The 115,032-nt window shown below is 71.3% G+C and carries 92 protein-coding genes, 1 tRNA gene and 3 pseudogenes (2 of these 96 running past the window's edge); 42 read left to right on the top strand and 54 right to left on the bottom strand.

All coding sequences use genetic code 11. The annotated features are described in order from the left end of the window. The 3 genes from afsK to J8403_RS18335 all read left to right on the top strand — a co-directional run. Positions 1-1,754, top strand: partial view of a protein serine/threonine kinase AfsK gene (gene afsK / locus J8403_RS18345; RefSeq protein ID WP_211124152.1) — the 3' portion only. 886 nt of this gene lie to the left of the window's left edge; the window shows 1,754 of its 2,640 coding nt (coding positions 887-2,640); its start codon lies beyond the left edge, outside the window; its stop codon occupies positions 1,752-1,754. Between the two features lie 149 nt (positions 1,755-1,903). Further along, positions 1,904-2,452, top strand: a complete 549-nt coding sequence (locus tag J8403_RS18340; RefSeq protein WP_211124151.1) for a hypothetical protein — start codon at positions 1,904-1,906, stop codon at positions 2,450-2,452. 120 nt (positions 2,453-2,572) lie between these two features. Beyond that, on the top strand, positions 2,573-3,136 hold the full coding sequence (locus J8403_RS18335) for a hypothetical protein (RefSeq protein WP_093463967.1): 564 nt from the start codon (positions 2,573-2,575) through the stop codon (positions 3,134-3,136). A 29-nt stretch (positions 3,137-3,165) separates the two neighbouring features. Here J8403_RS18335 and J8403_RS18330 read toward each other — a convergent pair whose 3' ends face one another. Genes J8403_RS18330 through J8403_RS18320 form a run of 3 tightly spaced genes read right to left on the bottom strand, consistent with a single transcriptional unit; the run spans position 3,166 to position 5,689 of the window. Next, complete coding sequence (locus J8403_RS18330) at positions 3,166-3,933, bottom strand: enoyl-CoA hydratase/isomerase family protein (protein WP_211124150.1); 768 nt, start codon at positions 3,931-3,933, stop codon at positions 3,166-3,168. Beyond that, positions 3,930-4,463, bottom strand: a complete 534-nt coding sequence (locus J8403_RS18325; protein ID WP_246585891.1) for a Zn-ribbon domain-containing OB-fold protein — start codon at positions 4,461-4,463, stop codon at positions 3,930-3,932. The genes J8403_RS18330 and J8403_RS18325 overlap by 4 nt, the downstream gene beginning before the upstream one ends. A gap of 8 nt (positions 4,464-4,471) precedes the next feature. Further along, complete coding sequence (locus tag J8403_RS18320) at positions 4,472-5,689, bottom strand: lipid-transfer protein (RefSeq protein ID WP_246585890.1); 1,218 nt, start codon at positions 5,687-5,689, stop codon at positions 4,472-4,474. Between the two features lie 116 nt (positions 5,690-5,805). Between J8403_RS18320 and J8403_RS18315 the strand changes: the two genes are divergently transcribed. After that, on the top strand, positions 5,806-7,416 hold the full coding sequence (locus J8403_RS18315; protein WP_211124148.1) for a FadD3 family acyl-CoA ligase: 1,611 nt from the start codon (positions 5,806-5,808) through the stop codon (positions 7,414-7,416). Between the two features lie 585 nt (positions 7,417-8,001). Here J8403_RS18315 and J8403_RS18310 read toward each other — a convergent pair. From J8403_RS18310 to J8403_RS18300, 3 genes and pseudogenes are all read right to left on the bottom strand, one after another. After that, complete coding sequence (locus J8403_RS18310) at positions 8,002-8,364, bottom strand: hypothetical protein (RefSeq protein ID WP_211124147.1); 363 nt, start codon at positions 8,362-8,364, stop codon at positions 8,002-8,004. A 214-nt stretch (positions 8,365-8,578) separates the two neighbouring features. Then, positions 8,579-11,548: pseudogene (gene afsR / locus J8403_RS18305) on the bottom strand (SARP-family global regulator AfsR); the annotation flags it as partial. A gap of 83 nt (positions 11,549-11,631) precedes the next feature. Continuing rightward, positions 11,632-14,097, bottom strand: coding sequence for an ATP-binding protein (locus J8403_RS18300; RefSeq protein WP_211124145.1), 2,466 nt, complete (start codon positions 14,095-14,097; stop codon positions 11,632-11,634). Between the two features lie 158 nt (positions 14,098-14,255). On the opposite strand from J8403_RS18300, the gene J8403_RS18295 reads away from it, so the two are divergent. Continuing rightward, positions 14,256-15,485, top strand: a complete 1,230-nt coding sequence (locus J8403_RS18295) for an amidohydrolase family protein (RefSeq protein ID WP_211124144.1) — start codon at positions 14,256-14,258, stop codon at positions 15,483-15,485. Between the two features lie 198 nt (positions 15,486-15,683). Here J8403_RS18295 and J8403_RS18290 read toward each other — a convergent pair whose 3' ends face one another. Further along, positions 15,684-16,730 carry an AraC family transcriptional regulator gene (locus tag J8403_RS18290; protein ID WP_211124143.1) on the bottom strand — a complete coding sequence of 349 codons (1,047 nt, stop codon included), beginning with the start codon at positions 16,728-16,730 and terminating at the stop codon, positions 15,684-15,686. A gap of 212 nt (positions 16,731-16,942) precedes the next feature. Here J8403_RS18290 and J8403_RS18285 point away from each other — a divergent pair, with 212 nt between their 5' ends. The 5 genes from J8403_RS18285 to J8403_RS18265 all read left to right on the top strand — a co-directional run bounded on the left by J8403_RS18285 (position 16,943) and on the right by J8403_RS18265 (position 22,581). Beyond that, the gene (locus J8403_RS18285) at positions 16,943-17,902 is read left to right on the top strand and encodes an LLM class F420-dependent oxidoreductase (RefSeq protein ID WP_211124142.1); all 960 of its coding nucleotides are present in this window, start codon (positions 16,943-16,945) and stop codon (positions 17,900-17,902) included. 22 nt (positions 17,903-17,924) lie between these two features. Further along, positions 17,925-18,707, top strand: a complete 783-nt coding sequence (locus tag J8403_RS18280) for an SDR family NAD(P)-dependent oxidoreductase (RefSeq protein ID WP_211124141.1) — start codon at positions 17,925-17,927, stop codon at positions 18,705-18,707. 113 nt (positions 18,708-18,820) lie between these two features. Then, positions 18,821-19,948, top strand: coding sequence for an LLM class flavin-dependent oxidoreductase (locus J8403_RS18275; RefSeq protein WP_211124140.1), 1,128 nt, complete (start codon positions 18,821-18,823; stop codon positions 19,946-19,948). Between the two features lie 142 nt (positions 19,949-20,090). Then, positions 20,091-21,833, top strand: a complete 1,743-nt coding sequence (locus tag J8403_RS18270; RefSeq protein WP_211124139.1) for an N-acyl-D-amino-acid deacylase family protein — start codon at positions 20,091-20,093, stop codon at positions 21,831-21,833. Positions 21,834-21,837: 4 nt separating this feature from the next. Next, positions 21,838-22,581, top strand: coding sequence for an SDR family oxidoreductase (locus J8403_RS18265; protein WP_211124138.1), 744 nt, complete (start codon positions 21,838-21,840; stop codon positions 22,579-22,581). 6 nt (positions 22,582-22,587) lie between these two features. Here the strand turns inward: J8403_RS18265 and J8403_RS18260 are convergent, their stop codons facing one another. Next, on the bottom strand, positions 22,588-23,238 hold the full coding sequence (locus J8403_RS18260; RefSeq protein ID WP_211124137.1) for a TetR/AcrR family transcriptional regulator: 651 nt from the start codon (positions 23,236-23,238) through the stop codon (positions 22,588-22,590). A gap of 89 nt (positions 23,239-23,327) precedes the next feature. Between J8403_RS18260 and J8403_RS18255 the strand changes: the two genes are divergently transcribed. After that, entirely contained in the window at positions 23,328-23,987 is a 660-nt protein-coding gene (locus J8403_RS18255; RefSeq protein WP_211124136.1) for an O-methyltransferase, read from the top strand. Positions 23,988-24,206: 219 nt separating this feature from the next. Beyond that, complete coding sequence (locus J8403_RS18250) at positions 24,207-25,103, top strand: SDR family oxidoreductase (protein ID WP_211124135.1); 897 nt, start codon at positions 24,207-24,209, stop codon at positions 25,101-25,103. A 119-nt stretch (positions 25,104-25,222) separates the two neighbouring features. On the opposite strand, the gene J8403_RS18245 is transcribed toward J8403_RS18250, so the two are convergent. Next, positions 25,223-26,743, bottom strand: coding sequence for a CehA/McbA family metallohydrolase (locus J8403_RS18245; RefSeq protein WP_211124134.1), 1,521 nt, complete (start codon positions 26,741-26,743; stop codon positions 25,223-25,225). Positions 26,744-27,068: 325 nt separating this feature from the next. Between J8403_RS18245 and J8403_RS18240 the strand changes: the two genes are divergently transcribed. The 3 genes from J8403_RS18240 to J8403_RS18230 all read left to right on the top strand — a co-directional run bounded on the left by J8403_RS18240 (position 27,069) and on the right by J8403_RS18230 (position 34,099). After that, positions 27,069-29,681: a bifunctional FO biosynthesis protein CofGH gene (locus J8403_RS18240; RefSeq protein WP_211124133.1), complete on the top strand. Its 2,613-nt coding sequence runs from the start codon at positions 27,069-27,071 to the stop codon at positions 29,679-29,681. A gap of 90 nt (positions 29,682-29,771) precedes the next feature. Then, complete coding sequence (locus J8403_RS18235) at positions 29,772-32,792, top strand: tetratricopeptide repeat protein (protein ID WP_211124132.1); 3,021 nt, start codon at positions 29,772-29,774, stop codon at positions 32,790-32,792. A gap of 182 nt (positions 32,793-32,974) precedes the next feature. Then, positions 32,975-34,099 carry an ADP-ribosylglycohydrolase family protein gene (locus J8403_RS18230; RefSeq protein ID WP_211124131.1) on the top strand — a complete coding sequence of 375 codons (1,125 nt, stop codon included), beginning with the start codon at positions 32,975-32,977 and terminating at the stop codon, positions 34,097-34,099. Here the strand turns inward: J8403_RS18230 and J8403_RS18225 are convergent. From J8403_RS18225 to J8403_RS18215, 3 genes are all read right to left on the bottom strand, one after another. Further along, positions 34,084-35,505, bottom strand: coding sequence for a glycosyltransferase 87 family protein (locus tag J8403_RS18225; RefSeq protein ID WP_211124130.1), 1,422 nt, complete (start codon positions 35,503-35,505; stop codon positions 34,084-34,086). The genes J8403_RS18230 and J8403_RS18225 overlap by 16 nt on opposite strands. A 313-nt stretch (positions 35,506-35,818) precedes the next feature. After that, a complete protein-coding gene (locus J8403_RS18220; RefSeq protein ID WP_211124129.1) occupies positions 35,819-37,390 on the bottom strand; it encodes a sodium:solute symporter family protein in 1,572 nt (523 codons plus the stop codon). A 313-nt stretch (positions 37,391-37,703) separates the two neighbouring features. Continuing rightward, the gene (locus tag J8403_RS18215; RefSeq protein WP_211124128.1) at positions 37,704-38,486 is read right to left on the bottom strand and encodes an SDR family oxidoreductase; all 783 of its coding nucleotides are present in this window, start codon (positions 38,484-38,486) and stop codon (positions 37,704-37,706) included. 185 nt (positions 38,487-38,671) lie between these two features. Between J8403_RS18215 and J8403_RS18210 the strand changes: the two genes are divergently transcribed. After that, the gene (locus tag J8403_RS18210) at positions 38,672-39,499 is read left to right on the top strand and encodes a hypothetical protein (protein ID WP_211124127.1); all 828 of its coding nucleotides are present in this window, start codon (positions 38,672-38,674) and stop codon (positions 39,497-39,499) included. A 133-nt stretch (positions 39,500-39,632) separates the two neighbouring features. Here J8403_RS18210 and J8403_RS18205 read toward each other — a convergent pair whose 3' ends face one another. The 3 genes from J8403_RS18205 to J8403_RS18195 form a co-directional block, all read right to left on the bottom strand. Then, positions 39,633-39,842 carry a DUF397 domain-containing protein gene (locus J8403_RS18205; protein ID WP_059148857.1) on the bottom strand — a complete coding sequence of 70 codons (210 nt, stop codon included), beginning with the start codon at positions 39,840-39,842 and terminating at the stop codon, positions 39,633-39,635. 193 nt (positions 39,843-40,035) lie between these two features. Further along, a complete protein-coding gene (locus tag J8403_RS18200) occupies positions 40,036-40,929 on the bottom strand; it encodes a helix-turn-helix domain-containing protein (RefSeq protein ID WP_014054303.1) in 894 nt (297 codons plus the stop codon). A gap of 380 nt (positions 40,930-41,309) precedes the next feature. After that, positions 41,310-42,059, bottom strand: coding sequence for a GOLPH3/VPS74 family protein (locus J8403_RS18195; RefSeq protein ID WP_211124126.1), 750 nt, complete (start codon positions 42,057-42,059; stop codon positions 41,310-41,312). 255 nt (positions 42,060-42,314) lie between these two features. Between J8403_RS18195 and J8403_RS18190 the strand changes: the two genes are divergently transcribed. Together J8403_RS18190 and J8403_RS18185 are read left to right on the top strand one after the other, a co-directional pair. After that, on the top strand, positions 42,315-44,966 hold the full coding sequence (locus J8403_RS18190; protein WP_211124125.1) for a D-alanyl-D-alanine carboxypeptidase family protein: 2,652 nt from the start codon (positions 42,315-42,317) through the stop codon (positions 44,964-44,966). Between the two features lie 202 nt (positions 44,967-45,168). After that, positions 45,169-47,067, top strand: coding sequence for an MFS transporter (locus J8403_RS18185; protein ID WP_211124124.1), 1,899 nt, complete (start codon positions 45,169-45,171; stop codon positions 47,065-47,067). Between the two features lie 6 nt (positions 47,068-47,073). On the opposite strand, the gene J8403_RS18180 is transcribed toward J8403_RS18185, so the two are convergent. From J8403_RS18180 to J8403_RS18160, 5 genes are read right to left on the bottom strand one after another with little or no spacing between them, the layout of a single operon-like run. Next, positions 47,074-48,360 carry an ABC transporter substrate-binding protein gene (locus tag J8403_RS18180; RefSeq protein ID WP_211124123.1) on the bottom strand — a complete coding sequence of 429 codons (1,287 nt, stop codon included), beginning with the start codon at positions 48,358-48,360 and terminating at the stop codon, positions 47,074-47,076. Beyond that, positions 48,357-49,289, bottom strand: coding sequence for a hypothetical protein (locus tag J8403_RS18175; protein WP_211124122.1), 933 nt, complete (start codon positions 49,287-49,289; stop codon positions 48,357-48,359). Before J8403_RS18175 ends, J8403_RS18180 begins: the two co-directional genes overlap by 4 nt. Next, positions 49,286-50,770: a VWA domain-containing protein gene (locus tag J8403_RS18170; RefSeq protein WP_211124121.1), complete on the bottom strand. Its 1,485-nt coding sequence runs from the start codon at positions 50,768-50,770 to the stop codon at positions 49,286-49,288. Before J8403_RS18170 ends, J8403_RS18175 begins: the two co-directional genes overlap by 4 nt. A 19-nt stretch (positions 50,771-50,789) precedes the next feature. After that, a complete protein-coding gene (locus J8403_RS18165) occupies positions 50,790-53,336 on the bottom strand; it encodes a serine/threonine-protein kinase (protein WP_211124120.1) in 2,547 nt (848 codons plus the stop codon). Further along, positions 53,333-55,036, bottom strand: coding sequence for a S1 family peptidase (locus J8403_RS18160; RefSeq protein ID WP_211124119.1), 1,704 nt, complete (start codon positions 55,034-55,036; stop codon positions 53,333-53,335). The genes J8403_RS18165 and J8403_RS18160 overlap by 4 nt, the downstream gene beginning before the upstream one ends. Before the next feature lie 463 nt (positions 55,037-55,499). Between J8403_RS18160 and J8403_RS18155 the strand changes: the two genes are divergently transcribed. Together J8403_RS18155 and J8403_RS18150 are read left to right on the top strand one after the other, a co-directional pair. Next, positions 55,500-56,252: an IPT/TIG domain-containing protein gene (locus tag J8403_RS18155; RefSeq protein ID WP_211124118.1), complete on the top strand. Its 753-nt coding sequence runs from the start codon at positions 55,500-55,502 to the stop codon at positions 56,250-56,252. 99 nt (positions 56,253-56,351) lie between these two features. After that, positions 56,352-57,848, top strand: coding sequence for an IPT/TIG domain-containing protein (locus tag J8403_RS18150; RefSeq protein ID WP_211124117.1), 1,497 nt, complete (start codon positions 56,352-56,354; stop codon positions 57,846-57,848). 6 nt (positions 57,849-57,854) lie between these two features. Here the strand turns inward: J8403_RS18150 and otr(A) are convergent, their stop codons facing one another. Further along, on the bottom strand, positions 57,855-59,843 hold the full coding sequence (otr(A), locus tag J8403_RS18145) for a tetracycline resistance ribosomal protection protein Otr(A) (RefSeq protein WP_211124116.1): 1,989 nt from the start codon (positions 59,841-59,843) through the stop codon (positions 57,855-57,857). A gap of 291 nt (positions 59,844-60,134) precedes the next feature. On the opposite strand from otr(A), the gene J8403_RS18140 reads away from it, so the two are divergent. Beyond that, on the top strand, positions 60,135-61,601 hold the full coding sequence (locus tag J8403_RS18140) for a glycoside hydrolase (RefSeq protein WP_211124115.1): 1,467 nt from the start codon (positions 60,135-60,137) through the stop codon (positions 61,599-61,601). Positions 61,602-61,610: 9 nt separating this feature from the next. On the opposite strand, the gene J8403_RS18135 is transcribed toward J8403_RS18140, so the two are convergent. After that, positions 61,611-62,222, bottom strand: coding sequence for a TetR/AcrR family transcriptional regulator (locus J8403_RS18135; protein WP_246585889.1), 612 nt, complete (start codon positions 62,220-62,222; stop codon positions 61,611-61,613). A gap of 136 nt (positions 62,223-62,358) precedes the next feature. Between J8403_RS18135 and J8403_RS18130 the strand changes: the two genes are divergently transcribed. Beyond that, the gene (locus J8403_RS18130) at positions 62,359-63,186 is read left to right on the top strand and encodes an NAD(P)H-binding protein (protein WP_211124114.1); all 828 of its coding nucleotides are present in this window, start codon (positions 62,359-62,361) and stop codon (positions 63,184-63,186) included. Positions 63,187-63,396: 210 nt separating this feature from the next. Here J8403_RS18130 and ku read toward each other — a convergent pair whose 3' ends face one another. Further along, positions 63,397-64,440 carry a non-homologous end joining protein Ku gene (gene ku / locus J8403_RS18125; RefSeq protein WP_211124113.1) on the bottom strand — a complete coding sequence of 348 codons (1,044 nt, stop codon included), beginning with the start codon at positions 64,438-64,440 and terminating at the stop codon, positions 63,397-63,399. Positions 64,441-64,470: 30 nt separating this feature from the next. On the opposite strand from ku, the gene ligD reads away from it, so the two are divergent. Next, positions 64,471-65,427: a non-homologous end-joining DNA ligase gene (gene ligD / locus J8403_RS18120; protein WP_211124112.1), complete on the top strand. Its 957-nt coding sequence runs from the start codon at positions 64,471-64,473 to the stop codon at positions 65,425-65,427. Next, complete coding sequence (locus J8403_RS18115) at positions 65,424-66,374, top strand: ATP-dependent DNA ligase (protein ID WP_211124111.1); 951 nt, start codon at positions 65,424-65,426, stop codon at positions 66,372-66,374. The genes ligD and J8403_RS18115 overlap by 4 nt, the downstream gene beginning before the upstream one ends. Positions 66,375-66,646: 272 nt before the next feature. On the opposite strand, the gene J8403_RS18110 is transcribed toward J8403_RS18115, so the two are convergent. Further along, positions 66,647-67,606, bottom strand: coding sequence for a 1-aminocyclopropane-1-carboxylate deaminase/D-cysteine desulfhydrase (locus J8403_RS18110; protein ID WP_211128312.1), 960 nt, complete (start codon positions 67,604-67,606; stop codon positions 66,647-66,649). A 97-nt stretch (positions 67,607-67,703) separates the two neighbouring features. On the opposite strand from J8403_RS18110, the gene J8403_RS18105 reads away from it, so the two are divergent. Together J8403_RS18105 and J8403_RS18100 are read left to right on the top strand one after the other, a co-directional pair. Further along, entirely contained in the window at positions 67,704-68,015 is a 312-nt protein-coding gene (locus J8403_RS18105; protein WP_211124110.1) for an ArsR/SmtB family transcription factor, read from the top strand. Next, positions 68,012-68,437, top strand: a complete 426-nt coding sequence (locus J8403_RS18100; RefSeq protein ID WP_211124109.1) for an SRPBCC family protein — start codon at positions 68,012-68,014, stop codon at positions 68,435-68,437. Before J8403_RS18105 ends, J8403_RS18100 begins: the two co-directional genes overlap by 4 nt. A gap of 29 nt (positions 68,438-68,466) precedes the next feature. Here the strand turns inward: J8403_RS18100 and J8403_RS18095 are convergent, their stop codons facing one another. From J8403_RS18095 to J8403_RS18075, 5 genes are all read right to left on the bottom strand, one after another. After that, on the bottom strand, positions 68,467-69,402 hold the full coding sequence (locus J8403_RS18095; RefSeq protein WP_246585888.1) for a class I SAM-dependent methyltransferase: 936 nt from the start codon (positions 69,400-69,402) through the stop codon (positions 68,467-68,469). A 149-nt stretch (positions 69,403-69,551) separates the two neighbouring features. Next, positions 69,552-70,025 (bottom strand): thioesterase family protein, encoded by a 474-nt coding sequence (locus J8403_RS18090; protein WP_211124108.1) that lies wholly within the window; start codon positions 70,023-70,025, stop codon positions 69,552-69,554. After that, positions 70,022-71,035 (bottom strand): 3-hydroxyacyl-CoA dehydrogenase NAD-binding domain-containing protein, encoded by a 1,014-nt coding sequence (locus J8403_RS18085; protein WP_211124107.1) that lies wholly within the window; start codon positions 71,033-71,035, stop codon positions 70,022-70,024. Before J8403_RS18085 ends, J8403_RS18090 begins: the two co-directional genes overlap by 4 nt. 77 nt (positions 71,036-71,112) lie before the next feature. Continuing rightward, complete coding sequence (locus tag J8403_RS18080) at positions 71,113-72,006, bottom strand: beta-keto acid cleavage family enzyme (protein WP_211124106.1); 894 nt, start codon at positions 72,004-72,006, stop codon at positions 71,113-71,115. A 64-nt stretch (positions 72,007-72,070) separates the two neighbouring features. Beyond that, the gene (locus tag J8403_RS18075; protein ID WP_211124105.1) at positions 72,071-73,012 is read right to left on the bottom strand and encodes a TetR/AcrR family transcriptional regulator; all 942 of its coding nucleotides are present in this window, start codon (positions 73,010-73,012) and stop codon (positions 72,071-72,073) included. Positions 73,013-73,200: 188 nt separating this feature from the next. Between J8403_RS18075 and J8403_RS18070 the strand changes: the two genes are divergently transcribed. Both J8403_RS18070 and J8403_RS18065 read left to right on the top strand, forming a co-directional pair. Further along, positions 73,201-74,844 carry a serine/threonine-protein kinase gene (locus J8403_RS18070; RefSeq protein ID WP_211124104.1) on the top strand — a complete coding sequence of 548 codons (1,644 nt, stop codon included), beginning with the start codon at positions 73,201-73,203 and terminating at the stop codon, positions 74,842-74,844. Between the two features lie 140 nt (positions 74,845-74,984). Next, positions 74,985-76,256 (top strand): hypothetical protein, encoded by a 1,272-nt coding sequence (locus J8403_RS18065; RefSeq protein WP_246585887.1) that lies wholly within the window; start codon positions 74,985-74,987, stop codon positions 76,254-76,256. A gap of 7 nt (positions 76,257-76,263) precedes the next feature. On the opposite strand, the gene J8403_RS18060 is transcribed toward J8403_RS18065, so the two are convergent. Then, positions 76,264-77,250 carry an alpha/beta fold hydrolase gene (locus tag J8403_RS18060; RefSeq protein ID WP_211124103.1) on the bottom strand — a complete coding sequence of 329 codons (987 nt, stop codon included), beginning with the start codon at positions 77,248-77,250 and terminating at the stop codon, positions 76,264-76,266. A gap of 233 nt (positions 77,251-77,483) precedes the next feature. On the opposite strand from J8403_RS18060, the gene J8403_RS18055 reads away from it, so the two are divergent. Continuing rightward, positions 77,484-77,780 carry a GYD domain-containing protein gene (locus J8403_RS18055; protein ID WP_211124102.1) on the top strand — a complete coding sequence of 99 codons (297 nt, stop codon included), beginning with the start codon at positions 77,484-77,486 and terminating at the stop codon, positions 77,778-77,780. Positions 77,781-78,049: 269 nt separating this feature from the next. Here J8403_RS18055 and J8403_RS18050 read toward each other — a convergent pair whose 3' ends face one another. Next, positions 78,050-79,513: an FG-GAP and VCBS repeat-containing protein gene (locus J8403_RS18050; protein ID WP_211124101.1), complete on the bottom strand. Its 1,464-nt coding sequence runs from the start codon at positions 79,511-79,513 to the stop codon at positions 78,050-78,052. Between the two features lie 239 nt (positions 79,514-79,752). Then, positions 79,753-80,307 carry a TetR/AcrR family transcriptional regulator gene (locus tag J8403_RS18045; protein ID WP_211124100.1) on the bottom strand — a complete coding sequence of 185 codons (555 nt, stop codon included), beginning with the start codon at positions 80,305-80,307 and terminating at the stop codon, positions 79,753-79,755. Positions 80,308-80,474: 167 nt separating this feature from the next. Here J8403_RS18045 and J8403_RS18040 point away from each other — a divergent pair, with 167 nt between their 5' ends. After that, the gene (locus J8403_RS18040; RefSeq protein WP_211124099.1) at positions 80,475-81,656 is read left to right on the top strand and encodes a 4-hydroxybenzoate 3-monooxygenase; all 1,182 of its coding nucleotides are present in this window, start codon (positions 80,475-80,477) and stop codon (positions 81,654-81,656) included. On the opposite strand, the gene J8403_RS18035 is transcribed toward J8403_RS18040, so the two are convergent. After that, positions 81,640-82,137: a hypothetical protein gene (locus tag J8403_RS18035; protein WP_211124098.1), complete on the bottom strand. Its 498-nt coding sequence runs from the start codon at positions 82,135-82,137 to the stop codon at positions 81,640-81,642. The genes J8403_RS18040 and J8403_RS18035 overlap by 17 nt on opposite strands. A 65-nt stretch (positions 82,138-82,202) precedes the next feature. On the opposite strand from J8403_RS18035, the gene J8403_RS18030 reads away from it, so the two are divergent. After that, a complete protein-coding gene (locus tag J8403_RS18030; RefSeq protein WP_211124097.1) occupies positions 82,203-83,174 on the top strand; it encodes a helix-turn-helix transcriptional regulator in 972 nt (323 codons plus the stop codon). 237 nt (positions 83,175-83,411) lie between these two features. Here the strand turns inward: J8403_RS18030 and J8403_RS18025 are convergent, their stop codons facing one another. After that, on the bottom strand, positions 83,412-83,804 hold the full coding sequence (locus tag J8403_RS18025; protein ID WP_211124096.1) for a peptidoglycan-binding domain-containing protein: 393 nt from the start codon (positions 83,802-83,804) through the stop codon (positions 83,412-83,414). Positions 83,805-84,199: 395 nt separating this feature from the next. On the opposite strand from J8403_RS18025, the pseudogene J8403_RS44745 reads away from it, so the two are divergent. The 3 genes and pseudogenes from J8403_RS44745 to J8403_RS18015 form a co-directional block, all read left to right on the top strand. Then, a pseudogene (locus J8403_RS44745) lies at positions 84,200-84,466 on the top strand (helix-turn-helix domain-containing protein); the annotation flags it as partial. Between the two features lie 78 nt (positions 84,467-84,544). Further along, the gene (locus J8403_RS43690) at positions 84,545-84,997 is read left to right on the top strand and encodes a peptidoglycan-binding domain-containing protein (protein ID WP_246585886.1); all 453 of its coding nucleotides are present in this window, start codon (positions 84,545-84,547) and stop codon (positions 84,995-84,997) included. Further along, positions 84,936-85,994, top strand: a complete 1,059-nt coding sequence (locus J8403_RS18015) for a helix-turn-helix domain-containing protein (protein ID WP_343245304.1) — start codon at positions 84,936-84,938, stop codon at positions 85,992-85,994. Before J8403_RS43690 ends, J8403_RS18015 begins: the two co-directional genes overlap by 62 nt. Here J8403_RS18015 and J8403_RS18010 read toward each other — a convergent pair. Continuing rightward, positions 85,949-86,908, bottom strand: coding sequence for a helix-turn-helix domain-containing protein (locus J8403_RS18010; protein WP_211124093.1), 960 nt, complete (start codon positions 86,906-86,908; stop codon positions 85,949-85,951). The genes J8403_RS18015 and J8403_RS18010 overlap by 46 nt on opposite strands. 222 nt (positions 86,909-87,130) lie before the next feature. Between J8403_RS18010 and J8403_RS18005 the strand changes: the two genes are divergently transcribed. Further along, positions 87,131-87,922, top strand: coding sequence for a helix-turn-helix domain-containing protein (locus J8403_RS18005; protein ID WP_211124092.1), 792 nt, complete (start codon positions 87,131-87,133; stop codon positions 87,920-87,922). A 12-nt stretch (positions 87,923-87,934) separates the two neighbouring features. Here the strand turns inward: J8403_RS18005 and J8403_RS18000 are convergent, their stop codons facing one another. The 5 genes from J8403_RS18000 to J8403_RS17980 all read right to left on the bottom strand — a co-directional run bounded on the left by J8403_RS18000 (position 87,935) and on the right by J8403_RS17980 (position 96,226). Then, positions 87,935-89,620 (bottom strand): serine/threonine-protein kinase, encoded by a 1,686-nt coding sequence (locus J8403_RS18000; protein ID WP_211124091.1) that lies wholly within the window; start codon positions 89,618-89,620, stop codon positions 87,935-87,937. Between the two features lie 46 nt (positions 89,621-89,666). Further along, positions 89,667-89,954 carry a hypothetical protein gene (locus J8403_RS17995; RefSeq protein WP_211124090.1) on the bottom strand — a complete coding sequence of 96 codons (288 nt, stop codon included), beginning with the start codon at positions 89,952-89,954 and terminating at the stop codon, positions 89,667-89,669. A 62-nt stretch (positions 89,955-90,016) separates the two neighbouring features. Continuing rightward, on the bottom strand, positions 90,017-91,564 hold the full coding sequence (locus tag J8403_RS17990) for a hypothetical protein (RefSeq protein ID WP_211124089.1): 1,548 nt from the start codon (positions 91,562-91,564) through the stop codon (positions 90,017-90,019). A gap of 13 nt (positions 91,565-91,577) precedes the next feature. Further along, on the bottom strand, positions 91,578-91,874 hold the full coding sequence (locus tag J8403_RS17985) for a hypothetical protein (RefSeq protein ID WP_211124088.1): 297 nt from the start codon (positions 91,872-91,874) through the stop codon (positions 91,578-91,580). 125 nt (positions 91,875-91,999) lie between these two features. Beyond that, positions 92,000-96,226, bottom strand: coding sequence for a type VII secretion EssC family protein (locus J8403_RS17980; protein WP_211124087.1), 4,227 nt, complete (start codon positions 96,224-96,226; stop codon positions 92,000-92,002). A 325-nt stretch (positions 96,227-96,551) separates the two neighbouring features. On the opposite strand from J8403_RS17980, the gene J8403_RS17975 reads away from it, so the two are divergent. Then, positions 96,552-96,950, top strand: coding sequence for a peptidase inhibitor family I36 protein (locus J8403_RS17975; protein WP_211124086.1), 399 nt, complete (start codon positions 96,552-96,554; stop codon positions 96,948-96,950). A 76-nt stretch (positions 96,951-97,026) separates the two neighbouring features. Here the strand turns inward: J8403_RS17975 and J8403_RS17970 are convergent, their stop codons facing one another. Continuing rightward, the gene (locus J8403_RS17970) at positions 97,027-97,317 is read right to left on the bottom strand and encodes a hypothetical protein (protein WP_211124085.1); all 291 of its coding nucleotides are present in this window, start codon (positions 97,315-97,317) and stop codon (positions 97,027-97,029) included. A 90-nt stretch (positions 97,318-97,407) separates the two neighbouring features. On the opposite strand from J8403_RS17970, the gene J8403_RS17965 reads away from it, so the two are divergent. The 3 genes and pseudogenes from J8403_RS17965 to J8403_RS44595 all read left to right on the top strand — a co-directional run. After that, the gene (locus J8403_RS17965; protein ID WP_246585885.1) at positions 97,408-97,881 is read left to right on the top strand and encodes a MarR family winged helix-turn-helix transcriptional regulator; all 474 of its coding nucleotides are present in this window, start codon (positions 97,408-97,410) and stop codon (positions 97,879-97,881) included. Next, entirely contained in the window at positions 97,881-98,189 is a 309-nt protein-coding gene (locus J8403_RS17960; protein ID WP_211124084.1) for a hypothetical protein, read from the top strand. Before J8403_RS17965 ends, J8403_RS17960 begins: the two co-directional genes overlap by 1 nt. 12 nt (positions 98,190-98,201) lie before the next feature. Then, positions 98,202-98,339 (top strand): annotated as a pseudogene (locus J8403_RS44595) (DUF6537 domain-containing protein); the annotation flags it as partial. A gap of 149 nt (positions 98,340-98,488) precedes the next feature. Here J8403_RS44595 and J8403_RS17955 read toward each other — a convergent pair. Further along, positions 98,489-99,700: an alpha/beta fold hydrolase gene (locus J8403_RS17955; protein ID WP_246585884.1), complete on the bottom strand. Its 1,212-nt coding sequence runs from the start codon at positions 99,698-99,700 to the stop codon at positions 98,489-98,491. 258 nt (positions 99,701-99,958) lie between these two features. On the opposite strand from J8403_RS17955, the gene J8403_RS17950 reads away from it, so the two are divergent. The 3 genes from J8403_RS17950 to J8403_RS17940 are packed head-to-tail and all read left to right on the top strand — an operon-like array spanning position 99,959 to position 103,845. Beyond that, positions 99,959-100,702, top strand: coding sequence for an NUDIX hydrolase (locus J8403_RS17950; RefSeq protein WP_211124083.1), 744 nt, complete (start codon positions 99,959-99,961; stop codon positions 100,700-100,702). Beyond that, positions 100,703-101,866 (top strand): 5'-methylthioadenosine/S-adenosylhomocysteine nucleosidase family protein, encoded by a 1,164-nt coding sequence (locus J8403_RS17945; RefSeq protein WP_211124082.1) that lies wholly within the window; start codon positions 100,703-100,705, stop codon positions 101,864-101,866. Beyond that, positions 101,863-103,845 (top strand): hypothetical protein, encoded by a 1,983-nt coding sequence (locus tag J8403_RS17940; RefSeq protein ID WP_211124081.1) that lies wholly within the window; start codon positions 101,863-101,865, stop codon positions 103,843-103,845. The genes J8403_RS17945 and J8403_RS17940 overlap by 4 nt, the downstream gene beginning before the upstream one ends. Positions 103,846-104,226: 381 nt before the next feature. Here J8403_RS17940 and J8403_RS17935 read toward each other — a convergent pair. The 12 genes from J8403_RS17935 to J8403_RS17880 form a co-directional block, all read right to left on the bottom strand. Next, positions 104,227-104,302, bottom strand: a tRNA-Arg gene (locus J8403_RS17935). 277 nt (positions 104,303-104,579) lie between these two features. After that, positions 104,580-106,370, bottom strand: a complete 1,791-nt coding sequence (locus J8403_RS17930) for an IucA/IucC family protein (protein WP_211124080.1) — start codon at positions 106,368-106,370, stop codon at positions 104,580-104,582. Continuing rightward, positions 106,367-106,966, bottom strand: coding sequence for a GNAT family N-acetyltransferase (locus J8403_RS17925; protein ID WP_211124079.1), 600 nt, complete (start codon positions 106,964-106,966; stop codon positions 106,367-106,369). Before J8403_RS17925 ends, J8403_RS17930 begins: the two co-directional genes overlap by 4 nt. Further along, the gene (locus J8403_RS17920) at positions 106,963-108,270 is read right to left on the bottom strand and encodes a lysine N(6)-hydroxylase/L-ornithine N(5)-oxygenase family protein (protein WP_211124078.1); all 1,308 of its coding nucleotides are present in this window, start codon (positions 108,268-108,270) and stop codon (positions 106,963-106,965) included. The genes J8403_RS17925 and J8403_RS17920 overlap by 4 nt, the downstream gene beginning before the upstream one ends. A 26-nt stretch (positions 108,271-108,296) precedes the next feature. After that, positions 108,297-109,883, bottom strand: a complete 1,587-nt coding sequence (locus J8403_RS17915; protein ID WP_246585883.1) for a pyridoxal phosphate-dependent decarboxylase family protein — start codon at positions 109,881-109,883, stop codon at positions 108,297-108,299. 246 nt (positions 109,884-110,129) lie between these two features. Further along, positions 110,130-111,020 (bottom strand): siderophore-interacting protein, encoded by an 891-nt coding sequence (locus J8403_RS17910; RefSeq protein ID WP_211124077.1) that lies wholly within the window; start codon positions 111,018-111,020, stop codon positions 110,130-110,132. A gap of 61 nt (positions 111,021-111,081) precedes the next feature. Then, positions 111,082-112,107, bottom strand: a complete 1,026-nt coding sequence (locus tag J8403_RS17905; protein WP_211124076.1) for an ABC transporter substrate-binding protein — start codon at positions 112,105-112,107, stop codon at positions 111,082-111,084. Between the two features lie 152 nt (positions 112,108-112,259). Continuing rightward, positions 112,260-113,231, bottom strand: coding sequence for a PDR/VanB family oxidoreductase (locus J8403_RS17900; RefSeq protein ID WP_211124075.1), 972 nt, complete (start codon positions 113,229-113,231; stop codon positions 112,260-112,262). Beyond that, on the bottom strand, positions 113,228-113,485 hold the full coding sequence (locus J8403_RS17895; RefSeq protein WP_246586452.1) for a hypothetical protein: 258 nt from the start codon (positions 113,483-113,485) through the stop codon (positions 113,228-113,230). Before J8403_RS17895 ends, J8403_RS17900 begins: the two co-directional genes overlap by 4 nt. Continuing rightward, positions 113,482-114,543, bottom strand: a complete 1,062-nt coding sequence (locus J8403_RS17890) for an aromatic ring-hydroxylating oxygenase subunit alpha (RefSeq protein ID WP_211124074.1) — start codon at positions 114,541-114,543, stop codon at positions 113,482-113,484. The genes J8403_RS17895 and J8403_RS17890 overlap by 4 nt, the downstream gene beginning before the upstream one ends. Positions 114,544-114,638: 95 nt before the next feature. Further along, positions 114,639-114,917, bottom strand: coding sequence for a DUF4190 domain-containing protein (locus J8403_RS17885; protein WP_059148808.1), 279 nt, complete (start codon positions 114,915-114,917; stop codon positions 114,639-114,641). A gap of 5 nt (positions 114,918-114,922) precedes the next feature. Beyond that, a protein-coding gene (locus J8403_RS17880; RefSeq protein ID WP_086709795.1) for a hypothetical protein crosses the window boundary here: on the bottom strand, positions 114,923-115,032 show its 3' portion. The gene runs 46 nt beyond the window's last position; the window shows 110 of its 156 coding nt (coding positions 47-156); the start codon falls outside the window, past its right edge; it ends in the stop codon at positions 114,923-114,925.

Raw genomic sequence — 115,032 nt, 5'->3', positions numbered from 1 at the left:
GCAGCGGCCGCAACCAGGTGCGCGGCTCCACCCGGCCCGCCTCCGGAGGCGGCCGTCCCGGGGTCGCCGGGCACGCCGCGAACGACGGCGGCAGGCCGTCCGCGCCGCTTCCGCCGGAGCGTCCGCCCACGCCGCCGCCCTCGTACGCCCCCGCCGCGGGAGGTCCCGCGGAGGGCCATGGCGGGCGGCACGGCGCGGCCGCGGGCGGGCCCGCGGGTGCGGGCGGCTGGGAGCCCGTGGGCGTGGGCGATCCGCGCGGGGGTCTGCGCGCGCCGGAGGCCGCGAGCCCGCCGAGCGCGCTGGGCTCCATCGGGCCCGGGCGGCACGCCGCCCCGTCCGCCGCCGCCGCGCCCGCTCCGGCGCCCGCCGGGGCCGACGGATCGGTGCGGCTGCCCGGTTCGCCGGTGCCGATCGGCCCGGGGCTCCGGGCCGACCAGGCGCGGGATCCGCAGCCCCAGCACGGCACCGGGCCCGCGACCGGCTGGGTGCGCCCGCCGGCCGGGGTGACCACCGGAGGGCTGAACGGAGGCGACGGCACGGCCGCCGTCCCGCCGCCGACCCACTCCCCGCCGGCCGAGCCGCCCGAGCCGCACGCGGCGGGAGCCGGGCACGGCCGTTGGCGCCCGTGGCGGTTCCGGATGTCCAACGACGTCTGGGGTACCCCTGCGGTGGCCGGCGATCTGCTCTATGTGACCTCGTTCGAGGTACACGCGCTGGACGTGGCCACCGGCCGGCGCCAGTTCAAGACCCGCGACGTGGCGTGGGCGATGGCCGTGGAGAACGGCCGGATCCATGCCTCCGACGGCCCCACGCTGTACGCGCTGGACGCGGAGGACGGCGCCGAGCGCTGGCGGCTGTCGACCGACGGCTGGGTCTACTCCCTCAAGGTCGACCGCGGCACGGTCGTCACCGGAACGCGCGGCGGTGGCGTCCAGGCGTGGGAGGCGGCCAACGGCGAGCTGCTGTGGGAGATGCAGGGCCTCCAGACCGACTTCGAGACGCCCGAGTCCGGCCCGGCCGTCCACGACGGCACGGTGTATGTGTGGGCGGACGCGCGGCTGCGCGCACTGGAGGCGCGCACCGGCGCGGAGCGCTGGTCGTATCCGGTGGGCGACGCGGCGTCCTGCGGGGGTGTGCCGCTGCGTCTGCTGGCGGCGCCCGACGGGGTGGTCTACGTCTCGGCGGGGACGCGGGTGCTCGCGCTCGACGCCGCCCGCGGGGATGTGCGGTGGCGTTTCGAGGCGCCCGCCGTCTTCCTGTGCGCCCCCGCGTACGCGCCGGGGCCCGCGGTGACCGGCGGCGGCATCTACATCGCCGACTATCTGGGCACGGTGTACGCGCTGGACGCGGCGAACGGCCGCGACCGCTGGCGCATCGCCACCGAGGCCCGGCAGTCGATCGAGCCGGTGCTGGTGGCCGACGGTTCGGTCCATCTGGGCAGCGGCAGCGCGCTCTACACGCTCGACGCGGTCACCGGCACGCCCAAGTGGCGGTTCGCGGCGGGCGGCGAGGTCATCGGCTCACCGGTGGTCGCCGACGGCCGGGTCCACTTCGGCTCGGCCGACCACTGCCTCTACACGGTGGACGCGGCGGGCGGACAGCTGCGCTGGAAGCTGGCGACCGGCGGCGAGATCACCGGGTCCCCGGTGGCCGCCGGGGGTGTGGTGTACGCCTGCAGCAAGGACCGCTGTGTCTACGCGCTGGACGCGGTCAAGGGCACGGGCCAGTCGCGGCCGTCGGGCGGCCGGGCCTGACCCACCTCCAGGGACGACGCGCCGGGGCGGCTGGTCGCGGGCTGTGTCCCTGACAATTCCTGCTACGGTTGCGGGCGTTCATCGACCTCCTGGGAGCCGGGAGGTCGATGGGTAACTCTCTGCGCGGTCTTCGGGGGACGGGGTCTGTGATGCGGCGTGGTCTACGGCTGGCGGCCGTGCTCACCGTGGTGCTGGTGGCGCTGACCGGGTTCAAGGGGCGTGGCCATGGCCACGGGGGTGGCGGAGGCGGCTGTTCCAGCTCCTCCTCGCACCACTCGGGGTCGGGCTCGGGTTCCAGTTCCGGCTCGGGTGGCTACTCGGACTCCGACGACGAGAGCTCCACCACCGGTTCGGGCTCCGGCGGTTCCCGCTACCGCGACTACGACGATGACGACTACGGCTCCAGCCCGTCCAGTGGCAGCTCGTCGCCCAACGCGCCCCGGACGACCGTCGTCCTCTGCGCGGGCAAGGACAAGAGCGGCCATCCTGCGGCGACCGTGAAGGTGCGCAACCGCTCGGGCGGGGCCGACACCTTCCTCGTCGACATGAGCTTCCAGGACCGGGACGGCTCGACCCTGACCACCGGGCGCGCCGATGTGCGGGTCCCCGCGGGGAAGTCGAGGACCGTACGGGTGCCGCTCGATGATCCCTCGGTGTCGGGAACCGTGGTGCGGTGCGAGGTCGTCTCCGTCCTCTGAGAGCCGGGCCAGGCGCGCTCGTAGGTGACTTTGGGGTAGCAAAGCCCGTTGCTAGGGTGGCGTGCACTTGTCAACCAGCCCTGGCTGGCTTGAATGTGTCTTTTCAACGGGGGTAATGCCATGCAACGCCGCTCCATGCGGATATTCGCCGTCGCCCTGGTCGGGCTCATCGCGCTGACCGGCTGCGGAAAGAAGGGCCGAAGCCACGACAGCGGCCTCGGCGGGTTCGTCTCGGGCGGGAGCGGCGGCGACAACCCGGCGTCCGGTCCCACCGACCTTCCCACCGGCCTGCCGACCGACTTGCCCAGCGGAGTCCCCTCCGACCTCGACGTGCCGTCGTACGGGGCCCCCTCGCCCTCCTACACCTACTCCGCGCCGCCCACCTACAACTCGGACGGCACGAACGACATCACCGCCACCGGCTGCGACTACGACGAGTCGACCCACTCGTTCCAGTACACCCTCAACCTCAGGAACCCCGAGACGCAGTCCATGCACTACTCGATCACCATCGAGTGGGAGAACCAGAGCGGCGGCAGCCTGCTGGGATCCGACTACAAGTCCGTCACCGTGGCATCCGGCAGCAGCCAGACCCTCAGCGCCACCTCCTACCGCTACCTCACCGAGCAGACCTCCTTCACCTGCAAGGTCACCTCGGCGCTCAAGTACCCGAGCTCCACCTGAGGCCCCGAGCCGATCCGGGGCCGGTGGGCTCACCGCGTACGGAAGCCGGGCGTACGGGCCGCGAAGAGCGCGGCCTGGCACCCCGGCGGCAGATTGCCCAGCGCGATCAACTGCGGGGCCTGCGCGAGCGCCTGGGCCAGCGCCGCCTCCTTCGCCGCCCATAGCGCCCTTACGGTGCCCTGCACCGCCTCCGTCGGGTACGACGCGATGACCGACGCGGCGCGCATGGCCGCCGTAAGGGCCTCACCGGCCGGGACCACCTCGCTGACCAGGCCCGTCTCATACGCCCGCCGGGCCGAGAGCCGCTCCGCGGTCCCCATCAGCGCCATCCGCGCGACCTCGCCCATCGGCATCCGCTGTGCCATATAGACGGCCTCGTAGGCGCTGACCATCCCATAGCTGGTGTGCGGATCGAAGAAGGCCGCCGTCTCGTCGGCGACGATGAACTCGGCCTCGCCCAGCAGATAGAACGCCCCGCCGCACGCCATTCCGGCCACCGCCGCGACCACCGGCTTCCACAGGTCGTTCGCCTTGGGCCCGACGGTGCGCAGCGGATCGTCCATCGCGTAGGGCGACGGCGGCTGCGCGACCTCCACCGAGCGGTCGATGCCGGTGCTGAAGGCCCGGCCGCCCGCGCCGGTGAGGACGACGGCCCGGACCGCGCCGTCGTGGCGGAAGCGCCGCCATACGGCCGTCAGTTCGCCGACCGTCTCCAGGTCGATGGCGTTGTGCCGCTCGGGCCGGTCGAGGGTGACGACCGCGACCCCGGCCTCCTCCACCCGGGTGCGGACCGTCATGGCCGCTCCAGGAGCCAGCGCACCACCGTGAGCCCGCCGTCCGCCGCGTGGAAGGCGGCCTTCACGGGCGCGCCGATGCGGATCCGCTCCGGCGGGACCGAGTTCAGCGCGGCGTCCGCGCTGGCGACCAGATTGCCCACCAGCCGGATGCGCGGGGCGTCCGCGAGCTCCACGAGGACGACGTTGTAGGGCGCCTGGGCCGCGTAGGCGGGCAACAGCGGGGGATGGGGCAGCACGTACGACCAGATCCGGCCACGGCCGCTCAACTTTTTCCACAGGCAGTCGAAGGACTGGCAGTGGGGGCAGCAGGGCCGGGGCGGGAAGCGCGGTTCGTCGCAGTCGGCGCAGCACTGGACGCGCAGTTCGCCGCGCGCCGCGTAGGCGAAGAAGGGCGCCCCGTCCTCGTCGGGCACGGGCGCAAGCAGCCCGTCGGACCCCTCGCCTCCGCCGTTCGCGGCCGTCGTCGCGGCCGTCGTCGCGGCCGTCGTCGTGTCCGTTGTCGCGCCCGTCGTCGTGTCGAGCTGTGTCATGGCGTCGGTCAACTCCTCATCAGCAGGGCCGATGTGGGAACCCCTTCACCCGCCGTGACCAGGCAGGTCGTGGCGCCGGGGACCTGGGCGGTGCCGGTGCCGCGCAGCTGTCTGACCCCTTCGGTGATGAGGTTGAAGCCATGGACGTACGCCTCGCTGAGGCCGCCCCCGCCGGTGTTGAGCGGCAGCCGTCCGCCGATCTCCAGCGCGCCCCCCTCGGTGAAGGCGGCGCCCTCGCCGCGGCCGCAGAAGCCGTAGCCCTCCAGCGAGAGCGGGATCAGCGGGGTGAACGCGTCGTAGATCTGCGCCACATCCACATCCTGCGGCCCGAAGTCGGCGGTTTTCCACAGCCGGCGGGCGGCGGTCCAGGAGGGGCCGGTGAGCGGGTCGTCGTTCCAGTAGTTGACCATCCCGTGGTGTTGGGCGGGCAGCCCCTGGGCGGCGGAGTGGACGTACACGGGTCGTTGCCGGCAGTCGCGCGCCCGCTCGGCCGACACCACCACACAGGCCAGTGCGCCATCGGTCTCCAGGCAGTTGTCGAAGAGGCAGAGGGGCTCGCTGATCCAGCGCGCGGTCATATACATCTCGCGGGTCAGCGGGCGGTCGTACATGATCGCGGCGGGGTTCTGATTGGCCCGGTTGCGGCAGGCCAGCGCCACATTGAAGAAGTGATCGCGGGTCGCGCCGTACTCATGCATATAGCGCCGGGCCAGCAGCCCGATCTCATCGGCCGGGCGCAGCAGCCCGTACGGCCGGGTCCACTGGGCCGGGGTGGGCAGCTGTGCCCGGGTGTTGGTCCAGGGGCGCGGTCCGCTGCCGCGTTTGCGCGACCGCCAGGCCACCCCGACGCTCGCCTGTCCGGTGGCGATCGCGGCGGCCAGATGCGCGACGGTCGCACAGGAACCGCCGCCCCCGTAGCCGACCTTGCTGAAGAAGGTCACATCCCCGGCGCCGATGGCCTTGGCGACCTCGACCTCGTCGGTCTCCTCCATGGTGTACGAGGCGAAGGCGTCCACCTCGGACGGGGCGATACCGGCGTCGTCGAGGGCGGCCAGGATCGCCCGGCAGGCCAGGGTCTTCTCGGACTCGGGGAGGCGTTTGGCGAACGGGGTCTGCCCGATGCCCGCTATCGCCGTCGCGTCCTTCAAGGTCGCCCCCGCCGCCGTCCCTGTCGCCGTAGCCGTAGCCGCTGCAGTCGCCCCCGCCGCCGTCCTCGTCGCCCCCATGGCCGCCTCCGTGGTCGCGTTCACCGGTGCTGACAGCGGGGAAGGCTACCGCTAATCTGACGGGTAGTCAGCTAGTGGGGTCGTCCGTCCCGGGTTCCGGGGAGGGGAGCGGTCCGATGCAACGGATGGCACAGGGGAACACCGTCCCGGCCCTGATCCGGGCGGCGGTCGAGCGATACGGCCCGGCCGAGGCCGTGGTCGAGGGCCGCGCCCGGATCTCGTACGCCGAACTCGGCGCCCGGATCGAACGGGCCGCGGCCGCGTGCGTCGCCTCGGGCCTCGAACCCGGCGACCGCGCCGCGATCTGGGCGCCCAACACCACCGACTGGATCGTGGCGGCGCTCGGCGCGGTCACCGCGGGCGGTGTGCTGGTCCCGGTCAACACCCGCTTCAAGGGCGCGGAGGCGGCGTATGTGCTGCGCCGCACCCGGGCCTCGCACCTGTTCATCACCGGCACCTTCCTGGGCACCTCGTATGTGGCGTCGCTGCGCCGGGCGGCGGGGGACGGGACGGGCCACGGCCCCCTGCCGCGCCTGCCCTACCTGCGGGAGGTGGTGGTCCTCGCCGACAACGGCCCCGAGGACTTCCGCACCTGGAAGGAGTTCCTGGCGCTGGGCGACGCCGTAGCGCCGGAGCAGGTCCGGTCCCGGGCGGAGGCGGTGCGCCCCACGGACCCGTCCGACATCACCTTCACCTCCGGCACCACCGGCCGGCCCAAGGGCGTGGTGACCACGCACTTCCAGACCGTGCGGGTCTTCGACACCTGGAGCGAGATCACGGGGCTGGCGGCGGGCGATCGCTATCTGATCGTGAACCCGTTCTTCCACACCTTCGGCTACAAGGCGGGCATCATCGCCTGTCTGAGCCGCGGCGCCACGATGGTGCCGCAGCCGGTCTTCAGTGTGGAGACCGCCCTGGCCAACATCGCCGCCGAGCGCATCACCGTCCTCCCCGGCCCGCCCACCCTCCACCAGTCGCTCCTCGACCACCCGTCCCGGGCCGGCCATGACCTGTCCACGCTGCGCCTGGTCGTCACCGGCGCCGCCGTGGTCCCGCTGGAGCTGGTGGAACGGCTGCGCTCGGAGCTCGGGGTCGCCACCGTCCTGACGGCGTACGGCCTGACGGAGGCGTCCGGCACCGTCACGATGTGCCGCCGTGGCGATCCGCCCGAGGTCATCGCGGGCACGGCCGGCCGTGCGATTCCGGACACCGAGGTCAAGATCGCCCTTCCCGCCGGACGCGAACTCCCGCCGGGGCGGCCGGGCGAGGTCTGGGTCCGCGGCTACCACATCACCCCCGGCTACTTCGAGGATCCGATCGCCACGTCCCGCACCATCACCCCCGACGGCTGGCTGCGGACCGGCGATGTCGGGGTGATGGACGAGCAGGGCAATCTGCGCATCACCGACCGCATCAAGGACATGTTCATCGTCGGCGGCTTCAACGCCTATCCCGCCGAGATCGAGCAACTCATCGCCCGCCACCCCGATGTGGCCGATGTCGCCGTCGTCGGCATCCCGGACGCGCGCCTGGGCGAGGTGGCCAAGGCGTACGCGGTCCGCCGCCCGGACTCGACGCTGACGGCGGACGATCTGATCGCCTGGTCGCGCCGGGAGATGGCCAACTACAAGGTGCCGCGGCAGGTGGTGTTCCTGGCCGAGCTGCCGCGCAACGCCAGCGGCAAGGTCCTCAAGGCCGAGCTGCGCGCGGGCCGGTCACTCTCGTAAGACCCCAGCCGCCGCCGAGGGCGTGCGCGGGCGTGGCATCACCAAGGGGCCGTGGCATCACACGTGGGCCGGGGCATCACCAAGGGGCCGGGCATGTTCGCCCGGCCCCTTCGGCCTGCGTAAGTCGTCTCGCCGCGCCTACTGCGGGCTGGTGGGAGCATGGCCCTCGCCCTGCGGGGCGGGGGCGGCAGCAGTGGCGTATTCGCTACTGTCCGCGCCGACGATGGGGGTGTGACTATCGCTTGCAGCTGCGAATGCGGCTGTCTGGCTTGTGGCTCCGACCGCGGCACCTATCGCGATAATCAAGGTCGCAATGCCCTTTGTGGCACGAGTCATTCCGGTTCCTCCGATACGGGGGGTGATTATCTATTTTGTACTGCAAATTAACAAAGAGGGGTACGTGTGTTCGGCCATCTGGCCGGAACTGGTCGAAGCTTGGCGGAAAGGGGGCCCGCCTGGTGGTGCGCGGAGCCGTTCGTCCGGAGGTGCCCGCACAGAGGGGCCGACGCCGATGACGTCCCCTCCGCGTCATCGACATCGGCCCCGCGGTTACCTGGTGGATACGAACGGCGTTCCGTGGTGGCCCTACTGGGGTGCCGAGGGAGTGTGACCCTCACCCTCGGCGCTCAGCTGCGGCGGTGCCGGGGTGTGACCCTCGCCCTTGGTGCTGAGCTGCGGCGGCGCGGGCGTGTGGCCCTCCCCCTGGGTGCTCAGCTGCGGCGGCGCCGGGGTGTGGCCCTCGTCCATCGTGCTGAGCTGCGGAGGTGCGGGCGTGTGCCCTTCCCCCTGAGTGATCAGCTGCGGCGGGGCGGGCGTGTGGCCTTCGCCCTGGGTGGCCACCTGGGGCGGCGCCGGCGTGTGGCCCTCGTCCTGAGGAGTGAGGGTCGCCGGGTCGGCCTCCAGTGGCCGGTAGGTGTCGGACTGGGGCTTCTTGTCCGTGTCTGTCACGATCAACTCCATCGGATGCTCTGGTCGGTAGAGGCCCGTTGACACCCGCCCGGCGACTCCCCCGTGGGTCGCCGGACAGGTGTCTCAAAAGGGCCGCCCACCTTACGGTGTGACCTCGCAACCGACCCGTCTGCCCCCCGCGGGGACGGGTCGACCGGTACTAAGACTCCCGGACGGCGATAAACGATTGATGAACGGTCGGCGGGACGCGCGATTATGCCGCGGTCGCGGGGGTCAGCAGCCCCCGGACGTCCTCCGCCTCCGGTGCTCCCAGCCGCTCGTGGATCGACAGCGCCTCACGCCAGCAGGCGTCCGCGCGCTCGTTCTGGCCGAGCTCCAGCAGCGCCTTGCCGAGCAGCGTCAGCACGATGGCCCGGCGCCACTCGCCCCCGATGCCCCGTAGGGCGAGGGCCTGTTCGGCGTGGGTGGCGGCCTCCGCCGGGCGCCCGATGGACAGCTGCGCCTCGGCCATCCGCTGGTGGGTCATGCCCTCCCACAGCGGCTGGCGGTGCTCACGGAAGAGGCCGAGGGCCTCGGTGAGCTGCTCCAGGGCGAGCGTCAGGCTTCCGGCCCCGGTCAGGGCGATACCCAGCGCGTACTTGCCGTTGGCCAGGCGCAGGGTGCGCCCCAGGCTTCCGTAGATCCGCACGCCCTGCCGGGCCAGGTCCACGGCGCTGTCGATCCGGCCCATCTCCACATACGCGCGGGACAGGTTGCACAGCGCGCTGGCCTCGCCGGGCTGGTCGTCCACGGCCCGGTAGGCGTCGATGGCGCGGAGGAAGTGCCGCTCCGCGTCGTCCCAGCGGGTGCGGCTGAGGTGCGCGATGATGCCGCGCTCGGTGAGGGCGCGCCCCATGGTCACGTGGTCCTCGACCGTGGAGCCCAGGGCCAGGGCGCGCTCCGCCTCGGCGTCGGCCTCCTCCAGCCGGCCGGTGAGGTTGCGCACCTTGGCCAGGCAGGTGCGGGCCCGGCCCTCGGCCCGGGTGTCGCCGACCGTGTGTGCCGTCTCGCTGACGACGCGGGCGACGGCCTCGTAGCGCGGGGCGTTGGCACCGGATTCGGCCAGGTCCATGGCGGCGAGCAGCAGATCCGCCGCCCGGCCCAGGGTGGTGCCCGAGGCGGCCTGCTGGGCGCAGGCCAGCAGGCAGTCGGCCTCGGTGAACAGCCAGTCCAGGGCGGCGCCCTGATGCGGGAAGACCAGCCCGGGGTGGTCGGCGGGCGCCAGGTGGTCGCCCAGCCGGTCGCCCGGCCGCTCCATGGCGTACACCCGCGCCGCCGTGGCGAGGTAGAAGTTCAGCAGCCGGGAGAGCGCCGCCTCGCGTTCCGCGGCCGACTGGTGCCGCTCCGCGCGGTCACGCGCGTAGAGCCGTACGAGGTCGTGGAAGCGGTAGCGGCCGGGCGCCGCGGACTCCAGCAGGGAGGCGTCGACCAGGGACTCCAGGAGCTCCTCGGCGTCGAAGGTGTCCAGCTGCAGGACGACGGCCGCCGCGGCGAGCGAGATGTCGGGGCCGTCCGCCAGCCCCAGCAGCCGGAACGCCCGGGCCTGCGGCGGCTCCAACTGGCCGTAGCCCAGCTCGAAGGTGGCCCGTACGGCCAGGTCGCCCGCGCGCAGCTCGTCCAGCCGCCGGCGCTGGTTGGCGAGCTTGCGCGCCAGCGTGGAGACGGTCCAGGTGCGGCGCGAGGCCAGCCGGGAGGCCGCGATCCGGATGGCCAGCGGCAGGAAACCGCAGGCCGCCACCACGTCCATGGCCGCGTCGCGCTCGGAGCTGACCCGCTCCGCGCCGACGATGCGGGTGAAGAGGACCAGCGCCTCCTCGGGGCTCATCACATCCAGGTCGACCAGGTGGGCGCCCTCCAGGTCGACCATCCGGGTCCGGCTGGTGATCAGCGCGGCGCACCCGGGCGTACCGGGCAGCAGCGGCCTGACCTGCGCGGCGTCGCGTGCGTTGTCGAGCAGTGTGAGCACCCGGCGGCCGTCCAGCATCGAGCGGTAGAGCGCGGCCCGCTCGTGGACGCCCTCGGGGATCGCGCTGTCCGGGGTGCCGAGGGCGCGCAGGAAGGCGCCCAGGATCGCGTTGGGCTCCGCGGGCACCGGACCGGCGCCCTGGAGGTCGACGTAGAGCTGGCCGTCGGGGAAGTGGGCGCGGGCCGCGTGGGCGACGTGCACGGCGAGCGTCGTCTTGCCGACCCCGCCGATTCCGGCCACTGCTGACACGGCCATGACACGCCCCTCGGCGGTGGCGAGCTCATCGCTCAGCTCCTCGACGAAGGCGACCCGGCCGGTGAAGTCCGCGACCGTGGCGGGCAGCTGGGCCGGCCGCACGAAGGTGGGCCCGGCGTGCGTGCGGTCGTCCACCGGACTCGCCAGCTCGGCGTCCGCCTGCAGAATCCGCTGATGCAGCTCGGAGAGCTCCGGGCAGGGGTCCACGCCGAGATCCTCGGCGAGCAGCCGCCGGGTGTCGTTGTACACCGCCAGGGCCTCGGCCTGCCGTCCGCTGCGGTAGAGCGCCAGCATCAGCAGCTCGCGCAGCCGCTCCCGGAGCGGATGGGCGGCGGTCAGCGCGGTGAGCTCGGAGACCACCTCGGTGTGGTGGCCCAGCTCCAGGTCGAGATCGAGTCTGGTCTCGGTGAGCACGAGCTGCCACTCCGACAGCCGGGCGCGCTGCGTCGTGGCGTAGGGCCCCGACAGCCCGGCCAGGGCCTCGCCGTCCCAGAGGTCCAGCGCCCGGCCGATGAGCTCATGGGCGCGCAGCCGGTCGCCCGAGTGCCGGGCCTTCTCCGCCTCCGTCGCCAGGCTCTCGGCCACATCGATGTCCAGGGCGCCGAGGCCCACTTGGACCGCGTAGCCGCCCGATTCGCTGACCAGGATGTCCGAATGCGGGGCGAACGCCTTGCGCAGCCTGGAGGCGTAGGTGCGCAGGGCCGCGATCGCGGCGTCCGGCGGATCGTCGCCCCACAGGGCGTCGACGAGTTCGGGGGCGGTGGCGGTGCGCCCGCCGCGCAGCAACAGAGCGGCGAGCAGGGCTCTTTGCTGCGGTGACCCGGTGCTCAGCTGTTCCTCGCCCCGAAAGGCCCGTACCGGTCCGAGCACGGTGAAGCGCAAGGACTGCTCCCGCGCCCGCTCCTTCTCGCCGGCCATGGTCTCCCCCTGCCTCCGCTCCCAGTTGCACGGGCCAGTTTGCCTTGCCGATACCCCTCACGTCAGTAGGGGCCGGACCTCTCCACAAGGCCCGCCCGACTTCGAGACCTCCGTTTGCCGACGGATCGTCAGTTCCAGGGCCCGCTTTCGGACACCGGGGGGCCGACTCCAAAGGCGTCCCGATGGCCGGGATGGGGATCCGTGGCCGCCGGGAGGTCCGGTGCCGAGGCCGCCAGCAGCTGGCGCACCTCCTCGGGCTCCGGCGATCCCAGCCGTTCGCGAAGGGCTTGCGCCTGGTTCCAGTACTCCTGGGCCCGGCTTCGCTGTCCGGCCGCCATCAGGGCCTTCGACAACACGGTGAGAAAGGAGAAGCGCCGCCACTCGCCGCCGAGACCGCCCAGGGCGAGGGACTGTTCGGCATGCGCGACCGCCTTGGTGGGGCGATGGGCTGCCAGATGCATTTCGGCCAGCCGGAAATGTGCCATGCCTTCCCACAGCGGCTGCCGGGCTTCGCGGAACAGGTCGAGCGCCTCGGTGAGGTGAACGGCCGCCTCTTCCAGGCGGTGGGCACGCGTCAGCGCGATGCCGAGGGTGTACATCCCGTTGGCGAGCCGCAAGGGGGCGCCGAGCCTGCGGTAGATGGCGAGCCCCTGCTCGGCCAGTTCCACCCCGCTCCGGGTGCGGCCCCGGCTCACATGGAGCCGGGAGAGGTTGGCCAGGGCGCTCGCCTCACCGGCCTCGTTGGCATCGGCGCGGAACGCCTCGAGGGCCTGTCCGAGGAACCGCTCCGCGTCGTCGTACCGCCCCAGGCCGTTGGTGACGATGCCGAGCTGGTTGGAGGCGCGGCTGGCGATCACCGGATCCTCCCCGTCCAGCTCCAGGGCGAGCCGAAGCTCGCGCTCGGCCTGGGCGTACCGGCCCGTGAAGCTGTACAGATGCCCCAGCGCCGAGCGGGCGCGGGCCTCGGTACGGGAGTCCCCGGCGGCGTGGGCCGCGTCGCCGGCCGCCCGCGCCACCGTTTCGTACTGCCGCGGCCGGGCCCCGGACTCGGCCAGGTCCAGCGCGCCCAGCAGCAGATCCCCGGCGCGGCGGCGGGTGGTCTCCTCCCCGGTGCACCGGGGCACGCAGTCGAGCAGGCAGTCGCCCTCCGCGAAGAGCCAGTCCAGGGCGGCCTTCGAGGTCTCGAAGCACAGCCCGGGATGGCCGGTGGGCTCCAGGTGCTCGACCATACGGTCCCCGGGCCGCTCCATGGCGTACACCCGCGCCGCCGTGGCGAGGTAGAAGTCCAGCAGCCGCGACAGCGCCTCCTCGCGCTCCGCCGCCGCCTGCGACTCCCGCTCGGCGCAGGCCCGTGCGTAGAGCCGTACGAGGTCATGGAACCGGTAGCGCCCCGGTACGGCGGACTCCAGCAGCGAGATGTCCACGAGGGAGGTGAGGAGCCGGGCGGTCTCCTCGACGTCGAGGCCGAGCACCGCGCCCGCGGCCGGCAGCGAGATGTCCGGGCCGCCGACCAGGCCGAGGAGGCGGAAGGCGCGGGCCTGGGCCGGGTCGAGCTGTCCGTAGCCGAGCCCGAAGGTCGCCTTGACCGCCAGATCCCCGGCCCGCAGCTCGTCCAGCCGCCGGCGCTCGTCGGCGAGTTTGCGGGCGAGAACGGAGACGGTCCAGGTGCGCCGGGAGGCGAGCCGGCAGGCCGCGATGCGGATGGCGAGCGGGAGGTGGGAGCAGGACGCCACCACCTCCATGACCGCCGCGCGCTCGACCGTCGCCCGCTCCTCGCCCACGATCAGCGCGAAGAGGGCGAACGCCTCCGTCGGGCTCATCGCGTCCAGGTCGACCAGGTGGGCACCGTCCAAGTCGGCCATATGGGCGCGGCTGGTGATCAGCGCCAGGCACTCCGGTGCGCCCTCGCCCGGGAGCAGCGGCCTCACCTGGGCGGCGTCGCGGGCGTTGTCCAGCAGGACGAGGACCCGGCGGCCTTCGAGAGTGGCGCGGTAGAGCGCGGTGCGCTCCTCGGTGCCGTCCGGGATGGCGGCGTCGGGGGTGCCGAGCGAGCGCAGGAAGGCGCCGAGCACGGTTTCGGGGTCGGCGGGGGAGGAGCCCGCACCGCCGAGGTCGATGTAGAGCTGGCCGTCGGGGAAGTGGTGGCGGGCGGTGTGCGCGAAGTGGACGGCCAGGGCGGTCTTGCCGATGCCTCCGATACCGGCGATGGCGATGGCGGCCGGCCGGTCGGAGGCGGGCGCCAGCCGGTCGTTCAGCTCCCGTACGAGGTCCTCGCGGCCGGTGAAGTCGGCCACCGCGGCCGGCAGTTGCGCGGGGCGGACGGCGGTGGTGACGGCGGCCAGGGGGCGTTGCGGGCGGCCCACGGCGGTGGGCCGGGAGAACGCGGCGGCGGGTTGTGGGGCGGCGTGCGGCCGGAGGCCGGGGACGGCATCGGCGCGGTAGCGGCTCTCCCACTCCAGCTCGATCCGCGTCCGGTCGAGGGCGGGGTCCGGGTCCTCGCCGAGGGCGAGGTTCGCCTCGTCACCGCGCCACGACCGGTCCGGTACGGATCCGGTGGAACCTATCCGCCGCCCCAGGCGCTCGTCGCCGACCATGGTGCCCCCCGCACACGCTTCCTCGCTGTACGGCCAGTCTGCCGTGCCCGTGGGCCGTACGTCAGTAAAGAGTGCGACGTGTCCGTGGCATTCGCCCGATCCTCGCGGGAGGCGTCCAGTGAGCTGACGATCCGTCAGATCGGCGCTACCGTGCAGTCATGGAGAGCTTCCCGAAGATAATCTCGGTGGACGACCACACGGTTGAGCCCCCTCACGTCTGGCGGGACCGCCTCCCGTCGAAGTACCGCGACACCGGGCCGCGCATCGTCCGGGCGCCGCTGAAGGAGATGACCTTCATCGGCGGCCGGTTCGCCCCGAAGATGGGCGCGCCCGGGGACGACGGGCCGCTCGCGGACTGGTGGGTGTACGAGGAGCTGCACCGGCCGCTGACCCGGCTGGACACCGCCGTCGGATACGACCGGGACGAGGTCAGGCTCGAGGCCATCACCTATGAGCAGATGCGGCCCGGCTCCTTCTCGGTGCCGGACCGGCTCGCGGACATGGACGTCAACCACGTCCAGTCGGCGCTCTGCTTCCCGACCTTCCCCCGTTTCTGCGGGCAGACCTTCACCGAGGCCGCCGACCGCGAGCTGGGGCTGCTCGGGGTCCGGGCGTACAACGACTGGATGGTGGAGGAGTGGTGCGGCCCCGAGGCCCGGGGCAGGCTGATCCCGCTGATCATCGTCCCGCTGTGGGACGCCGAGCTGGCCGCCGCCGAGGTGCGGCGGAACGCGGCGCGCGGGGTGCGGGCCGTCTGCTTCTCGGAGATCCCGCCGAACCTGGGGCTGCCGTCGATCCACACCGACGACTGGGACCCCTTCCTCGCCGCGTGCGACGAGACCGGCACGGTCATCGCGATGCACATCGGCTCCTCCTCCCGGATGCCCTCGACCTCCGCGGACGCGCCCCCCGCGGTCGGCTCCACGATCACCTTCGCCAACTGCTGCTTCTCGATGGTCGACTGGCTGATGAGCGGGAAGTTCGAGCGCTTCCCGAATCTCAAGGTGATGTACGCGGAGGGCCAGATCGGCTGGATCCCCTACATCCTCGAGCGCGCCGATGTGGTGTGGGAGGAGAACCGGGGCTGGGGCGGAGTGGCCGACAAGGTGCTGCGCCCGCCGTCCGAGCTGTTCGCGGAGCATGTGTACGGCTGCTTCTTCGACGACGCCTTCGGGCTGCGCAACCTCGACGCGATCGGGGTCGGCAACGTGCTGTACGAGACGGACTATCCGCACTCCGACTCCACCTGGCCCACGTCGCGCGAGGTCGGTGAGGCGCAGATGGGACATCTGGCGCCGGACGTCGTGGAGCGGATCGTGCGCGGCAACGCGATCGAGCTGCTGGGGCTCACGGCGGACGGGCTCTGGGCGGGGGCGCCGGGGGTGTAGCCCCGGGCCGTCCCGGGCGGGAGACTGGCGCCGGGCGGCCCGGGTGGCGGGGGAGTGGCGCCGGGCCGCCAGGCTTCCGTGGCGCCTTGGTCACGGAGGAGCAAGGAAGCGGTCACTGCCGGTCAATGACACCCTCCGGGAGCTCCGGCAGGCTGTGGGGCACACCGGCCCTCCCCCTCCCAACGCCGTCACCCACCCCTACGAAGTGACAGGGGCCGTGGGTGGTGTGGAGGGCCGGGAGTCCGTGCGCACCGGGCGCCGCGGGGTTGCGCCCGGCGCGCGGGACACCAGCGCCAGGTGCCGGTAGTCGCTGGGCGGCATGCCGTACCCGGCGCGGAAGGCGCGGCTGAAGACGGCGGGGTGGGCGAAGCCCCAGCGGGCGGCGAGTTCGTGGATGGGGACGGTAAGGAGGCCCGGGTCGGTGAGGTCGCGCCGGACGCGGTCCAGCCGCTGCTGCCGGATCCATGCGGAGACCGTGGTGTCGCGGGCGCGGAAGAGGCGGTGCAGATATCCGACGGAGATGTGGTGCGCGGCGGCGATGGTGGCCGGTGACAGCCCCGGGTCGGACAGGTTCCGCTGGATGAAGCTCTGCACCCGTAAGGCCAGCGTGTGCCGGTGGGTCTCGGGCGGCAGGGCGTCGTCGGCCTCGACGGCCTGGGCCAGCAGCGCCGCCGCCAGGTCGATCAGTACGGTCCCCAGCCGCGGGCCGTCGGAGGGGCCGTAGGAGCCGCGGTCCGCGGCCAGCCGGGCGAGGAACCCGGTCAGCAGGGCGCCGACGCCCTCGCGCGCCGGGATGGGCCGGGCGAGCAGGCGGTCGATCCGGTCGTGCGGGACCGGGATCAGGGCCTTGGGGATCTCCAGGCCCACGCCTCCGGGCGGGCCGCCGAAGGCCAGGCAGTCGAAGGGGCGTGAGGTGTCGACGACGTAGAGCCCCTGCGCGGTGTGCGCGGCCTCCTGGCGGGACTGGGAGACCTGGAGGTTTCCCTCCTGGACGAACGAGAAGTGGTACAGCTCGGGGTCGGACTGCCGGATGAGCTTGGGGGTGCGCCGGAAGTTCATTTCACGGAACTTGGTGGGCCATACGGAGGCGGCGCCGAAGTCGAGGATGCGCACCTCTCCCCGGAAGTCACGGGTGTAGTCGCTGCTCATCTCCATCGGCGCCATGAGTTGTGCCATCTGCTCACGCCAGAAGTCGAACCGATCCGCTCTGGGCAGATCCTCGCAGCGGAAGACCGTCTCGATCATCACGTGCCCCTCTGTGTGCCCCTTACCGTGCCCTCCGTGGTGGCCCCTGAGCGGGGCGGCGGGCGATGGGCCCGAGGTCCGAACGTCCGTACGCTAGCAGGGCCTCGCAATGCGGGACGAGACCGCCATACCCCTTGTCTGATGCACCGTCAGATATCACTATGGCCGACGTCCGATACGACGATGGCGGTCCACCGACGAGGAGGCCCGGCATGCGCGTCCTGCCCCGGGGCCGGTTGAGCTACGGCATGCAGCTGCCCGTCCAGTCGCAGTCCACCCTTTACGCCGAGCCGTGGGAGGCGGCGGCCGGTCCGGCCGAGCTGCTCGCGGTCGCCCGCGCCGCCGACCGGCTCGGCTTCGCCTACCTCGCGGTCTGCGACCATGTCGCGATCCCGCGGCGGCTGGCCGCCGCGATGGGCACCGTCTGGTACGACCCGGTGGCCACCCTCGGCTGGCTCGCCGCGGCCACCGAGCGGGTGCGGCTGCTCAGCCATGTGGCGGTCGCCGCGCTGCGGCATCCGCTGCTGACCGCCAAGCAGTACGCGACGCTCGACCAGCTCTCCGGCGGCCGGCTGATCCTCGGGGTCGGGGCCGGGCATGTGCGGGAGGAGTTCGAGGCGCTCGGGGTGGACTTCGCCCGGCGCGGGGCGCTGCTGGACGAGACGGTCGACGCGCTGAAGGCGTCGCTGGGGCCGGAGGAGTTCCCCGACTTCCGCGGGGAGCGGTTCGCGTTCAGCGGTCTGGGGCAGGCCCCGCGCCCCGTCCAGACGCCACGGCCCCCGCTGTGGATCGGCGGCTCCTCGCCCGCGGCGGTGCGCCGGGCGGCGATCCGGGGCGACGGCTGGCTGCCCCAGGGAGATCCACGGGACCGGCTGCCCGGCCAGATCGCCCGGCTGCGCGCGCTGCGGGACGAGGCGGGGATCGACGAGCCCGCCGAGATCGGCGCGATCACCGAGCCGCTGTACGTGGGCGAGCCCGGCTGGAACGTGGGGCGCCGGACCCTGACCGGCGCGCCGGAGCGGCTGGCCGAGAGCCTGCGCGCCTACGCCGCGATGGGGGTGGACCAGATCCAGGTGCGGTTCCGCTGCCGGGACCACACCGAACTGACCGACCAGATGGCGGCCTTCGCCGCCGATGTCGCTCCGCACCTCGATGACCAGCTCGATGACTAGCTCGATGACTAGGGAGAACGGAATGGGCAAGCTGGACGGGCGGGTCGTCGTCATCACCGGGGCGGCGCGCGGACAAGGCGAGCAGGAGGCGCGGCTGTTCGTGGCGGAGGGCGCGCGGGTGGTCCTGTGCGACGTGCTGGACGAGCCGGGCGAGGCGCTGGCCGAGGAGCTGGGTGAGAGCGCCCGCTTCGTCCATCTGGACGTGGGCCGGGAGGACGACTGGAACGCCGCCGTCGAGGCCGCCAAGGACGCCTTCGGCTCGGTGGACGGCCTGGTCAACAACGCCGGGATCCTCCGCTTCAACGAGCTGGTCAGCACCCCGCTCACCGAGTACCTGGAGGTGGTCCAGGTCAATCAGGTCGGGGCGTTCCTGGGGATGCGGACCCTCGCGCCGGAGCTGGCGGCGGCGGGCGGCGGGACGATCGTGAACACCGCCTCGTACGTCGCCCTGTCCGGTATGCCCTTCCTCACCTCGTACGCCGCGACGAAGGCGGCGGTGGTGGGGATGACCCGGGTGGCCGCGATGGAGCTCGCGGACAAGGGCATCCGGGTCAACGCGATCTGCCCGGGCGCGATCGACACCCCCATGACCAACCCGGCCCAGCTCGACCCGGCCGCCGACGCCGCGGAGGCATCCGCGGCGGTCGACGAGCTCTACCGCAAGCTGGTGCCGCTGGGCCGGATCGGCCGCCCGGAGGAGGTGGCGCGGCTCGCGCTCTTCCTGTCGTCCGAGGACTCGTCGTATGTGACGGGCCAGCCGTTCGTCGTCGACGGCGGCTGGCTGACCGGCGTCTCGGTCTTCTAGGACCCCTCCGGGTACGGCGCGGCCGCGGCCCTTGACGGTCCCTGTCCGCGGTGCCAGAGTCAATCAAAATCTGACGATCCGTCAGATCGAGTCGTCTGAGGCGGTGAACCTCCATGGAATTCGGACTCTTTGTGCAGGGATATGTCCCCGAAAGCCGACGCCGAACCGACCCCGAGGCCGAGCACCACGCGCTCGTCGAGGAGACCGAGTACGTCATCCAGGCCGACCGGTCCGGCTTCAAGTACGCATGGGCCTCCGAGCACCACTTCCTGGAGGAGTACTCCCACCTCTCCGCGAACGACGTCTACCTCGGCTATCTCGCCCACGCCACCGAGCGCATCCATCTGGGCTCCGGCATCTTCAACCCGCTGCCGCAGGTCAACCACCCGGTCAAGGTGGCCGAGAAGGTCGCGATGCTCGACCACCTCTCCGGCGGCCGGTTCGAGTTCGGGTCGGGCCGGGGCGCGGGCAGCCACGAGATCCTCGGCTTCCTCCCGGGGATCACCGACATGAACGCCACCAAGGAGATCTGGGAAGAGACGATCGCCGAGTTCCCCAAGATGTGGCTGCAGGACGAGTACCAGGGCTTCACGGGCAAGCACTGGTCGCTGCCGCCGCGCAAGGTGCTGCCCAAGCCGTACGGGGGCTCCCACCCGGCGATGTGGTACGCGGCCGGATCGCCGCCCTCGTACGCGATGGCCGGCAAGAAGGGCCTCGGCGTGCTCGGCTTCTCCATCCAGAAGGTCTCCGACATGGAGTGGGTCCTCGACTCCTACAAGAACGCGATCAAGGAGGCCGACCCGGTCGGCGGCTTCGTCAACGACAACGTGATGGTCACCTCCACCGCGATCTGCGCCGAGACCCATGCCAAGGCCGTGGAGATCGCGGTCGGCGGCGGGCTCAACTATCTGCAGTCGCTGCTCTTCCGCTACCACGACACCTTCCCCCGCCCCGACGGCATCCCGGAGTGGCCCGAGCTGCTGCCGGAGTACACCGAGGAGATCATCGAACTCCTCATCGCCGAGGAGCTGATGATCTGCGGCGACCCGGACGAGGTCTTCCGCCAGTGCAAGCGGTGGGAGCAGGCCGGGGCCGACCAGCTGTCGTTCGGGCTGCCGATCGGGATCGGCTACGAGGACACGATGAACACGGTCAAGCTCATCGGCGAGCACGTCATCCCGAAGATCGACACCGATCCGGTGCACCGCACCACCCGCTTCCGCCACGCGGAGACCCGGTAGTCGCGGACGCGGGAGCGGAGACTCCGTAGCCGCGGACGTGCGAGCCGAGGCCCAGCAGTCGCGGACGCGAGAGCGGAGCCCCGGGAGCCGCGGACGTGCGAGCCCAGACCCAGCAGCCGCAGACGCGAGAAGGGATCCACCCGTGCTCGACCACCTGATCAAGGGCGCCACCGTGGCGGACGGCACCGGCGCGCCCTCCTACGTCGCCGACGTCGGCATCCGGGACGGCCGGATCGTGGCCATCGGCGAGCCCGGGACCGTCACCGAACCGGCGCGGTCCGCCGAGGACGCCACCGGTCTCGTCCTCGCGCCCGGGTTCGTCGACCCGCACACCCACTACGACGCCCAGCTGTTCTGGGATCCGTACGCCACCCCCTCCATGAACCACGGCGTGACCACCGTCGCGGGCGGCAACTGCGGTTTCACCCTCGCCCCGCTCAACCCCGACCGGCCCGGCGACGCCGACTACACCCGGCGGATGATGAGCCGGGTCGAGGGCATGTCGCTGGTGGCGCTGGAGCAGGGCGCGCCCTGGAACTGGCACGGCTTCGGCGAGTACCTGGACGCGCTGGAGGGCCGGATCGCCGTCAACGCGGGCTTCATGGTGGGGCACTGCGCGCTGCGCCGCCATGTGATGGGCGAGGACGCGATCGGCGGACAGCCCACGCCCGCGCAACTGGAGGAGATGCTGGGGCTCTTCCACGAGGCGATGGACGCGGGGGCGTGGGGGCTGTCCACCACCCAGTCCTCGACCCACTCGGACGGGGACGGACAGCCGGTCGCCTCCCGTCACGCGGGGCCCGAGGAACTCCTGGCGCTCTCCCGGGCCGTCGGCGAACACGAGGGCACACAGATCGAGGCGATCGTGGCGGGCTGTCTCGACCAGTTCGCCGACGAGGAGATCGATTTGCTGGTGGAGATGAGCGCGGCCGCCGGCCGCCCGCTCAACTGGAACGTGCTGACCATCGACGCGGCCGTCCCCGAGCGGGTGCCGCGCCAGCTCCAGGCCAGTGAACGGGCCCGCAAGGCGGGCGGCAGGATCGTCGCGCTCACCATGCCGATCCTCACCCCCATGAACATGTCGCTCGGCACCTTCTGCGCGCTGAACCTCATCCCGGGCTGGGGTGACATCCTGGGCCTGCCGATCCCGGAGCGGATCGCCAAGCTCCGCGACCCGGACGTACGGGCGGAGATGCTGCGCCGCGCGGGCAGCCCCGAGGCCGGGGTCTTCCGCCGCCTCACCCACTTCGGGCGGTACGTCATCGGCGACACCTACAGCGCGGCCAACGCCGGGCTGACCGGCCGCGTCGTCCGCGACATCGCCGCCGAGCGCGGCCAGGAGGACTTCGCCGCCCTGGTGGAGATCTGCGCCGCCGACGAGATGCGCACGGTGCTGTGGCCCATGCCGACCGACAACGACCCGGCCAGCTGGGAGCTGCGCCGGCGGACCTGGGAGCACGAGGACGTCATGCTCGGCGGCTCGGACGCGGGGGCCCATCTGGACCGGATGTGCGGCGCCCCGTACACCACCCGGTTCATCGGCGACTGTCTGCGCGGCCGGAAGCTGGTCGGCCTGGAGCGGGCGGTGCGGATGCTGACGGACGATCCGGCACGGCTGCTCGGGCTGCGCGAGCGCGGCCGGATCGCCGAGGGCTACCACGCCGACCTGGTCCTCTTCGACCCCGAGCGGATCGACGCGGGCCAGGCGCGGCTGGTGCATGACCTGCCGGGCGACAGCCCCCGGCTGGACTCGCGGGCGATGGGGATCGTGAGCGTCCGGGTGGGCGGCACCGAGACCATCCGGGACGACGAGATCACCGGCGCGGTGCCGGGACGGGTGCTGCGGTCCGGCCGGGACACGGAGACGGTGAGCACGAGGGGCTGAGCCGGTGGCACGCGCGGCCCTGATCACGGGCGCCTCACGCGGGATCGGCCTGGCGGTGGCGAAGGCGCTGATGGCGGACGGTGCGGCGGTGTGCCTCACGGCGCGGGACCCTGCGGAACTGGCCGAGGCCGTACGCCGCCTCGGCCCGCGCGCCGTCGCCTGCCCCGGGGACGTGGCGGACCCGGCCCACCCGGAGGCGGCGGTGGCCCGCACCCTCGAGGAGTTCGGCCGCCTCGACATCCTGGTCAACAACGCCGCGACCAACGCCCCGCTGGGCCCGCTGATGACGGTGGACCCGCTCGCCTGGCGCAGGGCCTTCACGGTCAATGTGGAGGCCCCGCTGCGGCTGACCCAGGCGGCCTGGCGGTCCTGGATGCGCGACCACGGCGGCGCGGTCGTCAACATCTGCACCGAGGGCACCCACTGCGTCGGCCCGGGCGTCGGCGCCTACGGCACCGCCAAGACCGCCCTCCTCCGCCTCACCCGCCAGCTCGCCGCCGAACTGGCCCCGTCGGTCCGCGTCAACGCCGTATCCCCGGGCCTGATCCGCACCGAGATGGCCCGCTTCGTGTGGGAGCCCGGCGAGCGGGAGCTCGCCGCGGCGCTCCCGCTGGCCCGGATCGGCGAACCGGAGGACGTGGCGCGCGCGGTCCGCTGGCTGGTCTCGGACGAGGCCTCCTGGATCACCGGCGCGGACCTGGTGGTCGACGGCGGCCGCCGGGTCCGCGCGGCACGGCCGCTGGGCTGACGTGGCTCAGTCGTTCGCCGTTGGTGTCACGCCGTGGCGATGGAGGAAGGCGTCCACGAGACGGTCGGTGAAGTCCTGGCCCACGGGTTCGTCGGTCACCAGTACGCGGTAGTAGAGGGGGCCGGTGAGCTGGTCGGTTTCGGCGGTCAGGTCCAGGCCGGGTGGCAACTCCCCGCGCTCCATGGCCCGTTCCAGCGGGAGGCGGTCGCGGCGGCGCTGGTCGTCGAGGTACCGGGACCGGAAGTCCCGGGCGAACGCCGGATCGTGCTGCGCCTGGGCCACCAGGGCCTTGAAGACCGCGCCGGCGTCGGACGCGCTGAGGAACCCGGCCAGATCGGACAGATAGCTGCGCAGGTCAAGGGCCAGATCACCACGGTCGCGCACGGGCAGGTCCTCGGCCACATCCCGGAGGAAGGCGTCCATCAGGACGTCGGTCTTGGTGCTCCACCAGCGGTAGATCGTCTGCTTGGCGACCCCGGCCCGGCCGGCGATGCCCTCCATGGTGACGCCCGCGAACCCCTTCTCGGCCAGCAGATCGTCCGCCGCGTTCAGCACCGCCAGCCGGGCCTGCTCGCTGCGTCCGTGCCGGTTGCCGTGGTGGCGCGGTGCCGGTCGGTCGGTGCCGCTCGTCCCGGCGGTCTGTGTCGCGCGTGCCATCTCTCGCCTCCCCGAGATCTCAGGATAACCACCCTCCCCGGATCTGATCCTTCTAGACAAGACGCAACGTCGCGTCTACTCTGCAACTCATGACAGTCACTCACACGCTTGCCGACCCCCGGGTCGAGACCGCCCTCAGCCGGATGTTCGCGCTGGCCGAGCAGGACGAGACCGCCCAGGGGCAACTGCCGCCGGACGCACAGGAATCGATGGCCCCGCAGGAGCTCGCCGACGCCGCGGCCGGGATCTACATGCCGATCTCCGCCGAGGGCGGGAAGCTGCTCTACAACCTGGTCCGCGCCATCCGCCCGGCCACGGTGGTCGAGTTCGGCATGTCCTTCGGGATCTCCACGCTCCATCTGGCCGCCGCCGTGCGGGACAACGGCACCGGGCGCGTCATCACCACGGAGATGAGCAAGGAGAAGATCGCCGCGGCCCGCCGCACCTTCGCCGAGACCGGGCTGGACGACGTGATCACCGTGCTGGAAGGGGACGCCCGGGAGACGCTCGCCGACCTCGAGGGCCCCCTGGAACTGGTCCTGCTCGACGGCTGGAAGGACCTGTGCCTGCCCGTGCTGCGGATGCTCGAACCGCGTCTGCGGCCCGGCGCACTCGTCGTGGCCGACGACGTCGACCAGGGCGAGGGCCTCCTGCGGTCGTATCTCGACTACGTACGCGATCCGGCGAACGGCTACCAGAACGTCACCTTCCCGATCGAGGACGGCATGGAGATCAGCTGCCGCCTCTGAGCCGGGGGACCGGGCGGTCGGCCGGTGGGAGATCACCGGCCGACCCCGAAGACCGGTGGACTCCGACGACCGGCCGCCCCCCGACGACCGGCCGCCCCCCGACGACCGGCCGCCCCCCGAAGACCGGCCGCCCCCGAAGACCGCCGGTGGCCCGCTCGGGCCGCCGGCACGATCCGTCCGCGGCACGTCGTCGCGGACCTCTTCCGAAAGAGCAGTGACATGCAGGTATTCATCACCGGAGCGACCGGGTGGATCGGCTCCGCCGTGGTCGACCACATGCTCGACGCCGGGCATGAGGTCACCGGCCTCGCCCGCTCGGACGCCTCCGCCGCAGCGCTCGAGGCCAAGGGCGCCCGGGTGCTCCGTGGCGACCTCGACGATCTCGACGGCATCCGCTCCGGCGCCGACGCCGCCGATGCCGTCGTCCACCTCGCCAACAAGCACGACTTCGCCAACCCGGCGGTGAGCAACCGGGCCGAGCGGGGCGCCGTCCAGACCATCGGCGAGGCCCTCGCGGGCTCTCACCGGCCGTTCATCGTCGCCGCCGGCCTGGCCTCCCTCGTCTCCGGCCGCGTGGCCACGGAGCAGGACCGGTCCCCGTTCCACGGCATCGATTCCTTGCGCGGCGGCGGCGAGAACCTCGCGCTGGAGTTCGTGGAGCGGGGCGTCAACACGGTCGTCGTGCGCTTCGCCCCCACCGTGCACGGGGATGGTGACTGGGGATTCGTGACCTGGCTGGTGGCGACGGCACGCGCCAAGGGCGTCTCCGCCCATATCGAGGACGGGAACAACCGCTGGGCGGCGATCCACCGCGGTGACGCCGGACGCATCGTGCAACTCGCCCTCGACAAGCGGGCCCCGGCCGGCACCATCCTCCACGCCACGGCCGAGACCGGCATCCCGGCCCGCGACATCGCCGGGGCCATCGGGCGCGGGCTCGGCCTGCCCGTCGTCTCCATCCCGGCCGACGAGGCCGGTGAGCACTTCGGCTGGCTGAGCACGTTCTACGGAGCGGACATGGCCGCCGGCAGTGACGCCACCCGCGCGCTGCTCGGCTGGGCACCCGGCGGCCCCACCCTCGCCGAGGACCTCGACAGCGGCTGCTACTACCGCTGACCGTGCGACGGCGGACGGTGTGGCGGGGTGCCCGGACGGCTACGGCGGCCGGAAAGCCCTAGGCGGTCGGCACAGCTGCCACTGCCCGCCGAAGCCGTCGCTGCCCGCCCGAAGCGGTGTCAGTGCTCGCCGAGCCAGATCGGGTTCGTCATCGCCGCCATCGGGCCCGGAATCCCCGACGCCCCGCCGTCCGCGGGGGCGTGGCGCACCTCGGCGCGGACATACGCCGCGTAGGACGCCGTCGTACGCCATTCGGCCGTGAGCGTCCCGGAGTCTGGGACCGCCGTCCCGTACAGCTGGCCCTGGTCGGTGATGAACCGCACCGAGCAGCCCGGGCCCACGCCGGAAACCTTCAGCCGGACCGTCACCACCTCCGCGCCGCCGACCTTCAGGCGCTCGCCGATACCGGCGTGCTTACCGCGCCCGCCGACCGCCTCGAAGGTGAGGTCGATCTTCGAGGACTCGGCGATCCAGCTCCGGCCGGCCCGGATGCCGTCCTGGATGGCGGTGCGGGAGAGGTCGTCGGCGAGCACCACCGTCTGCGGCAGGCCCACGACCTGGGGCTCGCGGTGGGCGTCGCTGTGGCCGACGGCGGGCAGCCAGCGGCCCTCGCCCCGGGAGGCGGCGACCAGGGTGTTGTCCCACTCGGAGATCGTGACCTCGTCGTCCGGGGTGAAGTCCGCGTTCCACACCTCGACCGCGTCGGCCTCGTTGAAGCCGAACTTCCAGTTGCAGCCGACACAGGTGCCGTGCGGATGGGCCGGGATCACCAGGCCGCCGGCCTGCCGGACCTTGCGGGCGAACTGGCCGAAGCGGTTGTCCCGGGCGCGGTAGCGCCAGTCGATGAAGGTGCCGGGGTCGGTGCCGAGGGCGACCACATGGCCGTTGCGCGTGGTGATCTCCTCACCGGTGAGGATCAGCAGGTCATCGCCCCACAGCCCCTCGAAGGCGGCATGCGCCGAGGTGGTGTTGTGCTCGGTGGTGGTGATGAAGTCCAGCCCCGCGGCGCGGGCGGCGGCGACCAGCTCGGCCGGGGTGCGTTTGCCGTCGGAGTGCACGGTGTGCAGATGCGAGTCGCCCCGGTACCAGGCGCGGCCCCGGCCCTTCGCCCGCTGCGGCGGATACACCGGCTTGCGGGCGGTGCCGGGCGCGCCGTACCGCAGCGTGACGGTGACCGAGTAGTCCAGGCCCTGGGGAGCGACCGTGTACGGCCCCAGCACGACATGCCAGGTGCCCGCCTTCACCGGCCCCGCCAGATAGCCGGGCGTCGCCTCCTCGGCGCTGATGGCGAACTCCGTACGGGCCCCGCCGGACCAGCCGCGGAAGCCGCGCCCGCCCAGCTCGGTGCCGCGCTCGTCGAAGATGCCGATGTCGCAGGCGTTTCCCTGCGTGCCGGCCGGGACGGCCGGCTTGTCGTAGGTGTACGACACGGCGATCTCGCGGACCCCGCGCGGCACCTCGACGGGCACATAGACGAAGTCCGGCGCGCCGGTGGGCAGATGGCCGCTGAGGGTCTTCGTCTGCTCATGGCCGTCGGCCGGGCCCGCCGCGTCGGCCTGGGTGAAGGTCATGGGATCGAGTGTCAGCACACCCGCCGCGCCCGCAAGCGCGGAGAGCCTGAGTACATCGCGTCGCTGCATGAGAGACCCCCCAGAGTCGAGAGTGCCGTCCGACACCCGCGTGACACCGTTGTACGCGTGGGTGACACGCGCGGAAAGCCCTGTGGATAACTCCATGGCGACGAGGGAACGTACATCCCCCGCGCCCATCCCGTCCCCCGCGCCCGGCGGACCCGGCCGGCGTCAAGTCCCGTCCGGGCAGCGGACGTCGGCACCCGCCGCGTGTAGCCCGCACGTTTCACGGTGTCCTATTCCCGCCCACGGCCCGCGGCAGCCGTGATCAGACCCACAAAACCGCAGGCCCGGCCCGTCTGGCGGTGTCACACACCGCTCGTATGCTCGGAGGATGACCACGAGCGCGCAGGGAAACGAACCGGCTGCCCCGACTGGCTCCGCCGCCCCCACAGCCAACGCGATGCGCCGTGCGCTCAAGCGCGCCCGCGACGGCGTGGCGCTGGACACCGCCGAGGCGGCGGTGCTGCTCCAGGCGCGCGGTGACGACCTGAAGGATCTGATGGCCTCCGCCGCCAAGGTCCGCGACGCGGGCCTGGAGGCGGCCGGCCGCCCCGGGGTCATCACCTACTCGCGCAGCGTCTTCATCCCGCTCACCCGGCTGTGCCGGGACAAGTGTCACTACTGCACCTTCGCGACCGTGCCCGGCAAGCTGCGCCGCGCGGGCCATGGGATGTTCATGTCGCCCGACGAGGTCCTGGCCATCGCCCGCCGGGGCGCCGAAATGGGCTGCAAGGAAGCGCTGATCACCCTCGGCGACCGCCCCGAGGACCGCTGGCCCGAGGCGCGCGAATGGCTGGAGGCCGAGGGGTACGACGACACCATCGCGTATGTACGCGCCATGGCGATCCGCATCCTGGAGGAGACCGGGCTCCTGCCCCACCTCAACCCCGGCGCGATGACCTGGACCGACTTCCAGCGGCTCAAGCCGGTCGCCCCCTCCATGGGCATGATGCTGGAGACCACCGCCGAGCGGCTGTGGAGCGAGCCCGGCGGCCCCCACTACGGCTCGCCCGACAAGGAGCCGGCGGTGCGGCTGCGCGTTCTGGAGGACGCCGGGCGCAGCTCGGTCCCGTTCACCAGCGGGCTGCTGATCGGGATCGGCGAGACGCACGAGGAGCGGGCGGATTCGCTGTTCGCGCTGCGCCGCGTCTCCCGCTCGTACCACGGCATCCAGGAAGTCATCATCCAGAACTTCCGCGCCAAACCGGACACCGCGATGCGGGGGATGCCGGACGCGGAGCTGGACGACCTGGTGGCCACCGTCGCCGTCGCGCGCCACATCCTGGGCCCGTCCGCCTGCATCCAGGCCCCGCCCAACCTGGTCGACGCGGAGTACGAGCAGCTCATCGGCGCCGGTATCGACGACTGGGGCGGCGTCTCGCCGCTCACCCCGGACCACGTCAACCCCGAGCGCCCCTGGCCCCAGGTGGACGAGCTGGCCGAGCGCTCCGCCGCGGCCGGCTTCAGCCTGCGCGAACGGCTCGCGGTCTACCCCGAGTACATCCAGCGCGGTGAGCCCTGGCTGGACCCCCGGCTGCTGCCGCATGTGACCGCGCTCGCCGACCCCGGGACCGGCCTGGCCCGCGAGGACGCGACCCCCACCGGCCTGCCCTGGCAGGAGCCGGACGAGGCGTTCAGCGCCTCCGGCCGCACCGATCTGCACCACACCATCGACACCGAGGGCCGCACCGGTGACCGCCGTGACGACTTCGACGAGGTCTATGGCGACTGGGAGGCGCTGCGCGAGGCCGCGGCCCCCGGGATGGTCCCCTCCCGCATCGACGGCGACGTCAAGGCCGCGCTGGCCCAGGCCGCCGACGACCCGACCAAGCTGACCGACCCCGAGGCGCTGGCCCTGTTCCACGCCGACGGCCCGGCGCTCGACGCCCTGTGCCGCATCGCCGACGATCTGCGCCGGGCGGCGGTCGGCGACGACGTCACCTACATCGTCACCCGGAACATCAACTTCACCAATGTCTGCTACACCGGCTGCCGCTTCTGCGCCTTCGCCCAGCGCCGTACGGACGCCGACGCCTACACCCTCTCCCTGGACCAGGTCGCCGACCGCGCCCAGCAGGCGTGGGACGTGGGCGCGGTGGAGGTCTGCATGCAGGGCGGCATCCACCCCGATCTGCCCGGCACCGCGTACTTCGACATCGCCCGCGCCGTCAAGGAGCGCGTGCCCGGGATGCATGTCCACGCCTTCTCCCCGATGGAGGTCGTCAACGGGGCGACCCGCACCGGGATGTCCATCCGTGAATGGCTGACGGCGGCGCGCGAGGCGGGCCTGGACACCATCCCCGGCACGGCGGCCGAGATCCTGGACGACGAGGTGCGCTGGGTCCTCACCAAGGGCAAGCTGCCGACGGCCACCTGGGTCGAGGTCGTCAAGACGGCCCATGAGCTGGGGGTGCGCTCCTCGTCCACGATGATGTATGGCCATGTGGACCAGCCCCGCCACTGGCTGGCCCATCTGCGGCTGCTCGCCGAGATCCAGCAGGAGACGGGCGGCTTCACCGAGTTCGTCACCCTCCCCTTCATCCACACCAACGCCCCCGTCTACCTCGCCGGTATCGCCCGCCCCGGCCCCACCAGCCGCGACAACCGCGCCGTCACGGCCATGGCACGGATCCTGCTCCACCCCCATATCCCCAACATCCAGACCAGCTGGGTGAAGCTGGGCGCGGAGGGCGCCGCCGAGATGCTCCGCTCCGGCGCCAACGACCTGGGCGGCACCCTCATGGAGGAGACCATCTCCCGTATGGCGGGCTCCTCCTACGGCTCCTACCGCTCCATCCAGGACCTGGTGGCCATCGCCGAGCTGACCGGCCGCCCGGCCCGCCCCCGCACCACCACCTACGGCCCCGTCCCCGAGGAGCGCCAGGCCGCGGCCCTCGCCTCGGACGGCCATCTGCCCGAGCTGCTCCCGGTGCTGGGGGACTGAGCCCGGCTCAGGGCCGGACCGAGCCCGGCTCAGGGTTCGCGGGCGCGCCGCGCGGATACGCTGCCATGGGAAGCGGGGGAAGGGGCACCCATGGCAGAGCGGCGTCCGACGATTCGGGAGCTGATCCGGCAGCGGCGCCGGTTCGTGGGGCGGCGGCAGGAGCTGGCCGCGTTCCGGGAGAACTTCGCCGTGCCGCCCGAGGACGCCGCGCACCACTTCCTGTTCCATGTGCGCGGCGACGCCGGGGTGGGCAAGACGACGCTGCTGCGGCAGCTGGAGAACACCGCACGGGAACACCGGGCGCTCACCGCCTCCGTGGACGAGTCCGTGAACAGCGTCCCCGAGGTGATGGCGGCCATCAGCGCCCAGTTCGCCCACCAGGGCCACCCGCTGAAGTCCTTCGACAAGCTGCTGGCCACCTACCGGCAGCGGCGCCACGAGGCCGATTCGGCGGCCCATCAGCCCGCGCCGCGGCCATCGGAGGAGGAGGCGGCGGCAGGCGGGCCCCGGCCGTCGGCGTCCAGCGCCTTCGTCGCCCGGGCGGGGCTGATCGGGCTCGGCATGGTGCCGGGCGTCGGGGCGCTGGCCGGGGCGGCGGAACCGGACCGGGTCGCCCAGGCCGCCGACCGCGCGCGGGCCAAGCTCAGCGCCCGCCTCCGCAGCCATGACGACGTGGACCTGGTGATGTCGCCGCTGGACGCCCTCACCCCGGCGTTCCTCAAGGACGTGGGCGAGGTGGCCGCGTCCGTGCCCTGGATGGTGTGGTTCTTCGACACCTATGAGCGCACCGGTCCGCTGCTCGACCTGTGGCTGCGCGATGTGATGTTCGAGGGCCGCTACGGCTCGCTCCCGGCCAACGCGGTGGTGACGCTGGCCGGACAGGGCTCGCTCGCCCCGCGCTGCTGGGCCGACTACGCCGACCTCGTCGCCGACCTCCCCCTGGTCCCCTTTACCGAGACGGAGGCCCGGCAGCTCCTGACCGCCAAGGGCGTGGTCGACGAGCAGGTGGTCGAGGTCGTCCTGAGGCTCACCGGAGGGCTGCCGGTGCTGGTGTCCATGCTGGCCGAGGCCCGGCCCACCACCCCCGAAGCGGTGGGCGACCCCTCCGGCACCGCCGTCGAGCGCTTCCTGAAGTGGGTGAGCGACGAGACCCACCGCTCGGCCGCCCTGGCCGCGGCCCTGCCCCGGAGCCTGGACGAGGACGTCTTCGCGGCCGCGGTGGAGGACGAGGCGGCCGACCTCTACGGCTGGCTGCGCTCGCTCCCGTTCGTGGCCGACGGCGCCGGCCGCTGCGGCTACCACCAGGTCGTCCGTACGGCGATGCTGCGGCTCCAGCGCAACCAGTCGCCGCAGGCCTGGCGCGCCCGTCACCTCCGGCTGGCCGAGGCGTTCGCGCGCTGGCAGCGGCAGCTCGAGGAGACGCTGGAGGGCGACCGGAACTGGGAGCACGAGCGCTGGCTGGACTATCGGCTCGAGGAGGCCTACCACCGGCTGTGCGCGACTCCCGAGGAGGCCCTGCGCGAGGAGCTGCGCGCGTATGTGTGCGCCTATATCGACCACGCGTCGGCGTCGTGGGAGCACCGCTGGAGGCAGATGCTCGTGGAGGCGGGCCGGGATTCCGGCAGCGCTTCCGTGGCCGCCTGGGGTGACCGGCTGCTCGCGGAGTCCACGAGGCGCGACCTGGCCGAGAACGCGACCCGGCTGCTGGACGAGGTGGGGTCGGACGAACGGGCCATGTCCATGACGCTCGGGCTCCGCGGCATGGTCCGCGCGGACATGAACGAGCTGGAGGGAGCGCTGGCGGACGCGGAGCGAGCGCTGGAGCTGGACGCCGACTGTGTGCGTGCTCTTGCCGCCCGGGGGAGTGTGCACCTCGACCGGGACCTTTACGAGCAGGCGCTGGAGAGCTTCGACCGCGCCGTGGCACTGGATCCCGACTTTCCCTGGCCGCTCGCCCGGCGCGGCGAGACCTATCGCCTTCTCGGGCGGTACGAGGAAAGCCTGGCGGATCTCGACCGCTCCTTCGACCTGCACGAGAGCGCGTGGACGGTGGGGACCCGCGCTCAGGTCCACCACGCCATGGAGGACTACGAGAAAGCGCTGGCGGATTTCGGGCGGGCGGTGGAGATCTCCCCCGAATGGTCCTGGATCTACGCGGAGCGGGCCAGGACCTACCGCGCTCTGCGGCGGGACGAGGAGGCGCTCGCGGACTGTGAACGGGCCCTCGAACTCGGCGCCGACTACGCCGCGTTCGGGCGCGTCCAGGCCCTTCGCCTGCTGGAACGCTACGACGAGGCGGTCGACGCGGCCGACCACCGCCTGGCCTCCGACCCCGAGGACCAGGGCATGCTCGCCGAGCGCGGTGAGGTATACCGGATGGTGGACCGCTTCCAGGAGGCGCTGGCGGACTTCGGGCGGGCCATCGAGATCGAGCCTTCGTATGCGCCGGCGCTGGTCCGCCGAGGGCTGACGCATGAGCACATCGGTTCGCTCGGGCAGGCCCTGGCCGATTTCGACGCCGCCGCCTCGGCCTCTCCCGACGACGCGTGGGTGCTGGCCAACCGGGGTGGCCTGTGGCTGCGTCTGGGCGACGACGAGGCCGCCCTCGCCGATCTGGACCGGGCGCTCGGGCTCCGCCCCGACGGCCTGCTCGCGCTGGAGTACAGGGCCAGATGCCACCGCCTGGCGGGCCGGTACGCCGAGGCCGCCGCGGACATCGAACGGGCGGCGGCGCTGGACGGCCAGGACCTCGACATCGCCTTCGAGCACGCGATGCTGGTGAGCGGCACGGCCGGTCTCATCGAGGCGCGCGAGCGGTGGGCCGCTTTCGAAGCGCTGCTGGAGGAGCACGGCGGCCAATGGGACGCGCAGGCCCGGGTGGCCGCGCCGATCATCAGCAGGGCCGCCCTCGGGGACGGGGCCGGGGCGGAGCGTCTCGTGGCGGAGCTGACCGCCGCCCGGCCGTACTGGCAGATCGTCGACGACGCCGTGCGCGCCCTGGACGAGCTCGCCCCGATACCCGGGGTGGATCCCACCCTGCTCGCCACCCTCCGCGCGCCGCTCGCCGAGCTCCGCGCGGCCCTGGAGCCCGGGCCGGCGGCGCTCGGATAAGGGCCCGGAGCGCATACGACATTCGGTGAGGGAATTCGCATTTTCGGAATGCGTCCATCCGTCGTCCTCTCGGTGATGACGCCTTCACAATCCTCGGCGGCCAAGAGGCGATCATTCGGTGTCCATTACAGTTCAAAGACAGTTCAGGGCCATTCACGCAGCGAAGAAAAGAGGCATAGGTCGTGACCGCAACCGCCAGCGCAGCGACCGGCGTATGGGGCCGCGCCGAACAGCAGGACTTCCGCAGCCGGGTGCGCGGCTGTCTGCTCGGCGGGGCCATCGGGGACGCGCTGGGGGCGGCCGTCGAGTTCGCCTCGCTGGACGAGATCAGGGCGGCGCACGGAGCCGAGGGTGTGACGGACTTCCTGCCCGCCTATGGCGGTCGCGGACGGGTCACCGACGACACCCAGATGACCCTGTTCACGGTGGACGGGCTGATACGGGCGCAGGTGCGCCGCGACACGGGGGCCTGGCATCCGCCCACCGACATCCACTCCGCACACCGCCGCTGGTACTCCACCCAGCGCGACTGGGGCCCCGATGAGCGCCGTAAGGACGCCGGCTGGCTGGCCCGCGAGGAGTGGCTGTACGCCCAGCGCTCCCCGGGCCGGGCCTGTATCACCGCGCTCGCCGACGACACCATGGGCACCCTGGAGGCGCCCAAGAACCCCGACTCCAAGGGATGCGGCGCCGTGATGCGCTCCGCCCCCTTCGGACTGCTGGTGGGCTGGGAGCCGCAGCTGGTCTTCCAGCTGGCCATCGAATGCGCGGCGCAGACCCACGGCCACCCCACCGGCTATCTCGCGGCCGGTGCCTTCGCCCTCATCGTGCACGGCCTGGCGCGCGGCGAGGCGCTGGACGGAGCCGTCCAGCGCGCCCTCGCCCATCTGGCCACCCGCCCCGGCCACGAGGAGACCACCAACGCGCTGCGGTACGCGCTGGGCGCCGTACGGCAGGGCCTGCCGACCCCCGAGCGCGTCGCGTCCCTGGGCCAGGGCTGGACCGGTGAGGAGGCCCTGGCGATGGGCCTGTACTGCGCGCTGGTCGCCGAGGACGTCCGCCATGGGCTGCTGCTCGCGGTCAACCACGGCGGGGACAGCGACTCCACGGCGGCCATCTGCGGCAATCTGCTGGGCGCGCTGCACGGCGAGACGGCGCTGCCGCCCGCCTGGCTGGCGGAGGTCGAGGGGCGCGGCACGATCCTGGAGCTGGCCGACGACTTCGCGATGGAGATGACCCAGGGCCCCGCGCTCCACGGCCCGGGCAGCTCCTCCCCGGCCTGGCTCACCCGCTACCCGCGCGCGTAGGTCCGCTCCGGCCGCCGCCGCGCCGCATCCGGGGCGGTGGCCAACTGCCGCCCCACGGTCCCGATCCCCTTCCATGGACGCCTTACGGTGCGCAGGGTCAGATACGCGGCCACGCCCAGGAAGGCGATGCCGATCAGCGGATAGACGGCGGTGAGGAGCATCTGGGCGGGGTTCTGGTGGAGCTCCACCCGGGTCGGCCTGCTGTGGGGCGCGTACCAGACCATGAAGGAGCAGAACAGCAGCCCGGTCACCACCGTCCAGGCCGTCCAGCCCGCCGTGCGCCGCCGCACCGCCTCCACCGCGAGCAGCAGGACCATCGGGACGGCCCACACCCAGTGGTGCGACCAGGAGACCGGGCTGACCATGAGGGCGGTCACCGCGCAGGTCAGGGCGGCCCAGGCGCGGGCGTTCGGCAGCCGGCTCTCGTCGGTCAGCTGGGCCGCGACCGCCGTGGCCAGGCCCACACAGCCGACCAGCGCGGCCGCCATGAGCCACCACATGCCCGGGTCGGGGGTGTGCAGGACGCGGGCGAGCGCGCCCTTGAGGTTCTGGTTGCCCGCGCCCTCGACATCGCCGGGGCGGTCGGTCGCGAAGAGGACCTCGGTCCAGAAGCGCCGGGAGTCATGCGGCAGCGCCAGGGCCGAGAACGCGACCGTAAGGGCGAAGGCGGCGGTCGCGACGGCCGCGCGCCGCAGATGGTCGTTCCAGAAGCGCCGCCCCGGCGGTCCGCCGCCGGGCTCGCCTCGCCTCCGGACCGCCCCGGCCGCCCACAGCCGACGGAGGCCGAGGAACAGTCCGGCGAGCCCCAGGAAGACCACGAAGAGCCCCGGGGTCAGCTTGATCCCGGTGGCGATGCCCGTCCCGACCCCGGCCCAGCGGTGGCCCGCCCGGCGGGTCAGATCCCCCAGCACCAGCGCCGTGACCAGCAGATTGATCTGCCCGTAGCGCAGGGTCGTCCACACCGGCTCACACCACACCGCGACGGCGGCCAGGGCCAGGACGGCGGCCGGTCGCGGCACCCGGGCGGGTGGATCGACCAGCCGCAGCGACAGATGGGCCACGGCGACCATCAGGCCGAGGTTGACGGCCGTCCCGAAGGCCCGCAGGACGCCCGTGGCCGGCACGGTCAGCGGGGTGAAGACCAGCGCCGCGAACGGCGGATAGGTATTGGGGAGATTGTGCTGGGTCGCCCGCATGTCGTACAGATCCTGGGCCTTGCGTACGGTCCATCCCTCGGCGCGATAGACCAGCAGATCGACCATCGACACCTGGGCGGCCCGCTGTGCGATCCAGAATCCGGTGAAGGAGAGCAGACAGAAGACCGCCGCACACAGCACCGGCCGGCGCAGTACGAAGGCGCGGGCCCGGTGGATCCGGGAGTCGGTGATCGTCTGTGTGGCGGTCACGGGGGCTCCAGAGGTCCCTGGGGACCGCGACTCGGCCGGGGCGGGTCGACGAATCGGGGTCCGGGGGTCGTGCGGTCGGGGGCGGTCGGCTCGGACGGCCGCCCATCGTACGTTCCGGATGTGGACGGCAGGTGGAGGAGAGATTGCCTGGACAGCGTGGATCTCCCGATCGTCACTCCCGCACCACGTTCCACTTCCGCCCCGCCGCCGGAGGCGGTCCGGCCGTAAGGCGGAATAGACGGAACCGGGCCGCCGGTCACCCCGCGATGGGAGATGACCGGCGGCCCGGATCGTGGCCGCCGTGCGGAGGGCGTCAGTCCGTGGCGCCCGCGACCGACTTCTGGCCGGTCGCGCCCTGCTCGGGCTCCGACAGTGCGGCACTCGCTGAACCCGGCCCGTCGTCATCCGAGTTGAGCGAGGCGAGGATGGCATCGCGCTCCGGGGTGTCCTCCGGCTTGATGTAGCCGATGACGATGTAGAGCACGAGCGAGACCGCGAGCGGGATGGAGATCTGGTACTCCAGGTTCACGCCACCGTCGATCGCGTCGTTGATCGGGTAGTTGACCAGGTAGAAGGCGATCAGACCGAGCGCCCAGCTGGCCAGGGCCGCCGTCGGGCCGGACTTGCGGAAGGCGCGCAGCATGCCCAGCATCAGCGGGATCGCGATCGGCCCCATCAGCCCGGCGACCCACTTGATCACCACGGTGATGATGTCCCCGAAGAAGTCCGAGTTGACCTGGGTGGCGATGGCCATGGACAGGGCGAGGAAGAGCAGCGTGGTGTAGCGGGCGGCGAGCAGCCCGGTACGGGTGGACCATTCCCGGACCGACTTGAAGATCGCGGGCATGATGTCCCGCGTCACCACGGCCGCGATCGCGTTGGCGTCCGAGGAGCACATTGCCATGGTGTGCGAGAAGAAGCCGACGATCACCAGCCCCAGCAGACCGTGCGGCAGCAGGTGCTCGGCCATCTCGGCGTAGGAGTCGGCGGGCTTGTCCGTCTTGATGATCAGGGGCGCGACCCACATGGGGAAGAACAGGACCAGCGGCCACACGAACCACAGGACGGCCGACAGACGGGCCGAACGCCTGGCGGAGTGGGCGCTGTCGGTCGCCATGTAGCGCTGCGCCTGGTTCCACATGCCGCCGTTGTACTCGAAGGTCTTGATGAAGAGGTAGGCGAGCAGGAAGGTCAGGGTGTACGGGCCGACGGTCGGCTCGTGGTGGCTGCTGGGGAGGTCGTCCCAGACGGTCCAGAAGGTGGAGAAGCCGTCCAGCTCGTTGAGGACCGCGATCAGCATCGCGATGCCCGCGATGAGCTGGATGATGAACTGGCCGAGTTCGGTGAGCGCGTCGGCCCACAGCCCGCCCACCGTGCAGTAGATGGCGGTGACCACGCCCGTGATCAGGATGCCCTGGTTGAGCGAGACGCCGGTGAAGATGGACAACAGGGTGGCGATGGCCGCCCACTTGGCACCCACGTCGACGATCTTCAACAGCACCCCGGACCAGGCCAGCGCCTGCTGGGTGGGGAGGTTGTAGCGGTTCTTCAGGTATTCGAGCGGTGAGGCCACCTTCAGCTTGCTGCGCACCCGGTTGAGGCGCGGAGCGAAGAGGTTGGCGCCGATCGCGATGCCGATGGCGATCGGAAAGGACCAGGTGACATAGGAAGTGATGCCGTATTGGTAGGCGATGGCCGCGTATCCCGTGAACATCACCGCGCTGTAGCCGGACATGTGGTGCGAGATGCCGGACAGCCACCAGGGCATCTTGCCGCCGGCCGTGAAGAAGTCGCTGACGTTGTCCACGCGCTTGTGCGACCAGAGGCCGATGCCGACCATGACACCGAAGTAGCCGATGAGTACAACCCAGTCGAGACTGTTCATGTCCCCTCCAGGGGTCCGCCATATGAACGGGTGCGCACTTCGCCGCGACGTTCGTCATGGGCGGTTCCCCCGAGCGGGAGCGGGGTACTTCCGGGATTGAACCGCTCGTTCGGGTGACCGGTCAAGGGTTCTAAGGGTCACGAGTGTGAACACAGATCAGAAAGAAGAACGAATTTACTCTTTCTTGACCTGACGGGGCGTTGTCGTTCGCATGCTCGTGAACCCACGATGAGCGGGCACTTCGTCAGACGCACGCCCACCGATCGATGGGTCGTACGGGAGCGGGATCCCGAAAGGCCGGACAGGAGTCGCGCTAACGCATCAGCTCACCGGCGTTCACCAGCAGCGACTGTCCGGTGATCGCCCGGGCCCGGTCGGAGGCCAGGAACACCGCGGCCTCCGCCACATCCCCGTCCGTCGCCAGCTCGGGCAGGGCCATCGCGTTTGTGAGCCGGGCCAGCACCTCGGCCTCGCTCACCCCTTCGGTCTGCGCCGTGAAGGCCACATACGCGCGCACCGGCGGCCCCCACATCCAGCCGGGCTGCACGGTGTTGACCCGTATCCGGTGCGGACCCAGTTCGCGCGCGAGCGCGTACATGGTGGAGGTCAGCGCGCCCTTGGAGGCGGCGTACGCGGTCTGGCGCACCCTGGTGGGGGCGGCGGAGGACGACTGGGTGCCGATCAGCACGACCGAGCCGCCGTTCCGTTTGAGCGCGGGCAGGCAGGCGCGGGTCATCCGCAGCGTCCCGAACAGATTGATGTCCACCACTTCGGCCCAGGACGTGAAGTCGGCGTCCTCGAGGCCGCCGAAGTGGCTGTCCAGCGCGGCCACATGGACGACGGCGTCGATCCGGCCGAAGCGGTCCGCGGCGAGCGCGGCGAGGGCCTCGCACTGCTCCTCGTCGGCGATGTCGGTCGGCCGCCAGGCGGTGCGCCCACCGCCCGGATCGACCTCCTCCGCCACCTTCCGCAGCCGCTCCTCGGTCCGCGCCCCCATCACCACCCGCGCCCCGTCCCGGACGCACGCGGCCACCACCCGGGCCCCCAGCCCGGGCCCGACCCCGGAGACGACGACGGTCTTGCCCTGCAGCGGCATGGCGGCACCTCCCGTGTCCGGCGTCGCGTCAGATTAGGGTTGTGGCCCTCAGATGGCCAGAGCGCGGCAGCGGTCGGGCTCCGGCGGAAGGCGAGTCCCGGCCGTACGGCCGCCGTCCGATTCCGCGCACTTGATACCGACAGCCCCCTCCCCAACTGACGTCTCGTCAGCTAAACCTGGGGGGCATGACAAGTGACGCGTACGCGGAACTGGCCTCCGTCGGCCCGTACGGAGTGCGCCCGGGGCATGCCCTGATCACGATGGTCGAGCCGCATCCGGGCCATGAGTACGCCTACAACCGCTGGTACGAGGACGACCACTTCATCGCGGGCGCGATGGCCATGCCGTGGATCTACGCGGGCCGCCGCTGGGTCGCCACCCGCGAACTGCAACTGCTGCGCTATCCGGAGAAGTCGGCGATCGCCCGACCGGTGACCGCCGGCTGCTACCTCTCCGTCTACTGGCTCACCGAGGGGCGCTACGCGGACCATATGCGGTGGACGGTCGGGATCAACAAGCGGCTGCTCCGGGACGGGCGGGTCTACCAGGACCGTACGCATGTCTTCACGGCCTTCCAGGACCACGAGGCGACCGTCTACCGGGACGGGGCGGCAGGTCCGCGCGATCACCACGCGCTGGACCACCCCTACGCCGGGCTGGCGCTGGAGGTGATCGAGACCGAGGGCCCCGAGCAGCGGGAGGAACTGCTCGCGTGGCTCCGATCCAGACATCTGCCGCGCCGGCTCGCGGGCTCGCCCGCCGCGATGGTCACGGTCTTCCGGCCGACCCCGCTGCCCTCGGACCGGATGGCGTATGTGCGGCAGGTCGAGGGGGTCGACACCCGGCTGACGCTGCTCTGGTTCCTGCAGTCCGATCCCCGGGAATGCTGGGAGCGCTGTTTCACCGGTCTCGACGGTGAGGTGGCCGATGCAGGTCGGGGCCGGGTGGAATTCATGGCGCCGTTCATTCCGACGATTCCCGGTACAGACCAATACGTGGCAGAACTCCGCTGAAGCGGCGACGCGGGAATGCCCCGGAAACGCCTGGAGCCCTCTCGGCAGGGACGGCGACCGGTCGAGAGGGCTCGGGTACAGGCTTGCGGCCCTGCGCCGCCGACCGCGCTGCCGCGGCCGGGTGTCAGGTCAATCAGCCGAGGTCGAAGGCGCCACGGCTGACGTCGGACACAAAGGCCGACCACGATGCGGGGGCGAAGCTGAGCGTCGGTCCCTGGGGGTCCTTGGAATCGCGCACGGCGATCTCGCTGGTGACCGGGGAGGAGATTTCCACGCAAGCGCCGTTTCCGGCCGAGTACGAGGATTTCACCCACATGCTCGTCTTTCCCTGCTGAATGGACACGATTGCTCCGATGCGTTTTGTCGATGAGACCCACCCCCGTTTGGAGGCGTCACCGACGTTACTCGGCAACATCGTCCGGAAAGCGGGCCATTCACTCGACCGGATGGCATATTCCCGTGGCCCCTTCCGCAACACGGTGCGGAGGTGTATCTTCCGCCCCTCATCCCTCGCGCCGGAGCGTTCCCGTCCTCCCTCAGTCCGCCGGGGCGGCCTCGCCCTCCTCCTGGTGCCGACGGGCGTGCTCCTGGGCCATCTCGGTGATGAACTGGCGGCTCTGATCCGCGTTCAGCGCCTGGGCCCGCAGATGCTCGTACATCATGCTGTAGCTCTGCACATCGCTGAGCTTCTCCAGATACAGGTCGCTGGTCACGCCCTCCAGATAGACGACGCTGGTGTCCGACTCGTCCGAGAACTCCAGGATGGTGAACTGCCCGCTCATCCCCGGATGCGACCCCATGTCGAACGGAAGCGCCTGGACCGTCACATGGGGCTCGTGGCTCATCCGGACCAGATAGTCCAGCTGATCGCTCATGATCTTCGAGTTGCCGACCACCCGGCGCATCGCCGCCTCGTCCACGACCGCCCACAGCCGCAGCGGGGCCAGCGGATCGGTGATCCGCTCCTGGCGCCTGAGCCGGACCTGGACCCGCTGGGCGATCTGGTCCTGCGGGGCCTCCGGGAGGGCGCCGCTGATCACCGCCTCCGCGTAGTCCGGTGTCTGCAAGAGGCCGGGGAGCACCTGGGGTTCATAGACCCGCAGGGACGCCGCGTCCGTCTCGAATCCGATGTAGACGCTGTACGGCACATCGCCGAAGGCGTTCCACCAACCCTGCTGGCGCGACTCCTTCGCCATTTGCATCAGGGAATCGACCAGCGCCTTGTCCTCCACCTTGTAGGTGCGGCACAGGTCGCGCACATCGCGCTGACTGATGCTGCGGCGCCCGTTCTCCAGTCGGCTGATCTTCGACTGGGAGACCATCAGCTCCTCCGCCACCTCCTCCGCCGTCATGCCTTTCTCCTGGCGGAGTCTGCGCAGCTCCTGGCCCAACCGGCGTCGCCGGACAGTGGGGCCGACGTTCGATGTCACAGGACGTGCACCTCCGGCTTCGTGCTGCTGATTTCTGCTGTTCAGCAGCCTGCCACTACCGGACGGGGGCGCGCTGGGAAATGGCCGCACAAAGGCGGCCGCACCACGGTGGACGAACGCGCGCGCGGGGCGGCGGGACGGCCGGTCGTCCAAATCGGCCGTCCCACCACCCCGCGCGCTTCAGCGGCTCCCGAACCGGGTCAGTGGGGACTGCGGTGCGGTCGGTGGAGCGTGAGTGGTGCTCGGTGCGGCCCGGAGCCGGACGGTGGCGCTCCGCCCCGGACGGTGCCGGGAACGGTCTCCGCCGCCCCGCTGACGGGCTGCTGGTGCGTTCGACGGGCTGGTCGTACGTGGTGGTGCGGTGGTGCCCCGAAGGGGCCTCAGCGCGCTCCGACGCGGGCCATGCTCCCGCGGCGGGACGGCTGGGCCGGAACGCCGGCCGCGGGCTCCGCCGCGGCGCCTGCTCCCGCCTGTCGGCCCGGGGCCGGTGCGCGCCGTGGCTGCGCCGCGACACCGTTCTGCACGTCCATCACGGCGTGCGCCACGAGACCGCCCATCGGGTCGTGCCGGATCAGATCCCGGAGCCTGGAGCGCGAGGAGCGCCCCTCGTTCCCGGGATACAGATGCTTGCCGAGCCCGACCGCGTGGGCCAGGGCGGCGAGCGCGGCGGTCCGCGGGTCCGGCGGTACGCCGGTGCGGATCGCGCTGTCCAGCCGGGCCCTGATCTCCCGGCTGATCGCCGTGTCCGTCGCCTGGTAGCGCGTCGTCGGCAGTACGCCACACATCTGGCCCGCCACGGCATGCACCATGCCGCAACGCTCCAGGTGCGTGAGGTACGTCTGGCGCAGCCCCAGCCGGGGCCCGCCGATCCAGTGGACCGCGCGCACCGGGCTGCCGCGTCGGCGCAGCAACTCCAATGCGGAGTCCAGAGTCGGATCTCCGGTCGGCCGTGGCAGCACCACGGCGATACGATCCCCGTCAGGGGCTATCCGTCCGGCCAGGGCCAGCTCCACTAGCTGTGCCCCGGCAAGACCCAGGTCGAGCGACTGCGGCTGCGCCGTGGTACCCGTGGTCGGGTCCAAAGCGAGCAGCAGAAGCTCCTCCGGAATTGTTCTGCGGCTCCTGCCCATCCATGCCTCCCCGCGTGGATGAATGACAGGGTGACCCCTCTCACATTGGTCTGTCGAGAGTGCCTGGGGGGTTTGGGTGGGAACCAGTAGGTATGTCTTTCTCGTCTAGCGGGTGGGCGGGCACCTGAGGACGCTCTCCGGCTGTGGCGTTGCGCCATCGCGTGCCGGACACACAGGACACTGGTAGAGCTTGGGCTGCGGGACGTGACGCCACGGGGCGTAGGGCGTCCCGCGACACATATCGAGGAGGCATCGGTGGCGGGCGAGTCCCCCGGCAGGTCGGATCAGCAGAAGTCGTCGGGGGAGACGGCTAGGGGAGAAAGCGATCCGCGGCTCGCGATCTCGCGCGAAGCGGAGGCGGCCCAGGGCTCGACGGCGGTCGCCGTCGTGTCCGACGACCTCCGGTCGGGTTCCGGTGAGCCGCGGGCGGCTTCCGATGAGCCCGATGTGACCTCCGAGGCGGCCTCCGGGGCGAGGACCGAAGCGGAGGCTGAAGCGGAACCGAAGGCACCGGCTGCCGACGGGGACGACGCAAAGGTTTCTGGTGTTCGCGATGGTGAACGGGGCGAAGGTTCCGGGACGTCGGAGGCGAAGGACGAGCCGGAGGCGGATTCCGGTGCGCCCGACGCAGCACCCCAGGGGGATGCGTCCGAGGCGGACGTGGAGCCGGAAGCGGACGCGGAGGGCGCCGGTGGCGCCGATGCCGATGCCGATGCAGAGGCTGAAGGCGCCTCCGAGACCGGAGCCGATGCCGAGGCGGATGAGGACGGCGGCCCGGCGGCGGAGTCTTCGGAGCCGTCGGTGGATCAGCGGACGGCTGTCTTCCGTACGGTGACGCCGCAGGCGGACGGTGACGCGAAGGCTGAGGGTGCGCCAGAGGCCGAAGCTGAGGCGGACGAGGACGGCGGCGAGTCGTCGGAGTCGCCCGTGGATCAGCGGACCGCCGTCTTCCGTACGGTCAAGCCCAAGGCGGGCGCCGACGCGACGGCTGAAGAGGCGTCCGAGGCCGAAGCCGCCACCGAGGGTGACGAGGACGGCGACGAGCCGTCGAAGCCGTCGGTCGATCAGCGCACGGCCGTCTTCCGCACGGTGAAGCCCAAAGCGGACGGCGACGCCAAGGCTGAGGACAAGGACGAGAAAGAGGGGGACAGGAAGGAGGGGGCCGAGGAGGGCGAGCCCAAGGGCGCGTCCGGGAAGGCCGCCGCGTCCGACGCGGACGACGACGCCTCCGGCAAGCCGGTCGACCGCCCGACGGCCGCCTTCGGCGTGCTCCCGGAGAAGCCCGGCAAGGACGGTAAGGACGGTAAGGACGGCAGGAAGGGCGTCGACCAGCCGACCACCGCCTTCAAGGCGGTCAGCCCCCCGGCTGACAAGAAGCCGTCCGAGAAGCCGTCCGAGGCCAAGACCTCCGAGAAGGCGCCCGGCAAGAAGCCCGTCGGTGAGTCGGACAACGAGCGGACCAGCAAGTTCGTACCGCTGCGGTCCCCCGACGACCCGGCCCCGGCGAAGCCCTCCGCCCCGCCCGCCGCGCCGTCGGCCCCCGCCGCCCCGCCGGCCGGCGTGCCCGAGGCCGAGCGGACCAAGCAGCAGCCGCTGCCGCCGATGACCTCGGACGGCAAGCAGCCCGCACCGCTCGACCTGCTGGCGCAGCTGACCAATACGCCGCCCAAGCCCGAGACGCCGATGCGGACGGCGGTCCGCCGGGTCAAGATCTGGACGCCGCTGGCCGCGCTGCTCGTGATCATCCTGGGTGTCATCCAGGCGCTGCGGCCGCTGCCGGAGCCGTCGCTGAACCTCACCGCCGACTCCTCCTACCGCTTCGACGGCGGCGAGCTCTCCCTGCCGTGGCCCAGCCAGGGGCAGTCGGCCGCGGAGGTCGAGGGCGTGGGCAGCCTGGGCACCTCCGGGGCTCAGAAGCCCGTGCCGATCGCCAGCGTCACCAAGGTCATGACGGCCTATGTGGTGCTCAGGGACCATCCGCTGAAGGGCGACGCACAGGGCCCGAAGATCAAGATCGACGCGCAGGCGGCCGAGGAGGCCAAGTCCGCCGACGAGTCGCGGGCGGAGGTCAAGGAGGGGCAGACCTTCACCCAGCATCAGCTGCTCCAGCTGCTGCTGATCAACTCCAGCAACAACATCGCCCGGCTGCTCGCCCGCTGGGACGCCGGGTCGCTCGACGCGTTCGTGAAGAAGATGAACGACGCGGCCGAGAGCCTGGGGATGAAGCAGACCACTTACACCGACCCCAGCGGTCTGAAGGAGTCCACCAAGTCCACCGCGGCCGACCAGCTGAAGCTGGCGAAGGCGGCGATGCAGTCCGAGGCGTTCCGGGCGGTCGTGGCGACGCCCAACACCGAGATCCCGGGGCTCGGCGACCGGATCTACAACAACAACAATCTGCTGGTGAAGCCGGGCGTGATCGGTATCAAGACCGGTTCGTCCACCCCGGCCGGCGGTGCGCTGATGTGGGGCGCCGTGCGGACGATCGACGGCAAGAAGCAGCGGATCCTCGGTGTCGTCCTCGAACAGCGCGCGACCACCACGCTGGACGCCAGCCTCCAGCTCGCCCAGACCAACAGCTACAAGCTGATCAGCACCCTGCAGGACGCCCTCACCTCGGCCACCGTCATCAAGAAGGGGGATGTGGTCGGCCAGATCGACGACGGGCTCGGCGGCACCACGCCGGTCGTCGCCACCAAGGATCTGAAGGCGGTCGGCTGGTCCGGTCTGGGGGTCGACATCAAGATTAGCGACGGCGGTAAGAAGGTGCCGCACTCGGCCAAGGCGGGCACGGTCGTCGGCGAGGTGACCGTGGGCACGGGCCCCGGACAGCTCACGGCGCCGGTGGCCCTGCAGGATGACCTGTCCGAGCCGTCGTTCGGCGCGAAACTGACCCGTATCGGCTGACCCACCGGGGAAGTGGGTTCAAGGGGACAAGCGGAGCGGCCCCGGCGCGAAACGCCGCCGGGGCCCGACGCGGTTCGGGGCCGCCGGCGCGTGCTAGCGTCGGTGGGTCCCCGGCCTGGACCCGCCGCATGCGAACCGGAGTGACCCGGTGCGGGGTTGAGGACGATGGGGCAGACCTCGGGGGAAGACGGGGAGAGCCGCAGTGACCACCGTGGATCCGACACGGGCCGATGAAAGCGGGGGCTCGGAGGAGAGCACCGCCGCACGAATACGCGTACCCACGCAGCGCTGGCCGGCCGAGCCGACGGGCCCGGGCGAGGCGGAGCGTGAGGGCGGCCGGGCCGCCTCCGGCGGGCTGCTCCAGCGCGCCCGGACGGCCCTGCGCCATCCTGTGTGCGCCTCGCTGGCCGCCGCCGCGCTGCTGCATCTGCTGTGGGTGGCGCTGCTGGCGAACAGCGGCGGTGACCTCGCCGCGCAGGACGCCTGGGCGGAGTTCGCCCTCCAGCATCCGGACTCGGCGTACAACCTGGCCTGGTACGGCGGGATGCACCCGGTCTCGTACAGCGTCATCTCGCCCTATCTGATGGCGGTCCTCGGCGTCCGCTCGACGATGGTGATCGCGGGGACGCTGTCCGCCGGGCTGCTCGCGCTGCTGCTGGTGCGCAGCCGTGTCGTGCGGCGGCCGTTGTGGCCCGCCCTCTACGGCGCGTTCGCGCTGACCTGCAACGCCATCTCGGGCCGGGTGACCTTCGGGCTCGGCGCGATGTTCGGGCTCGCGGCGGTGGCCGTGATCTTCGCCTGGCCGCGCAGGTGGCGGTCCCGGCGCTGGCACCACAAAACGGGACGCTTCATACTGGCCGCGCTGCTGGCCGCGCTGTCGACCATGTCCAGCCCGGTGGCCGGTCTGTTCGTGGGCGTCGTGGCCGCCGGGCTGTGGCTGACCAAGCGGCGGCCCGCCGCGTACGCGCTGGGGATCACGCCCGCGCTGGTGGTCGGCCTGTCGGCGTGGCTGTTCCCGTTCTCCGGTGAGCAGCCGATGACCATCGGGTCGGTGATCCTGCCGTTCATCACCGGCGCCGCCGTGCTGATGTGCGTACCGCGCACCTGGCCGACGGTGCGGGTCGGGGCCGGGCTCTACTGCTTCGGGGTGGTGCTCACCTGGGTGATTCCCTCCCAGATCGGCACCAATATCTCCCGCCTCGGCATGATCTTCGGCGGAGTGGTGCTGATCGCCGTGCTGACCGCCCTGCGCAAGCCGCCGCGCGCCGAGCTGCGCTCCACGCCCGCGGGCCGCCGCTGGACCGTCCTGGTGCTGGCGCTCGCGACCGTCACGGTGTGGCAGGGGGTCAAGACCGCCGACGACGTCATCCACACCACCCCCTCCGCGTCCTGGGCCCGTGAGCTGGCGCCGCTGGTCGACCGGCTCAAGCGGGAGAAGGCCGACCGGGGCCGGGTCGAGGTGGTTCCGGTGCGCAGCCACCGCGAGTCCTCCGCGCTCGCCCCGTACGTCAATCTGGCGCGCGGCTGGAACCGCCAGCGCGACCTCGACCGGAACCCGATCTTCTACGGCGAGGACACCCTGACCCCGGCCAGCTACCACGAATGGCTCAAGCGCTGGGCGGTGCACTATGTGGTGCTGCCCGCGGACGACCCGGACACCGCGGCGGAGCAGGAGGCCAAGCTGCTCGGCACCGAGCTGCCGTATCTGCGCCAGGTCTGGTCGGACGCCAACTGGAAGCTGTACGAGGTCAAGGACCCCACGCAGATCGCCGACCCGCCCGCCACCGTGCAGCGAGCGGGCGCCGATCAGCTGGTGCTGTCGGTCCGCTCCAAGGGCCCGGTGCTCATCCGTATCCCGTACTCGCCGTGGCTGGGCCTGGTGGACGACGACGGCCACAGCGTCCGCGCCCCGAAGGGGGAGGACGACCGGCTGCCGGTCAACCGCGAGGGCTGCCTCACCAAGCAGACCGAGGGCGGTGAGGAGGGCCAGCCGGAGGACGAGTGGACGGTGCTGCACGCCCCCCGGGCCGGTGTCTACCGGATAACGGGCAAGTACCAGCTGCCGCGGGGCACGCCCTGCCCGGACGAGATGGTGCCGTGAGCCCGCTCAGCCGCAGACCGTCGACAGCCAGGGCTGGTCAGGGGTGTGGCGCAGGCTCTGGCGCACCTTCTCCAGGCTGCGCAGCAGCCCGTCCGGTGGCTTGGTGGTGTCGCTGAGGTAGGTCAGTGCGGCGCGCTGGAAGGCGAGCCGCATCCGGGTGGGCATGGCGTCGGAGGCGTCCAGACACAGCGAGGCCGAGTCCCGGAGGGTTTCCGCGATCTTCCGGTCCACCGTGTCGTCGCCCTGGGCGTCGAGCGGAACGTCAGGGTTGGCGAAGAACGGGTGGGTGCTCTTGGTGGCGGTCTGCCGGCCCCAGGTCCGCTGGGCGTCGGCCGAGACCAGATAGCGCATCAGCTCCTGGGCCTGCGGGGTGTCACGGAACATCGCGGCGAAGTCCCCCGACACCTCCCGGGCGGTGGAGTCACGGTCGGCATCGGGGAGCAGGCTGCGGGAGAAGGTGAAGTCCGCCCTCTCCGGTCGGGGGTAGCCGCTGCGGATGAACGACCCCTGGTGCTCCAGCGCGCACGGCGGGTCCGCGTGGAACAGCTTGCTCCCGGCCTCGCGGAAGTCGGTGGTCAGCGCGGTGCGCGCGGTGTCCCTGCCGAAGAGCGACCCCCAGCTCTCCCAGGCCCGCTTCACCCGCGGGTCCGTCCACGGCAGCCCTCCGGTGGCCCAGTCCTGGTAGACGGATCTGCCCTGCTGCTGGAGCAGCAGATCCTCGATCCAGTCGGTGCCGGGCCAGCCGGAGGTGGCGTCGTCGCCCATGCCGACGCACCACTGGCGGCCGTCGGCGGCGAGGCCGGGCAGCGTGTCACGGTGGCGGGCGTGGTCGTACCACACGATGCTCTTGAGGTCGGCCTTGACCGCGATGCCGTAGACCGGCCCGTCGGCGCTCAGCCGGGGCGTCCACAGCTGCCCGTACGCCGTGCGCTCGTGGCTCGGGATGACTCCGTTCAGCGGGGTGAGCTGGCGCTGGCGGGCGTAGGCGGCCAGCTCGCCCGAGCTGGGCAGCACGGCGATATCGGGTGGCGTTCCGGAGCCGACCTCCGAGGACAGCACCTCGCGCAGCGCGGTGGTGCCCTGGTAGTCGACATGGATGCCGGTGCGCCGGGTGAACGTGTCCAGCAGGTGCCGGAACGCCTCGCCCTCGGCGCCGGTCCAGGAGGCCAGCACGCTGACGCTGCCGCGCGACTGCCAGCCGCTCGTATCCCCGGCGCCCACGACACACAGCAGCACCATCCACAGCCCGAGGACCGTGGCCGTGGCCTGGCCGGACCGCTTCGCCGCGCTCATCGGGACTGGAACCGGTACTCGTCGATACGCGGCTGCAGACCGACCAGGATCAGCGCGGCCAGCACGGCGCCGCCCACGGGTATCCAGCCGACCGCACCGGCCTGCCAGTGCGCGTTCCGCATCGTCCTCGCCACCTTTCTGGCGGTGGGGCCACCGTTGTGGCCGATGCCCGACTGGGTCAGGCTGGCCCCGGCCGACTCCAGCCGGTCCTGGGTCTGATAGGTGAAGGCGGCCAGCGGCAGCAGCGCGATGAGCAGCGCGGTCGCCGCCGCCAGCCAGGGATTGACCAGCCGGCGGAAGCGGCGCCGCAGGAAGCGCTGGGTGTGCACCAGCAGCGCCGCCAGCGTGAGGAACAGCCCGGGCACCAGCAGCCACCAGGCGAAGGTCAGCAGCCAGCCGAAGGAGGTCTGGTCGTCCAGCACGTCGAACTGCCGCTGCTGCACCGCCTTCAGGCGGTCGAGGATGCCGCTGTGGCCATGCCGCAGTATCGAGTCGGCGTACCCCAGATAGGCATCGCGGAGCGTGGGGTTGTCGCGGTTCGCGTACGCCTGCTCGACGGTGTCGCCATAGGACGTCACCAGCGCCGCGGTGGTGCGCAGCGACCCGCGCGCCGACTCGCCCCCGATGGTGCTCTTGGACACCTGGGCCAGGCTCTGCTTGGCCGTGGAGAGCTGGTTGCGGTACTCCTCGCTGAGCCCCTCGAACTCCGCGGTGGGGCTCGAGATGCTGCGCTTCGCCTCGTCATAGGAGGCGTTCAGCGCGTCGATGGAGGCGGCGACCTGCAGGATCGCCGGGGTGGAGCGGTCGGTCACCGCCGCGGAGTTGCGGCTGACGCCGTAGTAGGCGGCCAACAGCGTGGTCACGGCCACCGCCGTGACCACCAGCAGGGCGGTCAGCCGGCGGACCAGGAAGGCGCGGGTGCCGCTCATGTCGCGCCGCCCGGTTCGGCGCCCAGCGGAGTGTCGCACTGCTGGCAGAACTCGGCGGTGGCGGGCGACCGGCGCCCGCAGGCCGGGCAGATGACATCCGCGGCGGGCGGCGCGGCGGCCCCCGGGCGGTCCACCCCCACGAAGTGGACGCTCTCCTCCGACACGATGATCGCCGAGTTGAGGTCCAGCGGCCGGATGGGCTCGCGGATCCGCACCTCGCCGGTGGCGGCGTCGACGATGTGGACCAGCCCGCTCAGCCGGGTCAGCATCTTCTCGCTGCCGAGCTGATGGGCGAGCTGGACGGCGCGCGCCCACTGGCGGCGGGCCCGGTCCCGGTCACCCGCCTCGTAGGCGTCGCAGCCCGCGGTGATGGCATGGCCCAGCTCGGAGTCGGCGTCGTAGTGCGCCAGCCGGGGGTCGATCCGGGACGACAGCAGCACATCGTCCGTCCACTGGACCAGCAGGGACTCCGGCTCGGGCGGCGGCAGCGCGGTGTCGCCCTCCACCGCCAGCTCCACGGTGGCCAGCTCGACGTCCTCACCCGTCGGATCGCCCCGCGGATCGGCGAGCACGGACACCTGGTACTCGCGGGTCTCGTCGCCCCACGCCTTGGTGGTCCACTCCCAGGTGCGCTCATCGGGGCGGACGCCCTCGTCGGTGACGTCCACCCGGGTGGGGTGCACCTGCTTGACGAAGCCGACCCGGCTGCCCGCCCGGGTGCGGATCCGGATCCGCACCCCGGCCAGCGCCTTGGCCATCGAGGCGGAGACCAGATCCTCGAACTCGGCGGCCAGCGCGGCGTCCTCCAGGACCGCGTCGGCCCTGCCGTGCAGCCGGCGGGCGATCCGCTTCAGCTCGGTGGCGTCCCAGCCGTCGCCGATCCCGCGCGCGTCACAGGTGAAATGCGGGGCACAAGCGTCCAGCACCTTGTCGAGATAGCCGGGCGGGTCGTGTTCATTGCGGCCGTCGGTGAGCAGCAGGGTGTGCTGGATCGCGGCGGGCTGCCGCAGATGGAGCCGGCGGGCGAGATCCAGCCAGGAGCCGATCGCGGTGCCGCCGACCGCGGGCAGCCGGGCCGCGACCCGGGCGGCGGCGGCCTTGGTGTCGGGCCCCGCGACCGCCATGCCGCCGGTGAACGGATAGACGACCTGGGCCTGCTCGGTGCCCTCGACGATCGCGAAACGGGTGCCGTCGCGGAGTATGCCGACCGCGGTGGCGGTGGCCCGCCGCGCTGCCGCGATCTTCGTCGGCGGCCAGCTCATCGACATCGAGCAGTCGATGACGATGACCTCCGAAGCGGCGGTACGGGCCGCCGCCGGGCCCAGGCCGCGGGCCCGCACGCTGACGATGGCGTGCATCTCGGTGCGGCCCGCCGAGGCGGGCAGGTACTTGTTCTGATGCACCCGCAGGGTGAGGGCCGGACCCCCGTCCGCGCCCTCCGGGCCCGGGGCATGTGGTCGCTCTCTGCGGTCCTCGTTCATCTGATCCCCCTGTCAGACGTCAGACCCGGGTCACCGGCCTGATGGCGTTCGCGTGGTCGATCAGCGCACCGAGCGCCTCGGGGCTGTCCGCCTGCCGGGCCAGTCGGCGCAGCGTCAGCTCCAATTCGGCGCGCAGCGCGCTTTCGTCCTCCCACTCTCCATACACCAGCGACGGGGGTTCGGTTCCCCTCCGGAGCGCTTCGGTCGCCGCGGCGGCGCGCCCCCTCCGCACCCAGCGCCGTGAACGGGCGCGCCCGGCGGGCTCACCCCTCCGCTCCCCGGCACCGGACTGCCGCTCCGCCCAGTCCAGCGTCACCTCCAGCGACTCCGCGGTCAGCCGGTCGCGGGCCGGGCCGGACTCCCGCCCCTCGTCCAGATACAGCCGCGGCAGCCGGGTGCGCACCTCCGCCAGATCCTCGGCCGTCGGCAGGGCGTCGGGGTGCCCCAGCCGCCCCGACAGCACCCGCACGATGGCGATCCGCGCGGCGTCGTAGTGGCGGGAGACCTTCGGCACCCCGCCGAGGATGTCCACCGCGCCGCCCCGGTCGCCCGCCGCGAGCCGGAGCCGGGCCAGCCCGAACGCGGCGCTGCCCTGCGAGCGGTTGCGCTGCCACACCGCCTCGTAGAACCGCTTGGCGGCCTCGTGGTCGCCCAGGTGCTCGGCGCAGTAGCCCAGCGCCAGCTTGGGCGCGTACTCCCCGGGCAGGGCGCTGTAGACCTCGTCGAACTGCCCCCGGGCGTCGGCCACCGCGCCGTGCGCCAGCCGCAGCAGGGCGCGGTGCCAGGACAGCCGCCAGTCGTACGGGGCGGCGGAGCCGATCAGCTCCACGGCGATCGCCAACTCCGCGGCCGCGGCTTCCCGTTCACCCAGCTCCAGAAAGGCGCGGCAGGTGCGCAGCCGGATCTCGGCGGAGGGGCGGGGGAAGGCGTGCAGCTGCTCGATCAGCCGCCGGGGCCCGCTGTCGGTCGGCACGCCCAGCAGCGCCGCGCCGGGATCCGCCGCGTCCGGGAACGGCACCGGCAGCCCGGACGGCACCTGCTCGGGGCGGGGCAGCCCGGAGGCCAGCAGCGGGCGCGGCTCCCCGTCCAGCCAGCGCTCCAGGTCCGGGATCCGGCCCAGCGAGGAGTCCAGCAGCGCCGAGGTCGGGGCGAAGAGCGTGGACGGCTGCGGCTGCTCCCGGCTCAGCCGCAGCGAGTGGATCTCCCGCAGGACGCCCCACAGTTGCTCGGACATCTCCGCGGCCGATCCGAACCGCCGCTCCGGGTCGGCCGCCGTGGCGCGGGCCAGCACCCGGCGGTAGGACTCGGCGCCCAGCCCCGGCGGCCGCTGCGCCTGCCGGGTGGCCTTGTCGGAGAGCTCTTCGAGCGTCCTGCCGACCCCGAAGAGGTCATGGCGCTCGGTGAGGGCCGAGACGCCCCGGGTCAGCACCTCGGGGGCGGCGAACGCCTCGGTGATCACGGGCGGCCCGCCGTCCCGCTGGCCCACCCGCCGCACCGCGCCGAGGTCGATCACCTTGACCCTGTCCTCGTAGTGCATGACATTGCTCGGCTTGAGATCGCAGTACAGCAGCTTCTCGCCGTGCAGATAGCCCACCGCGCGCAGCACCAGACAGCCGTAGGCCAGGATGTGCTCGTACAGCCGTGGCCCGTCGTACGGCCTCACCGCGTCCGCGATGTGGTCCTTGATCTGGGCGAGGGTCATCCCGCCGACGAACTCCATCACGATGTAGCCCGCCAGCGCGGTCTCGTCCCGGGGGTCGGGCTGGGTGACGTAGTTGATGATCCGGACGATGCCGGGGTGATCGAGCATGGTCAGATAGCGGCGCTCCTCGACCGCCGTCCGCAGGGCCGCCTCGTCCTCGTTGTTGATCAGCCCCTTGATGGCCACGGGCTGGTCGTCCAGCTGGGTGTCCTCGGCGAGATAGACCCAGCCGAGCCCGCCGTACCCCACACAGCCGATCACCCGGTACTGATCGCCCAGCAGATCCCCGGGGCTCAGCCGCGGGGCGAAGTCGAACGGATGGCGGCAGCGCGGGCAGTAGCCCCTGGAGAGCGCCGGCTGCCCGGCGTAGGACGCGCCCACGATCTCCTCGCACCCCTCCCAGCCGCAGGTCTGGCCGCGCGAGGGGGGATGCGGATCGTCCATCACCAGGTCGCGCAGCGAGGGAAGTTCGACCCGGGGCAGGGCCAGCGGGTCCTCGCCCGCCGGCCGTACGGTGAACTTCCGCGCCACATCGCGGCGGCGGGCACGGGCCGTGGTCGCGGTGGACTCGGACGTCAGGGCCTCACCGGGCCGGGTGGGCGGGGCAGTCCGCCCCTGGGCGGGTGGGGGAGTGGGCTCGGGGGCGGTGGGCAGGGCCCTGCGGCCGCACTCCGTGCAGAACCCCCGGGCGTTGATCCGGCCCAGGCCCTCGCCGCGGCAGTCCGGGCGATTGCAGCGCGGGCCCTCGCGGTCCGGGCCACCGCGGTCCGGACGATCGCCGCCCGTACGACTGCCGCCCGTACGACTGCCGCCCGTACGACTGTGGTCCGGACGACCGCCGTTCGGACGCTTGCCGTCCGTCATGGCGCCTCCCCCTCCGGCGGTGTGTGCACGGCGGCCACGAACCGGTCGACGGCGCGGCGGGCCTCCGGCAGATCACAGGGCACCGTGGCCAGCAGCCGCACCGCGGCCCGGTGCAGCGGAATCAGCTCGGCCCGCTCGGATTCCGCCTTGCTCCCGAGCATCGCCGTGTACGACACCAGCTGCCACTTGAGCTCCTGGACCGCGGGCTGCTGGGCCTCGATCACCCGCAGCGTCTCCTCGGCCCGCTCGGCGACCGTCCGGACCGTGTGCTCGAACGCGGCCAGCTTGGCGACGATGCGGTGGGAGCGCAGCTCGGGGTCGGAGCGCAGCCGGGTCAGGTTGATCCGTAAGGCCGTCGCGTCCTCGGCGTCCGACAGGGACGAGCGGCGCGCCCCGCGCTCGGCCGCCTCGTGCTCGCGGTCGGCGGCGAGGGCCACCCGCGCGGCGAGCTCGTCCAGCCAGCCGTCGATCCGCGCCGCCTCGGGGCGGAACAGCCGCTCGGCCAGGCGCAGTCCACGGGAGTGGGGATCGCGGAAGACCAGCATCAGCCGGCCGCCCCGGTCGGCGAGCAGCTTCATGAAGCCGACCAGCGCCTCCGGATCGCGGGCGCGGTCCACGCCGACGGCCACGATGGTGAGTGGCACCGCGTTGGCCCGGACCCGGCTGAGCGGGGAGGTGTCGCCGGGCGAGCGCAGATCCATCCGGTCCGCGACCCGCAGCGCCACCTCGGTGTCGGTGCGGCCGGTGACGTCGATGGCCAGGTCCACACTGCCCAGCGGCGGTACGGTGCCGTGCGGCGCGGCGGAGACCGCCTCGTTGGGGCCGCCGCCCGACAACTCGCGGTCGGCGAGCGTGATGGCGCGGCTGAGCGCCTCGTACCGCGCGTGGTCGTCGTCCTCGATGACCACCGTCTCCACATCCGCGATCTCCGGGCGCCCGGTGAGGGGCTCCCGGCGCAGCCATACGGCGAGCCGCTGGGCGAAGCCGATGTCCTGGACGCCGGTGGTCAACCGGGAGACCAGCGGCCGGTCCACCCCGGGGTCGCCCCGTAACCAGCGGTGGACCACCGGCAGATGGCGCACGATCGTCTCCACCGGGATCATGTAGGAGACGCTGAGGCGCTCGGCGGAGGGGACGCCGACGGGGTCGTCGTACCGGCTGACGACCATGCCGATCACATGCCGGGTCGCCTCGTCCTCCACCCCGGCGCCGCTGAAGCCCTTACGGACGACATCCCGGGGCGACTTGGGGTCGAGCCCCACCCACTCCGCCCGCGGGCCGACCCGCCCGGCGGTCTTCGCGCGCAGATAGTGGCCGTTGTCGAGCCCCTTGGGGAAGCCGCCCATCCACACCGGGCGGCCGAGCACCGGCGGCAGCCGGTAGAGCGGCGCGGCGTGCTCGGCGGGCTGCGGCCGGTCCAGCCGCAGCAGCGCCACATCGCCGCATCCGTCGGAGCGCTGGGGCACCCAGCCGCCGTCGGCGACGCGCGCGGGGACCGGTGCGGCGTCGGGCACCTCGACCAGGTCGACCAGCACCTCGGTGGCGGGCACCGGGAGCCCGTCGTCGGGGATCACATGGGCGCACGTCAGCACCGTCTCGCTGCCCAGAAGGATTCCGGCGCCCAGGACGTCACCGACCGAACTCCGGATCCTTACCCGCCAAGTGCCCCCGCTGGAGGTCTCATCGGCGGTAATGCCCATTTCCGCCCCCATGTGGCAAGAGCATACGCCCGGGAGGTACGGAAGTGACCCGTCCGTCCGATGGGTCACGGGAACGGGTGAGGGGTGGAACCGGGCCCGGAAAGGGGCGTGCCGGAACGGCGTGGAGCGGGATGGCAGGCCGGGCGCGTGCGGTGCCCGGCCCGGCCCATCCCGTACGCCCGGCCATTCGGGTGACGTGGCGTCACCCTTCTTGTGGCGGGCTACGTCGGATGGATTACTGAAAGTGTGCGGTGGAACCCCCGCCGTTGTCTTTCGGCGCTGGGGGCGCCGCGTCCTCGCCGGAGCCGGGCGCCAGGCGTAGCGCGAGGAGGACCGGGCGGGTGCCCCAACGCCCGCGGTCGCGCACCGGATTTCCGTGAGCGCGAGCGGGTCCAGCCCGCCCGGTCCCGTCTACCTCGATGCCCCGCACCTCAGCTCACCTCACCTCAGGAGGGACTGCGCCATGCCCATCTCACCCAGTCAGGGATCGTCCGCCGGCGGTACGACCGTCGTCATCACCGGCACCAATCTCGCCGGTGCCACGGCCGTGCGCTTCGGCGGCAAGCTGGCCACCATCACCGCCAACAACGCCACCAGCGTGACGGTCACCACGCCGTCCGGCAACGGGGTGGTGCCGGTCACCGTGACCACGCCGGGCGGCACCAGCAACCCGCTGAACTTCTACTACGTCGGCGCCCCCTTCAAGTCCTCGCTGAGCACCAGCGCCGGGCCGCTCGCCGGCGGCAACACCGTCACCATCAACGGCACCGGACTGTCCACCGCCACCGCCGTGAACTTCGGCGGCAACGCGGCGACGCCGACCGTCGTCTCCGACAGCCAGATCACCGCGGTCGTACCGGCGGGTGCGGCGGCCGGGTCGGTCGGGGTGAGCGTCACCACCGCGGGCGGCAGCAACAACGGCTTCTCCTACACCTATGTGAACACCCCGACGGTCACCGGCTTCACGCCCACCTCGGGCCCGCCCTCCGGCGGCACCGCGGTGACCATCACCGGCACCAACCTGTCCACCACCCAATCGGTGACCTTCGGCGGTGTCGCGGCGTCGTTCAACGTCATCAGCGACACCAGCCTGGCCGCGGTCTCGCCGCCCACCGCGGACGGACAGCCCGGCCCCGCCGACATCGCGGTCACCAACCTGGCCGGCAGCGCCACCGCCGCGACCCCGTTCCAGTACGTGGCCGGTCCCGGCATCTGATCACCCGTGGGACGACTCGCCAGAAGGAGATCCACCTTGAGTACCCCTCGAGCCACAGGTACAGGAACCGGTCCCTCGACGGCCGTGGCGTCCCCTCCTGTGATCAGTTCCGTCACTCCCGCCGCCGGTTCGCCCGGCGGCGGGACCCTGGTCACCCTGACCGGGAGCAACTTCATCCAGCCGTCGGCGGTCCGCTTCGGCCCGATCCTGGCCACATCGTTCACCGTCGTCTCCGCCACGCAGATCACGGCGGTGGCGCCGCCGGGGAACGGCACCGTGCAGATCACGGTCACCACGCAGGGCGGCACCAGCAACGGGGTGGCCTACAGCTACGCCGGCGCGCCCGCTCTCACCGGAATCTTCCCCACGACGGGCCCTGCCTCGGGCGGCACGGTCGTCACCCTGACCGGCACCAACCTCCTCGGCGCGACGGCGGTACGGTTCGGGGCCGCCAACGCCACGTCGTTCACCGTCGTCTCCGCCACGCAGATCACGGCGGTGGCGCCGCCGGGTAGCGGCACGGTGCAGGTCACGGTGACGGGCCCGGGTGGCACGAGCAATGGGCTGGCGTACAGCTATATGGCGGCGCCCGTGCCGGTGCTGTCGGGGGTGTCTCCGGGGCAGGGTCCGCCGGCCGGGGGCAATACGGTCACCTTGACCGGGAGTGGCTTTACGGGCGCGACGGCGGTGCGTTTTGGTTCGGCGTCGGCTTCGTTCACGGTGGTGTCGGCCACGCAGATCACGGCGGTGGCGCCGCCGGGTAGCGGCACGGTGCAGGTCACGGTGACGGGGCCGGGTGGCACGAGCAATGGGCTGGCGTACAGCTATGTGGCGGTGCCGGTGCCCGCGCTCACCTCCGTGTCCCCGGGCCAGGGGCCTCTCGTCGGTGGCAACACGGTGACGCTCACCGGTAGCGACCTCACCGGCGTCACCGGCGTCACCTTCGGCTCCGCGCCCGCCACGTCGTTCACCGTCGCCTCGGCCACCCAGATCACCGCGGTCGCCCCGCCGGGGGCCGCCGGGCCGGTGCAGATCACGGTGACCGGGCCGGGCGGCACCAGCAACGGGGTGACGTACTTCTACGTCGGCGTCCCCACCCTCACCGGCGCCGCGCCCGCCCTGGGCCCCCTCACCGGCGGCACCACCGTCGTCCTCACCGGCACCAACCTCCTCGGCGCGACGGCGGTGCGCTTCGGCGCGACGCCCGCGGCCTCGTTCACGGTGGACTCGGCCACCCAGATCACGGCGGTGGCCCCGCCGGGCAGCGGCACCGCGCAGATCACGGTGGTGACGCCCGGCGGCACCAGCAACGGCGTCCCGTACACCTATGTCGTCGCTCCCTCCCTCACCAGCCTGTCGCCGACCCAGGGGCCGCTCGACGCCGGGACCACCGTCACGCTCTTCGGCAGCGGTCTCACCATGACCAGCACGGTGCTGTTCGGCACTACACCCACCTCCTTCACCGTCGTCTCGGACACCTGGGCCACCGCCATCGCCCCGTCCGGGGCCGCCGGTCCGGTGAACGTGCGGGTCACCACGCCCGGCGGCACCAGCAACAGCCTCGTCTACACCCGGGTGGCGGAGCCCGGGATCTAGCGGCGCCTAGGCGCGCGGTTCGCGCGCCGCCCCGGCGCGCAGCGGCCGGTCGGCGCACGGCCGGGACCACCACACCCCCTCGCCGTGCGTCAGCCGGGGCAGCACCTGCTCGAAACCGTGCACCCGGCGGGCCGGGATCTCGCCCCGGAGCAGCCGGCCCGTGGCACCGTCCACGCTCTCCCCGATATCCGCCTCGGCGGCGGCGAGTTGGGCGGTGACCGCGGCGAGCGTCTCGGGCGGGAGCTCCAGCTCGAAGGCGTGGTACGGCTCGTACACCCGCCACCCCGCCCGCTCCAGCGCCTCCCCGAGCACCACGGGGGTGACATCGCGGAAGTCGGCCGCGGTGCTCACCGGGCCGATGAAGCCGGAGCGGACGAGGACGACCCGGCAGTCCGTCACCGAGCGTCCCCGGGGGCCGTGGAACAGCGTGTCGTACACGGTCTCCTCGATCGCGTTGTGGAACGCGCGGGGCAGCGCACCCAGTTCGGTCTCGTAGCCGAAGACCACCCCGGCGCCGCGCGCGGTGGGCTCGACGCGCAGCCCGACGGTGGCCCACGGCCCGGTGTGGCCGGAACGGGCGATCTCACGACCGGCCTCGCCGACCCCCGAGGGGCGTTCGACGAGCACGGGACGGCTCGGCTCGAACTCCGCCTCGACGCCGTAGTCCTGGACCAGCGTGGCCGCGATGATCTCCTTCTGCACCTCGCCGTAGAGCAGCACCGAGGTGGCCCCGCCCGGCATCGCCCGCGCGTGGATCAGCGGATCCTGGTCGGCCAGGTCGAGCAGCGCGGTGTGCAGCCGGGACGCGGCGGCGGCGCCGGGCTCGCGGGCGTGGACGAGGGTCTGGAGGGTGGGCGCGGCGAAGTGCGGCCGGTCCGAGGGGATGTCGCGGACGGGCCCGAGCCGGTCGCCGACCCGGACCCCGGGCAGCCCCTTGATCCGCGCGATGTTCCCGGCGGTCAGCGGCCCCCGCGCGGCCCCCGCCGCGCCGACGACCTCCAGCGCGGTGATCTGCCCGGTGTGCTCGGTCGGCGCGCCGCCGGGCCCGCGGCGGTGCAGCGTCACCCGCTGCCGCAACGCCACCTCACCGGAGAACAGCCGCAGATACGCCGTACGGCCGCCCCGCCCACCCCGGCCGCCTCCGCCGGACCGGCCGTCGCCACCCCGGGCGCCGCCCCCACCGCGCTCCACGGCGAAGACCGTGCCCCGCGGCTCCGTCCCGCCCGGCGCGGGCGGCACCAGCCGCGCGACCCCCTCGACCAGCGCCCCGACGCCCTGACCGCTGAGCGCCGAGCCGAAGAACACCGGATGCACCTGCCCCCGCGCCGTACGGGCCGCCAGTGCGGCCCACACCTCCTCGGCCGAGGGGAGCGGGCCGTCCACGACCCGCGCGAGCATCGCGTCATCGAGCTCGGCCAGCACCTCGGCCGCCTCGGTGCGCACGTCCGGATCGTCGAGGGAGCGCGAGCGGACGTGCGCGTTCCGCGTGCCCAGGTCCCGTACCGCCGTCAGGGGGAGGAGATGCGGCGCCAGGGTGCGCCGGATGTCGGCGAGCAGCCCCGCGTCGCGGGCGCCCGCACGGTCGATCTTGTTGATGAAGAGCAGCACCGGAAGCCGCAGCCGCCGCAGCGTCTTCATCAGCACCCGGGTCTGCGCCTGGACGCCCTCGACGGCGGACAGCACGAGCACCGCGCCGTCGAGTACGCCGAGGGCGCGTTCGACCTCGGCGATGAAGTCGGAGTGGCCGGGGGTGTCGATCAGGTTGAGCTGGGTGTCCCCGGCGGTGAGGGACGCGACCGCGGTCCGCACGGTGATACCGCGCTGCCGCTCGATCTCGCCGGTGTCGGTCTGGGTGTCCCCGGCGTCGACGCTGCCGAGCCGGTCGATCACCCCGGTGTCGTAGAGCAGCCGCTCGGTGAGGCTGGTCTTACCGGCGTCGACATGGGCGAGCACGCCGATGTTCAGGGTCCTGGAGACCCGTGGAGAGCTGGGCATGGATGCTGAAGTCCTCGAAGACGGTCGTCCGGTAGGGGCGCTGGGTCGTTCCGAGGAATCGGCGCATCTGCTGCTCCTGTGCTCCTGCTCGTAGCGGTGCGGTCCCGGACATCGTGGACACGGGGACGGGCGGAGGCAACCGAATTACCGACGGCCCGTCACCGCGCCGGGCCGCCGTCCGCTCGCCCGCCTGCCCATCCTTAGAAAGCGCTGTCACGCCTCTCGACAACGCCCGCCGCTGCCCCGACGCTTCGTAAGCGACGGGGGCCGGTGCGGCGGAGGGGACGGACGATGCGGCGCAGAACGCTTCTGACGGCGGCGGGCACCACTGTGCTCGGCGCCGCGCTGATGACCGGCACCGCCTGGGCCGACGAGACCATCGGCGTCGACCCCGGCACCGACCACGGGGCCTGGGAGGGCTGGGGCACCTCGCTCGCCTGGTGGGCCAATCTCTTCGGGCAGCGGGACGACTTCGCCGATCTCTTCTTCACCACCAAGGCCGTGACCTACGGCGGCGCATCGCTGCCCGGCCTCGGGCTGAACATCGCCCGCTACAACCTCGGCGGCTGCTCCTGGAACAGCGTGGGCGGCGCGTCCATGGTGGCCTCGCCCAACATCCCCCGGTTCAAGCAGATCGAGGGCTACTGGCACGACTGGAACAGCGAGGACCCCGCCTCCTCCGCCTGGCACTGGGGCGCCGACGCGGTCCAGCGGGCGGCACTCGTCAAGGCCGTCCAGCGCGGCGCCGTCAGCGAGCTGTTCTCCAATTCGCCCATGTGGTGGATGTGCCTCAATCACAACCCGTCCGGCGCCGCGGACGGCGGCAACAACCTTCAGCCTTGGAACTACCGCCAGTTCGCGCTCTATCTCGCCGCCACCGCCCGCTACGCCCAGGACCACTGGGGCGTCCGCTTCGCCACCGTCGAGGCGTTCAACGAGCCGTCCTCCGCGTGGTGGAAGGCCGACGGCACGCAGGAGGGCTGCCATATCGACGCGGCGGTCCAGCGGACCGTCCTGGGCCACCTCCGTACCGAGCTCGACGCGCGCGGGCTGACCGGCACCCGGATCTCGGCGTCGGACGAGACCGGTTACGACCTGGCCCGCGCCACCTGGGGCTCCTTCGACACGGCCACCCGCGCGCTGGTCGACCAGGTCAACGTCCACGGCTACCAGGGCTCGGGCGGCCGCCGCGATCTGCTGTACACGGATGTGCGTGCGGCCGGTAAGAAGCTCTGGAACTCCGAGACCGGCGACAAGGACGGCACCGGGCTGACCCTGGCCACCAACCTCTGCCTGGACTTCCGCTGGCTGCACCCCACCGCGTGGTGTTACTGGCAAGTGATGGATCCCAGCGCCGGCTGGGCGCTGATCCACTACGACCCGGACTCCGCCCGGCCCGGCGCCGTGCAGACCAAGTACTACGTGCTCGCCCAGTTCACCCGGCACATCCGCCCCGGGATGCGGATCCTGGACACCGGCTCGGACCACGCCGTCGCCGCGTACGACCCGGGCGCGCGGCGGCTCGTGCTCGTCGCCGTCAACCCCGGCGCCGCGCAGACGCTGACCTTCGACCTGTCCCGCTTCGGCCAGGTCACCGGGGGCGCCGGCGGGCTGGTGCCGCGCTGGTCCACCCACACCTCGGGCACCGGCGATCTGTACACCGCGCGCCGGGACACGGCGCTGGACGGCAAGCGGCTGAGCGTTCCGTTCGCCGAGAAGTCGGTGCAGACGTTCCAGATCGACGGGGTGGTGGAGTAGGGCGGGGTCTCACGCCGCCAGATGGCGGATGATGCGGCGCAGCTGCTCCTCCCACCGCTCCTGGAATTCCCGCGAGCCCGGATCGATGCCGAAGATCTGGCGGACGGCGTGCGGCATCGTGGCGGGCGCGGAGACCACGGCGTAGCACATCAGCAGCACGGCGGCCGGGTCGAGGTCGTCGGCCAGCTCGCCCGCCGCCTGCCGGCGTCGCAGATCGGACAGGTCCTCGGGATGCTCGTCCGCCGCCTCATCGCCGGTCAGCCCGCGCCAGACGGCCAGCCGGATGGCGCGGGGGTCGTCGAACGCCTCCCGGAGATAGCGGACGACCAGTTCCTCGAAGGGGACCGCGGGGTCGTTGAAGGTCGCCTCGCGCGCCAGCCACTCGCGGGTGAGCTCCCGGTAGAGGCCCTCCTTGCCGCCGAAGTAGTAGGCGATCAGCTGCTTGTTGAGGCCCGCCCGGTCCGCGATGTCCTGGACGCGGGCGCCCGCGAACCCCTTCTCGGAGAACACGTCCCTGGCCGCCTCCATCAGCAGCCGCCGGGAGCGCTCCGGGCACTGCTTGCGCTCCTCGGGGGTGGGGGCGCGGCGGGGCCTCTTGGGCGTCCCCTGCATGGTCGTCATCTCCTCTTCCTCGGCCCGGACAGGCTAGCCGGGGGGTTCCCGACAGGGTCTCATCTAATCGTTTGACATCGTCATCCGTTTGGATGAACCTGGCGGCGGTTAGGTACCAATCACAGGACAGACGAGGAGATCCATCATGTTCGTGGTGACCGGAGCCACCGGAAACGTCGGCGGTTATGTGGTGAAGGAGCTGGCCGAAGCCGGCGCCGAGGTGCTCGCGCTCACCCGCGACCCCAAAACGGCCCGGCTGCCGGAGGGCGTGCGGGCGGCCCGCACCGAGGAGCTGCCCCTGGACGGCGCCACGGCGCTGTTCCTCAACCCCGCGGTGGCGTGGCAGGTGGGGACCGAGAAGCTCCTGGAGCGGGCCAAGGAGAGTGGTGTACGGCGGATCGTGATGCTCTCCTCGTCCTCCGTCCTGGAGGACGTCGATCCGCAGACGAACCCGATCGGTGCTCGCCACCGTGCACTGGAGGACGAGGTCGAGCGCACGGGGCTGGAGTGGACGTTCGTCCGCCCGGGTGCCTTCGCCGCGAACGCCCTGCAGTGGGTGGACCAGATCAAGGCCGGGGACGTGGTGTACGGGCCGTACGCCGGGGCGCAGATGGCCGCCATCCACGAGGCCGACATGGGCGCGGTCGCCGCCCGTGCCATGCTCGCAGACGACCTGGTCGGCCAGGCGCCCGAGCTGACCGGACCCGAGTCGCTGAGCTTCGCCGATCAGGTGCGCGTCATCGGTGAGGTGATCGGCCGGCCGCTGCGGTACGAGGAGATCCCGCCCGAGGCGGCGCGGGAGCGGATGGTCGGCGAGTTCCTCACGCCGGAGCTGGCGGACTCGCTGCTGCGCGTCTTCGCGGAGTGCGTGGACCGGCCGCAGGCGATCTCGCCGGAGGTGGAGCGCATTACGGGGCGTCCCGGGCGTACGTTCGCGCAGTGGGTGGAGGACCGGGCGGCCGACTTCCGCTGACCGGCACTGCGCCTGCGGCGGGCGTTCCCCTACCCGCCCCTTCCCGAACCATGGGGCTCCGCCCCCTGGACCCCGGACGGGCCGAAATCAGCCCCTCCGGCGCTTGAGGAGCGGGGTCCGGGGCGGAGCCCCGGTTGTGGGAAGGGGCGGGTAGGGGACAGCCCGCCGCAGGCGCGCAGCCGGTGCGCGCTCGCCGGTGCCAGGGCCGCCTCAGGAGGCGGTCCGCGTGCCGCGCTTACCCGCCTGCTTCTTCGCGGTGGCCTTCTTGGCCGCGGCCTTCTTCGTACCCGCCTGCTTCTTCCCGGCCGCGGCCTTCCCCGCAGGCTCCTCCGCCGCCTTGGCGGTCTTCGCCGCCTTCGTCCCACCCCGCTTCGCCGACGCCGTCTTCTTCGCCGCCGCGGGCGCCTTCTTCGCCGGTGCCTTCTTGCGCCCGCTCAGCTCGTGGACCGTCGCCTCCTCTCCCTCCCCCTCCTCGCCCCGCGCCTCCTTGGCGCTGCGGACGCTCTCCTTCAGCGCCGCCATCAAGTCGACCACCTGCGCGCCCGCGGGCCGCTCGCCGGGCTCGGCGGTGGGCGTGGCGCCGGACACCTTCGCCGCCACCAGCTCCTCCAGCGCCTCGTGGTACTCGTCGTGCAGATCGTTCAGATCCACCTCGCCGAGCGTCTGCATCAGGGTGTCGGCGAGGTCCAGTTCGGCCGGCTTGACGGTCACCTTCTCCTTGGGGGCCACCCCCGCGGGCTCGCGCACCTCGTCCGGCCAGAGCAGCCGGTGCAGCGCGATGGTGTCGCCCACGACGCGGAGCATCCCCAGCCGCTCGCGGCCGCGGTGGGCGTATTTGGCGATGGCGACCTTCTCGCTGCGCTTGAGCGCCTCGCGCAGCAGGGTGTACGGCTTGGCCCCGGCGGCGCCGGGGGTGCCCAGGTAGTAGGCGTCGCCCATCTGCAGGGGGTCGATCTCGGCGGCGGAGATGAACGCCTCGATCTCCAGGGTGTGGGTGGTGGGCAGCGGAAGGGCCTCCAGGTCCTCGTCGGTGATCGGGACCAGCGCACCGTCCGCGTCCTCGTACGCCCGCCCGATCTCGCTCGACTCGACCGGACTGTCCTCGAGCTCGCAGACCTTGCGGTAGCGGATGCGGCCGCCGTCGCGGGTGTGGATCTGCCGGAACGAGATCGAGTGGTCCTCGGTGGCCGGATACATCTTGATCGGGATGCTCACCAGGCCGAAGGAAATGTTCCCATTCCAGATAGATCGCATGCTTGATCCCTTTCGTGAGATTCTTATCGTATGTCCCCGATCGCGGAGGTGGAGGGGCGGCGGATCACGCTCAGGAACCTCGACAAGGTCATCCATCCGGCCACCGGCACCACAAAGGGCGAGCTGCTGCACTACCTGGCGTCGGCCGCGGACCCGCTCCTCGGCCATCTGCGCGGGCGGCCGCTGGCGTTCCTGCGTTACCCGGACGGCCCCGACGGCCAGAAGTTCTTCACCAAGAACCCGCCTCCGGGCACGCCTTCCTGGGTGACGACGGCCGAGGTCACCCGCCATAAGGGGGAGACCGCGGAGCAGGTGCTGATCCAGGACCTTCCCTCGCTGATGTGGGCGGCCAACCTCGTGGTGGAGTTCCACGCCCCGATGTGGCGGATCGACCAGGGGGTGGGCATCGCCGACCGGCTCGTCTTCGACCTCGACCCCGGGCCGCCCGCCACGATCGTGGACTGCCGCGTCGTCGCCGTATGGCTGCGCGAGCGGCTGGCCGACGACGGCCTCACGGCCTACGCGAAGACCAGCGGCTCCAAGGGGCTGCATCTGCTGGTGCCGGTGGAGCCGACCCCCTCCCGCCAGGTCACCGCCTACGCCAGACGGCTGGCCCTGGAGGCCGCGAACGCCATGCCGGACCTGGTGATCCGCAAGATGACCCGCGCGCTGCGGCCGGGGAAGGTGTACGTGGACTTCAGCCAGAACGCGGCCGCGAAGACCACCGCCGCCCCCTACACCCCCCGCGCCGTCCCCGAACCGGCCGTCTCCACGCCCGTCACCTGGGAGGAGGTCGAGGAGTGCCGGGCCCCGGCGGAGCTGTCCTTCCTGATCGACGACATCCCCGCGCGGCTCGAACGCCACGGGGATCTGCTCGCCCCGCTGCTCGACCCCGGGCAGGCGCGCCCGCTGCCGACGGGCGCGGGCGGTGCCGGGGAAAGCGACGGCGAAGAGGACGCCGACGACGCAGGTGCGGTCGACCGATGACGTCGTCCCACGAGCCGCCCCTCGAGCCGCCCCTCCAGCCGCCCGTCGAGGTGGCGCTGGCCCGCGTCGTCCCGACCCTGCCGACCGCCCCGCCCGGACGGCGGCTGGCCTACGAGCCCAAGTTCGACGGCCATCGGCTGCTGATCTTCCGGCTGGCGGACACCGTCAGGATGCAGGCCCGCTCCGGCCGCATCATCACCCGCGCCTTCCCCGACCTGGAGGCCGCCGCGCGGTCGCTGCCGCCCGGCACGGTGCTCGACGGCGAGGTGGTGGTGTGGGCGGGCAACCGCACGGACTTCGCCGCCGTCCAGAAGCGCGCCTTCGCCGCGTCCGAGTCCCGGGCGGGGAGGCTCGCCCGGGAACTGCCCGCCTCCTACGCCGCCTTCGACCTGCTCGCGATCGGCGCGGAGGATCTGCGGCCGCTTCCGTACGAACAGCGCCGGGCCCGGCTGATGGCGCTCCTCGAACCGCTCGGCCCCCCGCTGCAGGCCGTGCCGATGACGACCGATCCGCGGCTGGCCGCCACCTGGTACGAGTCGCTGCTGGAGATCGGTATCGAGGGTCTGGTGGTCAAGGAGCTGGACCAGCCCTACCGGCCGGGCCGCCACTGGCGGAAGGTGCGCCACTCGGAGACGCGTGACGCCGTCGTCGTGGGCGTCGTCGGCCCCCGGCTCCGCCCGCGCGCCCTCGCGCTGGTGCTCCCCGGCGACGACACGCCCGTGATCTCCGCCCCGCTCGCCACGGCCGTCCGGGCCCAGCTCAGCACGGCCCTGCGCGATCTGCCCGATCCCCAGCCCCCGCCCGCCGAACTCCCCACCGCCCTGGACCGGGTCGGCGCCGAGATCGCCTACCGCCCGATCGCCCCGGATCTGACGGTCGAGGTCCGCCAGGAAGGCACGGTCCGCCACGCGGCGACGAGGGTCATGCGCCTCCGCATCCCCGACTGACCCCCGGGGCCACCGGCGGGTGGCCGTGAGACGACGGGAGGGGGCGGGGTCGCAGGTGTGGTGTCCTGGACGCTTTCGCATATTTGTGGCGCCAATCCCCGGCCCACCCCACGCCCCTGGGCACCGGCGCCGTAAATGTGCGGTCCAGGGCGCCGCACCGGAGGCCCCGCACCCGCCACCCACCACCCGCGCGGGTGCCCCGTAGCGGGGTGCCCTGGTGAGGGGCACCCCGCACCAGGGCACCCCTGGCAGGGCAGTACCGGCGACGTCCGTCAGGTCGACAGCGCCGCACCGCCCTCCGAACCCGCCGGATCCGGCGGCCCCGTGACCACCGCCGTCACCCGGCTGCCCGGGGCCAGTTCGCCCCGCTCCACCAGCCCGTACACCCCCCACAGCATCTTCGCCACATACCGCCGCTCCACCCGCACCCCGTGCCGCTCCTCGAACCGGGCCGCGAACGCCTCCAGCTCCACCGGAACGCGCCCGTACCCGCCGCCGTGACAGCCGTGCTCGATCCGCCAGTTGCCGAACGTCCGCCCCCAGCCGCGCCGGTGCAGCTCGGCCACCTCGCCCTCCAGATAGCCGTCCGCCCCCTTCAGTACGGCGAACCCCACCGCCCGCGCCCCGGCCGGGAGCGCGGCCGCGACACCGGCGAGGGTGCCGCCCGTGCCGACGGCGCAGCACACCACATCGCCGGAGCCCGGATCGGGCAGCTCCGCGACGAGCCCGGCCGCCCCGCGCGCCGCCAGGACGTTCGTACCGCCCTCCGGGAGGACGTAGGCGCGCCCCCACCGCTCCTCCAGCCCCCGCAGGGTGCCCGGGTCGTCCTCGCTCAGGCCGCGCAGCGTCTCGCGGTAGGCGGAGCGGGTGACGAAGGCCAGCTCCATGCCGTGCTCCTCGGCCCGCGCCAGCGACCAGTTGCGCGGCGCGCCGGCCAGCTCGTCGCCCCGGATGACCCCGACCGTCGACAGCCCGTACGCGGCGCCCGCCGCCGCCACCGCGCGGATGTGGTTGGAGTACGCCCCGCCGAAGGTGAGCAGCCGGGTGTGCCCCCGCTCGACGGCCGCGCGCAGATTCGGGGTGAGCTTGCGCCACTTGTTGCCCGGCACCAGCGGATGGATGAGATCGTCCCGCTTCAGCCGCAGCTCCACGCCCCGCTCGGCGAGCCATGGGTCGGCCACGTCCCACACGGGGGACGGCAGCCGGGGCCGTATCGGGCCGGAGGTGTCCATCGGGCGTCTCACCTGTCCATTCTCACCGCTGTGTCACGGAAGGCCGACGCGTCGGAAAAGGTTGACGCGTCGGGAATCTCCGACGTAACGTGCGGCCGTGCCCACAGACGTCTTCAGCGCGCTCGCCAACCCCGTGCGCCGCAAGCTGCTCGACTGCCTCCGGGACGGCCCCCGCGCCGTCAACGACCTCGCGGGCGAGTTCGAGCTGAGCAGACCGGCGATCTCGGAACATCTCCAGGTGCTCCGGCAGGCCCGGCTCGTACGGGAGGAGCCGCGGGGGCGGCAGCGGTACTACCACCTGGAGCCGGATCCGCTCGCCGAGGTGCAGCGGTGGCTGCACCCCTTCGAGCACTACTGGCGCGCCCGGCTCCGCACGCTGCGCGACGTCCTCGACGAGGAGAACCCATGACCGAGCCCGATGCCATCCACTGCGACCAGTTCCTGCCCCACCCCCCGGCCACCGTGTGGAAGGCGCTCACCGATCCGCGGCTGCACGCGCGGTGGTGGGCCGCGGGCGATGTGCGGGCGGAGGTCGGCCACCGGTTCACGCTGGACATGGGGAAGTGGGGGGAGCAGCCCTGTGAGGTGATCGCGGTCGAGCCGGAGCGGCTGCTGAGCTACCGCTTCGCCCGGACCACCCTCGACACCACCATCACCTGGCGCCTCGAACCGGAGGGCAACGGCACCCGGCTCTTCCTCGAGCACGCCGGATTCGACCTCGACACCCCGATGGGCAGGACGGCCGTCGAGGGGATGGGCCGCGGCTGGCCCTCGCTCCTCCGACGCCTCGCGACGGTCCTCGGCGAAGCCGAAGGCGAAGGCGAGGGCTAAGCGGCGGGCTGACCGGCGGACCGCCAGCGTCACGAGAAGCGCGCGATCGCCGTCATCGTCGGCCGCAGGTTCCGCACCGCGGGCAGCCGCCGCATCAGGGGCGCCACCGCCCCGTAGTAGAAGCCGCGCCCGCGCGGCGCCGGCACCTCGCGTACGTCCGTGATCGCCGGATGCGCCGTCCGCACCTTCCGCAGCTCGCCCGCGTCCATGCCCCACGGCATGGACGGTGCGCGATAGCCCTGCGCGGTGCGCATCTCGCCGCGCATCGCCCGGGCGCTGAACCAGCGCGGCACCGCGTCGAAGACCAGCGCCCCGCCCCGGAACCGCTCGGCGCACCCCGCTATCAGGTCCTTCACCTCGGTCGGCCGCAGATACATCAGCAGCCCCTGCGCGGTGATCAGCACCCCGCGCGCCGGATCGACCTCGTCCCGCCAGGACAGGTCGAGCGCCGAGCGGGCGAGGGTGCGCCGCCGCTCCTCGTCCGGCAACAGCGCCCGCCGCACCTCGGCGGTCTCCGGCAGCTCCACGCACAGCCAGCGCGCCCGCCCGTTGTCCACCCGCCAGAACTGCGTCTCGAGACCCTCGGCGAGCGTGACCACCGTGCCGTCCGGATGCTCGTCGAGGAAGGCCCGTACGGCGGTGTCGAAGGTGCGGACGCGCAGCGCGTGGCCCTGCGCCAGCAGCGGGGCGGGCGCGCCGAAGGTCTCCTCGAAGGGGTAGTCGATGCGGTCGACCAGCTCCACGGCCTTGGGGTCGTCCAGCACGGTCCGGGCGCGGCGGGCCTCGGCGGCCCGCATGTAGAGGTTCCACAGCGAGGTCTCGGGCACCTCGCTCAGCTCGACGCGCCGACCGCCCGTGCCGTTCCCGTTCCCGTTGCCGTTCCCGCCGCCGTTCCCGTTCACGTTTCCGTCCCGGTTGCCGTCGGGTCCGGCGTCCGGTCCGGTGCCCGCTCCGGCGTCCGCCATGGCGTCGTCACTCCTCGCACATGCGTCTCTCGGCGTTTCCGCCACCCCTCCACCGCCATTCAACCTCACCCGATCCCCATCCGGAACGGCGAACGCCCCGGCCCCCGGATGATGCCGGGGCCGGGGCGTTCAGGAGGGACGGCGGTCGTTCAACCCGCCTCGGCCGGAACCGGGCCGATTGCCCGGCCCGCCCACTCGGGGGCCTTCTCCAGCAGGTCCGTCAGCCGCTCCTGTATCTCGTCGGGGAAGGGGATCGAGCGGCTCTCGTTCTGGTCGATGTGGAGCGCGAGCAGCTCGGTGGTGGCCACGGGGGCGCCGACCGGCTCGCCCACATGCATCTCGTGGGTGAACCGCACCTTCTTCTCGTCCACGCCGATGACGCGCGTACGGATGGTGAGTTCGGCCCCCTCCTCGACCTCGTTCAGATACCGGATGTGCGACTCCACGGTGTAGAGGGAGCAGCCGGTCTTGGCGCGGTAGGCGGAGTCCAGGCCGGTCTCCACCATCATCTCGTCGGTGCTGTGGCCGAAGACGAGGACGTAGAACGCCTCACTCATATGGCCGTTGTAGTCGATCCACTCGGGACGCACGGTCTGCCGGTAGTCGGGGAGCGTGGTGCTCACTTCTCGTCTCCCATGGTGCTGGGGGTATGTGGGATGGCATCCGTCCCCTCGGCGCGCTGCCGCGGCAGTCGGCCAGTCGCCCGCAGGACGTCGATGACGCCCTGATCCCGCTCCGCGACGAGCTGCGCGATGGTACGGCTGCCCGCCGCCTCGTCACAGCCGTCGACCATGGCCGCACGCAGCGTGTCGTCCAGCTCAGGCGCCTCGAGACGGGTCCACGGAGACTTCAACGAGGGTCCGAAGTGGTCGAGCATATGTCCCATGCCCCCTTCGCCGCCCGCCAGGGCGAACGTGAGGCAGGGACCCATGAACGCCCACCGCAGTCCGGGCCCCTCGGTGATCGAGTCGTCGATCTCCTTCACCGTGGCCTCACCGTTGGCGACCATGTGCAGCGCCTCCCGCCACAGCGCCTCCTGGAGCCGGTTGGCGATGAAGCCGGGCAGCTCGCGCTCCATGGTGATGACGGACTTGCCGGCCACCTTGTAGAAGCGGGAGGCCCACTCGACCGCCGCGGCGTCGGTCTTCTCCCCGCCGACGACCTCCACCAGCGGTATCAGATACGGCGGGTTGAAGGGGTGGCCGACCACGAGGCGGCCGGGGTCGGCGGCCTCGGTCTGCATATCGGTCATCGGATAGCCGGAGGTGGAGGACGCGATGACGACACCGGGCGGGGCCGCCGCGTCCAGCCGGGCCAGCAGCGACCGCTTGAGCTCCAGCTTCTCGGGGGCGCTCTCCTGGACGAACTGCGCGTCGGCCACCGCCTCCTCGACGGTCGCGGCCACGGTCAGCCGGTCGGGGGAGGCGCCGTCGGCGAGGCCGATCTGGGTCAGGGCGGGCCAGGCGGCGTCCACGAGACGGCGCAGCTTCTCCTCGGCGTCGGGGGCCGGGTCCCAGGCGGTGACGTCGTAGCCGCGCGCCAGGAAGTGGGCGACCCAGCCGCCGCCGATGACTCCGGCGCCGACGCAGGCGACGCGGCGTACCTCTTCGGGGGCGCAGGGGGATGAGGGCATGGCGGTCCTAAGGGTGTGAGGGGAGGGAAGGGAGGCAGAAGAGGCAGAGGAGAGAGATGAGGTGCTGGTGGGGGGGATTACGCGCGGGGTTTGAGGCCGAGCCGCTGCCGGGCCTCGTCCGGCGTGGCGACGTTCGCGCCCAGCAGCTCGGTGATCTGGACCGCGCGCTCGACGAGCTGGCCGTTGGTGGCCTTGACGCCCCGGCTGAGGTAGAGGTTGTCCTCAAGACCGACCCGTACGTTGCCGCCGAGCAGGATGGACTGCGCCACCCACGGCATCTGCATCCGGCCCAGCGCGAAGCTGGCCCACTGGGCGCCCTCGGGCAGCATGTTGACCATGGACTGGAGCACGCCCGGCTCGGCCGGGGCGCCCCACGGGATGCCCATGCAGAGCTGGAAGACGGTCGGGTCGTCCAGCAGCCCCTCGGCCAGCAGCTGCTTGGCGAACCACAGCTGCCCGGTGTCGAAGATCTCCAGCTCGGGGCGGACGCCCAGCTCCTGGATGCGCTTGGCGCCGGTGCGCAGCATGTCGGGGGTGGAGACGTAGAGGTTGCTGCCGTCGCCGAAGTTGAGCGAGCCGCAGTCCAGGGTGCAGATGTCGGGGAGCAGATCCTCGACGTGGGGGAGCCGGTCCAGGCCGCTGACCAGGTCGGTGCCGGGGAGGTGGGTGAGCGGGTGCTCCGGGTCGATGACCAGGTCGCCGCCCATGCCCGCGGTGAGGTTGATGACGACGTCGGTGCCGGTCTCCTTGACCCGCTCCACGACCTCGCGGTAGAGCCGCGGATCGCGGGCGGGGGCGCCGGTCTCGGGATCGCGCACGTGGATGTGGACCACGGCCGCCCCGGCCTCCGCGGCCTCGACGGCGGAGCGGGCTATCTGCTCGGGGGTGACGGGGACGTGGGGGCTGCGGCCCACAGTGTCACCGGCGCCGGTCAGAGCACAGGTGATGATGACGCTGTCGATCATGGGCATGGGCTTGTCTCCCTCTCTTACGGTGCGGAACAGCGCGGAGCTACGGTCCGGGCTGTCGGCCGTCCTACGGTCCGGGCTGGTCGGGCGGCCCGGCCTCATCGGCGCCGGAACGCCGTGCGGTCGGGCGTGCGGCCGATCGTGCGGACGGTCGTGTGGTCGTGCGTACGGTCAATTCGGAGTCCACGTACGCGTTGCAGGCGAGGTCCATGGCCTCGGCGGTCGTGCCGCCCTCTCCGGGCGCGGTGGCCAGCACCTGAATGGCGAGTCCATCGATCAGCGCGGTCAGGCGCAGCGCGCTGAACTCCGGGTCCACGGCGCGGAAGACCCCCTGCTCGATGCCGCGCCGGATCACCTCGGCCACGGTCTGCCGCCACTGCTGGTAGAAGTCGGCGTGCAGCCGCCCGATGGCCGTGGACCGCGCGGCCTCGGCCCACAGGTCCATCCACACCAGCCACTGCTGCCGCTGCCGCTCGGTGTACGGCGCCTGCAGCGCGATCAGCTGCCGCAGCTCCTCGCGCGCGTCGTCGGCCGTGGCGGTCCGGGCGGCGCGGCGCGCGGTGTCCTCGTCCATGCACCAGCGCACGGCGGCTTCGAGCAGCTCGGCGCGGCCCGGGAAGTGGTAGTGGATGGTGGCGGTGCTGGTGTCGCAGGCGGCGGCGATATCGGCGACGCGTACGGCGTGGAAGCCGCGCTCGGCGATGAGCCGCACCGTCTCCCGCACGATCTGCAGAGGCCGCCCGCTGTCGGGGAGTGCGGCCGGCGCGTGCGGCCGCGGCGCGTCGGCGGCGCCGCCGGTCGCCGCGGTGCCGAGCAGCCATCCGGCGTCCACGTTCCCGGCGTCGGCGATCCGCGCCAGCTCGCCCACGGTGAAGCGCCGGCTCCCGCTGAGGGAACGCGAGAGCTTGGACGGGTCCATCACGACCCGGCGGGCGAATTCGCGCTGGGTACAACCGGCTCTGCCGATCACCTCGCGCACGCGTTCCGCCACCTCGACCTGTTGCCGCATGGCCGACACGGTACGGACGCGTTGAGATAAGCGCAATGAATGTGGATGCCGAATGCCCGCTTCCTCCTTTAATCGGGGGGATTTTCACCCGGGCGTTGCGGTGTCGACTGACTGTTGAATCAGTTGAGATCGATTGCGTTCGAACACTTCCGACTATGCTCACGGGGCGTGAGAGCAGGAGAGATCGGGTGACATCGGGCGGGGACGACATGCGGCTGATCGCCGGCCGCTACCAGCTGGGCGACCGGCTCGGGCGCGGCGGCATGGGCACGGTCTGGCGCGCGTACGACCAGATGCTGGCGCGCGAGGTCGCCGCCAAGGAACTGCACGTCACGAGCGACCACCACGAGCACCACCGACGGCTGCGCCGCGCCCAGCGGGAGGCGCGCACCGTCGCCCGGCTGCGCCACCCCCACGTCGTCGGCGTCCATGACCTGGTCGAACACGATGACCGGCTCTGGATCGTGATGGAGCTGATCGACGGCCCCTCCCTCGCCCGCCGGATCGCCGACACCGGCCCCCTGCCGCCCCGCCACACCGCCGCCCTCGGCCTGCAACTGCTCGGCGCGCTGGAGGCCGTGCACGCCGCCGGGGCGCTGCACCGCGACATCAAGCCCGCCAACGTCCTGCTGCGCGGAGACGGCAGCGCCGTCCTCACCGACTTCGGCATCGCCGCCCTGGAGGACGACGAGTCGCTCACCACCACCGGCGAACTCCTCGGATCCATCGGCTACATGGCGCCCGAGCGGCTGACCGCGGAGGAGGTCGGCCCGCCGTCCGACCTGTGGTCGCTGGGCGCGACCCTGTCCGCGGTGGCCTCCGGCGTGCCGCCGTTCCAGCGCCCCACCGGGGCCGCCGCGCTGCACGCCGTCACCTTCGCGGATCCCGTCATCCCGGAACGCGTCGGCCCCCTGCGGCCCATCGTCCAGGCCCTGCTGAACAAGTCCCCGGCCCAGCGCCCCTCCGCCGCCACACTCCGGACCGCCCTGCAACGCGTCGCGGACGGCGCGGACGACCCGGGCCCGCTGCCCCCGGCCGCGCCCGCGGGGCCCGTACCCACGCCGGGGCCCGTCCGCACCCCGGGCGGCGACGCGGACACCTCCGCGTACCTGGCGGACACCCCCACGATGACCGCGCCCCCGACGACGGGCGCGACCTCCACCGCGGGCGCGCCCCACACCGCGACCGGGCCCCCCACCCTCGACCGCGACCCGACGCTGATCTCGTCCCAGCCCCAAACCGCCGACCTGGACCGGGACCCGACACTCCTCGCCCCGGCCGGGCCGCCACCCCCTCGGCCCCGTGGCCGGGCCCGGACATGGTGGTGGACGGCGGGCGCCACGCTCGCGGTGGCGGGCCTCGCCGCCGCGCTCTTCTTCGCCTTCGGCCCCCCGTCGGACGGCGACGGCGACGACGCATCGCCCCAGCCCGCCACCAGCACGACGAAGGTGACCGTGGACGCGACACGCGGCTGGCAGTCCGCGACGCCCACCCCGCTCCGCAAGGGCGACAAGGTGAGCGTCCGCTACACCTCCGGCACCTGGACGGTGGACACCGCCAACCTGCCTCTCGTCGGCCCGCTCGGCCACACCCGCGCCGACGACGAGTCCCTCCGCTTCGCCTGGCAGGACTGCAAGGTGGACTCCGACGCCACCTTCGGCGCCCTCCTGGGCCGCTACCCGGGAAACCCCGGGAACCCCCACACCGTCCGCCGCGCCTGGCACTTCCAGGCAACCCGCGAGGGCACCCTCCAGTTCCGCGTCAACGACGGCGAGGGCTGCCTCGACGACAACAGGGGCGCCATCACCGTCACCGTCCAGATCACCCACTGACCGGGCAACGGCACACCCACGGGACCCGATCCCGCGAAAAAATCCGGGTGCCCTGGGCAACTGGCAGCCCCCGCAGACGTATCCTCCCGGGCAGTCCGGCCGGTACGGGCCGGGAAACCAGCACGAACAGGGAACGTCACTTGCATACGGACACGGATACGGACACGGATACGGAGACGAGGAAGAAGCCGCTGTCACGGCGGCGTGTGCTGGCCCTGACGGGCGGGGCGCTGATAGCCGCGGGCTGCACACAGGGCGAAAAGCGCTCCGACGACAAGACCGGCCACACCTCCGGGGAAAGAGCGGCCGCGGACGGTCCGGCCGAGGGCCCGGACGGCGCGCTGGGAGCGAACTTCAACGAAGACCCCGACAGCGTGACCTTCCCAGAGTTGCGGGACCTCTCCGCGGGCTGGCTGCGGGGCTTCGTCCCCATGCCCGAGGTCACGTCGGACGCGTCCCAGCAGCGCGCCATCGAGATGCTCCTGGACGCCCACCACCAGGGCTACGGCACGGTCCTCTCGCTGAAGTTCCCGTACAACCACCGGGCGATCCCCCGACCGGACAGCTCGGCCATGACCGCGGAACTCGACCGGGTCGACCGGGTCCTGCACACCGTCCTCGACACCGTCGACGTCCTGGCCATCGGCAACGAGCCCTTCATCGAGAGCCTTCCGGAGGACCGCCGCTCGGGCGCGATGAACACGTTCTACGAGACGCTCGCGCAGCACGTCATCGCGTACCGGAAGAAGCACTTCCCCGCGCACTGCCGGACCCACCTCTACATGGGCGCGCTCAACTTCCTCGACCAGCCGGACAAGCGGACGGCCGCCACCGACCGCTGGCTGTCCTTCGCCCGCCGCACCCCGGAGATCGAGGGCGTCGACATCCACCCCCACGTCGCCGCACCGGAGCGGGTGCAGCCCTACCTCGACTACATCCTCCCCCGCCTCCGCGACGACCAGAAATTCCTCGTCACCGAGTTCTCCCTGGTCCAGCTCTGGAAGCAGCACCTGAGCGACACGATCCCCACCCGCTTCGCCCGCCGCTACCACCTTCCGACGAACACTCCGGTGTGGAAACTGATCAGGGACGCCATCGAGCACCCCGTCCCCGAACGGAAGTGGCACGACTTCCTCGCCATGAGCCCCTGGTTCGAGCGCAACAAGCACTTCCTGCGGGACCAGGTGGGCCACTTCCGCGACACCGGGCGCCTCGCCGTGGCGACGTACGGAGTCACCCAAGGCGCCGCCATGACAGAGAACTTCGGCCCCGACAAACAGCCCTGGCTCCTGAACAGCCTCTACGCCAACCGCACCGTCGAGCACCCCGCCGACGGCCCACCGGCCCACACCTACGGCTTCTTCGACGACTTCCGAGCCCTCCAACGACCACAGGACCGCCGCGGGTCCTAGGCCGGTCCTAGAACGCCGGAAGGGAATCCAGCCAGTCGACCAGCAGCCGGTTGATCTCCTCCGGGCGCTCCTGCTGGATCCAGTGGCCGCAGTCCTCCAGGATGTGCGAGCCGACGAGGCCGGGCAGCGTGGTCGGGTATGCCTTGATCGCGTCGCCCATCCAGGCGGTGGAGGCGTCCAGGGCGCCGCCGATGAAGAGCGACGGCTGGGTGATGGGCGCACCGTCGACGTCGGCCAGGTCCTCCCAGTCCCGGTCCATGTTGCGGTAGCGGTTCAGCGCCCCGCTCATTCCGGTGCGCTCGAACTCACCGGCGTAGACGTCGAGGTCCCGCTCGCTCAGCCAGGCGGGCAGGCGCCCGGCGGGGAAGCGCTCGCGCAGTGTCGCGCCGCGGGTGAGGAAGTGCGGGTCGGGCAGGTCGGGGCCGGGCATGGTGTCGCCGGACAGGGCGGCGTAGATTCCCGCGAGCCAGCCGCGGACATCCGGTTCGATCTCCGTCTCGGCCCGGCCCGGCTCCTGGAAGTAGGAGACGTAGAACTCCTCCTCCCCGCCCATCCCGGCGAAGACCTCACTGGGCCTGGGGCCGCCGCGCGGGGCGTACGGCACGCTCAGCATCCCGACCGCGCGAAACACGTCCGGCCGCAGCAGGGCGGAGTTGGCGGCGGTGGGCGAGCCCCAGTCGTGGCCGATCACCACGGCGGACTCCTCGCCGAGCGCCTCCACCACGGCGACGTTGTCCGCCACCAGCTCCCGCATCCGGTACGCGTCCACCGCGCCGGGCCGGGACGAGCGCCCGTAACCGCGCACATCGATGGCGGCCACCCGGTACCCGGCCGCGGCGAGCGCCGGCAGCTGGTGGCGCCATGAGTACCAGGACTCCGGGAAGCCGTGGACGAGCAGCACCAGGGGGCCGGTGCCCTGCTCCACGAGGTGGATCCGCCCGGCGGGGGAGGACACCAGACGGTGGGTGAGGTCGGGGGTGGGTGGCTGCGGCATGGTTCTCTCCCGGGGGCGTTCGGGCACGCACTCTGCGTGGCAGCGGCCGACGGTCTCTGCGTGGCGGCCGACGGTCCGATCCTGCCGTGACCTGGGCAGCACGGGCCATGCCTGTTGCCGGTTCGGCAAATCCGAGGTGGCCGTCGGGCGCGTCCGGTGGGCCAGGGGTGCGGAGTCAGGACGTCGCTCCCAGAATTGATCTCAGGGGGTTCTTCTCCTGGGAGGTGAGGGGCGTGGCGACCTACATCACGCTGCTGAACTGGACCGAGCAGGGAGTCCGTGCCTACAAGGACACCACGAAGCGCACCGAGGACTTCTCCGCGGCGCTGAACAAGCTCGGGGCGAGGCTCGTGGAGATCTACTGGACGGACGGGCCGTACGACCTCGTGTGCATCGTCGAGGCCCCCGACGACGAAACCGCCACCGCGGCGTCCTTGCAGCTCGGCGCGTTGGGCAATGTGCGCACCACCACACTGCGGGCCTTCGGGCAAGACGAGATGCGGGGCATCATCGCCAAGGCCGCGGGCTGAGGGGCGGTACGCGGGGGAGGGCCGACCCGCGGAGGGCCGACCCGCGGAGGGCCGACCCGAGGAGCGCCGACCTGGGGAGGGCCGACCCGCGGAGGGTCGGCCCCGTGGCTCACGTGAAGCGCGTCAGTCCTGGTGGACGACGTTAAATTCATGGTCGCGTTCGGCTGGTCGTATGCGGCCGATGGCCTGGCCCGGCTCGGAAGAGCCGGGCCAGGCCATCGAACCAACGACGGGTGGTGCTAGGTGATGTGGTGCTACGTGCGGTGGTGCTACTTCGTGGCCCGGCTGGACAGCTCCGTGCCGAAGGCGGCATCGGCCGCCGGGGAGCCGAGGTCGCCCGGCCCGATGAGTGCGGAGCCCTCGGCGGTGATCCCGTCGGCGCCCGCGTACAGGAGCGCCACCGCGCCCGCGCCCTCGGTCCGGTTCGGGACCCCGATGGCCAGGTCGGGCTTGCCGTCGCCGTTGTAGTCGGCCGCCGAGACGGCGGCACCGAACTTGTCGTTGCCCGCCATCTCGCCGGGGACGCCCTCGGTGTCGAGGGAGAACGTCTGCGCCCCCGTGTCGGTCAGCCAGTCCTTGGTGCCCTTGAGCACGGTGATGGCGCCCGCGTCGTTGTAGCCGCCAGGAGCCTCGGCGGCGGTGTCGCTGACGACGAGGTCGTCATTGCCGTCACCGTTGATGTCGGTGAGCTGGGAGGCGGTGCCGCTCTGCGCCGCGCCCTTCCAGTCCACCGGGTTCGCGGTGTCGAGGCCCTGGGCGGTGCCCGGGTACGTCCGCAGGCGCTGGTCGCCCGGACCGTCCTCGAAGCCGGTGTCCGTGACGACGTCGTCCTTGCCGTCGCCGTTGATGTCACCCACCACGGCCTGGTACGAGGCGAACGGCAGCGCCACGTCCTCGCCCAGCGACGTGCCCTTCAGCCCACCGGACGAACCGGGCAGCACGCCGAGCGTGCCCTCGTCGGCGGGGTCGTCCTGGTAGGCGACGGTGACCAGGTCGGCGAAGCCGTCCCCGTTGATGTCGCCCGAGGACAGATGCTCGATGCCCGCTCCGCCGCCGGGCGGGGTGACGCTGGACATCTTCGGGGTGGCCGTCTCGCGCAGGTTGGCCGCGCCGCTGACGATCTGGACCTTGGTGCCGTCGGAGATGGCGATGTCGTCGCGGCCGTCGTGGTTGTAGTCGCCCACGGCCATGGTGTCGCCGAACATCGCGTAGGCGGTGGCCTTCGGCGCGTGGAAGGCGATGGCGTCGCCGGACAGGCCGTCCTTCGAGCCGAAGACGACCGTCACGGAACCGGCCCGCTTGGCGTCGCCGATGGCCTCGTAGTTCGCGGCGACGATCAGATCGGTGTACCCGTCCCCGTCCACGTCACCGCGCACCACGGCCGAGCCGAAGTGGTCCCCGGCCTCCGGGGTGCCGGGCACCCCCGCGCTGGCCTGCGACAACGTACCGTGCCGACCGGTGTCCACGCCGCTCTGGGCCCCGTAGGTCACGCCCACGTAGCCCGCCTTGGACTTCCCGGAAACGGTGCCGTCCGGCGCGCCCACGCCGAGGTCGGCATATCCGTCGCCGTCGAAGTCGCCCGTGGTCTTTCCTGCCGCGGCAGCCCTGGGGGAGGGCTGGCTCCGGTCGGTCCCGTCACCGTTCGACACGACGGCCCCGGCCCCGGCGGCCACAGCGGCGGTGACGACGGCGCCGACCGCCACACCCACCACACCTCGGGTTCTATTGCGCACAAATCCTCCATCAGTAACGCATTGGTCGCCCTGGAGCCCCGACTGCCATCTGTCTCCCCCGGCGGCCGGAACGGAAGGGTCGCCTAAGTAGAGTTGTCTGAAAGCTGAACGGTTGCCCAACCAGAGAAGAACGAGACCGGGCCGTGATCTCCACCCGGCCAGCTCAACTCCCTTGCGACGTACGAAACTTGTCGCGTCGTTGTGGTCGAAGACGGCGCCGCCCGGTGAGCGAGTGCGCGTCAGCGCGGTACGCCGAGGCCGTCGAGGACGATTCCCACGGCCCGGTCGACGCCTCCGTCCTCGCCGGGGGTCGCCACATGGGCCAGGGCGCGCAGCAGTACGGATACGTCGTCGGCGGTGGCGTCCGGTCGGGCGGCCCCGGCGGTCTGGGCGCGTTCGAGTGCCGACCTGAGGGCTCCGCGGAAGGCGTCGACTGCCGCGGTGACCGGCTGGGACAGGCCGTCGCCGTCGTCGCTGTGGGGAGGCAGCAGATCCAGCAGGGTCATCTTGACGGCTCCGGTCGACACGAGGGTCCGCATCAAGGAGGCGAACGCCCTGCCGGGGTCCGTGTCATCGGCGAGCCGGCGGGCCTCGTCGGTCAGCTTCTCGAGGTAGCGCACGGCGGTGGCCTCGATCAGGTCCTGCTTGGTGGGGAAGTGCCGGAACACCGTGGCGATGCTGACCTGGGCCTGCCGGGCGATCTCCTCCGTGGAACCCGCTGCCCCGCTCGCGGCGAACACCTGCTCGGCGGCGAGCAGAACGCGCTCCTTGTTGGCGGCCCCGTCTCGGCGCATGCCGATTCCTCCTTGCGATCCGTAGTGAAGACTACGTATGATCCGTAGTCGCGACTTCGCTTAAGGATATGTCCTCGCGGCGCGCCTTGGCGCGGCCCTTGCATGCCGGGAAACGGCTCCGTGGCGGCTCCGTGGCGCGCTCACACGAAAATGAAGGGGTACGGCCCATGTCCGTAGTGGACGAAAACACCACGGTGGTGATCGTGGGATCGGGAGTCGCCGGGCTCGCCCTCGGCAACTTCCTGCTGCGCGGCGGGATCGACTGCGTCGTCCTGGAAAAGCGCAGCCGTACGTACGTCGAGCAGCGGCAGCGGGCCGGCGTCATCGACCACCGCGCGGCACGCATGTTCAGACAGTGGGGACTCGAGGACAGGGTACTCGACGGCGTCCCCTTCGAGCCGGTGCTGAACTTCCGGATCGACGGCCAGACGCGCCCGTACACATACCTGACCGGCGACGGCGACGGACGCTTCTGCCCCCAGCAGGTGCTCGTTCGCCACCTCATCGACGTGTTCGTCAGCGACGGCGGAGACCTCCGGTTCGACGCCGACGACGTCTCGCTGGAGAGCGTTTCCGGCGACGAACGGCCCCTCGTGCGCTACCGGGACCGCGCCGGCACGACACGGACGATCAGCTGCGACTTCATCGCCGGCTGCGACGGCGACCGCGGTGTCAGCCGCGCGACCATCCCCAGCGGCCATCTCACCCGCTACGCGCACGACTACGGGTACGCATGGCTGACCGTCCTGGCCGAGGTTCCCGCCAACCACCAGTCCATGATGGCGATCCATTCCCGCGGCTTCGCCGGCCAGTTCGCGCGCGGCCCCGAGGCGAGCCGCTTCTACCTCCAGTGCCCGCTGGACAGTTCCACCGCGGAGTGGACGGACGAGCGCATCTGGGAAGAGATCGAGACCCGCTTCGGCGAACCCGTGAAGACACGGGGCGAAATCTCCAGCAAGCAGCTGGTGCCGCTGCGCAGCGTGGTCCACGACCCGATGAGCCACGGCCGGCTGTATCTGCTCGGAGACGCCGCCCACATCGTGCCTCCCATGAGTGCGAAGGGAATGAACCTGGCCCTCCACGACGCCGACGTGTTCGCGAAGGCCGTCATCCGCCAGGTCGAGGAGCAGGACGCGAGCCTGCTCGACACCTACTCGTCGACCTGCCTGCGGCACGTGTGGAACTACCAGGCGTTCGCGGCATGGTTCACCGACCTGATGCACGACTCCGGAGACGCCTCCTACCAGGGCGAGTTCCGGCGCCGGATCGCCCGGGCGGAGTTCGACCGCCTCTACGCGTCCGCATCGGCGAACCGCCTGTTCAGCGAATTCCTCACCGGGCTGAACTAGGACCGTCCGGGACGCGCTTGGCCATGTGCATGTGCCAGTTGGTGATCCAGGTGCGCCCCTCGTCGACGGAGAACGCCTGCTCCCAGTGCGCGGTGGTCTCGGTGACCTCCGACCAGACGAAGCGGACCTTCACCTCGCGTCCGAGGTGTTCGTCGTCGCCGTGGAAGACGCCTGTGCCGTCCGGCTCGAAACGGCCGGTCACAGGCGGGAAGAGGGTGCCGGTGCGCTTGCTCGCCCAGTACAGGGACCATGCGTCGGCGGCGGGGTCGTACAGCCGCAGGGTCAGTCCGGCGAAGCCCTTCGTCGGGAACTCGATCTCATCGAAGCTGGCCCGCCCGTCGAAGTGCGCGGAGGCGCGGGTGAGACCCGGGAACTCCTCCCAGCGGTCTTCGCCCTCGGTGGGGTCGAGGAAGTCCTTGCGCCAACGGTTGACGACGTCGTACGTGCCGGTGAAGAAGCCGAAGCCGGTGCTGTTGTCCATGCGCCGGAGGCTAGGCCCAGTCCACTGACGACAACTGTCAGTGGACCTGGGTAGATTTCCCCGGCATGCGCGCCGGCAGACTCCTCTCCCTCCTTCTCCTGCTGCAGAACCGCGGCCGGATGACCGCCGCCGAACTCGCGGCGGAGCTCGAGGTGTCCGTCCGTACGGTCTACCGGGACGTGGAATCGCTGACCGCGGCCGGCGTCCCGGTCTACGGAGAGCCGGGCCACGACGGTGGTTACGCGCTCGTCGACGGCTACCGCACCCGCTTGACCGGGCTCACCGCCGATGAGGCCGAGGCATTGTTCCTGGCCGGGTTGCCGGGGCCCGCGGCCGATCTGGGTCTCGGCTCGGTGCTGACCGCGGCCGAGCTCAAACTGGAGGCCGCCCTGCCGGCCGAGCTGCGGCGCCAGGCGCGACGCATCCGCGAGCGGTTTCACCTCGACGCGCCCGGGTGGTACCGAGAGGCGGACGATGCCCCGCATCTGCCCGCGGTCGCGGCGGCGGTATGGCAGCGGCGGGCGGTCCACGTGCGCTACCGGCGCTGGTACGCCCCGGAGATCGTGGAGCGGCGGCTCGAACCGTACGGGATCGTGCTCAAGGCGGGCCGCTGGTACGTGGTGGCGCACGCCGGCGGCGACGCCCCCCGCACCTACCGGATCAGCCAGATCCTGGACCTCCGGCCTCTCGACGAGGAGTTCGTGCCACCGGCGGACTTCGACCTGGCGTCGTACTGGCGGGCGCACACGGCGCGGTTGCAGGGATCGCTCTGGCAGGGGCGGGCGGAGATCCGGATCTCCCCGGCCGGGGCCGAGCGGCTGCGGGAAATCGGGGTGCCGGCGGTGATCGACGCCGTCGAGGCGGGTGAGGAAGAGCACCCCGGCGGCTGGCGCCGCGCGCTCATCCCGATCGAGAGTCTGGCCCATGCGGAGGGCGAGTTGCTCAGGCTGGGCGCGCATGTGGAGGTGGTGAGCCCGCCTGAGCTGCGGGAACGGATCGCGGCGACGGCATTGGCACTGGCGGCGCGCTACGGCTGACGGGGCGTTGAGGCCGGAGCGGATCTCACCGGAGCCGCGGCGGGGACGGGCGACCAGGCCGCCCTCCCCCGTCCTCGCGCGCCCGCGCGAACACCACGAACGCGCGGCAAGGCCCTGCTCACGCTCTTCGGGGCGGAGCACTCGCTCGGAGGCATCCCCGGTACGAGGTCACCGAGACGACGGACGAGAGCCCCCCGTGCGCGTCGCAGAAAGCCCCGTGCGCGCTGGACTCACTGCTCAGCTCGGGCAGGCGGAGCGCAGCGCGGCCCAGGTGTATGTGCCCACGACGCCATCGACCGAGATTCCTCCGTGGCAGATGCTGTTGTACTCCTTCTGGAAGCGGAGAACCGCGTTGTAGGTGATGCTTCCGAAGATGCCGTCCACCTGTCCCGCACTGAGGAATCCGCGGTGGTAGAGCTGGCACTGCACCTCGATCACCCTGTTTCCGGTGTCACCGGACTCGGTGATGGCTGTGCCGCTGTAGTACGTCCTGGAGCAGCTGTAGGACTGCACGGCGGCGGAACTGGCCGAGGCGACGTCGGCGGCCATGGCCGAATCGGCGATGGTGATCGACAAGCTGGTCAGGGTGAGCGCCGCGGCCGAGGCAACGACAGCCTTGCGTATGAGCATCGGTGAGTACCTTTCGTCGGGTGACGTACACGGGCGACTCACGGCTTTGGGGGCCCGTGGTCGGAATCACTGTTGTTGGGTGGCGTGGTGCTTCACCAGCCGAGAGGAACAACCGGAGATGTCCCGGGACCTCCCGGACGGTCACCTGCGATCTCGTCGCGGTCCTGAGGTGATCCTGGGACATCCACGTCCAGCCACTGGATGTCCGGATCCGGCGCCTGGAAGGGGGACAGCAGCGGCGAAAGCGCTCCACGATCAGCCGGACGGGAGGAGACTCGGTCCGGGCTCCGGGCTCCGGGCTCCGGGCTCCGGGCTCCGGGCTCCGGGCTCCGGGCTCCGGGCTCCGGGCTCCGGGCTCCGGGACCCGGGACCCGGGACCCGTGGGTCAGGGACCCATGGGTCAGGGACCCATGGGTCAGGGCCGGGCCCGAGGAGCGGTGCTGCGAAGGGGGAGCGTAGTGAGATGGAGAGCACTGCCCCCGTCACTCGACTCGAACGGGCGGCGGTTCGTAGGGCAGCTGCGACTGTTGAAGGACCGCAGCGGCCTCAGCTTGGTTTCCCTCCAGACGAAGACTCCCTTCAGCGGTTCGTCGTGGGAGCGCTACCTCAATGGCAAAGTCCTGCCTCCCGAGGCGGCCGTCGAAGCTCTGGCCAGGATCGCCGGCGAGGATGCCGGACCCTTGCTTGAGTTGCGGGACGCCGCGGAAAGGACCTGGAACACGGCCTCGGACGCTGGCGCCATGGCCGGAAGCGATCCGGCGCACGATGCGCCGGATTCCGAGGTGCCACGCATACGCGTCGTGGCGTTGTCCGCGGCCGCGGGCGGGCTTCTGCTGTCCGCGGTCGTTTCCGTACTGCTGGTCATGGACGCTCAGCATCCCAAGGCCGGGGGCAGACAAGGGACCGCTGCCACGGTCGGGAAGTACACCTGCACTTACACCCGGCGTGACGACCTGGTGTTCGCCGGGAACAGCGCGGCCATGTCCCATCGGGTCATGCTCAACAGCACGGGCCCCGACGCGGCCGAGGTGCAGTGTCTCCTCCTGCGCCACAAGCTGTCCCCGGGGGACATCGACGGATACTTCGGACCGCATACGGAAGCGCAGGTCAAGCGGCTCCAGCGGCAGGACCATGTCCCCACCGATGGCGTCGTGGGGGAGCAGACGTGGGCGCTTCTGCGCCACGTGGAGTGAATACCCGGTCGTGACAAGGAAGAGGGCTCGGCGCGTGGAGAACTCGCGGAGGACGTCTCGCTGGCGCGAACTGCCCCTGACCCTGCCCGCCGAATGCGCGAAGTTGGTCACCGGCCTGCGGGAGCTGAAGGCCCGCAGCGGCCTGAACTTGGCCGAGTTGGCGGAAGCGACAGCGATCAGCAAGTCGTCCTGGGAGCGGTATCTCAACGGGAAGCAGTTCCCACCACGCCACGCGGTCGCAGCCTTGTGCCGGGTGGTGCGGGAGACGGAGGTGCGGGAGACGGAGGTGGGGGAGACGGGGGAGGGGGAGACCGGGATGGGGGAGACCGACTCCGGAATCCTGGCCGGGTGGGCTCTGGCGGATGCGGCCTGGAGCGGCCGCGAGCACGGCATCGCGGCCGACCACGTCCGCTCGTCCCCCGCTACTGAGCATTCCGCTACGGTCAGGCCCGACGACCCGGCCCCGCGCCGGTGCCCCGGGCCGTTGCACCGAGCGCTCCTTGCGGCGTCCGTCTTCATCACCAGACGGCCTCGAACCGCCACGGCCGGCGTCCTGCTCGCCTGTGCGGCAATGATCACGCCCGCCGCCATCTACCACATGTCGCACGGGGTCACCCGTGCATCACGCGCCCGCCCGCCTGTCTGCCGACTGGGGTCCTGCGAAGGCCGCAACCCTCGTACCACGGCCTGCGAGGACCCCATCACCGTGGCATCGCACACGGCCGCTGACGGCACCCGACTCGAAATACGCCTCAGTCCGAGCTGTCAGGCGGGCTGGATCCGCGCCCGGCCCGCGCACAAAGGCTTCCGCATCGAGATCACCGGACCGGGAGGGCACCGCCAGAGCGCTGTGGTGACCACTTTGCCGTCGGACCAGGGCCCGGTCACCACTGCCATGATCTCCGCGGCTCATCCCTCACGCCTTCGCGCTTGCTATTACCCGTCAGCTCATCAACCCGGCAGGGAATGCTTCGACGGCGCCGATGCCCCGACGTGAGGGGGTGCGGCCGCAAGCCCCACAACCGTGGCTCGGGGCGCGGGCCCCTGGATCCGCCCCTTGCGGTACTCGCCGGGAGAGACTCCATAGGTCTTCTTGAAGACCCTGCCGAACACCGCGTCATCCTGAAATCCCCATCGGGCGCGGATCTCCCCGACCGTCCGGCCGGCATGGGACGCGTCCGCCAGATCGGCGCGACAGCGTTCCAACCGCTCTTGGCGGATGAACCCACGGACCGTTCGCTGATCCTGCTGGAAGAGATGTTGCAGGTACCGCAGGGAGATGTGATGCTCGGCAGCGATCAGGGCGGGAGACAGGCGCGGCTCGTTCAGGTGCTGAAGGACAAACCTCTTGATCTCCTTCATGAGTTCCGTCTTCGGCGAGGAGGAAATCATCTCCCGCCGCTCCACCATGCTGGTGAGAAACATTGCCGAGAGGTCTATGACGGCCGATCCGAGGCGCCCGACCGGCGCCGATTCCAGCATCGCGCACTCGTCGGCGACTCCTTCCAGGAACCGCGCCAGAACCACGCCGGGCCCGTTCCTCAGCGGCACCGGCCCCCGCGTCAGGTTCCGCGACGCACATGAGGGAATGGGGACGGCACTACGAGGTAATTGCACAACTACCGCCTGTTCCGGATTCTCGCGGCCGAGCAGCGACAGGTCGAGCGGCTGGGTCTCCTCCCGCAGAACAAAAGCGGTGGCTGTCTGATGAGTTCCTTCTCGGCCCTGGAACGGCGACGGCTCCTGATGGAACGAGAGCACGATGAGCCAGTTACCCGGGTTGGGCTGGAGGAACGTGCGGTAATCCTCTTCCCTGGTCGGCGCTAGGGGCTTCATCACCGAAATACGCACCTGGCCAAGGTCCAGCACCCTTATGCCGCGGGAATCCACACAGGTGTCGTACGTTTTCAAAACCGTAAGTGCCTTTCGTGCAAGCGAGGGACTTCAGACTGCGCCGGGGCGGCGAGCCCGCTCACGGCGTGGGCTCACGTTCGCCACCCGTGCGAAGCGCTTCCCTCTACACTCTTGACACCTCGGGCCGGCTCAGGAAGGGATCAGGCGTCCCATGGGACATCCTGAGACGCCACACGGTCCGGGGCCCACCACAAGACGGGACATACGGGGGGAAATGGCATGGGGGCGGCGGACACCGACGCAGCGAGGGGGTTACCTCATGACGGCGCTCTTGCCCTGGCTTCCCCGGCCGGACGGCAACTGGCGGCCGAACTGCGGCGGATCAAACAGACGTCGGGGCTGAGCTTCGCCCGGCTGGAGAGCCGGACCCACTACAGCAAGGCGTCGCTCGAGCGTTACGTCAACGGAAAGCTGTTTCCCGGGCGCGACGCGGTCGAGGACATCGCGCAGGCGTGCGGCGCCGACCCCGGGCCACTGCTGAAATTCTGGGACGATGCCCTGAATGCGGCCATAGAGATGCGGGAAGCCACCCCACCTCGCGAGACCGCGACGGATACGGAACCATCCGTGCCCGCCGGTGAGCCAACTCGTCAGCCGCACGGCCCGTTCCGCGACCGGCGAAAGGTGATTCTGCTCGCTGGACTGGGAATGGTCATCGCGTTATCCGCGGTCCTGGTCTTTCCATGGTTCAGCCGGCCGACCGCTCCCAAGCCCCCGACGTCCGGTTGCCGCGACTACTCCGTGGACATCCATGTGTACACGACCGGAAAAGTCTGCTGGAAATCGGCCAGTGCCACGGTGAACGGGTACGTGGAGAACCCGGAGAGCACCGGGAAAGCCACGGCTCAGCTCTGTGTCTCCAATCATCCGGATGTCTGCTCGCAGATCATCGATCTCGCCTCCGCGGCGCCGGGCAAGGGCGTGCGCTACCACCGGACGGTCCATCTTCCCGCCGGTCACGGTGTGTGGGTCCGTGCCTGCGCCAAGGGTCTCTGTACGCAATGGGACTAGAGCCACACCTCCTCAGTCGCCCCGCAGGGCCGGCCAGGTGTCCTCACCCACTATGCCGTCGACGTGCAGATGGTGATTCTGCTGGAATTGCCTGACCGCCAGTCGCGTGTCGTCCTCGAAATCCCCGTCGACGCCGTACGGGCCGATGTCGTATCCGCGGGCCTTCAGAATGCACTGCACCTCACGAACGCGGTCTCCCCTGTCGCGGTACTTCGTGAGGGCGGTCCCCGAGTAGTAGCGGCACGAGGTCCATGGCCGTGGTTTCGAGGACTTGCCCGACGGCTTCGGAGCGACGGTGATGACCTTGGTCGGCTGCGGCTGGGGTTTCGGCTCACCGGCCGGGCGGGTGGGCGCCGTATCCCCTCCGCTGCCACTGGGCGGCTTCGCCGCAGGAGGCGTCTGGGGCGGCGGAGACGATGTGCTCGGCGTGGGGTGCTTCTTGGGCCGGTGCGTCGGAGTGGGCGTATGCGAGACGGTGGGCGACGCCTCACGGACCCCGGTGTGCGAGCCCTTCGGCCGCGCCTCCTGCGAAGTCCCGTTCCCCGGGACGACGAAGGCGACCACGACCGCGACCACCGCCACGGCGAGCGCGACCGCTCCCAGGACCATCGCCCGCCGGCCCTTCCGGCGACCGGTCTCCTTGACCGTACGCTGAGGAGCGCCGCGCCGAAGGACCGTCAACTGGTCCATGGGCGACACAGCGGCCGACCGGCCGCTCCACCCCGCCCGCGACGCGATCAACTCCGCGACTGGATCCGGCCATTCTGCGGCCGGATCACGGTCGCGAGCGATCTCGGCCACCCGCTCCGGGGAAGGCCGGGCGGCAGGGTCCTTGTCCAGGCAATGGCGTATGAGTTCGGCGAGCTTCGGGGCGCTCTCCGCCACCCGGTCGACGACATCCGTGCTCGGTGGTTCGTAGATCACCCGGTGGATGACGCCGCCGGTCGATCCTTCGCCGAACGGCGCCTGGCCGGTGGCCGCGAGTGCCAGGACCGAGCCGAGCGAGAAGACATCCGACGCGGAGTCCACGGCGCGGCCGCCCGCCTGCTCGGGTGACATGTATGCCGGGGTGCCGACGTGCTGGCCGGTCATGGTGAGCGCACTGGCATCGGCGGTGTGGACCACCCCGAAGTCGATGACCCGCGCGCCGTCCGTGCCCAGCAGGACGTTGGACGGCTTGAGATCGCGGTGCACGATCCCGGCGGCGCCGATGGTGGCGAGCGCCTGCCCGATCTCGGCCGCCAGCCGCCACACGACGGACGCGGGCAGCGGGCCGTGGCGGCGCACCGCCTCGTCCAGGCTGAGGCCCGGGACGTACGCGGTCGCCATCCACAGGTGCTCGTCCTCGTCGAACCCCGACCCGAGCAACTCGGCGGTGTACCGGCCGTGGACCCGCCGCACGGCTTCGACCTCGCGATCGAACCGGCGGCGGAACCGGGCGTCCTCGGCGTACTCCGGCCGGATCACCTTGACGGCCACCAGGTCCCGGGCCGTGTACGCGGCCGACTGCGACTCGTCCGCGGCCACGGCCCGCCCGAGGAACAGCCGCCCCATCCCTCCGCCGCCCAGCCGGGCCAGCACCCGGTAGGGCCCGATCGTCACCGGGTCCGCCCGGCGCAGCGGCTCGGCCCCGAGCCGTTCGAGGTCGGCGGGGCTCAGCTCTCCGGTCCAGGGATGGGCCGGGTCGGTCTCAGGCATGGGAGTTTCCTTATGGAGTTCCTGCTGTGACGCCCTCGGGCCACGATCAGCGGTGGCTGCCGCCGGCCTCGGAGATGTTCTTCAGGACCGTGTCGAACTTCCGCTGGAACTCGTCCAGAGACTGCCTGATCTTGTTCAGGTCCGCCTGGGCGCTGCTCCAGGAGGACCTGAACTGGGAGGCGTACGGGCCACTCCAGTGGCTGGGGTCGCTCAGGACATTCCCGGCCGCGGAGAGCTGGGTGATGGAGTGCTGGAAGCCGCCGTGAATGATGTTGAGGAATTTGGTGCTTGCGGCGTGTGCGGCGCTGTCGACTGAGATCTTGTCATCGGACATGGTGTTTCTCCTGTTTTTGACTCGGTCCCGGAGGCTTTTGATGAGCCCGGCCGGGGCTACGGCTACCTGGGCGGGGTCTTGGCCCCGGAGGTTTCGCTGAGGGTGAATTTGTCCATCAGATCCTCAATGGTGGGGAGAATTTTTTCCTTGGAATTCGGCTTACTTGCGTAGTATTGCAACGGATTCTCAAGGACCGTCGTGAGGGTTTGGCTGTCGATCTCGGGGTCGCCGGTGAACTCGACCTTGCTGCCGTCCTGGTGGTGGACGAGACCCCGTGAGATGAGCGTACTGACAGAAAGAGTGAGTCCTCCCACCGCGATCCTGTCGTTGATCAAGGAGGTGTTTTCGTACCGTCCCGTGGGCAGCAGCTTGTTGAGCACCAGATCCAGGGGATTGTGCTTGGACACCAGACGCTTGGCGGCCATCATGGCGGCCTTGTAGGCGATAGTCGCAACGAGCCCTTCCGGTGAAGCGGGCCCCACCACCTTGAAAAGCACCTGGATGAAAATTTTGTCGACCACGAGCTTTATCAGTGAGTTCTTCGCGTTCAGATCGACCTTCTCGATCGCCGCCATGAATGGCCGGAGTTCCTGGCCGGCGAGCCCCCCGAGCCCTATGGCCCACTGGCGAAGATCATTCGCTTCGAGTTTCTCCGGCGGTGTGATGCTGTGTCTCACGCCTGCCGAGTAGAAGAGGGTCAGCCCAGGCAGTAGTTGGTTCAGGTCGGTTTTGTGCAGTGCCGGTGCATCAGGTGCGAAAAGCGCCTGGGAGACCTTCCCCATCAGGGCGTGGGCCTGCGGTTGACCGCCGATGTTCTCCATCGCCGTCGTGAGTACGCCGAGAAGGGTGCTCCGCAGCGGGGGGTTGAGGGAAGCCTCGCCATGGATCAGATGCCTGATCTGCCCAGCGGTCAGGGAGTTGGCGAAGTTCACGGACGCCGTCGGGTTGCTCGCGAGCGCATTGAGCAAGGCGATCTGCCGCTCGGCGGTGATGTGGTAGTGCTCCGGCGAGTTGTCTCTGCCGGCGAGTCGGCTGAGCGCTTCGACGACATGGGCGGTCGTCGCCTCGCTCAGCATGCCGCTGGCGTAAGCGCTCACAAACGGTTGCGTGTCGGTCGACTGTGCCAGAAACTCCTCGAGTTCGCGCGGCTCCAGCGCGTTGAAGAAGCCCGCACAGAAGAAGGGATCGTTGGCATGCTTGGCTAGCTCGCGTTGGCGCTCTTTGGTGTTCATCGGGCTGTGGGCAAGCGCCGCTCCCGCATTGATCTGCCCTTGATGCGCGGCCTCTTTCTGAAGTTGCTTGAAAGCCTTGTCGATGGCCTTGTTGTTGGAGAAGATCGGCTGGTTCCGCCCCCGTACGAGAAAGCCTCCGGCTCGCAGGAACGCCAGGCCCACGGTCTTCACATCCCGGTCGGTGTAGTACGCGGCCGCCACGTGCCTGGCGACGTTCGCGTCGATGGCCCCGGAGAAGCAGGGCCCGCCGCCGTTCTCATAGGCCAGAAGAGCGGGCGTCAGCACCTTGCGCACCCAGGTCTGAAGCTGCTCGGCGCCTTGGGTGCAGACATCGGAATACCTCGAGAGGTTCTCCGGAATCGCGGAGACTCTGGTCATGTCGCCTTCACACCTAATGCTTGTTCTTCTCGGCCTTTTCGGCGGCATGCGCTGCTGTGGTCGCACTGGCCACTTGCGACTGGAGTTTGAGGGCCGCTTCCTTGAGCGCGGCGAGCGCCGTCTGTTGGCCCCGGAAGTCGGATTGGAATACATCGCGTCGCGCGCCCTGCCAGCTTTCGCTGTGGCGGCCGCCGAGGAGAGCCTTGCACTGGCCCTCGCGGAGCTGAATGAACGATTCGAGCCTGCCGACGAGCTGGAACAACTGCTGACTGAGCCGATCAGCGGCGGCGAAATCGTACTTCGGTGGCATCGGTCAGTTCCCCCCTGTGCGGCTCACCTGAGAATTCTCCGGTCCCGGACCTGCCCATGTCATTGACCCAGGGCGCACAGCCCCTGTGCACTTCACGCAATGCGTCATATGTCGGCGGCCACTCCTCAGTTCGCCACCTGCACACCCGACGCCACCCCGTCCACCACCACGTACCCCCGCCCCGGCAGCGGCGCCATGCGGTCGTGGCGGGGGAGTTCGGTGCCCAGCAGGTCGCCGTCGAGGTCGTGGTCGGGGCACAGGAGGACGCCGCAGCGGCTGTCGCGGGCGCGTTGGGTCCAGTGGCCGTAGGTGCGGCGCAGGGCGTCGGCGCGTCCCGCGGCGATCAAGTGGTGGCCGGCGGCGGGGAAGGACAGCCACGATTCCAGGAAGCCGCGCTCGTCCTCCACCGTGTCGGCGTCGTCGGCCAGCAGGAGGGCCGGCTGGTCCAGGGGCAGGGTGGCGAGGGCCCGTTCGAGTTCGTCGTACGTGGTGGCCAGGGCAGCCAGACCGGAGAGTTCCCGCAGCGGGGAGCGGCGCGGGGCGAAGCCGACGACCGTGGTCGGGGTGTCGGCGGAGGACGTCACGAGCCGGGCGATGGTGCACAGGGCCGAGCTGCGACCGGACCGCTGCGGCCCGGCGACCAGGGCGTGCTCGCGCTCGTACAGCCGCAGTCCGGCGCAGCCGAGGGTGTCGGAGTCCAGACCGACGGGGAGCCACCAGGGGTCCGTGGCGGTCCGGGGCGGCATCGCGAGGGCGGTGGCGGGGACGTCGGTGGGCAGCAGACCGATCTCCGGGGCGCTGCGCCGGGCGCCGGTCCACCGGGCGGAGGTCTCCGCGACGGCCGCCGCCAGGTCCTCGCCCGGCCGGCCGATCTGGATCACCTGCCGGTTGGCGGCCACGATCGCCCGGCCCGGCACGTACGTGGGGACCGCGTTGCGCGGCACGTCGAAGTATCCGTACTCGCCGGGGTCGGCCAGCCGCAGCAGCAGCTTGGTCTGGGTCAGGGCGGACCAGGCCGACGGCACGGCGCCGGAGCGGTCGGCGCTGACCGCGAACCTGATGCCGACCGCGGGGCCGTCGGCGTAGACGCGGGCCAGCTCCTCGATGAGGTTCATCCCGGCGATGTCCTTGTCGAAGTCCGACAGCAGCGCGCCGAGGTTGTCCAGCAGCACCAGCCAGTCCGGGGGCGCGGCCGGGCCGCGGGCCTTGCGCTCGTCGAGCTCCCGCCGCAGCAGCTTGATCAGCCGGATCTGCCGCTCGCGCTCGGCGGACCCGATATGGGCGCCGGTGTGTGGAAGCGCGGCCAGCGGGGCCAGGTCGCCCGCGCCGAGGTCGAGGGCGAAGATGTGGTGCCGGTCGGGCGGGCAGGAGCCGGCGACGGCCAGGGCGAGCGCGGCCAGGGCGGTGGAGGTGCCCGAGCCGCCGCCCCCGTAGAGCACGACGTTCCCGGCGGCCGGGTCCCATCCGACCGCGTATTGCCGCTGCTGGTCGGGGTCGTCGGCGAGCGCCCAGGAGGGCAGGCCGGCGGCCTCGGTGTGCAGGCCCCGTTCGGCGACCGCGGGGAGGTCCGCGCGGTGCAGGACATCGGGCAGCGGATCAGGCCAGGGCCGCCGGGGCGGGGCGAATCCGGACAGGTCGGCGGCCTTGCGCGCGGCCGTGACCAGCCGTCGTAGATCGGTCTCGCCCTCGGCGCCGTCGTTGGCCGCGGTCAGTACCGGCATGCCCAGGATGAACGGTGCGATGGTCACCGGGGCGGTCACCGCCGCCTGCGGGGTGACCCCGCTGGACAGCGCGGTCTGCACCGGAAGCACCTCGCGCGCGCTGAGCCGGTAGTAGGCGCGTCCCCATTGGCGGGTGCCGATTCCGGCGGCCGCCGGACTGTCGATGACGTCCTGCGAGTCCTCGCCGCTCTCCAGACGCAGCGCGATACGGAGCTTGACGTTGTTCTTGATGGCGTCGTTGACCGAGCCGGCGGGCCGCTGGGTGGCCATGATCAGGTGGACGCCGAGGGTGCGTCCGCGCTGTGCGATGCTCACCAGCGAGTCGACGAAGTCCGGCAGGGCCTTGACCAGGGCGGCGAACTCGTCGATCACCACGGCGAGCCGGGGCATCGGCTCCATGTCGGCATCCTTGGCGTCCTCGGTGTCGCGCAGCCGCTGGTAGTCGCGGATGTGGCTCAGGCCCACCTCGCGCAGCAGCCGTTCGCGGTGGCGCAGCTCGGCGTCCAGACAGCGCAGGGCGCGCTCGCCGAGCTGCTCGTCGAGGTCCGTGACCAGGCCCACGATATGCGGGAGTTCGGCGCACTCATCCAGGGCGCCACCGCCCTTGTAGTCCACCAGCGCGAAGGTCAGATGCTCCGGGTCGGCGTCGACGGCCATGCTCGCGATGAGGGTGCGCAGCAGCTCGCTCTTGCCCGAGCCGGTCGTACCGGCGATCAGGGCGTGCGGACCGTCGTCATCCAAGTCCACCGTGAACAGGTCGCGTTCGCTGACCCCGAGCACGGCCCGCACGCGCAGGGCCGGGGCCCGAGACTTCCACCGCCGGCCGACCTCGGAGCCGGAGACGGCGGCCAGGTCCAGCAGCGGCAGCAGGGAGATCCGGTCGGGCAGCCCCGCGCCCTCGACCCGCAGCTCCGGGTCCTCGAATCGGGCCAGCGCCCTGGCGGTGTCGCGCGCCTGGGCTTCGGGCATGCCGCCCAGCAGCACATCCGGGACCACCTCGGCGGAGGCCACGTCACGCACCTGCCCACGGCCCTCCGCCGAAGCGGTGACCACCGAGGTGCACAGGGCGGGCAGCCGGGTGGTGAGCACCATGGCCCCGCAGCGCCGGGTGCGGTCGGCGAGCAGCTCCCGCAGCGGGCAGGGCCGGCCCTCCAGGAGGGTGGCGCCGTCCACGACCACCAGCAGCACCGGCCCGGTGCCGTCCTCCGTGCGCCTGGGCGCGGCGGCGAGCAAGCCGCGGGCCAGCGCGTCGGACTGCTCCGGGCCGACCGCCACCAGCCGCGACGTCCCCGACTGCGGGTCGGCGCCATGCGGTAGCCACTTCGTCCACTCCCAGTCGGCCAGCCGCCCCGGGTCGGCGAACACCGCCAGCGTCACATCGGCCGGCCCACTCCCCACCAGCGCCTGGCACAGCAGGGACCGGGCGACGGCGAGGGCCGCCCGACGGTCGCCCTCGAACCCCACCGCCTCACCGGCCGAGACCCCGACCACGACGGGCACCTGCGGCAGCACACACCGGGCGCCCAGGATGTCCGCCACCTCGGGGGCCGGTCCGGAGGAATCCGCGTCGAGAGACGGCGTCCAAGGCAGGTCGGCCGTGCCGACGACGGTCTTGAGGAAGTCCGGTGCGCCCGGGCGCCGCTCCCACAGGGCGGCCCCCGGCGCGGTGGCCCGGTGGACCACCTCCGCCGGATCGGGATGGGCGTCCCGGCGGGTACGGAACTCGGCGGCATGGCGCGCGGCCACGGTCCGTTCGAACTCCGCGATGCGCGCCGCGTGGTCCCGCATCCCGCGCCGGAGGGTGAATCTGCCCCGCAGCCGCTCCTCCACGAAGTTCGCCATGAACATCAGGGGGGTGAGCGCCGCGATGGCCGCGTAACGGACGTCGTGCGTGAGCGCGACGATCGCACCGGCCAGAACCAGCGGCCCCAGCATGCTGGAGATGCTGAACGGAGCCTTGTCCGCGCTCGGTGGGGGCGAGGGGACGGCGATCCGAGGCGGATCGGCCGGGCGGCCACCGCGTGGTGCGCGGTTGAACGGCAGGGTGCCGCCGGGACCGACCTCGCGGAGGGCGTTGACACGCTGGACGGGCCCGAGGCGGTCGGGCGGCAGGACGCGCAGCAGCACCTCACCGCCGAGCGAGACCAGGTCGTCCGGGCGCACCCGAACACCCGGCTCGGCGATGCGCTCGCCACCGACGTCCGTGCCATTGGCCGTATCGAGATCGGTGACGCGCACAGCCCCGTCGGGCGCGACCTCGAACGCCGCATGCAGTCGGGACACCCCCGTGGCCACGACCCGCACATCCGCCTCGGCGCCCCGGCCGATGACCGTTCTGCCCACCTTCAGCGGAAAGCTGCGCCCGGCCTCGAGCCCGCCGACCACCCGCAGCACGGCGGCCGCGGCGCGCGGCCCGCTGGCGAAGTCCCGGCCCGCGCGGGCCACCCATGACCCGTGGGCGAGACCGCATTCGCTCAGCCCCGTCTCCGGCGGTGCCGTCCGCCCGTCGACGCTCAGTCCGGTCGCGGGCGCGTCCAAAGCGGCGGCCAAGTCGGCCAGCGTGGCGTCCGGCCGGCCGATTCGCAGCTCCATCTCCCGCTCGGATTCGCCATCGGCGTAGATGATCCGCACGGCACAGTCCCTCCATAGTGGCCCTTGTCGCAAGGGGCATGTCGAGTCTGAGGACCGTCCCTCAAGGAGTCATTGACAGCGGACGCAGAGTCTTTGACTTCTGACGCAATCCGAACGGACGGCGCGCGATACCAGCGAAGGTCACGTGAAGTATCCCGGCGGTACGTCTTGCGGGGCGACGTCCCAGCAGGTCAGCGGATGGGATGTCCCGGGAAATCCTCAATCGGCCACGGACCCTGCCGGGTCCGCCGGATTGGACCGCACACTCGTCGGTGCGTTCCGCGGGTCATCGGAACGAGACGACATCATCCCAGAAGGGGGATCCATGGGCCCTGTCAGGCATGTCACCCTCGCCGTGGCCGCTGCTTTCACCCTGGCCGTGTCAGCCGCGTTCACCCTGGCCATACCGGGAGCCGCCAATGCCGCTCCGAGCACCTGGGGCGACGACTGCCCGTCCTCGTACTTCTGCGTCTGGGACGGCTACAGCGGGACCGGCCATATCTGCAAGTGGCAGGATGATTCGTTCAATTGGTACGAGGAATGTTCGTGGGCCGACACCTCGTATCCGAAGTCGGTCTACAACCACGGCACGTCGGGACTCGGGGTCCACATTTACCGGTACCCGGGCATGGAAAGCCAGATCGGGAACTGCGTCACCAAGGGAAAGAAGGTCAATCTCGCGGGCAACTATTTCATCGGCTCGCATGAGTGGAACTGCTATTAAAATGCGCGGACAGCTGCCGCCGACGCCCCCACGATCCGCGATCGTGGGGGCGTTCGGCCCGGTCGCCTGCGCCGTGCTAGGCGACCTCGGAGAGGATCCGTTCCACTTCGGGGGAGAGGGGTTGGAAGACCTCGAAGAGGCCGATGGTGCGCAGGGCGGGGGTGAGTTCCCGCATCTGTGCGACGACGGCCGTGTACTCGGGGGTGCCCTCGGTGAGGTCGTTGAGGCGTATGGCATTGCTGACGAACGCGGCCACCGAACCCTTGCGGACGGTCTTCCCATTGATCGCGGTCGAGTCGACGCCCGCGGGCAGGACGTCCTCGGGGCGAACGACGGGCTGGTGCGGCTGCGAAGGCGAGTGCGACATGGCCATCTCCTGCGTGTTGAATGAACGTGCTTTCTGCACGTATATGGAACGCTACCAGGACTCCGTGTTTTTTGCACGTACCATCGAGGGGTGAGTGATACGACACGTGACCACACGTCCGCCGCCCGCGTGGCCGCGGCCATCGGGGCGCTGACCCAGAGGGCCACTCGTGCCGGGCTCTACAGCCGGTTGACCTCCGGGGTGGAGGGCGTGGACGCCACGACCTACCCGGTGTTGTCCGGGCTCGACCGGGTGGGGCCCGTCACCGCCACCAAGCTCGCGGAGGCGATCGGGATGGACCGCACCGTGACCACCCGCTACGCGACCCGATTGCAGCAGGCCGGGCTGATCGACCGTCGCCCGGACCCCGCCGATGCCCGTGCCACCAGGCTGATCCTCACCGATGCGGGGGAGCGGGCGGTCGCGGCGCTGCGAGGGGCGCTGGAAGCCGTTCTGGCCGAGGAGATGGCGACGTGGCCGCCGGGTGAGGCCGCCGCCTTCGCCATGCGCCTGGAGCGTCTGACGGAGTCCCTCGCTGAGGGTGAGGCGGATCGTTCACGCTGATGCGCACGGGTGACGGGCCGACCGCCGCGCATCTGAATCGGGGTACCGCCGCGCACCTGACCGGGATACCGGCGGGCGCGTCACGCCGTGCCGGAGGCCGTCCGGACATCGAGACGCGCTGCGGTCCGACCACCCCGAGGCGTGCCGCCGCCACGCCCGGCCCGGCGGCCACGGCTATGGCCACCGTCAGGCGGGTTCACCGGGCCTCCGCGCGGGTGCGGGCGATGGTCGGCGCGGAGCCCGGCTCCACACTGGCACGTCTGCCGGACATCCAGGTGCCGGGCCTCGTCGCGTACCAGGACGAGTGATACGCGGGGAAGTGCGCGCGGTTCGTCGAGCGAGTCCGCCGCCACGAGCCGGCCTCCACCGCGGTCACCGAGGCGGTGGCCCGCAACCTCTACAAGCTCATGGACTACAAGGACGAGTACGAGGTCGACTCTCCCATGAGGAGACGCTGACCCACCGGCGGCGGTCCGAACTCCTGGAGAAGCTGCGGCCCGCACCGGTCCAGGAGACGCCCATGTGCCGCTGAACAGGCGCCGGTTTCATGCACAGTGGCACCGGGCACCGGGCGCCGCCGCGTCGCCTGCCGTGGTCTTTCGCGGCGTCACTTCCAGATGAACGAGAGGATCTCACGCGCTACGGCCTCGGGGTTTTCTTCCGCGAGCCAGTGGCCCGACCTGGGAATCTCGACCGCGCGGGTGATGTTGCGCAGCGTCGGCGTCAGGGTGGGCCGGGTGGAGGTGAGTGAGCCGGTCGCGGTGAGGAGGAGGGTGGGGGTGTTGATACGGGCGGCCGCGATGTTGTCACGCTCGTCCTTGTCCAGGCTTCGGTAGAGCTCGAATCCCGCGTGCAGTACGTCCGGGCGGCTGTAGGTGCGGACGTACTCGTTGATTTCCGCCTCGGTGAAGGGGGACCGTGTCCTCCTTCCGCCGAATGACGCTCCGCCGTAGGCGACTTGTGGATAGAACGCCGTGAGGTACTCGCGCACGTCGCTCGGATTGTCGACGAGTTTCTCGGGGATCGCCTGCTGACTGTTGAAGGCCATGTGCCAGGAGAAGGTCCGGTACCGCGCGGCGGGAAGCCTCCGTCCGGGGACCGGATAGTCCATGTGCACGTAGGAGTTCACCTGTCCGGGGAACTGCGAGACGTACTGGAATCCGACGCCCCCGCCGAGGTCGTGTGCGACCAGGTCGAACGTGTCGAGTCCGATCCGGTCACGCAGAAGACCGTGGACATAACGTGCCAGGGTCTTTTTGTCGAAGCTCTCCGGGCTTCCCTTGCTGTCGCCGAGGCCGGGGAGATCGAGAGCGTAGACGGTGTGCTTCTCGGCGAGAGCCGGCATGATCTTCCGCCATTCGTACCACGTCTGCGGCCAGCCGTGCAGCAGCACCAGCGCCGGTCCCTTACCGCCGGTGACGTAGTGCATGCGCACCCCGCGGACGGTCGAGAACTTGTGCTTGAACGTCGCGTTGAACTCCGCGTCATGCCTCGTCGCGGCGTCATACGCCGCCGCCGGCCCGGCCGCCGAGACGGTAGCGGGAGCTGATGCGATGGCCCCGTCGTGCCCATCGCACCCGGCAGTACCGCCCACGGCGAGCGAGAGGGCCAGCGCACCGGCTCCGAGGAGGAGGCGCCGCCGGGGAGGGCGCCTGTGGTGTCGAGTCAGGTTCATGCCGCGATCCTCAGGTGCGGCCTTGCGGTCCTGCACGCTTTCTTGCGGCACTGCAAAAACGAGCCCGGAGGGAGGAGCCGGCCGGCGACGGAAGACGAAGCGGTATTGCGCAACGTCGGTCCGCCTGGCGGCGGGCGAGGACATCGACTTTTTCTGTCTCACCGACGGGACACGCCTCCGTCCGCCTGACCGTCAGTCCAGGCAGCCGTTCACGCTCTCCTGGAGCGCAAGTACCCGTTCCCGAACGCTTCGAGGCAACACCGATCCAGCAGGCCACGATCGGCCCACGCCTGGCTGCGGAGCAACGAGGTGACCGCTCGGAGCGCCTCCGCGGTGCAGCGCCAGGACCTCCGCGGGACCCCTTCTTGTTAAAGTGACAGGAAGTGAAGTACCGTAGCGGGCATGCAAGTTGACGTATGGACACCCCCGCCCGTGCTGCTGACTGTCGATCTTGTGATCCTGACGCTGCGTGAGGGGCAACTGTGTGTACTGCTCGTGGAGCGGGGCGAAGATCCTTTTCAGGGAATGCTGGCTCTGCCTGGCGGATTCCTCAATCACGCCGGTGAGGAGATCCTGGACGCCGCCCACCGTGAGTTGCGTGAGGAAACCGCTCTGGTTGCCGGGTTGGTGCATCTTGAACAGTTGGGCACCTATGGGGACGCGGGACGTGATCCACGGGGGCGAGTGGTTTCCGTGGCCCACTTGGCTATCGCGCCGGGACTCCCCGAACCGGTCGCGGGAACGGATGCCATGGACGCCGCGTGGGTTCCCGCGGAAGCCGTCCTGTCCGGTGAGGTGGAACTGGCCTTCGACCACCACCGAATTGTGACGGAGGGAATCGAGCGCGCGCGTACCAAGCTCGAATTCTCGGCGCTGGCCACGGCATTCTGCGGAGAAGTCTTCACCATCGTCGAGTTGCAGCAGGTGTACGAGGCGGTTTGGGGAACCGAGCTCGACACCCGTAATTTCTACCGAAAAGTCCAGGCCGCAAAGGGATTCATCATCCCCGTCGGGCCGGGACGCAGGACCACGGGGGGACGGCCCGCGCGTCTGTACCGGGCCGGGCCGAAGGCGGTGTTGTTTCCGCCGCTGATCCGACCCGTGCCGTCCACGACGGAAGAGGACACGAGAGAGGAAGGGAAATAGATGTCGAAAGACCTGGTGGTGATTCTCACCGCCCTCAATCTCGAGTACCAGGCCGTGCGTCGGAAACTAGCCGGTCCACAGGTGCACCGTCATGAGCGTGGGACGCGGTTCGAGGTGGGAACCGTGCCGGGCACCTCATGTCGTGTCGCACTCGGTCTGACGAACAAAGGGAATCATGCCGCCGCGGTGATCGCTGAGCGCGCGATACAGGAGTTCTCACCGGTGGCCGTGTTGTTCGTCGGCGTTGCCGGTGCCCTGTGGGACAGCGCCAGGCTGGGCGATGTGGTGATGGCGACACACGTGTACGCCTACCACGGCGGGACCAGCGAGGACGACGGACTCAAGGCCCGTCCCCGGGTGTGGGAGGCGGCGCACGCCATCAGCCAGCTCGGCTCGCATCTGGCGCGCGTGGACGACTGGGCCGACGACACGCCCGGTCATGGGCGCGCCCCGCAGGTGCGCTTCGGTGCGATCGCCGCCGGCGAGGTCGTACAGAACTCGAAGATCTCGGCCGAGGCCCGGTGGATCCGGCAGCACTACAACGACGCGCTCGCGATCGAGATGGAGGCCGCCGGTGTGGCGCAGGCCGGTCATCTCAGCGGGGCGCCGGTGGCCATCATCCGGGGAATCAGCGACCGAGCGGACGGTACGAAGAGCAGCGCGAAGGACCGTAACTGGCAACCACGAGCCGCGGCGAACGCGGCGGCATTCGCCACCCGACTGGCCGTGGAACTGGTGGGAGAGCAGGCGCAGATAGCAATGTCCCAGGCAGACAAGGCCCATACGGCCGACAAACCCAAAGGCCACGTCAGCAACACCGCCCATAACAGCACTGTTGGCATCATGGCCGGCTCGGTCAAGGAGAGCCGCGTCTATTTGAACGCGGACCCGAAGGTGACCAGTCCGGCGGACCTGGTCGCCGAACTAAACGGTTTCCACGCGCACCTGAAGCGTCACCACGCCGAGAGCGCCCTCGACGACGACACCTACCGAGAGGCACTGGCCGAGCTGGGCTTTGCCCGACGGGCAGCGGGGGAGAACACTCCCGAATCCTCCATGAGAGCGACCATGGCGCTCAAGAGGTTACGCGGCCTGATCGCAGAGGTTCCCGAGCTGGTGGCCAGGCTGGCACCACTGGTTGTTGCGGCGGGTGACCTGTCATGAACGACGGTAGCGGCGTCACGCATAATTTCGCATACGACTCCGTCGTCGGAATCCAGGGCGGGGTCGTACACAACCCCCACATTTCCATCCTCCATCCGGATGCCTCACCTCAGGAAAAGTACAAGCGCGGTGTGCGGTGTCTGGAAGACGGCGTCCCCAGCCGCGCTCGCGACATGATCAGTGACGCGATCGTTGACGGATACGACACCGCGGAGGTCCGTTTCCACTGGGTGCTCGCCATGCTCAGCGCACGCGCCTACCACGACCTCAGCATCGAAGAACGGCAGCGGCTGCACCAGGCCTCCGGGCTCGTAGGGGCCTACGCCGAGGGAGAGTGGAAGGACGCTCTGCGCGTCGCTTTCGACCTGCTCCCGATGCTCAGCACCGCGAACGACGAAACAGGACGCGTACTGGAGCGGTTGCAAGCTCTGTCACCCCGCCGGCGTGACGAGATCCTCCACCACTTCGACCTCGTACTCACCGGAGGACTGAAGGACAGTCTGTGGGCCGAGAGCCGCGAGCGGGCCGAGAAAGCTCGCTTCGGCAACGACCGGGCCCAGCGGGTCTGGGCCTATTTCGAACCCGACCCGATCGGGGCGCGGGCACTGCCGCCCCGCCCGAGCACCGCCGCTGCCGCCCGGGCAGCCCTCCCGGTCCGCGCAGGCCTGTTCGTCGTCGTCACCGCATTCCTCTGGATCCTGGCGCTGGTCGCGGATCCGGTTGAGGCAATCATCGAATTACTGGTGGCGCTCGGTGCGGGCCTGACCGCGGCTCACTTCGGCTGGCAATGGTGGTACCAGGCACATCAGCTCAAGGCCAAGAACCGTTTGTTCCACATTCCGCAGACGGGCGATCCCACCGCTACCGGGGACGGGTTCACCAACCGCGTCCGTCATTCGTTCGACCACTACTTCATGACCCGGGCGCCCCACGGATTCGCCCCGTACGTATGGCTCAATCATACGGTCCACATCCGCAACAGCCTCGTCGCCGAGATCGCGCTTCTCTACCGGGAGAGCCGAATCAGCGTGGACCGGGTCAACTGGCTGATCCGCTATCTCGCTGAGGATGCCCGAGACCGTCACAACAAAGGCACTCTGTTCGATCACCGCCACCAGAACAAGACGCCGGCGGGGGCGCAGGCGCTTTGCGTGGTCGCCCTCATCACTCTCGGCATCACGACTCTGGCCCTGCTCGGAACAGTGGCCTCAGGTACCGGCAGCTCGCAGATACTGCTGGCCATTCTGGCCGTAGTCGGTTCGGTCTGGTCCGGACGTGCGGCGGCGCACTCGTGGCTGGAAGCCCGGGGGGAAGAGCACCGAGTGGCCGAGGAAACCCGGGAATACCAAGAGCGGCTGACGGCGCGACAAGCCGCGTACCGCAACTGGAAGTCGTTCCTGGACACCACGCGACCCAGTGAGCTGGAAATGGAGACCTGGCTCACCTGTGACAAGACGCTGCTCGTCGACGAAGCACTTCGCCACTACCGGCTCGCCTGGCGCGACCTGATCACCCACACCATCCTGATGACACCGGCACGCCCCTACAAGCGAGCGCGTGTGAAGGGCGGTCCTTGGCGATACTCGCGCTACAGCTTCCGACTCTTCCTGGTCACCCAGGATGGCGTTCGTGAGATCAGCAAGGAATTCGATTTCACCGATGCAAAACGTGGGAAGGAGCAGCGAAGCAACTACCGGTTCGACGCGTTGTCCTCCGTACAGGTCACGGAACGCAGCGAGGTCGGCTACGACCTGGAGCTCATCCTCACCAACGGGCCCGCCAGGAACATTCGCGTAAAAGACGCCGACACCGATCAACTCGCACCGGACGAGAACGCCCAGGAAATCGCCGAGATCGACCTCAATTCGGCCGGTTTCGTCCATACCTTCCGCCTGCTGGAAGGAATCGCGGCGGACGGAAAGGGTTGGATCGAACGAAACAACCCCTACAACCTGCCGTCCTTCCGTGCTGCCGACTAGTCTTCCGGGCCTTCGGAGCGGGCAGGGGTCGGAGCACCACAGCCCTGCCCGCCCGCTCATCAGCCCGGCCGGGACCCGAGCTCAGGAGTGGACTTCGAGCGGCGCACGCTGACTGTGCGGTCTCAGCTCCAGCGCGGGGGCAAGGAGCTGTACGAGGACCCCACCAAGAACCGTCGCGCGAGGACGATTCCCATCCCGCTGATGTGCATCGCCCGGCTCCGGTGGCAGTGCCTTCGACAGGCCGCGCAGCGGGCCGCTGCCTGGGGGGACTGGAAGGCCGGCGACTACGTGCTCCGGCCGCGTAGGTAGGAACTGCCGTCAACCTCTGCCGTCAACGCCCCCACGATCCAAGATCGCGGGGGCGTTCGGCCTGGTCAGGCATGGTGCCCCCGGCAGGATTCGAACCTGCGACACCCGCTTTAGGAGAGCGGTGCTCTATCCCCTGAGCTACGGAGGCCTGACGTCAGGGCGGCATGGTGGTGCCGCCGCGTCGCACCGCCACAGTGTAGCGGGTCGTGCACTTGGATCGTTTCGGGTGCTCCGGGGCGGCGAAGGCTCGGGTCCGGGGTGCCGAAGGCTCGGGTTCCGGGGTGCCCCCCGGCTCCAAGCCCCGGCCCCAAGCACACCGCAAGCTCCGGCCCCGAGCCTTGGCCCGAAGCCCAGCCCGTAAGCCCCGCCCGCAAGCCCCCCCGAGCCCCACCCCGAGCCCCGGCCCGAAGGGCCGCCGGCCGCCTCTAGGCCCCCGTTCGCCCCAATCCCGCGAGCGGGTTCCTCAGTGTGCCGATCAGTTGCAGTGCCCCCGCCGGGTCCTGGAGGTCGACCATCTCGCGGTTGTTGCGGAGCTGGAGGCGGTTGAGGCAGGAGAGGGCGAAGTCTTCGGTGAACATGTCGTACTGGGCGAATTTGTCCGCCAGGTGGGGGGCGGATCGCTGGTAGGAGAGGACGGAGTCGGCGACCGTCTGCCAGAAGGTTTCCTCCTCCAGGAGGCCCTCGGTGACCAGGATGCCGTTGAGGAAGCGGAGGAAGCAGTCGAAGACGTCGGTGAAGATCGAGAGGAGTTTCTTGTCTTCGGGGACGTCCACGCGGATGCGCTCGACGGTCGGGGGGAGGACCGCGGTGGGGTCCATGACGGCGATTTCCTCGGCGATGTCCTTGAAGATCACGCGCTGGACGGCGCCGTCCTCGATGACCAGGATGACGTTCTCGCCGTGCGGCATGAAGACCAGGTCGTAGGCGTAGAAGCTGTGCAGCACCGGGGTGAGGTAGGCGTCCAGGTAGCGGCGCAGCCAGGTGGCGGGGGTGAGGCCGGATTCCTCGATGAGGGCGCTGACGAAGGAGGTGCCGTCGGGGTCGGTGTGGAGGAGGGAGGCCATGGTGGCCAGGCGCTGGCCGGGTTCCAGGGTCGGGACGGGGCTCTCGCGCCACAGGGCGGCGAGCATCTTGCGGTACGGGGAGCCCTTCGCGGTGGCGGCCTCGTACTGGCGGTGGTGGTAGCCGATGGCGGCTCGTTCCCGGATGATGGAGAAACGCGCGGCACGGAAGGTCTCGTCCGAGGCGATCAGAGACGCCAGCCAGTCGTTGATGGCCGGGGTCGCCTCCATGTAGGCGGCGGACAGGCCCCGCATGAAGCCCATGTTCAGGACCGACAGCGCGGTCTTCACATAGTGCTTGGACGGGTCGCTGGTGTTGAAGAAGGTGCGGATCGACTGCTGGGCGAGGTATTCGTCGTCGCCGGGGCCCAGGCACACCAGATGCTGCCGGGCGACCTCGGCGGCGAAGCTGACCGACAGCTTGTTCCACCACTGCCAGGGGTGGACGGGCAGCAGGTGGTAGTCGGCCGGGTCCAGGCCGAGGTCGGTGAGGGTCCGCGCGAAGCGGGCCCGGGTCTGCTCGCTCAGCTCGGAGTGGATCAGGGCGTCGTAGTCCAGGTCCGCGGAGGCCGTGAAGGTGGAGCGGTCGCGGCGGGCGGCGAGCCAGATCAGCTGGATGGGGCTCGCGGTCTCGGGGGCGTACGAGAGGTATTCGTGGATGCCGAAGCCGAGACGGCCGTTGTTGGCGACGAAGCAGGGGTGGCCCTCGGTCATCCCCGTCTCGATCTCCTGGAAGCCGGATTTGGCCAGCTGGGCGGCGCCCGCCGGCTCGCCGGCCAGTTTGAAGGCCGTACCGGAGAGGGTGGAGCTGATCTCCTCGAGGTAGACGGGGAGGACGTCTTCGCCGAGGCCCAGCCGTTCGCTCAGCTCGATGAAGAAGTCCAGGGCGTCCAGCGGGAGTTCGGCGCCGGTCCAGTCGTGGCGGGTGATGCTGTCCGCCTCGACCAGCCAGTGGTCCAGGGAGAGCACCCGGGCGGCGAAGCGGTAGGTCACCGCCCCGTCGTCGCTGGTCACGGCGTAGCGGCCGTCGGGTCCTGGCTCGGGGGCGAGCAGGCGCTCGTGGGTGAACTCGGCGAGGGCCTTGCGGATGAGGAGGCGGCCCGCCCGGTCCCACAGATCGGGGGTGAGGTGGGCGACGGCGTCGCGGGGGCTCATCGGGTCACTCCTTGGACGGCACGGGCGGCGAGGGCGATGCGGGCGGCCTCGAACCGCTCGCGGGTGCAGACGCTGAGGTAGGCGTCCTTCTCGGGTTTGGCGAGCTGCTCGACGATCTCGAAGCCGACGGCCGCGTTGAGCGCGTGCACCGCCGCGTTGCGCACATCGGGCTCGACGACGACCCGCCGGACGTGCGGATCGGCGAAGCAGAACTCCATGACGACGGTGATCACGGCCAGTGTGAAGCCGTGCACCGGGGTGTCGGTCGGCGCGCAGAGGAAGTGCATGCCGACGTCGCCGGGCCGGGCGGGGTAGAGCCCTTCGAGCTCCACCCGCGACGGGTCGTAGCGCTCGGCCAGGAACGCCGGGCGTCCCTCGTGCAGGCCGATGAAGGCGTCATGGTGCGGATGCTCGTGGATCCTGCGGTACTCGGCGGCGACCTCCGCCTCGTCCGCGCCCTGCATCATCCAGTAGGACGCCTTGGGGTGGGTCACCCAGCCGTGCAGCAGCCCGGCGTCGGCCGCCGGGTCCAGGGTGCGCAGGGTGAAGGTGCCCAGGCGGGGGTCCGTGTGCTCGAAAACCGGCGACGGTGTCATGCGATGGCTCCTTCCGGTGCGCCGAACTCCTGGAAGGCGATGGACTTCTCCACCGGGTAGTGCTCCCGCCCCAGCAGCTCACGGATGATCCACGAGTTGCGGTACGGGCCCATGCCCAGGTCCGGGGAGGTCAGGCTGTGGGCGTGGGTGGCGCCGTTCTGGAGGAAGATGCCACGCCCGGTGGTGTCGATGCTGTAGTTGCGGGCGACGTCGAAGCGGCCGTGGCCGTCCCAGCGGATGCGGTCGCGTACCGGGTCCAGGAAGGCGGGCACCTGGTAGCGGTAGCCGGTGGCCAGGACGAGCCCGTGGGTGGTGAGCGAGAAGTCCCGCTCCTGCTCCGCATGGCGCAGCCCGAGGGTGTACGTGCCGGACAGGTCGTCGTACTCCGCGCCGGTGAGCGCGGTGTTGGTCAGCAGCCGCGTGGGCACCGGGCCGCTCACGCTCTTCTGGTACAGGAGGTCGTAGATGCCGTTGATGAGGTCGGCGTCGATCCCCTTGAACAGGCCCTTCTGGTCACCCTCCAGCCGGTAGCGGGTGTCCTCGGGGAGCGCGTGGAAGTAGTCCACGTACTCGGGCGAGGTCATCTCCAGGGTGAGCTTGGTGTACTCCAGCGGGAAGAAGCGCGGGGAGCGGGTCACCCAGTTCAGCCGGTAGCCGTGGGTGTCGATGTCGGCGAGCAGATCCTGGTAGATCTCGGCCGCGCTCTGGCCGCTGCCGACGATGGTGATGGACTCCTTGGACTGCAGCGTCTCCTTGTTCCCCAGGTAGTCCGTGTTGTGCACCAGATCGCCGTCCAGGCCGCGGCACACCTCGGGGAGGAACGGCGGGGTGCCGGTGCCCAGCACCAGATGGCGGGCCCGGTGGGTGGTGGTCTCGCCGGTGGCCGGACGCAGGGCGCGCACCGTGTAGAGGCCGTCGGCCTCGTCGTACTCGACGCTCGTCACCTCGTGGCCGAAGCGGACGGACGAGAGCTTCGCGGCGGCCCAGCGGCAGTAGTCGTTGTACTCGGCGCGCAGCGGATAGAAGATCTCGCGGATGTAGAAGGAGTACAGCCGCCCGGATTCCTTCAGGTAGTTGAGGAAGGAGTACGGGGAGGTGGGGTCGGCCAGCGTCACCAGGTCGGCCATGAACGGGGTCTGCAGGGTGACGCCGTCCAGCAGCATGCCCGGATGCCAGTCGAACTCGGGCTTGCTCTCCAGGAACAGCCCGTCGAGTTCCTCGATCGGCTCGGTCAGGCAGGCAAGGCCCAGGTTGTAGGGGCCGAGCCCGACCGCGATGAAGTCATGGGTGTGCGGGGTGGGCACGAGGGTCTCCGGCGGGGTGAAGGGGCTCAACTGGCGCGCGAGTGGCGGGGGCCGCTGAGTTCGGGCTCGATGTGCAGGGCCAGATACTGACCGGCGTGCTCGGCGAGGAGGTCGAGGACATACGCGATGTCGCTCAGCGAGGTCTCCGGGTTGAGCAGGGTGAACTTGAGGTAGTGCCGGCCGTCGACGACGGTTCCGGCGACGACCGCCGCACCGGAGGCGGCCAGCGCCTCGCGGGCGTGCAGATTGGCCCGGTCGACGAGGTCCGGGTCGCCCGGCCCGGCGGCCGGCGGTACGTAGCGGAAGACGAGCGTGGACAGCTGGGGCTCGGTGACGACCTCGTAGCGCGGATCGGTGTCCAGCAGCGCCCATGCCTCGGCGGCCCGGTCCACCACCTCGTCGAAGAGGGCGCCGACGGCGTCCGCGCCCATGATCCGCAGCGTCAGCCACAGCTTGAGCGCGTCGAAGCGGCGGGTGGTCTGGATGGACTTGTCGACCTGGTTGGGGATCAGGTTCCGGGCGCTGCGCTCGGGGTTGAGGTAGTCGGCGTGGTACGTGGCGTGGCTGAGCGTGGCGCGGTCGCGGACCAGGACGGCGCTGGAGCTGACCGGCTGGAAGAAGGACTTGTGGTAGTCCACCGTCACCGAGTCGGCGCGCTCGATGCCGTCGAGCAGCCCGCGGCGGGTGGGGGAGGCCAGCAGTCCGCAGCCGTACGCGGCGTCCACATGCATCCAGGTGCCGTGCCGGTCGCACAGCTCGGCGATCTCGGGCAGCGGGTCGATGGAGCCGAAGTCGGTGGTGCCCGCGGTGGCCACGACGGCCATGACGATCAGGCCCTCGCGGCGGCAGCGGTTCAGCTCACGGGCGAGGACGACGGTCCTCATCCGGCGGTCCTGGTCGCAGGGGACCGGGATGACGGCCTCGTAGCCGAGCCCCAGGATGGCGGCGGCCTTCTGGATGGAGAAGTGGCTGGCCTGGGAGGTGAGGATGCGCAGCCGCGGCAGGATGGCGGATGTGGCGACCGTCTCGCCGGACGCGGCGGCCTCCTTCTCCACCAGCGTGCACGCCTCGTCGCGGGCGAGCAGCATCGCCTGCAGATTGGACTGGGTGCCGCCGCTGGTGAAGATGCCGTCCGCGGCCTCGCCGAGGCCGATGCGCTCGGTGGTCCAGTCGATCAGCCGGCGCTCGATGAGGGTGCCGCCCGCGCTCTGGTCCCAGGTGTCCAGGGAGGAGTTGATGGCGGAGAGGACGGCCTCGCCCAGCAGTGCGGGGATCACCACGGGGCAGTTGAGGTGGGCGAGATAGCGCGGGTGGTGGAAGTAGACGGCGTCCTTGAGGTAGACGCTCTCCAGCTCCTTGAGCGCGGCGTCCGGATCGCCGAGCGGCCGCTCCAGGTCGATTCCGGAGATCTCGGGGGCGAGTTCGGCGGGGGTGACGCCGGTGTAGGGGCGCTCGGTGCGGGCGACGGTGGAGGCCACCAGGCCGACGCCGTCGGTCACGGAGCGCCGATAGCGTTCCGCCGTACGGCCGTTGAACAGGTGGGCCCTGCCATCCGCCGCCCCGGGTATCGGCTCCGGCGACGGGTCCTCAGCGGTCTGCGCGAGGAAACTCACGGTCTGTCCCTTCTGGAAATGAGCATGCGGGCGTGCGGAGGGCGCGGGCATGCGGCTGGTGGGGGGAGCGGCGGCCCTCGGCCCATGTCCGCGGCCTGATAGGCGGCCTGATACGGCCTGGTGGGCGTGCGGGGGCGCTGGACGCGGCGACAGCGCGCGTGGGGGCGCGCCGAGCGGTTGGCCGCCCGTCGTCCAGTGGTTCGGGGGTTCGGTGGTGCGGAGCCGGTCCGGTACGGCGCTGGGGGATCAGTCGTCGGTCGCGGGGCCGGTGCCCGACACGGCCTCCTCGACGAGCTGTTCCTCACAGGTGCCCAGGCGCCAGTAGCCGGTGAAGGTCACGGCCCTGCGGTCGAAGCCGCGTTCGCGCACCAGATGGCGGCGCAGCTCCTTGACGGTCCCGGCCTCGCCCGCGATCCAGGCGTACGGCGTGCCGGAGGGCAGTTCGGTGGTGCCCACGGCGTTCAGCAGCGGCGCGGAGCGCGGGGTGCCGGGGGCCACGGCGTCCCGGACCAGCCAGGTGATCTCGGCTTTCGCCGCGGTGCGCAGCTCCTGCATGTCCTCGGCGTGCTGGACCTCGAGCCACACCTTGGCGGGCAGGTCGGCGGGCAGCCATTCGAGGATGCCCGCGATGGCGGGCAGCGCGGTCTCGTCGCCGGTGATCAGCACCCAGTCGGTGCCGGACGGCGGCCGGAAGTCGACACCGCCGTTGTCCTCCACGACCGGGCCCAGCAGGGTCACCCGGTCGCCCGCCTCGGCGCGCGCGGCCCAGCGGGCGGCCGGGCCGCTGTCGTCGTGCAGCGCGAAGTCCACGTCGATCTCGTCAGGGTCTCGGCGCTGCCGGCGCACCGTGTACGAGCGCATGATGCCGCGTTCGGCCGGGTCCATCGCCCGCCAGGTGGCGAACCAGCCTTCCCCGGCCTCGACCGGGACCACCGGGGCGGCCTGGCCGGGATGCGGCAGGAACAGTTTGAAGCGCTGGTCGCGGCCTCCGCTGGTGAAGTCCTTCAGACAGGCACCGCCGAAGGTGATCCGTGCCATGGACGGTCCGAGCGGGCGGGTCCGTACGACCCGCGCGTCGAAGAAGCGGAACGGAACGGCGGTGGTGGCGGGGGCGGTCGTGGTGGCTGCGGTGGTCATGGCAGGGGGTCTTCCCTTCGCTTGCCGTGGGGAGGCCGGGCCGGCCGGTCGCGCTGACCGTTCAGCTGAGCTTCTTCGCGTCCTGGATGGCCTTGGTGAGGGATTCGACGAGCGGGGCGGCGCCGGCGTAGGAGAAGCGCGGCTCGCTGCTCCAGGGGGTGATCTGACCGGCCTTGACCGCGGGGAGCTTGGACCAGGTCGGCTTGGCGGTCAGGGCGCCGGGCTGGAGGGTCGCGGTGCGGTTGTCGAGGAAGAGCACATCCGCGTCGTACTTGTCGGCGTTCTCCCAGCTCAGGCTCTCGAAGTAGCCGCCCTTGTCGGGCTTTTCGGGCATGACGAAGTCGACGCCGAGCTCGCTGAAGTAGATCAGGTCGGCATTGATCTTCGGGTTGGAGACATAGAAGAGATCGGCGCTGGCGGAGCAGGCCATGACCTTGATCCGATGCGATGTGACGGTTTTGCGCAGCGTCTCGGAGGCCTTCTCGAAGCGCGCCTTGGCGTCGGTGACCTTCTTGGCCTTCGGGTCGGCGCCGAGCGCCTCGGCCAGTGCGGCATACCGCTTGATGGGCTCGAGCATGGAGACCCGGCCGGTGCCGATGGCGGCGCTGGGGGCCAGCTGGAGGATCTTCTTCTTGCTGTCGTCCGGGATATAGAAGAGCGCACCCGGGTCGTACATGTTGGTGATCAGCAGATCGGGGCTGAGCGAGGCGTACTTCTCGACGTTGAACTGGCCCCAGGTGTTGCCGAGGGAGGTGGCCCGGTCGACGGGGAAGTCGCCCGCCTGGACGTCCGGCCTGCCGTTCTTCAGCGTGGTCGGCCCGAAGACGCCGGTGATCTGCTTCTCGATGCCGAAGTCGTAGAGCGCGGCCGCCGCGGCGATGTAGGCGACGATGTGCTGGGGCCGGCCGTCGAGGCTGATCTTCTTCTTGCGGTCATCGGTGAACGACCAGGAGCCGCCGCCGCCATCGCCGCCGGAGCCCGAACCGCCGTTGTCGCCACAGGCGGTGACCAGGGCTCCGAGTCCGAGGGCGCCGCCTGCGGCGAGCAGACCGCGGCGGGAGAGGGGGAGTGCTCTGGCCTGGCGCATGAAGGTGCTCTCTCTCGATGCATACGGGGACGTGGTTCGCGGGACGGCAACCCGAGGACGTAGTTAGGTTAGCCTAACCAACCTGGTTGTCCAGTGGGTGGGGTCGTTCCGAACCTCACATCGAGGGGCTCACACGGCGGTTCAGGGCGGATTCACAGGTCCAGCACCAATCGGGGGCCACGGCAGCGTGAGACGCAGATCATCATGGTCTCGCCCGAGGCCCGCTCCTCGTCGGTGAGCACGGAGTCGTGGTGGTCCACCTCTCCTTCGACGACATCCGTCTCGCACGTCCCACACGTGCCCTCCTCGCAGGAGTACAAAACCGGTACCCCCGCCGCCTCGACGGTGCGCAGCACACTGCGCTCCGGCTCCACGGTGAGGGTCAGCCCGGAGCGGGTGAGCACCAACTCGAAGGCGCCGACCGCCGGTTCGGCGTCCGCCGCGTCCGTACGGGGCTGGAAGCGCTCGGTGCGCAGGGCCCCGTCCGGCCAGGTGAGGCACGCCTCCTCGGCGGCCCGGAGCAGCGGTTCGGGACCGCAGCAGTAGACGAGGGTGCCGTGGGCGGCCGGGGTGTCGAGATACGGCGCGAGGTCGAGCAGCCCCTCCTCGTCCTGCGGCACCAGGCGCACCTTGCCGCCGTACCGGGCGGTGAGCTGGTCGGCGAAGGCCATCGAGGCGCGGGTGCGCCCGCCGTACAGCAGCCGCCAGTCGGCGCCCGCGGCCTCGGCGGCGGCCGTCATGGGGAGGAGCGGCGTGATGCCGATGCCGCCCGCGATGAACAGATAGCGGGCCGCGGGGCGCAGCGCGAAGTGGTTGCGCGGCCCGCGCACCCGCACCGCGCTGCCCTCGGTGAGGGTGTCGTGCACCCGGGCGGAGCCGCCGCGCCCGGCGGGTGCGCGGAGCACCGCGATCCGCCAGGAGGCGCGGTCGGCGGGGTCGCCGCACAGCGAGTACTGCCGGGTCGGGCCCGGGTCGAGGACGAGATCGAGATGGGCGCCGGGCTCCCAGGCGGGGAGTGCACGGCCCGTCGGGTGGCGCAGGGTGAGCGCCACCACGTCCGAGGCCACCTCCTCCCGGCCGGTCACCAGCAGGGTGTCCTCGTACTCCCCGCCGGAGTTCGTCACGTCATCTCCTTACGGTGGTCGGGGGAATGGTGCCCGGTGGGGTGGGCGAGCATCCACTGCCACAGCTCGACCGGGTCCTCGGCGGTGCGCTCGGCGCCGCAGTGGCAGACCCCGTGCAGCACATCGGTGCCGGGCAGCCAGTCGATCCGGTACACCTCGGCGGTGGGCGCGCCGCTCGCCCACCCGTCGCCCGCCGCCCACCCGTCGCCCGCCGCCACCCTCAACGGAGGCGCCGCGCGCTGCTCACGCTTCATTTCGTCGCCGCCACGGCCGCGGTCCGCTCCCCTTCGGCGGCCAGGCGGGCGAGGATGCGGCGCGCGGCCAGACCGCCGGTGTCGATGTTGATGCTGAGCTCCTGATAGCCCTCGCGCTCGGTGTCCAGGGCCTTCTGGAGCACGTTCAGCGCGGCCACGTCCTGCAGCACCACGGTCCGGTTGAGGTCGTGGAGGAAGGTGGTCACCTCCTCGTCGTCCTGCGCGAAGTCCCGTGAGACGGCCCAGAAGTCGTACACATGGTGGTCGGTGGACGGGGTGATGGCGTAGGTGATCTCCACATGGAAGGCGTCCGGATCGGAGCCGTCCGGCCCCGGCAGCACCCCGACCGGGGCGATCCGGCTGTGCAGGAGATACAGGCAGGGCGCGTGGTACTCGATGTCCTGCCAGCGGGTGATGCGGCCGTCGATCCCGGTGGAACGGGCGTAGAACGGCGGGCATTCGGCGTCGTCCATGTGGCGGCTGACCCGTACGACGCCCGCGCCCTCGTCGACCTCCGTGGTGATCGGGGTCTCGGCGACCTCCGGGGTGCCGATGTAGCCGCTGTGCAGATACGTCTCATGGGACAGGTCCAGCAGATTGTCCACCAGCAGGCCGTAGTCGGCGTCGATCGGCTCCATGCCGCCCACGGTCGTCCAGCGCGGATCGGCCAGCCAGGGCGCGCGCGGCACCGCGTGGGGATCGGCGAGCGCCGGGTCCCCGATCCACACCCACACCAGCGAGTCCTGCTCGACGACGGGATAGGAGGGGACCCGGGCGGTGCGCGGGACGCGCTTCTGGCCCGGTACGAACACACAGGTGCCGCCGGTGTCGTAGGTGAAGCCGTGGTAGCCGCAGACGACCGTGTCACCGTCGAGACGGCCGGCGGTGAGCGGATAGCGGCGGTGGACGCAGCGGTCGGCGAGCGCGATGACCGTGTCGTCGGACTCGGTGCGGTAGAAGGCGATGGGCTCGTTCAGGATGGTGCGCCCCAGCAGCTCACGGCCGATCTCGCGGCCGTAGGCGGCGACGTACCACTGGTTTCTCGCGAAGGCGGTCATGCGTGCCAGCGTGGTGACGCCCGTCACGTACGGGCAACGGCCCTTCCACTGAGTGGAAGGGCCGCGCGGGGAGGTGCCTGAAGTGGCCGGGCGGGTCAGCTGCCGAACTGCCAGAAGACGGACTGGTTCAGCGTCAGCAGGACGATGAGCACGACCACATCGGCGATGCCGAGTGCGAGTCCGAGCAGTGCCCGGCCCCTGCGGCGGGTCTCCCGGGCGAGGGCGAGCGTCCCCAGGACGATCGCGCAGGGCCCGAAGACCGCGTTGAAGAGCAGCAGGCCGATCAGGCCGAGCACGAAGGAGGCGACGGCCATGCCGTCGGCGTCCCTGCGCGCCCGGACCGGTGAGGTGCGGGACGGTGCGGTGAGTGCCATGGGTCTCAGCTCCCCTTGTGGCCGGTGCGTTCGCGGATGAAGAAGATCAGCAGCCAGGCGCTGATGGCGCCCGCGGCGGCGAGGAACAGGGGGAGCGGAGTGTGCGCCGCCGCCC

The sequence above is a fragment of the Streptomyces yatensis genome, assembly GCF_018069625.1.
Classification (GTDB): domain Bacteria; phylum Actinomycetota; class Actinomycetes; order Streptomycetales; family Streptomycetaceae; genus Streptomyces; species Streptomyces yatensis.
Note: the sequence above shows the minus strand (reverse complement) of the source record. Positions and strands in the feature narration are given on the sequence as shown.

Excerpts from the sequence above, each read along its gene's own strand:
- J8403_RS18340 (WP_211124151.1), top strand. The coding sequence starts at position 1,904 with ATGCGGCGTGGTCTACGGCTGGCGGCCGTGCTCACCGTGGTGCTGGTG.
- J8403_RS18335 (WP_093463967.1), top strand. The coding sequence starts at position 2,573 with ATGCAACGCCGCTCCATGCGGATATTCGCCGTCGCCCTGGTCGGGCTC.
- J8403_RS18330 (WP_211124150.1), bottom strand. The coding sequence starts at position 3,933 with ATGACGGTCCGCACCCGGGTGGAGGAGGCCGGGGTCGCGGTCGTCACC.
- J8403_RS18325 (WP_246585891.1), bottom strand. The coding sequence starts at position 4,463 with ATGACACAGCTCGACACGACGACGGGCGCGACAACGGACACGACGACG.
- J8403_RS18320 (WP_246585890.1), bottom strand. The coding sequence starts at position 5,689 with ATGGGGGCGACGAGGACGGCGGCGGGGGCGACTGCAGCGGCTACGGCT.
- J8403_RS18315 (WP_211124148.1), top strand. The coding sequence starts at position 5,806 with ATGCAACGGATGGCACAGGGGAACACCGTCCCGGCCCTGATCCGGGCG.
- J8403_RS18300 (WP_211124145.1), bottom strand. The coding sequence starts at position 14,097 with ATGGTCGGCGACGAGCGCCTGGGGCGGCGGATAGGTTCCACCGGATCC.
- J8403_RS18295 (WP_211124144.1), top strand. The coding sequence starts at position 14,256 with ATGGAGAGCTTCCCGAAGATAATCTCGGTGGACGACCACACGGTTGAG.
- J8403_RS18290 (WP_211124143.1), bottom strand. The coding sequence starts at position 16,730 with ATGATCGAGACGGTCTTCCGCTGCGAGGATCTGCCCAGAGCGGATCGG.
- J8403_RS18285 (WP_211124142.1), top strand. The coding sequence starts at position 16,943 with ATGCGCGTCCTGCCCCGGGGCCGGTTGAGCTACGGCATGCAGCTGCCC.
- J8403_RS18280 (WP_211124141.1), top strand. The coding sequence starts at position 17,925 with ATGGGCAAGCTGGACGGGCGGGTCGTCGTCATCACCGGGGCGGCGCGC.
- J8403_RS18275 (WP_211124140.1), top strand. The coding sequence starts at position 18,821 with ATGGAATTCGGACTCTTTGTGCAGGGATATGTCCCCGAAAGCCGACGC.
- J8403_RS18260 (WP_211124137.1), bottom strand. The coding sequence starts at position 23,238 with ATGGCACGCGCGACACAGACCGCCGGGACGAGCGGCACCGACCGACCG.
- J8403_RS18255 (WP_211124136.1), top strand. The coding sequence starts at position 23,328 with ATGACAGTCACTCACACGCTTGCCGACCCCCGGGTCGAGACCGCCCTC.
- J8403_RS18250 (WP_211124135.1), top strand. The coding sequence starts at position 24,207 with ATGCAGGTATTCATCACCGGAGCGACCGGGTGGATCGGCTCCGCCGTG.
- J8403_RS18245 (WP_211124134.1), bottom strand. The coding sequence starts at position 26,743 with ATGCAGCGACGCGATGTACTCAGGCTCTCCGCGCTTGCGGGCGCGGCG.
- J8403_RS18240 (WP_211124133.1), top strand. The coding sequence starts at position 27,069 with ATGACCACGAGCGCGCAGGGAAACGAACCGGCTGCCCCGACTGGCTCC.
- J8403_RS18235 (WP_211124132.1), top strand. The coding sequence starts at position 29,772 with ATGGCAGAGCGGCGTCCGACGATTCGGGAGCTGATCCGGCAGCGGCGC.
- J8403_RS18220 (WP_211124129.1), bottom strand. The coding sequence starts at position 37,390 with ATGAACAGTCTCGACTGGGTTGTACTCATCGGCTACTTCGGTGTCATG.
- J8403_RS18215 (WP_211124128.1), bottom strand. The coding sequence starts at position 38,486 with ATGCCGCTGCAGGGCAAGACCGTCGTCGTCTCCGGGGTCGGGCCCGGG.
- J8403_RS18210 (WP_211124127.1), top strand. The coding sequence starts at position 38,672 with ATGACAAGTGACGCGTACGCGGAACTGGCCTCCGTCGGCCCGTACGGA.
- J8403_RS18195 (WP_211124126.1), bottom strand. The coding sequence starts at position 42,059 with ATGGGCAGGAGCCGCAGAACAATTCCGGAGGAGCTTCTGCTGCTCGCT.
- J8403_RS18180 (WP_211124123.1), bottom strand. The coding sequence starts at position 48,360 with ATGAGCGCGGCGAAGCGGTCCGGCCAGGCCACGGCCACGGTCCTCGGG.
- J8403_RS18175 (WP_211124122.1), bottom strand. The coding sequence starts at position 49,289 with ATGAGCGGCACCCGCGCCTTCCTGGTCCGCCGGCTGACCGCCCTGCTG.
- J8403_RS18170 (WP_211124121.1), bottom strand. The coding sequence starts at position 50,770 with ATGAACGAGGACCGCAGAGAGCGACCACATGCCCCGGGCCCGGAGGGC.
- J8403_RS18165 (WP_211124120.1), bottom strand. The coding sequence starts at position 53,336 with ATGACGGACGGCAAGCGTCCGAACGGCGGTCGTCCGGACCACAGTCGT.
- J8403_RS18160 (WP_211124119.1), bottom strand. The coding sequence starts at position 55,036 with ATGGGCATTACCGCCGATGAGACCTCCAGCGGGGGCACTTGGCGGGTA.
- J8403_RS18155 (WP_211124118.1), top strand. The coding sequence starts at position 55,500 with ATGCCCATCTCACCCAGTCAGGGATCGTCCGCCGGCGGTACGACCGTC.
- J8403_RS18140 (WP_211124115.1), top strand. The coding sequence starts at position 60,135 with ATGCGGCGCAGAACGCTTCTGACGGCGGCGGGCACCACTGTGCTCGGC.
- J8403_RS18135 (WP_246585889.1), bottom strand. The coding sequence starts at position 62,222 with ATGACGACCATGCAGGGGACGCCCAAGAGGCCCCGCCGCGCCCCCACC.
- J8403_RS18130 (WP_211124114.1), top strand. The coding sequence starts at position 62,359 with ATGTTCGTGGTGACCGGAGCCACCGGAAACGTCGGCGGTTATGTGGTG.
- ku (WP_211124113.1), bottom strand. The coding sequence starts at position 64,440 with ATGCGATCTATCTGGAATGGGAACATTTCCTTCGGCCTGGTGAGCATC.
- ligD (WP_211124112.1), top strand. The coding sequence starts at position 64,471 with ATGTCCCCGATCGCGGAGGTGGAGGGGCGGCGGATCACGCTCAGGAAC.
- J8403_RS18115 (WP_211124111.1), top strand. The coding sequence starts at position 65,424 with ATGACGTCGTCCCACGAGCCGCCCCTCGAGCCGCCCCTCCAGCCGCCC.
- J8403_RS18110 (WP_211128312.1), bottom strand. The coding sequence starts at position 67,606 with ATGGACACCTCCGGCCCGATACGGCCCCGGCTGCCGTCCCCCGTGTGG.
- J8403_RS18100 (WP_211124109.1), top strand. The coding sequence starts at position 68,012 with ATGACCGAGCCCGATGCCATCCACTGCGACCAGTTCCTGCCCCACCCC.
- J8403_RS18095 (WP_246585888.1), bottom strand. The coding sequence starts at position 69,402 with ATGGCGGACGCCGGAGCGGGCACCGGACCGGACGCCGGACCCGACGGC.
- J8403_RS18085 (WP_211124107.1), bottom strand. The coding sequence starts at position 71,035 with ATGCCCTCATCCCCCTGCGCCCCCGAAGAGGTACGCCGCGTCGCCTGC.
- J8403_RS18080 (WP_211124106.1), bottom strand. The coding sequence starts at position 72,006 with ATGCCCATGATCGACAGCGTCATCATCACCTGTGCTCTGACCGGCGCC.
- J8403_RS18075 (WP_211124105.1), bottom strand. The coding sequence starts at position 73,012 with ATGCGGCAACAGGTCGAGGTGGCGGAACGCGTGCGCGAGGTGATCGGC.
- J8403_RS18060 (WP_211124103.1), bottom strand. The coding sequence starts at position 77,250 with ATGCCGCAGCCACCCACCCCCGACCTCACCCACCGTCTGGTGTCCTCC.
- J8403_RS18045 (WP_211124100.1), bottom strand. The coding sequence starts at position 80,307 with ATGCGCCGAGACGGGGCCGCCAACAAGGAGCGCGTTCTGCTCGCCGCC.
- J8403_RS18040 (WP_211124099.1), top strand. The coding sequence starts at position 80,475 with ATGTCCGTAGTGGACGAAAACACCACGGTGGTGATCGTGGGATCGGGA.
- J8403_RS18035 (WP_211124098.1), bottom strand. The coding sequence starts at position 82,137 with ATGGACAACAGCACCGGCTTCGGCTTCTTCACCGGCACGTACGACGTC.
- J8403_RS18030 (WP_211124097.1), top strand. The coding sequence starts at position 82,203 with ATGCGCGCCGGCAGACTCCTCTCCCTCCTTCTCCTGCTGCAGAACCGC.
- J8403_RS18025 (WP_211124096.1), bottom strand. The coding sequence starts at position 83,804 with ATGCTCATACGCAAGGCTGTCGTTGCCTCGGCCGCGGCGCTCACCCTG.
- J8403_RS43690 (WP_246585886.1), top strand. The coding sequence starts at position 84,545 with ATGGCCGGAAGCGATCCGGCGCACGATGCGCCGGATTCCGAGGTGCCA.
- J8403_RS18015 (WP_343245304.1), top strand. The coding sequence starts at position 84,936 with ATGTCCCCACCGATGGCGTCGTGGGGGAGCAGACGTGGGCGCTTCTGC.
- J8403_RS18005 (WP_211124092.1), top strand. The coding sequence starts at position 87,131 with ATGGGGGCGGCGGACACCGACGCAGCGAGGGGGTTACCTCATGACGGC.
- J8403_RS18000 (WP_211124091.1), bottom strand. The coding sequence starts at position 89,620 with ATGCCTGAGACCGACCCGGCCCATCCCTGGACCGGAGAGCTGAGCCCC.
- J8403_RS17995 (WP_211124090.1), bottom strand. The coding sequence starts at position 89,954 with ATGTCCGATGACAAGATCTCAGTCGACAGCGCCGCACACGCCGCAAGC.
- J8403_RS17990 (WP_211124089.1), bottom strand. The coding sequence starts at position 91,564 with ATGACCAGAGTCTCCGCGATTCCGGAGAACCTCTCGAGGTATTCCGAT.
- J8403_RS17985 (WP_211124088.1), bottom strand. The coding sequence starts at position 91,874 with ATGCCACCGAAGTACGATTTCGCCGCCGCTGATCGGCTCAGTCAGCAG.
- J8403_RS17975 (WP_211124086.1), top strand. The coding sequence starts at position 96,552 with ATGGGCCCTGTCAGGCATGTCACCCTCGCCGTGGCCGCTGCTTTCACC.
- J8403_RS17970 (WP_211124085.1), bottom strand. The coding sequence starts at position 97,317 with ATGTCGCACTCGCCTTCGCAGCCGCACCAGCCCGTCGTTCGCCCCGAG.
- J8403_RS17960 (WP_211124084.1), top strand. The coding sequence starts at position 97,881 with ATGCGCACGGGTGACGGGCCGACCGCCGCGCATCTGAATCGGGGTACC.
- J8403_RS17955 (WP_246585884.1), bottom strand. The coding sequence starts at position 99,700 with ATGTCCTCGCCCGCCGCCAGGCGGACCGACGTTGCGCAATACCGCTTC.
- J8403_RS17950 (WP_211124083.1), top strand. The coding sequence starts at position 99,959 with ATGCAAGTTGACGTATGGACACCCCCGCCCGTGCTGCTGACTGTCGAT.
- J8403_RS17945 (WP_211124082.1), top strand. The coding sequence starts at position 100,703 with ATGTCGAAAGACCTGGTGGTGATTCTCACCGCCCTCAATCTCGAGTAC.
- J8403_RS17940 (WP_211124081.1), top strand. The coding sequence starts at position 101,863 with ATGAACGACGGTAGCGGCGTCACGCATAATTTCGCATACGACTCCGTC.
- J8403_RS17930 (WP_211124080.1), bottom strand. The coding sequence starts at position 106,370 with ATGAGCCCCCGCGACGCCGTCGCCCACCTCACCCCCGATCTGTGGGAC.
- J8403_RS17925 (WP_211124079.1), bottom strand. The coding sequence starts at position 106,966 with ATGACACCGTCGCCGGTTTTCGAGCACACGGACCCCCGCCTGGGCACC.
- J8403_RS17910 (WP_211124077.1), bottom strand. The coding sequence starts at position 111,020 with ATGACCACCGCAGCCACCACGACCGCCCCCGCCACCACCGCCGTTCCG.
- J8403_RS17905 (WP_211124076.1), bottom strand. The coding sequence starts at position 112,107 with ATGCGCCAGGCCAGAGCACTCCCCCTCTCCCGCCGCGGTCTGCTCGCC.
- J8403_RS17895 (WP_246586452.1), bottom strand. The coding sequence starts at position 113,485 with ATGAAGCGTGAGCAGCGCGCGGCGCCTCCGTTGAGGGTGGCGGCGGGC.
- J8403_RS17890 (WP_211124074.1), bottom strand. The coding sequence starts at position 114,543 with ATGACCGCCTTCGCGAGAAACCAGTGGTACGTCGCCGCCTACGGCCGC.
- J8403_RS17885 (WP_059148808.1), bottom strand. The coding sequence starts at position 114,917 with ATGGCACTCACCGCACCGTCCCGCACCTCACCGGTCCGGGCGCGCAGG.